The organism is Bifidobacterium ramosum, from assembly GCF_009299505.1.
In the GTDB taxonomy this organism is placed as follows: domain Bacteria; phylum Actinomycetota; class Actinomycetes; order Actinomycetales; family Bifidobacteriaceae; genus Bifidobacterium; species Bifidobacterium ramosum.
In genome coordinates this window covers 57,672-156,894 of record NZ_WBSM01000009.1, presented here as the reverse complement: position 1 = coordinate 156,894, position 99,223 = coordinate 57,672, and the positions used below count along the sequence as shown (strand labels likewise).

At 62.3% G+C, this 99,223-nt stretch carries 70 protein-coding genes and 2 tRNA genes (1 of these 72 running past the window's edge); 42 read left to right on the top strand and 30 right to left on the bottom strand.

Annotated features, from left to right (window positions below):
• Window positions 1-171: 171 nt before the first annotated feature.
• The 6 genes from rsmG to rpmH all read right to left on the bottom strand — a co-directional run bounded on the left by rsmG (window position 172) and on the right by rpmH (window position 3,688).
• Window positions 172-840, bottom strand: a complete 669-nt coding sequence (gene rsmG, locus DSM100688_RS08965; RefSeq protein WP_152358747.1) for a 16S rRNA (guanine(527)-N(7))-methyltransferase RsmG — start codon at window positions 838-840, stop codon at window positions 172-174.
• A gap of 282 nt (window positions 841-1,122) precedes the next feature.
• Entirely contained in the window at window positions 1,123-1,665 is a 543-nt protein-coding gene (locus DSM100688_RS08960) for a Jag family protein (RefSeq protein ID WP_152358746.1), read from the bottom strand.
• 128 nt (window positions 1,666-1,793) lie between these two features.
• A complete protein-coding gene (yidC, locus tag DSM100688_RS08955) occupies window positions 1,794-2,804 on the bottom strand; it encodes a membrane protein insertase YidC (protein ID WP_170286286.1) in 1,011 nt (336 codons plus the stop codon).
• The gene (yidD, locus tag DSM100688_RS08950) at window positions 2,794-3,141 is read right to left on the bottom strand and encodes a membrane protein insertion efficiency factor YidD (protein ID WP_163146980.1); all 348 of its coding nucleotides are present in this window, start codon (window positions 3,139-3,141) and stop codon (window positions 2,794-2,796) included. The genes yidC and yidD overlap by 11 nt, the downstream gene beginning before the upstream one ends.
• Window positions 3,142-3,155: 14 nt before the next feature.
• Entirely contained in the window at window positions 3,156-3,527 is a 372-nt protein-coding gene (gene rnpA / locus DSM100688_RS08945; RefSeq protein ID WP_152358743.1) for a ribonuclease P protein component, read from the bottom strand.
• Between the two features lie 26 nt (window positions 3,528-3,553).
• The gene (gene rpmH, locus DSM100688_RS08940; protein ID WP_003827866.1) at window positions 3,554-3,688 is read right to left on the bottom strand and encodes a 50S ribosomal protein L34; all 135 of its coding nucleotides are present in this window, start codon (window positions 3,686-3,688) and stop codon (window positions 3,554-3,556) included.
• A gap of 316 nt (window positions 3,689-4,004) precedes the next feature.
• Between rpmH and dnaA the strand changes: the two genes are divergently transcribed.
• From dnaA to DSM100688_RS08890, 9 genes are all read left to right on the top strand, one after another.
• The gene (gene dnaA, locus DSM100688_RS08935) at window positions 4,005-5,579 is read left to right on the top strand and encodes a chromosomal replication initiator protein DnaA (RefSeq protein ID WP_152358742.1); all 1,575 of its coding nucleotides are present in this window, start codon (window positions 4,005-4,007) and stop codon (window positions 5,577-5,579) included.
• Between the two features lie 892 nt (window positions 5,580-6,471).
• The gene (gene dnaN, locus DSM100688_RS08925; protein WP_152358740.1) at window positions 6,472-7,596 is read left to right on the top strand and encodes a DNA polymerase III subunit beta; all 1,125 of its coding nucleotides are present in this window, start codon (window positions 6,472-6,474) and stop codon (window positions 7,594-7,596) included.
• 221 nt (window positions 7,597-7,817) lie between these two features.
• The gene (recF, locus tag DSM100688_RS08920; protein WP_152358739.1) at window positions 7,818-9,146 is read left to right on the top strand and encodes a DNA replication/repair protein RecF; all 1,329 of its coding nucleotides are present in this window, start codon (window positions 7,818-7,820) and stop codon (window positions 9,144-9,146) included.
• The gene (locus DSM100688_RS08915; RefSeq protein WP_152358738.1) at window positions 9,143-9,628 is read left to right on the top strand and encodes a DciA family protein; all 486 of its coding nucleotides are present in this window, start codon (window positions 9,143-9,145) and stop codon (window positions 9,626-9,628) included. The genes recF and DSM100688_RS08915 overlap by 4 nt, the downstream gene beginning before the upstream one ends.
• 142 nt (window positions 9,629-9,770) lie before the next feature.
• Window positions 9,771-11,954, top strand: a complete 2,184-nt coding sequence (gene gyrB, locus DSM100688_RS08910; RefSeq protein WP_420837497.1) for a DNA topoisomerase (ATP-hydrolyzing) subunit B — start codon at window positions 9,771-9,773, stop codon at window positions 11,952-11,954.
• Window positions 11,955-12,104: 150 nt separating this feature from the next.
• On the top strand, window positions 12,105-14,750 hold the full coding sequence (gene gyrA, locus DSM100688_RS08905) for a DNA gyrase subunit A (protein WP_152358737.1): 2,646 nt from the start codon (window positions 12,105-12,107) through the stop codon (window positions 14,748-14,750).
• An 81-nt stretch (window positions 14,751-14,831) separates the two neighbouring features.
• Window positions 14,832-15,440 (top strand): DUF3566 domain-containing protein, encoded by a 609-nt coding sequence (locus tag DSM100688_RS08900; protein ID WP_239519466.1) that lies wholly within the window; start codon window positions 14,832-14,834, stop codon window positions 15,438-15,440.
• Between the two features lie 824 nt (window positions 15,441-16,264).
• Complete coding sequence (locus DSM100688_RS08895; RefSeq protein ID WP_152358736.1) at window positions 16,265-17,200, top strand: carbohydrate ABC transporter permease; 936 nt, start codon at window positions 16,265-16,267, stop codon at window positions 17,198-17,200.
• A gap of 46 nt (window positions 17,201-17,246) precedes the next feature.
• Window positions 17,247-18,239, top strand: coding sequence for a carbohydrate ABC transporter permease (locus tag DSM100688_RS08890; protein ID WP_152358735.1), 993 nt, complete (start codon window positions 17,247-17,249; stop codon window positions 18,237-18,239).
• Between the two features lie 281 nt (window positions 18,240-18,520).
• Here the strand turns inward: DSM100688_RS08890 and DSM100688_RS08885 are convergent, their stop codons facing one another.
• Both DSM100688_RS08885 and DSM100688_RS08880 read right to left on the bottom strand, forming a co-directional pair.
• Window positions 18,521-19,504 carry a family 43 glycosylhydrolase gene (locus DSM100688_RS08885; RefSeq protein WP_152358734.1) on the bottom strand — a complete coding sequence of 328 codons (984 nt, stop codon included), beginning with the start codon at window positions 19,502-19,504 and terminating at the stop codon, window positions 18,521-18,523.
• Window positions 19,505-19,727: 223 nt separating this feature from the next.
• On the bottom strand, window positions 19,728-20,747 hold the full coding sequence (locus tag DSM100688_RS08880; protein WP_152358760.1) for a LacI family DNA-binding transcriptional regulator: 1,020 nt from the start codon (window positions 20,745-20,747) through the stop codon (window positions 19,728-19,730).
• Between the two features lie 244 nt (window positions 20,748-20,991).
• Here DSM100688_RS08880 and DSM100688_RS08875 point away from each other — a divergent pair, with 244 nt between their 5' ends.
• Complete coding sequence (locus tag DSM100688_RS08875) at window positions 20,992-22,344, top strand: ABC transporter substrate-binding protein (RefSeq protein ID WP_152358733.1); 1,353 nt, start codon at window positions 20,992-20,994, stop codon at window positions 22,342-22,344.
• Between the two features lie 130 nt (window positions 22,345-22,474).
• Window positions 22,475-23,824 (top strand): ABC transporter substrate-binding protein, encoded by a 1,350-nt coding sequence (locus DSM100688_RS08870; protein WP_239519464.1) that lies wholly within the window; start codon window positions 22,475-22,477, stop codon window positions 23,822-23,824.
• Window positions 23,825-24,216: 392 nt separating this feature from the next.
• Here the strand turns inward: DSM100688_RS08870 and DSM100688_RS08865 are convergent, their stop codons facing one another.
• Both DSM100688_RS08865 and gdhA read right to left on the bottom strand, forming a co-directional pair.
• The gene (locus DSM100688_RS08865) at window positions 24,217-25,128 is read right to left on the bottom strand and encodes a substrate-binding domain-containing protein (RefSeq protein ID WP_152358732.1); all 912 of its coding nucleotides are present in this window, start codon (window positions 25,126-25,128) and stop codon (window positions 24,217-24,219) included.
• A gap of 428 nt (window positions 25,129-25,556) precedes the next feature.
• Window positions 25,557-26,903 carry an NADP-specific glutamate dehydrogenase gene (gdhA, locus tag DSM100688_RS08860; protein WP_152358731.1) on the bottom strand — a complete coding sequence of 449 codons (1,347 nt, stop codon included), beginning with the start codon at window positions 26,901-26,903 and terminating at the stop codon, window positions 25,557-25,559.
• Window positions 26,904-27,232: 329 nt separating this feature from the next.
• Between gdhA and DSM100688_RS08855 the strand changes: the two genes are divergently transcribed.
• From DSM100688_RS08855 to DSM100688_RS08845, 3 genes are all read left to right on the top strand, one after another.
• On the top strand, window positions 27,233-27,511 hold the full coding sequence (locus tag DSM100688_RS08855; RefSeq protein ID WP_204316752.1) for a hypothetical protein: 279 nt from the start codon (window positions 27,233-27,235) through the stop codon (window positions 27,509-27,511).
• A 136-nt stretch (window positions 27,512-27,647) separates the two neighbouring features.
• A complete protein-coding gene (locus tag DSM100688_RS08850) occupies window positions 27,648-28,835 on the top strand; it encodes an IS30 family transposase (protein WP_240811855.1) in 1,188 nt (395 codons plus the stop codon).
• Window positions 28,836-29,207: 372 nt separating this feature from the next.
• A complete protein-coding gene (locus DSM100688_RS08845; protein ID WP_152358729.1) occupies window positions 29,208-29,657 on the top strand; it encodes an MscL family protein in 450 nt (149 codons plus the stop codon).
• A 127-nt stretch (window positions 29,658-29,784) separates the two neighbouring features.
• Here DSM100688_RS08845 and DSM100688_RS08840 read toward each other — a convergent pair whose 3' ends face one another.
• Window positions 29,785-30,738: an aldo/keto reductase gene (locus DSM100688_RS08840; RefSeq protein ID WP_152358757.1), complete on the bottom strand. Its 954-nt coding sequence runs from the start codon at window positions 30,736-30,738 to the stop codon at window positions 29,785-29,787.
• Between the two features lie 560 nt (window positions 30,739-31,298).
• On the opposite strand from DSM100688_RS08840, the gene DSM100688_RS08830 reads away from it, so the two are divergent.
• From DSM100688_RS08830 to DSM100688_RS08805, 7 genes are all read left to right on the top strand, one after another.
• Window positions 31,299-32,486: an IS1249 family transposase gene (locus tag DSM100688_RS08830; RefSeq protein ID WP_152358728.1), complete on the top strand. Its 1,188-nt coding sequence runs from the start codon at window positions 31,299-31,301 to the stop codon at window positions 32,484-32,486.
• Window positions 32,487-33,049: 563 nt separating this feature from the next.
• Window positions 33,050-33,415, top strand: coding sequence for a hypothetical protein (locus DSM100688_RS08825; RefSeq protein WP_152358727.1), 366 nt, complete (start codon window positions 33,050-33,052; stop codon window positions 33,413-33,415).
• A gap of 73 nt (window positions 33,416-33,488) precedes the next feature.
• Window positions 33,489-33,854: a hypothetical protein gene (locus DSM100688_RS08820; protein ID WP_152358726.1), complete on the top strand. Its 366-nt coding sequence runs from the start codon at window positions 33,489-33,491 to the stop codon at window positions 33,852-33,854.
• An 87-nt stretch (window positions 33,855-33,941) separates the two neighbouring features.
• Window positions 33,942-34,265, top strand: coding sequence for a hypothetical protein (locus DSM100688_RS08815; protein WP_152358725.1), 324 nt, complete (start codon window positions 33,942-33,944; stop codon window positions 34,263-34,265).
• A complete protein-coding gene (locus tag DSM100688_RS11815) occupies window positions 34,255-34,425 on the top strand; it encodes a hypothetical protein (protein WP_163146924.1) in 171 nt (56 codons plus the stop codon). The genes DSM100688_RS08815 and DSM100688_RS11815 overlap by 11 nt, the downstream gene beginning before the upstream one ends.
• A complete protein-coding gene (locus DSM100688_RS08810) occupies window positions 34,409-34,606 on the top strand; it encodes a hypothetical protein (protein ID WP_152358724.1) in 198 nt (65 codons plus the stop codon). The genes DSM100688_RS11815 and DSM100688_RS08810 overlap by 17 nt, the downstream gene beginning before the upstream one ends.
• A gap of 262 nt (window positions 34,607-34,868) precedes the next feature.
• Entirely contained in the window at window positions 34,869-36,188 is a 1,320-nt protein-coding gene (locus DSM100688_RS08805; protein ID WP_152358723.1) for a P-loop NTPase family protein, read from the top strand.
• 253 nt (window positions 36,189-36,441) lie between these two features.
• Here the strand turns inward: DSM100688_RS08805 and DSM100688_RS08800 are convergent, their stop codons facing one another.
• The 3 genes from DSM100688_RS08800 to DSM100688_RS08790 all read right to left on the bottom strand — a co-directional run bounded on the left by DSM100688_RS08800 (window position 36,442) and on the right by DSM100688_RS08790 (window position 38,017).
• A complete protein-coding gene (locus DSM100688_RS08800) occupies window positions 36,442-37,719 on the bottom strand; it encodes a tyrosine-type recombinase/integrase (protein ID WP_152358722.1) in 1,278 nt (425 codons plus the stop codon).
• Window positions 37,720-37,817: 98 nt separating this feature from the next.
• Window positions 37,818-37,890, bottom strand: a tRNA-Ala gene (locus tag DSM100688_RS08795).
• 53 nt (window positions 37,891-37,943) lie between these two features.
• Window positions 37,944-38,017, bottom strand: a tRNA-Ile gene (locus DSM100688_RS08790).
• Between the two features lie 331 nt (window positions 38,018-38,348).
• Between DSM100688_RS08790 and DSM100688_RS08785 the strand changes: the two genes are divergently transcribed.
• Window positions 38,349-39,170 (top strand): acyltransferase domain-containing protein, encoded by an 822-nt coding sequence (locus DSM100688_RS08785; protein ID WP_163146925.1) that lies wholly within the window; start codon window positions 38,349-38,351, stop codon window positions 39,168-39,170.
• Between the two features lie 139 nt (window positions 39,171-39,309).
• Window positions 39,310-39,879 (top strand): M48 family metallopeptidase, encoded by a 570-nt coding sequence (locus DSM100688_RS08780; protein ID WP_152358720.1) that lies wholly within the window; start codon window positions 39,310-39,312, stop codon window positions 39,877-39,879.
• A 187-nt stretch (window positions 39,880-40,066) separates the two neighbouring features.
• On the opposite strand, the gene DSM100688_RS08775 is transcribed toward DSM100688_RS08780, so the two are convergent.
• The 3 genes from DSM100688_RS08775 to DSM100688_RS08765 all read right to left on the bottom strand — a co-directional run bounded on the left by DSM100688_RS08775 (window position 40,067) and on the right by DSM100688_RS08765 (window position 43,044).
• Complete coding sequence (locus DSM100688_RS08775; RefSeq protein WP_152358719.1) at window positions 40,067-40,546, bottom strand: Dps family protein; 480 nt, start codon at window positions 40,544-40,546, stop codon at window positions 40,067-40,069.
• A gap of 446 nt (window positions 40,547-40,992) precedes the next feature.
• Window positions 40,993-42,318: a hemolysin family protein gene (locus DSM100688_RS08770; protein WP_152358718.1), complete on the bottom strand. Its 1,326-nt coding sequence runs from the start codon at window positions 42,316-42,318 to the stop codon at window positions 40,993-40,995.
• A gap of 57 nt (window positions 42,319-42,375) precedes the next feature.
• Window positions 42,376-43,044, bottom strand: coding sequence for a carbonic anhydrase (locus DSM100688_RS08765; protein ID WP_239519419.1), 669 nt, complete (start codon window positions 43,042-43,044; stop codon window positions 42,376-42,378).
• 179 nt (window positions 43,045-43,223) lie between these two features.
• Between DSM100688_RS08765 and ahpC the strand changes: the two genes are divergently transcribed.
• Complete coding sequence (ahpC, locus tag DSM100688_RS08760) at window positions 43,224-43,787, top strand: alkyl hydroperoxide reductase subunit C (protein ID WP_033494954.1); 564 nt, start codon at window positions 43,224-43,226, stop codon at window positions 43,785-43,787.
• Between the two features lie 91 nt (window positions 43,788-43,878).
• Window positions 43,879-45,783, top strand: coding sequence for an FAD-dependent oxidoreductase (locus DSM100688_RS08755; protein WP_152358717.1), 1,905 nt, complete (start codon window positions 43,879-43,881; stop codon window positions 45,781-45,783).
• A 205-nt stretch (window positions 45,784-45,988) separates the two neighbouring features.
• Here DSM100688_RS08755 and DSM100688_RS08750 read toward each other — a convergent pair whose 3' ends face one another.
• Both DSM100688_RS08750 and DSM100688_RS08745 read right to left on the bottom strand, forming a co-directional pair.
• Complete coding sequence (locus DSM100688_RS08750) at window positions 45,989-47,248, bottom strand: OFA family MFS transporter (protein WP_152358716.1); 1,260 nt, start codon at window positions 47,246-47,248, stop codon at window positions 45,989-45,991.
• A gap of 891 nt (window positions 47,249-48,139) precedes the next feature.
• Window positions 48,140-53,095, bottom strand: a complete 4,956-nt coding sequence (locus DSM100688_RS08745; protein WP_163146926.1) for an Ig-like domain-containing protein — start codon at window positions 53,093-53,095, stop codon at window positions 48,140-48,142.
• 376 nt (window positions 53,096-53,471) lie between these two features.
• Between DSM100688_RS08745 and DSM100688_RS08740 the strand changes: the two genes are divergently transcribed.
• Window positions 53,472-55,103 carry an MFS transporter gene (locus DSM100688_RS08740; RefSeq protein ID WP_152358714.1) on the top strand — a complete coding sequence of 544 codons (1,632 nt, stop codon included), beginning with the start codon at window positions 53,472-53,474 and terminating at the stop codon, window positions 55,101-55,103.
• A gap of 43 nt (window positions 55,104-55,146) precedes the next feature.
• Here the strand turns inward: DSM100688_RS08740 and DSM100688_RS11810 are convergent, their stop codons facing one another.
• Window positions 55,147-55,311 carry a hypothetical protein gene (locus tag DSM100688_RS11810; protein ID WP_163146927.1) on the bottom strand — a complete coding sequence of 55 codons (165 nt, stop codon included), beginning with the start codon at window positions 55,309-55,311 and terminating at the stop codon, window positions 55,147-55,149.
• A 533-nt stretch (window positions 55,312-55,844) separates the two neighbouring features.
• Between DSM100688_RS11810 and DSM100688_RS08735 the strand changes: the two genes are divergently transcribed.
• Complete coding sequence (locus DSM100688_RS08735) at window positions 55,845-57,404, top strand: MFS transporter (protein ID WP_152358713.1); 1,560 nt, start codon at window positions 55,845-55,847, stop codon at window positions 57,402-57,404.
• A 116-nt stretch (window positions 57,405-57,520) separates the two neighbouring features.
• On the opposite strand, the gene DSM100688_RS08730 is transcribed toward DSM100688_RS08735, so the two are convergent.
• A complete protein-coding gene (locus tag DSM100688_RS08730) occupies window positions 57,521-58,159 on the bottom strand; it encodes an SGNH/GDSL hydrolase family protein (RefSeq protein ID WP_152358712.1) in 639 nt (212 codons plus the stop codon).
• Between the two features lie 279 nt (window positions 58,160-58,438).
• Between DSM100688_RS08730 and DSM100688_RS08725 the strand changes: the two genes are divergently transcribed.
• Complete coding sequence (locus tag DSM100688_RS08725; protein WP_163146928.1) at window positions 58,439-60,001, top strand: MFS transporter; 1,563 nt, start codon at window positions 58,439-58,441, stop codon at window positions 59,999-60,001.
• Between the two features lie 192 nt (window positions 60,002-60,193).
• On the opposite strand, the gene DSM100688_RS08720 is transcribed toward DSM100688_RS08725, so the two are convergent.
• Window positions 60,194-61,033: an alpha/beta hydrolase gene (locus DSM100688_RS08720; protein ID WP_163146929.1), complete on the bottom strand. Its 840-nt coding sequence runs from the start codon at window positions 61,031-61,033 to the stop codon at window positions 60,194-60,196.
• A gap of 53 nt (window positions 61,034-61,086) precedes the next feature.
• Window positions 61,087-64,023 (bottom strand): glycosyl hydrolase 115 family protein, encoded by a 2,937-nt coding sequence (locus DSM100688_RS08715; RefSeq protein ID WP_152358709.1) that lies wholly within the window; start codon window positions 64,021-64,023, stop codon window positions 61,087-61,089.
• Between the two features lie 262 nt (window positions 64,024-64,285).
• On the opposite strand from DSM100688_RS08715, the gene DSM100688_RS08710 reads away from it, so the two are divergent.
• From DSM100688_RS08710 to DSM100688_RS08680, 7 genes are all read left to right on the top strand, one after another.
• Window positions 64,286-64,978, top strand: a complete 693-nt coding sequence (locus DSM100688_RS08710; RefSeq protein WP_152358708.1) for an SGNH/GDSL hydrolase family protein — start codon at window positions 64,286-64,288, stop codon at window positions 64,976-64,978.
• A 131-nt stretch (window positions 64,979-65,109) separates the two neighbouring features.
• Window positions 65,110-66,099 (top strand): LacI family DNA-binding transcriptional regulator, encoded by a 990-nt coding sequence (locus tag DSM100688_RS08705; RefSeq protein ID WP_163146930.1) that lies wholly within the window; start codon window positions 65,110-65,112, stop codon window positions 66,097-66,099.
• Window positions 66,100-66,432: 333 nt separating this feature from the next.
• Window positions 66,433-67,998: an MFS transporter gene (locus DSM100688_RS08700; RefSeq protein WP_163146931.1), complete on the top strand. Its 1,566-nt coding sequence runs from the start codon at window positions 66,433-66,435 to the stop codon at window positions 67,996-67,998.
• Window positions 67,999-68,198: 200 nt separating this feature from the next.
• The gene (locus tag DSM100688_RS08695; RefSeq protein ID WP_163146932.1) at window positions 68,199-73,292 is read left to right on the top strand and encodes an Ig-like domain-containing protein; all 5,094 of its coding nucleotides are present in this window, start codon (window positions 68,199-68,201) and stop codon (window positions 73,290-73,292) included.
• Window positions 73,293-73,441: 149 nt separating this feature from the next.
• Window positions 73,442-74,446 (top strand): LacI family DNA-binding transcriptional regulator, encoded by a 1,005-nt coding sequence (locus DSM100688_RS08690; protein WP_152358705.1) that lies wholly within the window; start codon window positions 73,442-73,444, stop codon window positions 74,444-74,446.
• Between the two features lie 258 nt (window positions 74,447-74,704).
• Entirely contained in the window at window positions 74,705-75,031 is a 327-nt protein-coding gene (locus DSM100688_RS08685) for a hypothetical protein (RefSeq protein ID WP_152358704.1), read from the top strand.
• On the top strand, window positions 74,988-76,046 hold the full coding sequence (locus DSM100688_RS08680) for a virulence RhuM family protein (RefSeq protein ID WP_239519420.1): 1,059 nt from the start codon (window positions 74,988-74,990) through the stop codon (window positions 76,044-76,046). The genes DSM100688_RS08685 and DSM100688_RS08680 overlap by 44 nt, the downstream gene beginning before the upstream one ends.
• A gap of 496 nt (window positions 76,047-76,542) precedes the next feature.
• Here DSM100688_RS08680 and DSM100688_RS08675 read toward each other — a convergent pair whose 3' ends face one another.
• A complete protein-coding gene (locus DSM100688_RS08675) occupies window positions 76,543-79,296 on the bottom strand; it encodes a phosphoenolpyruvate carboxylase (RefSeq protein ID WP_152358703.1) in 2,754 nt (917 codons plus the stop codon).
• Between the two features lie 307 nt (window positions 79,297-79,603).
• Between DSM100688_RS08675 and DSM100688_RS08670 the strand changes: the two genes are divergently transcribed.
• A complete protein-coding gene (locus DSM100688_RS08670) occupies window positions 79,604-81,628 on the top strand; it encodes a threonine/serine exporter family protein (RefSeq protein WP_240811854.1) in 2,025 nt (674 codons plus the stop codon).
• Window positions 81,629-81,825: 197 nt separating this feature from the next.
• Here DSM100688_RS08670 and DSM100688_RS08665 read toward each other — a convergent pair whose 3' ends face one another.
• The 3 genes from DSM100688_RS08665 to trpS all read right to left on the bottom strand — a co-directional run bounded on the left by DSM100688_RS08665 (window position 81,826) and on the right by trpS (window position 86,080).
• A complete protein-coding gene (locus DSM100688_RS08665) occupies window positions 81,826-82,755 on the bottom strand; it encodes a hypothetical protein (protein WP_152358702.1) in 930 nt (309 codons plus the stop codon).
• Between the two features lie 77 nt (window positions 82,756-82,832).
• A complete protein-coding gene (locus DSM100688_RS08660) occupies window positions 82,833-84,443 on the bottom strand; it encodes a sodium/proline symporter (protein WP_152358701.1) in 1,611 nt (536 codons plus the stop codon).
• A gap of 536 nt (window positions 84,444-84,979) precedes the next feature.
• On the bottom strand, window positions 84,980-86,080 hold the full coding sequence (trpS, locus tag DSM100688_RS08655) for a tryptophan--tRNA ligase (protein ID WP_152358700.1): 1,101 nt from the start codon (window positions 86,078-86,080) through the stop codon (window positions 84,980-84,982).
• A gap of 140 nt (window positions 86,081-86,220) precedes the next feature.
• Here trpS and DSM100688_RS08650 point away from each other — a divergent pair, with 140 nt between their 5' ends.
• The 5 genes from DSM100688_RS08650 (at window position 86,221) to DSM100688_RS08630 (ending at window position 92,135) form a co-directional block, all read left to right on the top strand.
• Window positions 86,221-86,610 (top strand): DUF3073 domain-containing protein, encoded by a 390-nt coding sequence (locus tag DSM100688_RS08650; RefSeq protein WP_152358699.1) that lies wholly within the window; start codon window positions 86,221-86,223, stop codon window positions 86,608-86,610.
• Window positions 86,611-86,621: 11 nt separating this feature from the next.
• A complete protein-coding gene (locus DSM100688_RS08645; RefSeq protein ID WP_152358698.1) occupies window positions 86,622-87,314 on the top strand; it encodes a LytR/AlgR family response regulator transcription factor in 693 nt (230 codons plus the stop codon).
• 113 nt (window positions 87,315-87,427) lie between these two features.
• Complete coding sequence (locus DSM100688_RS08640; RefSeq protein ID WP_152358697.1) at window positions 87,428-88,096, top strand: sensor histidine kinase; 669 nt, start codon at window positions 87,428-87,430, stop codon at window positions 88,094-88,096.
• Between the two features lie 149 nt (window positions 88,097-88,245).
• On the top strand, window positions 88,246-90,084 hold the full coding sequence (locus DSM100688_RS08635; RefSeq protein ID WP_152358696.1) for an ABC transporter ATP-binding protein: 1,839 nt from the start codon (window positions 88,246-88,248) through the stop codon (window positions 90,082-90,084).
• On the top strand, window positions 90,081-92,135 hold the full coding sequence (locus DSM100688_RS08630) for an ABC transporter ATP-binding protein (RefSeq protein ID WP_204316723.1): 2,055 nt from the start codon (window positions 90,081-90,083) through the stop codon (window positions 92,133-92,135). The genes DSM100688_RS08635 and DSM100688_RS08630 overlap by 4 nt, the downstream gene beginning before the upstream one ends.
• Before the next feature lie 108 nt (window positions 92,136-92,243).
• On the opposite strand, the gene DSM100688_RS08625 is transcribed toward DSM100688_RS08630, so the two are convergent.
• Window positions 92,244-92,633, bottom strand: a complete 390-nt coding sequence (locus DSM100688_RS08625) for a sterol carrier family protein (RefSeq protein ID WP_152358695.1) — start codon at window positions 92,631-92,633, stop codon at window positions 92,244-92,246.
• Between the two features lie 400 nt (window positions 92,634-93,033).
• On the opposite strand from DSM100688_RS08625, the gene DSM100688_RS08620 reads away from it, so the two are divergent.
• Window positions 93,034-95,478 carry a glycogen/starch/alpha-glucan phosphorylase gene (locus DSM100688_RS08620; RefSeq protein WP_152358694.1) on the top strand — a complete coding sequence of 815 codons (2,445 nt, stop codon included), beginning with the start codon at window positions 93,034-93,036 and terminating at the stop codon, window positions 95,476-95,478.
• Window positions 95,479-95,842: 364 nt separating this feature from the next.
• Here DSM100688_RS08620 and DSM100688_RS08615 read toward each other — a convergent pair whose 3' ends face one another.
• Both DSM100688_RS08615 and DSM100688_RS08610 read right to left on the bottom strand, forming a co-directional pair.
• A complete protein-coding gene (locus tag DSM100688_RS08615) occupies window positions 95,843-98,320 on the bottom strand; it encodes a glycoside hydrolase family 36 protein (protein WP_152358693.1) in 2,478 nt (825 codons plus the stop codon).
• A gap of 279 nt (window positions 98,321-98,599) precedes the next feature.
• A protein-coding gene (locus DSM100688_RS08610) for a murein biosynthesis integral membrane protein MurJ (protein ID WP_239519421.1) crosses the window boundary here: on the bottom strand, window positions 98,600-99,223 show its end. It continues 3,345 nt past the right edge of the window; the window shows 624 of its 3,969 coding nt (coding positions 3,346-3,969); its start codon lies beyond the right edge, outside the window; its stop codon occupies window positions 98,600-98,602.

Below are 99,223 nucleotides of genomic sequence, written 5' to 3'. Positions count from 1 at the left end.
TCACGACGTGCTTTACACATCTCATTACGGGTTGCGTATTCAACCCCGTCGAACACCCACTTGCCCACCTGAATCTCCTTCCCAGATCATCAGGTGTTGCAACGATCACTAGAACCCGCCGTCAGCGAAGATGACTGAGGGGAGCAAGGGTTGGGGCTGGTGAGGTTGACACTAGCGCTTATCCACGAGCACGACGTGGGTTGGCTCCAGCCCCGGACCTACCTCAGCTTCAACCACACGAGGGCGCACTCCCCCGCGCTTGCTGATCTCCTTGGCGGCCTTGTCGATTTCGGCCTGTGCGGACCGACCCTTCAACGCCACCAGACGACCATGCGATTTCAACAACGGCAATGTCCATCCAGACAGTTTGGTCATCGGCGCGACGGCACGGCAGGTCACCACGGCGAACGGATACAGTCCCTCGCGCTTGCGAATGCGCGCAATGACCTCTTCGGAACGCGCACGTACCACCGTCACATTATCCAGTCCCATCTCACGCACGCATTCGTTGAGCCATTCGACGCGACGTTCCATCGGCTCGATCAGCGTGAACCGATGATCCGGCAGACAGGCCGCAGCGACCAATCCAGGGAAACCACCGCCGGAGCCGACATCGGCGACGGTCTTGAACCGTTCGCCGCGAGTGGCCTGCGCCACGAACGGCACGATCGCTGCAGAGTTCAGAATATGACGCTCCCACACGATCGGCACATCACGCGGACCGATCAGACCGCGCGGTTCCCCTTCACGCATCAGCTTGTCATGAAATACCGTCAACTGCGGCAGTGCATCACCAAGTACTTCCGCCAGAATCGACGAGCCGTCGAGTTCATCAACCACGACACTATCGTCCGCAGCGGATGTTTCATGTGAAACATCACGCTCCGCAACCGGCGCACCTACGCCCGGACCAGTGGCATCCACATCACCCTGCCGCACATCATCATCAGCACCCTGCAACATGGTTTCATGTGAAACATCGTCACTCATATGTCGAACCTCCCGACCCATTACCAGTTACACATACACGATCCACGATCAATCATCATCCACCGAGGACAACAATGCGGTTGCGTTCCACGTGAAACACAACCGCATGTCGTCATCTCAGCGACGTATCACTCACTCCTCGCCGGCGTCCTCATCGGCACCGTCATCAGCGGCATCATCGGCCGACGCCTTGAGATACACGGTGACATAGCGGCGCGGCTCCTCGCCGTGAGAACGGGATTTCATGCCTTCCTCACGCACGACGTCATGCACCACCTTGCGTTCGAATGAGTTCATCGGCTTGAGATCGACCGGCTCACCGGTCTCTTTCACCTCGTCGATCGCATCCAGCGCAATGTCGCGCAGACGCTGACGCTTGCGCTTGAGGAACCCATCGACGTCCACGATCAGATGAGAACGCTCGCCAGTCTTCTGCTGCACGGCCAGACGGGTCAGCTGCTGCAGTGCATCGACCACTTCCCCATTGCGGCCGATCAGGTGCTTGATGTCGGTGTCGTCATCGGCGACGATCTGCACCATCGGCCGGTTGTTACGCACACCCATTTCGATGTCGCCGTCATAGTCGGCGATGTCCAGCAGCCCTTCGAGGTAATCGGCGGCGATGTCAGCTTCCTCATTGAGCTGATCGATCGTCTTCTCGTCGTCCTGCGCCATGTCAAACTCCTTACTCAGCGAAGGTCAAGTCAATCTAGTCAAAGTCTAACGTCAGTGTAAACCAACGGTCTCATGGAAACGAATCGACGCTCGTTTCCATGAGACCGAAAGCCACCGATCTTCTGTTGTTACTTCTTCTTGCCGCGGTTCTTGCGCTGCGGCTGCACGCGCTGGTAGCCCTGCTTCTCCTTGAGCTCGGCCTCCTGCTTGGCCTTGATGAGCTTCTCCTCTTCGAGACTCGGCAGTCCGGCCTTCGCACGGCGTTCGTTCTCGCGCTTGTGGTCGCGCACTTCCTTGTCCTTGGCGGCCGGCGAGCCCGGCGTCGGGAAGGCGTACGCCTGCCACATGGTGCGGGCGAGGTTGCAGATGTTGCTGGTAAGCCAGTAGACGAGCACGGCGAACGGCATGGTCACGCCGGAGAAGATGTACATGATCGGGAACATCCACAGCATGCCCTTCTGCATGGCGGCGGCCTGGCCGACCATCGCCTCCGGGTTCATGTTGCGCTTCTGGCTGTAGTATGTGGTGAACCAGAGGCAGCCGCACATGAGCACGACGAACACGCCGATGATGATCTTGCCATGCGTGGCGGCGGTACCGAACACGTCGGTGACGTTCACGCCGAACACGGTGGTCTGCGAGAACTGCTTCGCGGTGGCGACATCGAACGCGCCGAGCGTCTCACGCTTGCCGCGCGCGATGTACGGAATAGCCGAGAGCACGTAGAACATGCACATGAAGACCGGCGACTGGATGAGCATCGGAAGGCACGAACCGGCCGGGTTCGCATCGTTGTCCTGATACAGCTTCATCATCTCGCGCTGCATGGCCTCTTTGCTGGCTTGGTCGTTCTTACCTTTGTACTTGTTCTGGATGCGCTGCATCTGCGGCTGGATCGCCTGCATCTTGCGCATCGACTTCATCGTCTTGTAGTACAGCGGGAACACGCACGCGTGCACGACGAGCACGAGGAAGATGATCGACAGCACCCAAGAGAAACCGATGGGCGACATGCCGAGCATGGTCAGGAACTTGTGGAAGACGGCCATGATCTGGGTCATCAGCCACTCGACCGGGGTCAGCAGCTTGTATAGCCAGCCCCAGAATCCTTTATCCAGAAGGAATTCGTTATAGTTGATCATCGCTTAAGGCCATCTCCTTACGTTGCGCATGCCGGTCGTCGGACTCGCCGACGGCATCATCATGCCAGGCCAGTGGTGTCAGCCGAGGCTCCTCATGGGCCTTCGACCACGAAAATCGATAGAATACGGAATATCGTTGCGGCACATCATCAATGCCACCACGACTCCACGGTCGGCAACGCAGCAGACGCAACACGGCAAGCAGACCGCCGCGCAACGCGCCATATCGCTCCAACGCCTCGATGGCGTATCGCGAACAGCTGGGATAGTACTTGCAGCACGCGGGACGATTCGCGGAAATGGCACGTTGGTACCAACGGATCGCACGAATCATACCGCCAGCGATGTTCATCGCCGGTCACGCTTCGCGACTTTGCGGGATACCGCAGCAAACAGCGACGACACCTGATCGTCCAATGATTGGAAATCGGCAGACGCCGCGCTCGGCTTTGCGCGCATCACGATATCGCAATGATCGGGAAGCAACGATTCGTACCGGCGTGCAAGCACGCGGAATCGTCGCTTCACCGTATTACGGGTCACCGCATGACCCACCGCTTTGGATACGGCAAGACCAACACGCCGCGCCGGCGTCGCCGTATCGTCTAAAACTGAGGAATCGTCGCACACCAGATAGTGCACGACGATATCCTTGTCGCTGACTTTACGGCGGCACTTGAGCACGGTGACAAAATCACGATGGCTCTTCAGCCGCTCCACGTCGGTTACGCCGCTGATGTTGCGAATCAGGCGGACAGGGACTTGCGGCCCTTGGCGCGACGACGGTTGATGAGCGCGCGGCCGGAACGGGTGCGCATGCGCACGCGGAAACCGTGCTTCATGTGGCGGCGGCGGTTGTTCGGCTGGAATGTCCTCTTCATAATATTTAGCTCCCGGTGTTTTTAGCCGCGCCAAAGCACGGCTCCTCATGAGTCAAGCTATACCAAAATACTCTTACCCCTGACCACAAGTCAAAACGCCGAGCGGTTTTTCACATTTCGGGCATGCCGAATATTTCCTCGGCGTGTCGAGAAACGTTGAAATATCAGGGCACAGCGGCGAAAAGTTATCCACAAATTACATGAATGTTATTCACATTCCAGCATTTGCAACACGCAAGCCTGTGGATAACTTCCAGCTTTCGGAGTAAAAATTGACTGTTGACATTTTATCCGTTTCGAGTGGAGGAGGCCCACCATGGCGCAGACCGCGCAGGACCCCACCGCGCAGGCGGCCCGCATCTGGGCCGATGCGTTGGCTCTGCTCAAACATAACTCGAAGCTCACCGCCCGCGACAAGGGATGGTTCGAGGGTGTGGTTCCCGAAGCGGTGTTCGGCACGACGATTGTGCTGTGCGTCGAGAACCAGTCCACACAGCAGGCGTTGCAGAACGAGTTGAACGAGCCGTTGTTGCACGCGCTGAACATCGCGTCCGGCGTCGACATGTTCCCGGCATTCAAGGTGGAGCCGAAACAGGAGACGCCGAAGGAAAAGGAACCCGAACCGGCACCGGCGGCCAAGAAGCCGGCCGCGGGATTCGATCTTGACCAGTCGTTTGATCCGCGCAACGCGCCGACCGTCGCCGATCTCGGCCAGGACACTTATCGTCCGTCGGGCGCCGCCGCGCAAGCCATCGCCGAACCGATCCCGAGCACGCCGATGACGCAGGGCACGCTCGCGGAGACGACGTTCCCATCGAACCGATCGCAGGTGTTGCTCGATCCCGAGACGCATCTCAACAAAAACGCGACGTTCGACACGTTCGTTCCCGGCGATTCCAACCGTTTCGCACGCACCGTCGCCCTGGCGGTGGCCGAAGGATCGGGCCGCGACTTCAACCCGTTGTGTATTTACGGCGGCTCCGGTCTGGGCAAGACGCACTTGCTCAACGCGATCGGCAACTACGCGCTGGCCAAGGACCCGGGATTGAAGGTCCGATACGTCACCTCCGAGGAATTCACCAACGAATTCATCGAGGCGCTGCAGAACACCGCCCAGAACGGCGGGCAGATCGCCGAGTTCAACCGCCGTTACCGCGAGGTCGACGTGCTGCTCATCGACGATGTGCAGTTCCTCGGCGGCAAGGAGGCGACGCTCGAGCAATTCTTCCACACGTTCAACGCGTTGAAGCAGGCGAACAAGCGCATCGTCATCGCGTCCGATGTGGCGCCGAAGAACCTCAAGGGCTTCGAGGCGCGACTCATCTCCCGCTTCGAGCAGGGCCTACCGGTCGACGTGAAGCCGCCGGACCTTGAGACGCGCATCGCGATCCTGCGCATGATGGCGTCGATGAACAACACGAACATCCCCAACGATGTGCTCGATCTCATCGCGGAACGGTTCACCGAGAACATCCGAGAACTCGAAGGCGCGCTCACCCGCGTGACCGCGGTCGCGTCGCTGAGCAACCAGCCGGTGACCACCGCGCTGGCCGAGCAGACGCTGCAGGATTTCTTCACGACGGACGTCGAGATCAAACCGACCGACATCATCGGTCAGGTGGCGAAGTACTTCCATCTGACGTTCGACGATCTCGTCGGCCGCGGACGTACCAAGAACGTCTCGGTGGCGCGGCAGATCGCCATGTACCTGTCGCGTGAGAACACCGGCATGAGTCTGGTGGACATCGGCGAGGTGTTCGGCGGGCGCGATCATACGACGGTGATGCACGCGGTCGATACGATCACGCAGAAAATGCAGCAGAAGCAGGAGATCTACAACTACGTGATGGAGTTGACCCTGCGGCTGAAACAGCATTCGAACGAAAACTGATGGTGTTGTGCGCGATTCCCACGTTCGGACGGCATGTGCCGCCGACTGGGAGAACGCCGCTGAGCGAACGATTTCGGCACTTTTTCGGGGCGATCCGGAAAAGTGCCGTTTTTCGTCTGTGGGAGCGGTTGTGCTCGACGGGGTGGTTGACCGGTTTGGGATGAATCTGGCCGGTTTGTACACGCAGCTGGCCGGATTGCTCCCCTCAGTTTCGCTGTGCGAGACAGCTCCCCTCAGAGAGGGGAGCCAAAGATTATGGGCTAGGCTCCCCGCTTCGAGGGGAGCTGTCAGCGAAGCTGACTGAGGGGAGAAGACGAGTCACGCCCACTGCGATGCCGGCTGGGAGGATCGCGCTCACGGAACGATTTCGGGTGTTTTTCGTGGCGCTCCGCACAATGCCCGATTTTGGTCTGTGAGCGCGATTCTGGTGGATGACGCACCCGTGAAACACCTCGGGAAACACGGCGACACGCCCGGATTTTCCGTGTCGTGCAAGAAAAGTTATCCACATAGTTGTGCACAAATGTGGGTAAATCCTGCGGATAACCCGTGGATAACTGGCTTCTGGACTGTGGATAACTCGTGGAATACTCGACTTCGATTGTGGATAACTCAAAAATCGATCGGCGATTGTGGATAACTCGCTACTTATCCACAATTTATACAGAAGTTATCCACACCCCCTAGCTGTCAAACAGCGCTTCTCCCACCTATCCTGCGTCTAGTTATCCACACTTTCCACAGGGCTTATTACGACGACTATTTACCCCATCTTACGCATCGTCGTGGTCACCATCAGCGCGGTCGCCAAAAATTCGCCGATCCGAACTCAACGGATAGAATGACGATCAGCACAGCAACCGTACGTACCACAATCAGCGAAGTAGGAGCCATGAAAGTCGAAATCGATTCCGCCGCACTTGCCGATGCCGTCGCCTGGACCACTCGAGTCATCGACGCCCGTCCCGCCAACCCGATCCTCGCCGGCATCCGTCTCGAAGCCATTGACGGAACGCTGCAGCTGTCCGCATTCAATTACGAAATCTCCGCGCGCCATCACATCGAAGCCGGTATCGACGAAAGCGGTAGCGCACTGGTGCTCGGCAAACTGCTCGCCGACATCACCAAGTCGCTGCCCGCGCAGAAAACCTATCTCGAAACCAACGATTCGACGATGATCATCACCTCGGGCAAGTCGACCTTCACCATGCAACTCATGCCCGATGCGGAATACCCGGATCTGCCCGTCGTTCCGGCGAAGCTCGGCCAGGTCGACGCTCCGACGTTCGTACAGGCGGTGTCCCAGGCGTGCGTCGCGGTGTCCCGCGAGGAGAATCGCCCGGTGCTCACCGGCGTGCGCATGCAGTTCAACGGCGACAAGGTCGTCATGACGTCGACCGACCGTTTCCGTCTGTCGCGCGCGACGTTCACGTGGACCCCGCAGAACATCGACACCGAAACCACGACGTTGGTGCGCGGTTCGCTGCTGCGTGACATCGCCCGTTCGCTCGACGAACACCAGAACGTGGTGATCGATTTCGATGCGGACAACCCGTCGCTGCTCGGTTTCGAAAACGCCGGCCGCGTGTCCACGTCGCAGCTGATCGATGGCGAGTTCCCGGCGGTCGATCGCCTGTTCGCCGATGAGTATCCGATTCAGGCCGTGATCGACAAGCAACTGCTGATCGGCGCGATCAAGCGCGTGGCGCTGGTCGCCGAACGCAACGCCCCGATCCGCATGGTGTTCTCCGGCCAGGAGGTCACGCTGTCCGCCGGCGCTGTCGACGAGGCTCAGGCCCAGGAGATTCTGGACATCGACATGGATGGCGAGGACATCACCGTCGCGTTCAATCCGTCGTATCTGATCGAAGGTCTGTCGGCCATCACCGAACCGTTCGTGCGTATGAAGATGACCACGGCCGTCAAGCCGGTTGAGTTCAACGGCCAGCAGGAAGCCGACTCCGACGAGTCGATGGACTACCGTTACCTGCTCGTGCCGATGCGCTTCAACAGCTGATCCGGTGCCCCGAGATTGCGGAAAGCGTTTTCCGTTTGCGATGGCAACAAAACTGAAAACGCTTTCCATAATCTTGGGAAACTTACACTGCAAGCGGTTGCATAAGTGGCGTTGACAACGGTCGCATTCCACGGCATCCGCAACGCATCGAAACCCTACGTGCAACCACTCTCCTACTCGCCACAATCCACCACCATCACCGTCACAAGGAACGAATCAGGATGTACGTCTCGCGACTCGCGCTCGACCACTTCCGCTCATGGGAGCACTGCGTGGTCGACTTCGACGCCGGCGTGACCATCCTGCAAGGGGCGAACGGCCTCGGCAAGACGAATCTGGTCGAAGCCATCGAAGTGCTCTCGACCGGCGGCAGCCACCGCACCTCCAGCTCCCTGCCGCTCGTGCAGCGCGGTGCGACCACGGCGACGATCCGCGCCAACGTCACCGATACGGCCGTTGCGGCAGCTTCGACAGCGACGACATCCGCTGCCGATACCGCCGATACGGCCGAGACATCCGACGCAACCGCCCGCACCGACACGACCACCTACGAGCTGACCATCGCGGCACGCGGCGCGAACCGGGCCCGCATCAACGGCGGCAACTCCCTGTATATGCGCGACGTGGTCGGCCGTATCCCCAGCGTCGCGTTCACCCCCGAAGACCAGCGGCTCGTAGCCGGCGACCCGGCGACCCGGCGTACGTTCCTCAACCAGGCCGGTGCGCTGCTGGTCGCGGGATACACGGGCCGCCTGCAGACGATCGCGAAGATCGCCAAACAGCGGGCGGCGCTTCTCAAACAGCTAGGCGACGGCGCGGGCCGTGCCGGCGGCATCGCGACGGCAGCCGACGCCGCGCTCAACGGGCTGGAGATCTGGACCGGCCAGTTCATCGACCTCGGCGTGGCCCTCACCCGCGACCGGCGTGCGATCGTCGAGCGTCTGGCCGAACCGTTCGCCGCGATCTACCGTGATCTGGCCGGCGACGGCGAACACGCGGCGCTGGTCTACGAACCGTCGTTCGACGAGGTGTTCCTGTATGACGACCCGATGCCGCGCATCAGCGAGCATTTCCAACGCATCTATCCCGGCGAGGTGGCCCGTGGACAGAACCTCATCGGCCCGCATCGCGACGACCTGTCGATCATGCTGGACGGCATGCCGGCGCGAGAGTTCGCGTCGAACGGCGAGATGTGGACGATGGCATTGGCGTTGAAGATGGCGTTGTTCAAGGTCGTCGCGGCCGAACGTGGCGTCAAGCCGATCGTGATCCTCGATGATGTGTTCGCACAGCTGGACGAGTCGCGGCGACGGCAGATTCTCGACTTCGCCGGACGGCAGGATCAGGTGCTCATCACCGTGGCCGCGGCCAGCGACATTCCCGACATGATCGACGCGACCGACGCGCACGTCATCGACGTGGCCGATCTCAAGCGACGGCAGGATGCCTATCTGCACCCCGATCTGTCGATGTTCGGCATCGGTGATGCAACGGCCGACGTATCGGCCAATCGCACCGCCGATACCCCGACGGACGGTGACCGGTCGTGAAGCCGCCGATCGCACGGATCCTCAAACTCGACGCGCGCAAGCTGCCCGCCGAGGTCTTCGACCGTCTGGCCGAACGCGGCGGCTACATCATGCGCGACCGCAAGGCCCGCGAGGAGAACAGCGAGAAGGCGTGGGAGAGCTTCGGCAAGCCCGGGCGTGACCCGAACACGTTCGCCAGCATACTCAACGGCATCGCGGCGGGTGGCCATTGGGTGCCGCAGCTTAAGCTGGCACAGCTGCGCAACCACTGGGATCAGGTGGTCGGGCCGGGCATCGCGCAGCATTCCACCGTCGCCGACTTCCGTGACGGCATCCTGACGATCCGCACTGAATCGGCGGTCTGGGCCACGCAGCTGACGTATATGGTGCCGCAACTCACCGCCACGATCCGGGAACGTCTGGCCGGACTGGACATTCGCGAGATCCGCGTCACCGGCCCCCGCGCAGGGTACCGCGGCGGCTACCGCGGGCGCCGGTACTGACCGAGATGCCACAAACGCCCCGGAACGGTGCGATTTTCGCCGCTGTGACGGGTGTCGTTGTGCGCGAGTAGACTTACGCACATAATATGTAAATGGCTGGAAGGGCCCATTATTTGCGTTCTAGGGCATATGGCCCTTGCGAATGGCCTCTCAGGCGAGGGAAAACACAGAAAGGAATCCTGTGGCAGACGAAGCGGATTCGCTTGAAGGTTCCACTGACGACCAGACCGGTCAGGTCACCGATCCCATCACCGACAAACAGGCCGAGCTCAACGCGGCCGCCGAACAGATCAACAACGACGAGCTCGTCGACGCGCAGCTCGACGACAGTATGTCCCCCGACCACTACGATGCGAGCGATCTGAAGGTCCTCGAAGGCCTTGAGGCCGTGCGCATCCGCCCGGGTATGTACATCGGCTCCACCGGCCCGCGCGGCCTGCATCATCTGGTGTACGAGATCGTCGACAACTCCGTCGACGAAGCGCTCGCCGGCTACGCGACGCACATCGAGGTCACGATCCTGCCGGATAACGGCATCCGTGTCGTCGACGACGGCCGAGGCATCCCGGTTGACGAGGTGCCCGGCGAGGGCGTCTCCGGCGTCGAGACGGTCATGACCAAGCTGCACGCCGGCGGCAAGTTCGGTGGCGGCGGATACGCGGTCTCCGGCGGCCTGCACGGCGTCGGCATCTCCGTCGTCAACGCGCTCTCCACGCGCGTCGACATCGAGGTGCGCCGTCAGGGCTTCCACTGGACGCAGACGTACATCAACCAGCATCCGACCGCACGGCTGGCCAAGGGCCGTCCGATGGACGAGAACGAGTCCACTGGCACGTCGGTCACGTTCTGGCCGGACGGCAAGATCTTCGAGACGACCGTCTACGACTTCGAGACGCTGCGCGCCCGCTTCCAGCAGATGGCGTTCCTGAACAAGGGCCTCAAGATCAGTTTGACGGACCTGCGTGAGCCAGATCTGGCCGGCGACGAGGTCGCGGGTCAGGACGACGACACCGAACCGAAGCACCAGACCGTCACGTACCAGTACGCGAACGGCATCAAGGACTACGTCGACTATCTCGTGAAGTCCCGCAAGGCGACGCCGGTCGAGGACGACGTGATCGACTTCGAGGCCGAGGACCTCAAGATCGGCATCTCCGCCGAGATTGCGATGCAGTGGACGACCGCGTACTCCGAGGCCGTGCATACGTTTGCGAACACGATCTCCACGACCGAGGGCGGCACCCACGAGGAAGGCTTCCGCGCCGCGCTCACTTCGCTCGTGAACCGTTACGCGCGCGAGAAGAACATCCTCAAGGACAAGGATGACAACCTCTCCGGCGACGACGTGCGCGAAGGCCTGACGGCCGTGATCTCCGTCAAGCTCACCACGCCGCAGTTCGAAGGCCAGACCAAGACCAAGCTCGGCAACTCCGAGGCGAAGACCTTCGTGCAGCGCGTGATGACCGACAAGCTCGGCGACTGGTTCGACGCGCACCCGAGCGAGGCCAAGAACATCATCCAGAAGGCCATCGAGGCGTCCCGCGCGCGCATCGCCGCCAAGAAGGCACGCGAGAACACACGCCGCAAGTCGATCTTCGAATCGGCCGGCATGCCCGACAAGCTCAAGGACTGCCAGTCCAACAACCCCGAAGAGTGCGAGCTGTTCATCGTCGAGGGCGATTCGGCAGGCGGCTCCGCGATCCAGGGCCGCAATCCGGAGACGCAGGCGATCCTGCCGCTGCGAGGCAAGATCCTCAACACCGAGCGCGCGTCCATCGACCGCATGATGAAGTCCGACACGATCGAGTCGCTCATCACGGCCGTCGGCGGCGGCTACGGCGAGGACTTCGACGTGAGCAAGGTGCGCTACCACAAGGTCATCATCATGGCCGATGCCGATGTCGACGGCGCGCACATCGCCACGCTGAACCTCACGCTGTTCTTCCGCTACATGCGCCCGATGATCACCGCCGGCTACGTGTACGTGGCCATGCCGCCGCTGTACCGCCTCAAGTGGACGCGCGGCGACCACGACTTCGTGTACACCGACCGCGAACGCGACGAGAAGCTCGCCGAAGGCAAGGCGGCCGGCCGCCAGCTGCCCAAGGGCGAAGGCATCCAGCGCTACAAGGGTCTGGGCGAGATGACGTACCAGGAGCTGTGGGAGACCACCATGGACCCGGAGCGGCGCATCCTCAAGCAGATCCACATCGAGGACGCGGCGGCCGCGGACGAGACGTTCTCCATGCTCATGGGCGACGACGTGGAACCGCGCAGGCTCTTCATCCAGCGCAACGCGAAGGACGTGCGCTTCATCGACGCGTGACATACATCGTGGCTCCCCTCGCTGAGGGGAGCTGTCGACCGCAGGGAGACTGAGGGGAGCAATCGCTGCGGCCATCAACCTCCCCTCAGTCAGCTTCGCTGACAGCTCCCCTCCCGAGGGGAGCCGGCAATCGAATAAAGGAACAACTAAGTGGCAGACGAAAACAGCAACGGCGGCAACGACCTGCCGGAGCAGAACGACGAGCGCGCCGAGCACTCGCTCGAACCCACGAGCCCGCAGGCCAGCGAGAACCTGGTCCTCGACGAGCATCGCGTGGCCCACACCGATATCCAGAAGGAGATGCGCCAGTCCTACCTCGACTACGCGATCTCCGTCATCGTCGAACGCGCCCTGCCGGACGTGCGCGACGGCATGAAGCCGGTCCACCGCCGCATCGTGTACGCAATGTACGACGGCGGCTACCGCCCGGATCGCGGCTACTCCAAGTGCGCCCGCCCGGTCGCCGACGTCATGGGCAACTACCATCCGCACGGCGACGCGGCGATCTACGACACCCTCGTGCGCATGGCCCAGCCGTGGTCGATGCGCTATACGCTCGTCGATGGCCAGGGCAACTTCGGCTCGGCCGGTGACGATCCGCCCGCGGCCATGCGTTACACCGAGTGCCGCATGATGCCGCTCGCGATGGAAATGGTGCGCGACATCGACAAGGACACCGTCGACTTCGTGCCGAACTACGATGGCCGTACGCAGGAACCGACCGTGCTGCCCGCACGCTTCCCGAACCTGCTCGCGAACGGCTCGTCCGGCATCGCCGTCGGCATGGCGACCAACATCCCGCCACACAACATGCGCGAGCTGGCCACCGCCGTCCATTGGACGCTCGACCATCCCGAAGCCTCCCGTGAGGAGCTGCTTGACGCGCTCATCGGCATCATCAAGGGACCGGACTTCCCGACCGGCGCGACCATCCTCGGCCATAAGGGCATCGAACAGGCGTACCGCACCGGCCGTGGCCTGATCACCATGCGCGCGGTCGTCAACACCGAGGAGATCAAGGGCCGTATGTGCCTCGTGGTCACCGAGCTGCCGTATCAGGTCAACCCGGACCGCCTGGCCGCGTCCATTCGCGAAGGCGTACGCGACGGCAAGATTCAGGGCATCGCCGACATGCGCGACGAGACGTCCGGCCGCACCGGTCAGCGCCTCGTGCTCGTGCTCAAGCGCGACGCCGTGCCGAAGGTCGTCCTCAACAACCTGTACAAGCACTCGCAGCTGCAGCAGACGTTCGGCGCAAACATGCTCGCGCTGGTCGACGGCGTGCCGCGTACGCTCTCGCTCGACGCGTTCATCCGCCACTGGGTGAGCCACCAGCTCGACGTCATCGAACGCCGCACCCGCTACCTCAAGCGCGAGGCCGAGGAACGCGACCACATCCTGCAGGGCCTCCTGAAGGCCATGGACGCGATCGACGAGGTCATTCGCCTTATCCGCTCCAGCCAGGGCCGTGAGGACGCCCGTCCGAAGCTCATGGAGTTCCTTGACATCGACCAGGTGCAGGCCGACGCGATCCTGTCGATGCAGCTCGTGCGCCTCGCCAACATGGAGCGTCAGAAGATCATCGACGAGCATGAGGAACTCATGCGCAAGATCGCCGACTACAACGACATCCTCGCCAAGCCGGAACGCCAGCGCAAGATCGTCGGCGACGAACTCGACGAAATCGTCGCCAAGTACGGCGACGACCGCCGCACCAAGATCCTGCCGTACTCCGGTGAAATGAACGTCGAGGATCTGATCGCGGAAGAGAACGTGGTCGTCACGGTCACGCACTCCGGCTTTATCAAGCGCACCAAGGCCGACGAATACCGCGCCCAGCACCGCGGCGGCAAGGGCATCAAGGGCGCCAAGCTGCGCGAGGACGACGTGGTGGACCACTTCTTCCTCACGTCCACGCACAACTGGCTGCTGTTCTTCACGAACAAGGGCCGTGTGTACCGCATCAAGGCGTACGAGCTGCCCGAAGGCTCGCGCGACTCCAAGGGCCAGCACGTGGCGAACCTGCTGCAGTTCGGCCCCGACGAGACGATCCAGACCGTGCTGTCGATCCCGAACTACGAGGTCGCCAAGTACCTGGTGCTCGCGACCCGTTCCGGCAAGGTCAAGAAGACCGCGCTCGCCGAGTACGATTCGCCGCGACAGGGCGGCCTGATCGCCGTGCGTCTCATCGAGGACGAGAACGGCGAGACGGCCGACGAGCTGGTCGGCGCCGCGCTGTGCAACGCCGAGGACGACATCATCCTCGTTTCGCGGCTCGGCATGAGCCTCAAGTTCGCAGCCGATGACGATCAGCTGCGTCCGATGGGCCGCCAGACCGCCGGCGTGCAGGGCATGAAGTTCCGCGACGGCGACAGCTTGCTCGCGATGGACGTCGTGCCGGACGATTCTGATCAGGACCTGCTCGTGGTGACGAACGAGGGCTTCGCCAAGCGCACGGCGATCTCCGAATACCGACTGCAGGGCCGCAACGGCTTCGGCGTGAAGGCGCTGCAGCTCGCGGAGGGCCGTGGTTCGCTCGTCGGCGCGGTGATCGTGGCCGAGGACGATCAGGTGCTCGCGATCATGAAGTCCGGCAAGGTGATCCGCTCCGACGTGGCCGAGGTCAAGCGCACCGGCCGCAATACGCAGGGCGTGACGCTGGCCAAGCCGGACAAGGGCGACGAGATCATCTCCATCGCGCGCAACGAGGAGAAGGACGACGACGATGACGCGACGGCTGACGCTACCGACGCGAATGTGAACGCTACGGAACAACCCGACGAGAACGAGCAGTAACCGTCTGCGAAGACTGATAGTCTCGCATAAGACACAGCTCAGACAGCAGATACAGGCTACAGGGCAACGCAAGGAGCAACGATGAGCGAGAATCTTGAAGAGGGCACCATGGCCCAGCCCGAAGGCTTCGCGCCGGAAGGCGCGGCGCCGTCCGTGCCGCCGGCCGTTGAACCGGCTGGCGAACCCCGCGGGCACGAGCATATCGGCCGCGTGGCCCGCTCCGCCTCCAGCTCCCATCAGGGCGGCAAGCACGAGGATAACAAGCCGGGCAGCCCGGCCTCCGTGCCGCCGTCCTCCCGCCCGGGCCGCCGCAATACGCCGCGCGCCCGCCGTATGAACCTGTCGCTGACCCACATCAGCGCGTGGTCCATGGCCAAGGTGTCGTTCCTGCTGTCGATCGCCGGCGGCATCATCCAGGTCATCGCAGTGGCTCTGATCTGGGTGCTGCTCAACACCGTAGGCGTGTTCGAGCAGATCACGGAGATCGTCACCTCCACTGGTCTCAACCTCGACGCGGGCGGCTTCGACCTGGCCAGCGTGATGTCGCTGCCCACCGTGCTCAGCGCCACGACGATCTTCGCGATCGTCGAAGTGGTGATCTTCACGCTGCTCGTCACGATCCTCACGCTGCTGTACAACGTGGTGACCGCGCTGGTCGGCGGCGTGCACGTCACGCTCGGCGACGACTGATCCGGGCTTGTTGACCGCTTCGCTTACGTAACGATGGCTCCCCGCCGCTGATTGCGGCCGGGAGCCATCGTGTTATATCCGGGCGCTCCCTTCCTTCCCTTCCCTTCCCGCCTCTCCCTCTCTCCTACCTCCTCCCCTTAACGGACATACAGCCGATTTGGGCGGTGAAATCGGCTGTATGTCCGTTAAGGGGAGGAGGAGAGATTTTATGGCACAGGATGGTATGGCGTGAGGCTGCGTGACGTGGCTGCACTACGATTGAACTCAATCGTTCCTTGCTGCTTTTCCCTCAACGAACATACAGCCGATTTCCATATCGGAATCGGCCGTATGTCCGTTGAAGGAAGGCGATTCTGCGTGTTGGTTCAGTGGATCTAGTTCCTGCTCCCTTCCTTTTCTACGTACATACAGTCGTTTTCGTGCTGTAATCGGCTGTATGTACGTTAGAGTGGCGGTACGGAATGCAGCGCCGGGAGACCATCGATTGTCTCCCCATTTCCCTCTCCCCCTGGTGCCTCTTGGCTGCCCTCTCTTCCCTACTCTTGACGGACATACTGCCGATCCTGCCACCCGAATCGGCTGCATGTCCGTCAAGAGAAGAGACCGGAACAGCGGTTGCATTGATCCGCACCATTCCTCTTTTCCTCTTTTCCTCTTTTCCTCTTTTCCTCTTTTCCCTCCCTGACACAAATCCAATTTGTAACCGGTCACACGATAGTGTATAGTACTTCGTGTGACCGGTTACAACACTGTGACGAACGGCGTAACAGCGATGACCGGCAGAGATTAGCGATAGAGCTCTTTCGAAGGAGAGGAGTCGAGTGATGACTTCAGCTCAGGCGCAAGCCGGTGCCGTTCAGCCGGTGCACACGGCTACGGCGCGGATCAACAAGCACAAGGCGGACTGGCGCGGATGGAAGTTCATGTGGCCGTTCGCCGTGGTGTTCGTCTTCGTGTTCATTGTCCCGATCATATACGCGATCTACATCAGCTTCTTCCAGAAGAAGATGATCGGTGGCACCGTGTTCGTCGGCATCGCGAACTACACGCGACTGTTCCACGACGCGAACTTCTGGCAGTCGGTCGGTCGCGTGGCGCTGTTCACCATCGTGCAGGTGCCGATCATGCTGTTCCTGTCGGCCGCCATGGCGCTTGCGATCGACAGCATGAAGCTGCACGGCACCAAATTCTTCCGCATCTCCACGTTCCTGCCGTACGCGGTCCCGGCCGTCGTTTCGACCATGATCTGGGGCTTTGTCTACGGCGCGAAATACGGTCTCGTCGGCTCGTTCAACGACTTCTTCGGTACAAACATCGATGTCCTCAAGCCGTCCGTCCTGTTGGCCGCGATCGGCAACATCAATACGTGGGAGTTCACCGGCTACAACATGCTGATCTTCTATTCCAGTCTGTCGACTATCCCGCACAGCCTGTACGAGGCCGCGTCGATCGACGGCGCGAGCGAATGGCAGATCGTCAAGTCGATCAAGCTGCCTGAACTGCGCGGCAGCCTCGCGATCACCGTGATCTTCTCGATCATCGGTTCGTTCCAGCTGTTCAACGAGCCGAGCATTCTGCAGAACATGGTCCCCGGCAATGCGATCACCACGTACTACACGCCGAACATGTACGCGTACAACCTGAGCTTCACCGGCAACCAGTCGAACTATGCCGCCGCGCTGGCGATCACGATGGCCGTGATCACCATGGCGATCGCGTATGCGGTGCAGCTCAAGAGCATGAAGGAGCAGATGAAGTGATGATGTCGGCGATGATGGCAATGCAGATTTCGTTGAAGGAGCGTGGATGATGAGTGGTGTGACCATGACGGCGCAGTCGTTGCGTGAGCAGGAGAGGGCGGCCCGGAAGGCCGAACGCGAGCGTCAGCGCCGCGTTGCCAAGGACGAGGCGGCGGAGCGCAAGCGTGCGGAGAAGTCCGGGTTCGCGAACGTGAACAACCCGCGTCGATCCGTGACATTGACGATAATATGTGCGGTCTTCGCGATCTACTGCCTGTTCCCGTTCGTGTATCTGGTGATCAACGCGACGAAGACGCAGGCCGACTTCACGAGTACGTTCGGCCTCGGTTTCGGTCATACGTTCGCCCTGTGGGACAACATCGTGACCGTGTTCACGTTTAACGGCGGAATCTTCGGCCGCTGGCTGCTGAACACGCTGCTGTACGTGGTGGTCGGTGCGGGCGGCGCGACCCTGTTGGCGATCATGGGTGGCTACGCGCTCGCCAAATTCCGCTTCCCGGGCCGCAAAGCCGTGTTTGCCGTCATCATCGGTGCGATTTCGGTGCCGGGCATCGCGCTGGCTGTCCCGCAGTTCCTCCTGTTCGCGAAGCTGAACCTGACGAACACCCCGTGGGCCATGATCATCCCGTCGCTGATCTCCCCGTTCGGCCTGTATCTGATGTGGATCTTCAGCGAGCAGGCCGTGCCGACTGAGCTGCTCGAGGCGGCGCGCGTGGATGGTGCGAGCGAATGGCGTACGTTCTGGACGATCAGCCTGCCGCTGCTCGCGCCGGGCATCGTGACGACGGCCCTGTTCACGATCGTGGCGACGTGGAACAACTACTTCCTGCCGTTGATCATGCTCAAGGAGGATTCGTGGTATCCGTTGACGATCGGTCTGAACCAGTGGAAGGACCAGGCGTCGACGGCGGGCGGCACCGCGATCCAGAACCTGGTGATCACGGGTTCGCTGATCACGATCATCCCGCTGGTGATCGCGTTCCTGTGCCTGCAGAAGTACTGGCAGTCGGGTCTCGCCGCCGGTGCGGTCAAGGAGTAGCCGGCCCGGCGGCGGCCGTCTCGTGGCCGGTAACGGCCGTAACTCAACAATAGCGAGCGTCTGTTGTTGAGCTACGGTCGTCAACCGCCTCCGAAACGACCGTAACTCAACAGTAGGGCGCAGGTATTGTTGAGTTACGGTCGTTTGTTGTGTCTGAAACGGCCGTAACTCAACAACAGTGGTACGTTACCGGTTATGAGGAAGCCCCGCGATCCCAGACAGGGTCGCGGGGCTTCTCGCCATAGGGACTTCACCGTAAATCGGTGGAATACGTTCGCTGTTCAGTCGTCCAGGTCCTGCGCGGAGATGTACGCGTTCGGATCGGTGATCGGCTCGTGGTCGTCCGGAACCTCGCGATGCGTGGACCCCTCGTATGAGTCGTTCCACGTCATGCTCGCCGTGCCGTCCGCGATGGTGATCGGCAGCTGCACGATCGGTGAATTACCCAGATCGTTCTTGTACCAACGGTCGCCGATGAACAGGAACCGGTCGCTGTGATACGGGTCGTCGTCAAGCGGGATCACGATGTCCACCTGCGAATCGAACGTCTGCGTGCCCAGCGGCGCGAACGTGCGCCACTCGCTCCATGGGCCGTGCAGGTCGGGTGCGGTCGAGTACATGTTGTCGTTGGTGAACCAGCCGGTCAGCTTGGAGCCGAACCAGTAGTACAGGCCGTCTTTCTTGACGATGGTCGGCGACTCCAGTCCGTACGGGTAGTCGTTGGCGCGCTCGCAGGCGACGTCTTCGACGATGGTCAGATAGTCGTCGGACAGACGGTAGATGTGCGTGCCGTGATCGCGGTCCTCGCTCATGATGTAGCCGCCGCCGTCGGCGTCCTGGAACACGCCGATGTCGCGGCTGAGATAGCCGCGCCATGTGATGGTGGTTTGGAACGCGAATGGTCCGAGCGGATTGTCGGCCACGGCGACGCCGATGTGCGCGTACATGTAGTCCGGCGTTTCGGCGTGGATGTACATGACATATTTGCCGGTCTGCGGGCAGTGCAGCACCTTTGGGCGCTCGCCGATGCGGTCGGCTGCCAGCGCGGAGCCGCTCTCCTGCACGTCGAGCACGATGCCGTGGCTCATCCAGGTGACGAAATCCTGGGTGGTGTAGCAGCATACGCCTTGGAACAGGTTGCCATTGGCCTTGTTCTCGCCGTACGCGCACCACGTGTCGCCGAAGCGTTGCACGCCGATGCCGTGGAGTTGGGCGACGTTGCCGGAGGTGTCGATCGGCAGGAATGAGCCGAATCTGGTTGACATGAGAGATCCTTCCCTTGAATCTGGGGTCTGTGCGCCGGTCGCTCATCGTTGTATGTGACCGGTTACAGTTTAAGTATATCGATATTGTGTGACCGGTTACGATTTATGGGTACGTGTCGTGCCGATCGATATAACGACTTGCGTACGACTCTTGTACGGCTACTTGTGTACAGCTCACGTGACGTCGCCGTACACGGGCGCCCGTATGTCGCCGGTGCGGACGCTACGCCGACTGCCGTTCGACGATCGTCGTGGGCAGCAGCTGCACGAAATGCCGCTCGACCGGCTCGCCGCGCATGATGTTCAGCAGCAATTTCGCCACGGTCTCGCCGTGCAGATACGAATCCTGCCGTACGGTGGTGAGCTTCGGATTGGCCATCTGCGCGAGCGGCGAATCGTCGAATCCGGTGACGGCGATGTCGTCCGGCACGCGGTAGCCGAAGCGGTCGAGCTGGTTGATCACGCCGATGGCGATGCTGTCGTTCGCGCACACGATGCCGTCGATCTGGTCGAGGATCGGCTGGAACGTGACGGCCGCCATCTCGCCGCTGCCGATCTCCCAGTCGTCGGCGTAGTACACGCGCGAGTCGTCGTAGAACTTGCCCATGGCCTCGCGGAAGCCGTTCAGTCGATTGATGGCAGATGTGGAGAACCCCGGGCCGCACACGTAGGCGAGACGGGACCGCCCCTTGTTCAGCAGGAACCGCGTGATGTCGCGCTGGCCTTCCGCATTGGTGAAGTCGACCGCCGGGTAGGGCAGGTCGCCGCGGTTGCTGGCCTCGGAGCGCACGACCGGCCGCTTGGTTTCCTTGCATGCCAGGGCCAGCGAGTCGTCCTCGCTCAGGGAGAACAGCAGGTAGCCGTCGGCGTAGTCGCTTTTGATGAGTTTGGCGATGCGATGGACGGCCTCGTCGGAGTTCGCGATGACGGTGACCATCTGATAGCCGGCGTCGCCCAGGGCCTGGTTGGCGGCAGCCATGGCCTCGGCGACGCTGGCTTGCATGATTGTGGCGGCGGATTCGACCTGGAGGATCAGGCAGACGGTCTGGGTGCGCTGCTGCGCGAGCGACCGGGCGGCGTTGTTCGGCACGTACTGCAGGGTTTCGATGGCGTTGGCGATGCGTTCCGCGGCGTCCTTGGAGACGTGGTCGTTGCCGTTGAGATAGCGGGATACCGTGCCGTAGGACACTTCCGCGTAGCGTGCTACGTCTCGGATGGTCACTTTCTTATGCGCCGTGGTCATGAACACCATGGTATTCGGTTCTGACATCTCCCCGCTCCCTTGTGTTTCTCTCATGTCCTGCTCGTTGCCGTGCCGGTTGCTTGTCGTATGGTCGCGCGTGCCGCGCGCGATGGTTCCGATCCGTGATCGTCGCGATCGTAGACACACGATTTGTAACCGGTCACATAACAGTGTATAGTATTTTATGTAACCGGTCACACAGAGTGTTGTGTGATGCAAACCTCGAAGAGGAGAGGCGGATAACATGAGTAGCTCAATAACCAAGGCGGTAGCCATCGCCGGCGCCGCGGCCATGCTGGTCAGCGTCGCGGCATGCGGCGGCAGCTCCACCAACAACGCGCAGCAGAGCGACGGCAGCTCCACCGGCGGCACCACCGAAATCACCGTGTGGGCATGGGAGACGACCCTGACCCAGGTGGTCAAGGACTTCGAAAAGGCCAACCCCGACATCAAGGTCAAGCTCGTCAACTCCGGTCAGGGCAACAAGACCTACACCGCACTGACCAACGCGCTCAACGCCGGCAGCGGCGCGCCGGACGTGGCCCAGATCGAATATTACGCCCTGCCAAACTACGCGATCGACGGCGCCCTGCAGGACATCACCGACAAGACTTCCGGCTACGACAGCTTCTACACGCCGGGCACCTGGTCCTCCGTGCAATGGGGAGGCAAGGTCTACGCGCTGCCGATGGATTCCGGCCCGATGGCCTTCTTCTACAACAAGGAGGTCTTCGACAAGGCCGGCATCTCCGAGGCTCCGAAGACGTGGGACGAGTTCTATCAGGACGCCAAGAAGATCCATGCGCTCGGCGACAACTACTACATCACGTCCGACACCGGCGACGCCGGCTTCTACGATTCGATGACCTGGCTGGCCGGTGCGAAGCCGTTCGAGACCTCCGCGGATGGCAAGACCGTCACCATCAACCTCACCGGCGACGAGAAGGTCAAGGAATTCAACGACTTTTGGCAGAAGCTGCTCGACGAGGGCCTGCTTGACACCAAGACCGCCGGCTGGTCCGAGGACTGGTTCAAGGGCATGGCCGACGGCACGATCGCCTCGCTGATCACCGGCGCATGGATGCCGGCCAACCTCGCCAACTCCGCTCCCGGCGGCGCCGGCAAGTGGCGCGTCGCCCCGACCCCAACCGCCGACGGCTCGGCCACCAACTCCGAGAACGGCGGTTCCTCGCTCGCCATCCTCGCCTCCTCCAAGAAGCAGGAAGCAGCGCTCAAGTTCATCGAATACGCGAACCACGGCGACGGCGTGGCCACCCGCGTGGCCGGCGGCGCATTCCCGGCCGACACCGAATCACTCAAGTCCGACAGCTTCATCAACGCGACCACTGTGAAGAACGCCGACGGCGAGGACGTCGACTACTTCGGCGGCCAGAAGTACAACGAGGTGCTCGCGCAGGCGGCGGAAAACGTGTCCACCGACTACCAGTTCCTCCCGTTCGAGGTCTACGCGCGCGGCAAGTTCGGCGACTTCGTCGGCAAGTCGTACACCGGCGACCAGAAGCTGTCCGACGGCGTGGCCGCATGGCAGCAGGATCTGAAGTCCTACGCCGAAGGCCAGGGCTTCACGGTCAAATAACGGCAACGCGGAGGTCGCGTGATCATCGGCAGCCGGTAATCACGCGACCTCCGATACTCAACGCAACCAATAACCAATCAACATCAATCAACATCAACCAACACAACGTCCGTCAATATCAAAGGAGCATATGATGACGTTTTCGATCAAGAAGTCCGTGGCCGTGCTTGGCGCCGCGGCCATGATGGTATCTGTGGCGGCCTGTGGCTCGGGTGACACCGGCGCGCAGTCCGACAACTCCGGCACCTCCGCCGACGGCAAGGCCACCATCACCGTGTGGAGCTGGGACACCACCATCGAGGATGCCGCCAAGAAGTACATGGAGGAGAACCCGAACGTCACCATCAAGGTCTCGAACGTCGGCACCTCTGCGCAGACCCAGGTCTCGCTGAACAACGCGATCGCCGCAGGCAAGGGTGCCCCGGACATCTCCCTGATGGAATACCACTCCATCGCCCAGTTCGCGTTGTCCGACGCGCTCGAGGACCTCACCGACAAGACCTCCGGCTTCGACGCCGATTACCCCGCCGGCATCTGGAAGGGCGTTCAGGTCAACGGCAAGGTCTACGGCCTGCCGGTCGACTCCGGCCCGAACGCGCTGTTCTACAACAAGGCCATCTTCGACAAGGCCGGCATCTCCGAGGCCCCGAAGACGTGGGAGGAGTACTACCAGGACGCCAAGAAGATCCGCGCCCTTGGCGACGACTACTACATCACCTCCGACGCCGGCGACAACAACCAGTCCACCGTGTTCATGTCGCTTATCGCGCAGGCCGGCGGCGCCCCGTTCAAGGTCGACGGCGACAAGGTCTCCATCGACCTCGTCAACGACGAAGGCACCAAGAAGGCCGTCGAATACTGGCAGCGCATGATCGACGAGGACCTCATCAACACCAAGGTCACCAGCTGGTCCGACGAATGGAACAAGGGCCTCGGCGACGGCACCATTGCCTCGCTCGTCACCGGCGCGTGGATGCCGGGCAACCTGCTCTCCGGCGCCGCGCAGGCCTCCGGCAACTTCCGCGTGGCCACCGTGCCGCAGTGGAACGAGGGCGAGAACATCAACTCCTTCAACGGCGGCTCCTCGCTGACCCTCATCAAGGGCACCAAGAACGCCGACGCCGCCTTCAAGTTCATGGAGTACGTCTGCCACAGCAAGGAAGGCATCAAGAACCGCGTCTCCTCCGGCGCCTTCCCGGCCGACTCCGAGTCCTTCAAGTCCGACTACTACCTCAACGGCACCGACGACCTGAACAAGTACTTCGGCGGCCAGAAGTACACTGAGGTGCTCGCGCAGGCGGCCGAGCAGGAAGTCGGCGACTTCGAGTTCCTGCCCTTCTGGAGCCAGGTGCAGAACACCTTCGGCGACTACGCCGGCAAGGCGTACCGCAAGGAGGAGAAGCTCTCCAAGTCCATGGAGGACTTCCAGAAGTCCCTCATCGACTACGCCGAGGGCCAGGGCTTCACGGTCGAGAAGTAACGGCTGAGGCGTAACGGCTGCGGCTGAGAAGTGGCGGCTGCGGTTGAGGCGTAACGGCTGTGGCGTAACAGCTGAGATCGGCCGCCGCGATTATGGTCGGGCATCCCGCATCGGATGCCCGACCTTTTTCGTGTCTGGGTCTCTTGTCGGTCTCTTTCTCGTCTCGTCGCTTCTCTTGCCTTTCCTCTCTCTATCCTTCAACGGACATACAGCCGATTCCACCACCCAAATCGGCTGTATGTCCGTTGAGGGAAAAGAGACTCTGCGTCGATATCGGCGGCCTATCCCAGCACTACTCCTCCCACCAACGGACATACAGCCGATCCAGACACGAAAATCGGCTGTATGTCCGTTTCAGAAGATCGGTGTACGTTCGGAAGGATAGCGCCGGATCAGTCGCGCGGAACGAAACTGCCGCGTACCACCAGCTTGGTCGACAGCAGGATATGACGATGCACGCCGTCCGGATCGGCTTCGTTCAGCGCATCGATGAGCAGCAGGATCGCGTTGTTGACCAGCGCTCGCTGATCGATGGCGTACGTCGTGAGCGGCGGCGACGTGTACTGCGCGATGGCCTGGTTGTTGATACTGATGATGCTCACGTCGCGCGGCACTGCGATGCCCGCTTCGGCGAACGCCTGCAGTACGCCCACGGCGATCACGTCGGTGGCGGTGATGAAGCAGTCCGGCAGCCCGTCCGCGCCGAGCGTCTCGATCGCGCGCCGTCCCAACGCCAGACCGTTCTCCACGCTGACCGGACCATCCACGAACATCAGGCCGTCAGACGGCAGGTCGAGCCGTTCGGTCCAGTTGCGGAACGCCATGGCGCGCGGGTCCTCCGGGTAATCGTGCGCGCCCATCATGCGGCCGAGGCTGCCGATGAAGCCGATGCGGCGCATGCCGGCGGCGGTGGCCGTGTCGAGCGCGTCCAGCACGGTCTGCTGCAGATCGGGCTGTATGGAATCGAAGAGGTTCGGCGCAGGGTTTACATCGATGAATACACCGTACGGCATGACGTCGTGTAGGGCGACGATGTCGGCATGACGATGCTGACCCGGACCGATGGCGATGAAACCGTCGTATTCGCCGGCGCTCGCGATCAGACGATGGATGTCGGTGAAGAACGTCAAGCTGAGATTCTGCTGCTGCGACGTGGCGAGCAACGTATTGCGCAGCTCGCGGTAATACGCGTTCTCCAGCTCCTCGTCGCCGGATAGTGCGTCCAGCACCGCCAACTGGTACGCGCTGCCGAACACGCCGTTGACGGGGCCGTGCGGCCGTTGTGCTTCCGTATTCGTTCCCATGCCTCGTGATCCTTAACGTCGTCGTTCGCGATGGCGTTGCCTTGGTTACCTGTTGGTTACTGCCTGCCGTGGTGAGTACGTACTGCCTGCTCGTACTCGTCGCTGTACGCATTGTAACCTATGACGATCGTGCGTCGGCGGCGGACATGCGATGATTTCCCAAACGGACATACAGTCGATCCGGGTACGAAAAACGGCTGTATGTCCGTTGGGGAAGAAACTCTCCCTTCAACGGACATACAGCCGATTTCATCGTCGTAATCGGCTGCATGTCCGTTACGGAGCGACGAGTACGTTGCCGAGTCCAACTCGGTGACGTCCATTCCTCGCTTCTCGTAACGGACATACAGCCGATTACGTATGCCCTATCGGCTGTATGTCCGTTGGCGTGTATGCGGAACACACAGCCGATACGTGATCGTCGAGACTTACAGGATGCCCTGCGCGACCATCGCGTTGGCGACCTTGACGAAGCCAGCGGCGTTCGCGCCGAGCATCAGATCGCCCTCGTGGCCGTACTCCTTCGCGGCCTTGAGCGACTCGGCCACGATCGTCTCCATGATGTTCTTGAGCTTGGCGTCGACCTCGTCGAACGTCCACGACAGACGGTAGCTGTTCTGGCTCATCTCCAGCCCGGAGACGGCCACGCCGCCCGCGTTCGCGGCCTTGGCCGGGCCGTACAGCAGACCGTTCTGCTGGTACACGGCGATGGCCTCCGGCGTGGACGGCATGTTCGCGCCTTCGCACACGACCTTGCAGCCGCCGGCGACGAGGGCCTTCGCGGACTCTTCGTTGATCTCGTTCTGCGTGGCGCACGGTAGCGCGATATCGCACGGCACGGTCCACACGCCTGAGCAGCCCTCATGGTATTCGGCGGACGGCACGCGCTCCGCGTACTCCTTGATGCGGCCGCGCTCGACCTCCTTGATCTGCTTGACGACGGTCACGTCGATGCCGTTCGGGTCGTACACGTAGCCATTGGAGTCGGACACGGTGACGACCTTGGCACCCAGCTGCTCGGCCTTCTGCGCGGCGTAGATCGCCACGTTGCCGGACCCGGAGATCACGACGGTCTTGCCCTCGAACGAGTCGTTCTTGAGCACGCGCAGCGCCTCGGCGGTGTAGTAGCAGACGCCGTAGCCGGTCGCCTCGGTGCGGGCGAGCGAGCCGCCGAACTCGAGACCCTTGCCGGTCAGCACGCCGGAATACTCGTCGCGGATGCGCTTGTACTGGCCGAACAGGTAGCCGATCTCACGGCCGCCCACGTTGATATCGCCGGCCGGAACGTCGGTGAACTGGCCGATGTGACGGCACAGCTCGGTCATGAACGCCTGGCAGAAGCGCATGACCTCGGCGTCGGACTTGCCCTTCGGGTCGAAGTCGGAGCCGCCCTTGCCGCCGCCCATCGGCAGCGTGGTCAGCGAGTTCTTGAGGATCTGCTCGAAACCGAGGAACTTGATGACGCCCTCGTTCACGGTCGGGTGGAAGCGCAGACCGCCCTTGTACGGGCCGATCGCGGAGTTGAACTGCACGCGGTAACCGCGGTTGACCTGCACCTTGCCGGCGTCGTCGGTCCACGCGACGCGGAACTTGACCACGCGCTCCGGCTCGACGATGCGCTCGAGCACGCCCGCCTTCTCGTATTCGGGGTGCTTCTCGATCACGGGTTCGAGGGTTTCGAACACTTCGCGCACGGCCTGCAGGAACTCGGGCTGGTCGCCGTCGCGCTGCTCGACTTGAGCATAGACGCGCTGGATGTAATCGTTGGTGAACATGGATCTCCCTTGGTTCAGTCATCAATAAGACGGCTTTATTGTAGATTTGCGGGACTGCTGAAACAAGGGTTTTCCCAAGATCCGGCCGTTATCTCACATTGCTAACGATGTACATAGAATACGGCGTTTTGATTTTGCGTATTTTATAACGTTAAAAACTCTGTGATTAAGCCAGTTTTTACTATCTTCACAGTATTATTGAAGAGAAAAAACATCTTGGGGGGGGCTTATCTTGTAGCGTATACGCTAAGGTTCGCGTAACCTTAGCGTGCAACGTTATAAACAAGTAGTGGCTTCTCATGGTGCGATGTGACGACGAGGTGAGTGTGATGGTCAGCAAGAAAGTGGTATTTACCGCCGAGCAAGTGGCGTACCTGAATGGCTTGCCGGCCGTGCAGTCGGCGACGGTGAATCGTATCGAATACGCGCAGGAATTTCAGGATTCGTGCATGGAGCGGTATGCCGACGGCGCCTCGCCGGTCAAGATGTTCCGTGAGGCCGGGCTGGGTCCGGAGATTATCGGATACAAGCGCATTGAGCGTTGTATTGCGCGGTGGAAGGCGGCCCGTGCCAAGGCGCAGGATGAGCAGGAGGCTGCGGAGGCGTAGCTGGCTGGTTGGCTCCCCTCAGTCAGCTACGCTGACGGCGGGTTCTAGTGATCGTTGCAACACCTGATGATCTGGGAAGGAGATTCAGGTGGGCAAGTGGGTGTTCGACGGGGTTGAATACGCAACCCGTAATGAGATGTGTAAAGCACGTCGTGACAGGTATGTGGAACTCATAGCTGGTGGGATGAATTACACGCAGGCCGCGAGAGCGGTTGGTGTTTCGAAGCGTACGGGCAAGGTATGGAGGAACGGGAGGACTCGTGCTGGTCGTCGTGCGCTACCGTCCGTGGTGATCCGGTATGCTCCCGTCATGGATGAATCGAAGACGATCAGTCCACGATTCTTGAGTCTGACGGATCGTATCGGTATCGCGGATTGGGTGAGACTGGGTTGGAGTATACGGGGAATTGCGCGCAGGCTCGGACGTTCCGCGTCGACTATTTCTCGTGAGATCACGCGTAACACGAACCCGGATACTGGCTGGTATGAACCGTATCGCGCTCACCGGTTGAGCAGGAAACGGCTCGCCCGGCCTAAGCGTGCGAAGGTGATCGTGGATCATTCGTTGTTCGTGTACATTCGTGAGGGGTTGGGTAGGCACTGGAGTCCGGAGCAGATCGCGCGCAGGCTCCGGTTTGATTTCCCGGATAATGGGGACATGCATGTCTGCACGGAAACGATTTACCAGGCTATCTACGTTCAGGCCAAAGGCGAGCTGAAAAAGGATGTCGCCAAGGCGTTGAGGAGCGGACGGACGAAACGTCGTTCGCATGCCAAGGGTAGTGAGCGAGTGTCTCGGTTTCGTGAGCCGATGGTCATGATCTCCGAGCGTCCCGCGGAGGCGGAGGACCGTGCCGTGCCCGGCCATTGGGAGGGCGACCTGATCATGGGCGCGAACAACCGCAGCGCGATCGGCACGCTCGTGGAGCGTTCGACCCGGTTCCTGATCCTCCTGCATCTGCCCGACGGGCACGACGCCGAACACGTCCAGCGAGCGATCATCGACCGGATGGGAGAACTGCCCGCCGTTCTGCGACGGTCCCTGACCTGGGACCAGGGTTCGGAACTCGCGCTCCACAAACGCATCTCGACCTCGCTGGACATGGATGTGTTCTTCTGCGACCCGCATTCGCCGTGGCAGCGGGGCACGAACGAGAACACGAACGGGCTGCTGCGCCAGTATTTCCCGAAGGGGATTGACCTGGGCGGGTATTCGCGGGCGTATCTGGACATGATCGCGGCCAAAATGAACAACCGTCCCAGAAAGACCCTTGACGCCAGGTCTCCGATCGAGGTCATGCTCGATCTGATCGAAGCGGCATGATACGATCACGCAACCGAATCAGACAGCAACACAGGTGTTGCAACCACCACTAGAATCCGCCGCTACGCTGACAGCTCCCCTCATGGAGGGGGGCCAGGCTGATCGTCGATCAGGCCGGCGAGTATGCCGGCTTCCCTTTTCCCTTTCTTCTCTTCTTCCTTCTTCTCCTTAACGAACATACAGCCGATTGCATCGATGTAAACGGCTGTATGTCCGCTAAGAATGGGGTGATATTCCCGTTTTCTCCCCTGTTTTTCCTATCCCCCTAACGGACAACCAGCCGATGGCGCCTTTGGTTTCGGCTGGTTGTCCGTTGTCTGGTTGCGTTACTCTGACAGAAGATGCATACGTATGCGTACGTAAGGAGCGACCATGATCGATGGATTCAAGAAGTTCATTTCCCGCGGCAACATGATCGACATGGCGGTCGGTGTCGTGATGGGCGGTGCGGTCACGGCCGTGGTCAATGCGATCGTCAACAGTCTGATCAATCCGTTGATCGCCATGATCTTCGGTAAGCCGAACATGGATGGTCTGTTGGCGTTCACCTTCAATGGTGCGACCATATCGCTCGGCGCGGTGCTCGGCGCGATCCTCAACTTCTTCATCGTGGCCGTCGCCGTGTACTTCTTCATTCTCGTGCCGATCAACAAGTTCCGTGACATGTCGGATGCGTTGCTGGTCAAGGCCAGGCTCAAGGAAGCCGCCGACAAGGCCGCCGCCGAAGCGGAGGCCGAGGCGACCGCGGAACCGACCCCCGAGGAACAGACCGTCGCACTGCTCCAGGAGATCCGCGACGAGCTTGCCAAACGCAATGTATGAAGGCGCTGACGCCGCTCTCCTCAGCCTTACTTCGCGAGCCAGCTCCTCTTTCTGAGGGGAGCCACATGCATGGTGATGGGGTGATGTTTCACATGAAACATCACCCCATCGGAGACCGTCCCGTCGGTCAGATCAGCTTGTTGCCAGCCGCGCGATACAGATCCCACCAATCCTCACGGCTGAGATCAACATCCGCGCCCGCGGCCATCTGACGGATGCGATCGGGATTCATCGACCCCAGCAACGGCTGGATGCCGGCAGGATGACGCAGCATCCACGCCACCGCGATGCCGTTCGGCGTCGAATCATACTTCGCGGCCAACTTGTCGAGTTCAGCGTTGAGTTCCGGGAAATGTGCGTTGCCAACGAACGGACCATACTCGGTATCGGACTGGAACGGGCACCACGCCTGAATCGTCATGTGCTTGAGTCGCGAATACGGCAGAATGCCGCCCGTACGATCGGCCGCCGGATCATCGTTCACATTGAAATGAATCTCGGCATCCAGCATCTGCGTGTGCATCAGACCAAACTGCAGCTGGTTGATCTCCAACTTCTGCCGCAACCCGCTCTGCAGCAACTCGATCTGCCACGGTCCCATATTGCTCACGCCGAAATGACGCACCTTGCCGCTCGACTCCAGCTTGTCGAACGCCTCGGCGACCTGATCCAACTCAAATAACGTGTCGATGCGATGCAGTAGCACGGCATCGACGTAGTCGGTCTGCAACGCCGCCAACTCGGCGTCAAGCGCATCCAACAGATGCTTGGCCGTGAAATCATAGCCGCGCGCGCCGCCGTCACCGAACCGGAAATCAATACCGAACTTGGTCTGAATGAAAATCTTGTCGCGATTCAGTCCCGCATCCTTCCACGCCTGACCGAACCGACGCGAACTGGCATGCAATTCGTGCACGTGGAAGCCGTAGATATCGGCCGTATCAAAGTAATCGATACCAGACTCCGCCGCCGTTGAAACCGTGCGTGCGGCAGCCGCGGCATCCAGTGCATCGATGCGCATGACGCCTAACGCCACGCGCGATGCGATCATGCCAGACTGTCCGATTTCTTGAGTTTTCATATCCACTCCCCTGTGTTCGATTGCGATATTCAAGGCGCCGTCATCGGCGGCACGATGACTCCACCCTACCGCCTCAACCGCGCTTGAACGCAAATCGCGGCGCATGTGCGTACGTCCGTACGGTTCTGGCCGGTTGTTCCGCAACCACAAAAGCCCGGCGGTTGGGCCGGGCTTTCGAGGAGAGAAGAAAGGAGAAGAAGGAAGAAGGTGTTTTCAGTTATGGTGTCCGGCCTTTCGGCCGTTGACTACATATAACCACCTGACTCATGGCATCGCGTGCGAGGACTCTGTGAGTTGCGTGGGAGTCGTGTGACGGTTGTGCGGGGAGCGTTGCTTTGGGATGCGTGAATGCCGTCCGCTTCTCCCCGTTAACGTACATACAGCCGTTTTCATTGTTGGAATCGGCTGTATGTCCGTCAAGGATTAAGGATGGGGTTAAGTAAAGAAACGTGGGTCTTAAATCCGGGGTGAGGTGTTCTCCTGTCTTGCGTGTCGGGGTGTGATTAACGGTCCGGGCGTTAATCGCGCGGGGTGTTTGACTTTTCGTGTTGGCTTGTTCCATGAGCAGGAACAAGTCTTCAAAGGCGAGGAAGTGCCCGTTGTGCGGTATGCCGATGCGCAAGAAGGGGTTCACGAAGGCCGGTACCCAACGATGGAAGTGCGATGCATGCCGCCTGAGCTCGACCATGAGGCGGGAGGATCGGACGCGTATGGCGGAGTTCCGCGCGTTCATCGCGTGGGTCACGGGCAAGCGGTCCATGAGCGAGGCCGCGGCGATGCTCGGAACCACGCGGCAGACGTTCGCGGCCAGGATCGCGTGGTGCTGGAACGTGGAGCCGGGGATGCCGGGCGTCTCCCGTTCCCACCGGTACGTGATGGCCGACGGCACGTACGTGCCGTACGGCTGGTGCCTGCTGGTCCTGACCGGCGACGACGGGCGGCCCGTGAAGTGGCAGTGGTGCTCCGCGGAGACGAAGCCGGCATACCTGCAGCTGCTCCGTGGGGTGAAGCGTCCGGGAATGCTGGTGTGCGACGGCGGCCAGGGGTGTCTGGCGGCCGCCGAGACCCGGTGGAGGGGAGTCCGCGTGCAGCGCTGCCTCGTGCACGTATTGCGCAACACGCGCGTCGACCTGACGAACAAACCCAAGAGCGAAGCGGGAAAAGCACTGCTCAGGCTCGCCCGCGGGCTCACCAGGGTGAGGACCGCCGACGAGGCCGCCATATGGCTCACGGACCTCAACGCATGGCACGCGGAGCACGGCGACTATCTCAAGGAGCGCACCACCGCCAAACAGGATCCCATGCGCGTGAACGGGCGCAAGTGGTGGTGGACGCACGAACGCCTGCGCCGCGCCTACTTCCGGCTGGTCAAACTCAACCGGGATGGGATGCTGTTCGCGTTCCTCGACCCCGACATCGTCAGGGACGGCGATTCGCCGCCGTCGACCACGAACCAGTTGGAGGGCGGCGTCAACGCCGTCGTCAAACGCACGCTCGACCATCACCGGGGACTATCCGAGGCGCACATGAAACGATGCTGCGAATGGACGGTCTACATGCTCGCCGAGCATCCCGACCCGGAATCGTTCGTCACCCCCGCGCACTGGAAGACGGTCGGAAAGGAGCCGGTCGAGGACAACGGACCGACGCCCGGCACCCTGACCGCGGTGCAACTGCCCGACACCGGCATCAATGCCTACGAGAACGGATTCGGCATCAGAAAAGGATGGGCAGGACGCTCAAAATAATCCACGCCACGCGATGACACGCGCGGATAAGACCCACGTTTCTTTACTTAACCCTAAGGATGAGGCGGAGTGGGCCGACGCAGGAGGGCCGACTCTGGAGGGATGACTCGGAAGGGATGACTCGGAAGGGATGACTCGGAAGGGATGACTCGGAAAGGACGACTCGGAAAGGACGACGGCCAGACAGTGACGATAACGGCAACAGTGCCGGCAACGTCCGCGGTAAACAACAGGACCCCGAAACCTTGCGATTCCGGGGTCCTGATCGGTGACGTGGAGCATGCCGGGTTCTGATGATTTGTTGCAATGACGCGGCTTTTCGGCGTATCAGAATACAAAACGACCCTATGAACGTCTGATTTTGCGCGTAGCGTTGGCCCGCGAGGCCGTCGTTTTTGAATTTGTGTGATGTATCTCACATTTCCGAAATCCGTCCGTCGAAGGGCGGATTTTGGCGTTTTCCTCGTTGTACCGGGGTTTTCGGAATACGCCTCTCTCCGATATTCCCCAAGTGTCATACGGGAAACGCCCGTAGGCGTACACAGAACAGAAAGGTGTCTACCATGGCAAGCTTCTCTCGCCTGACCTCCTCCGCTACCGAGGTCGCTACTGCTCTCCGTTTCATCGCCCTTGCGTCCTGCGCTGATGCGCCCGTCCAGATGGATGGCGACAAGCCCAAGCTGTACGAGGGCAAGGAGGTTCATCAGCTCGGCAACCTCGCCGTGAAGGCGCTTCAGAAGGATGGCTCGTGGGCCGTCGTTCAGAACGTGTCCGTCAAGTCCTTCAGCGTGAGGGATTGGCCGCAGTTGGTCGAACTCAAGCCCACGGGGCGTGTCATTCTCACGCCCTACGTCAATCGCTCGAATCGGCTCGCGTGGTCGGTGATCGTCGAGGATCTCGCTCCTGTGGATGCGAACCCCGGCAAGTGACGGAATCCGATTTGAGGGGGGGCGGTCTTGATTGGTGGTCGGCTGGCCCCCTCCCCGTTGGAAGGAGCTGATGATGGCTATTCCCGATGGCGTTGTGCCTCTGGCTGAGGCCCTGCAAGGCACGGGCATGGATCTGCCCGAGTACACCCGGCTGTGGGCCTATTTCGGCAACAAGCCCGTTGCCGTGGAAGGTTTGTGGGGGCCTGCTGGGCTTCGCCCCCTCGATGCCTGCATTGCCGATGGCGTGCTTTTCGACCCCGTGGCGATCGCCTTCAACGTCGGTCTGATGCGCCGTGGCATGACCGAGATCCGCCGCATGCAGGAGCAGATGCTGACCGATGGCGAAACCCGCGATTCACTCGCCGAGCAGATCGAGCGTGAATGGCGGCAGGAGAAACGCGAGGAAATCCGCGAGATGCGATGGGAGGCTTCCCGATGATACTCGCGTTCCTCGCATTGGATGTGACGTTTCAGCTGGGCCTGACGGTTTGGCTGATGCTTTGGATGGACGGAAGGAGACTCCGCTATGAGCGGAAGGAAACGGGCCGTGAAGGCTTGGCTGGAGCCGGGGGTGTATTCGGCTTTGCGGATGTGGGCGGCGGCGACGCCGGGCATGACCATCTCGAAGATGGTGGATCTAGCGATACGCCGGGAACTGGCCCGGTTGCAGGCCCAGCAGAAACCGCTGGACGTGACGAACTCCGACAAGCTGGAGGACTGGACGGAGGAGGAGATGGATCCGCGCGTGCGGGCCGTATCGAGGTCTCTCAGGACGGCTACCAGCGATGGAAACGGGAACGCGCCGAGGCGCGGGCTGCGCAAGACGGGAAGACGGCCCGATGATGCATGAACTGCTGGAATGGGCCACGTCCACGAGCGCGCCGGTATGGAGCGTGGCCGTCGCCCTTTTTGTGGGTATCTTCGCCCGCGAACTGACCGAAGCTTGGAACCACGATCGCGAACGGGAACGAGCAATGAGGGGAGGTGAGAACGATGATGCGACTGATTGACGGGGAACCATACATCTCACAATCCGACATGGCCGCGTTGGGGGAATGCTCCGACTCGACCGTGGCCTACCTGACCTCGCGCGGGGTCTTCCGCGAGTCGGTGAAACGAGCCTCGGGCCGGTATTGGTATCGGCTCGCGGACGCGCTCTCGTGGCGTGCGTCCTACCGGCAGGGGCGGTAGCGAAGAAGTTCCCCGGCTGGCCCCCGCGCTCGCGCGGGGGTCAAGCCCCCGAAGGGGGGCGCAGACGGGAGGCCGCGAATGCGGCCGAGCGCCAGTACTATAGGGGAACTTCTGTGACAAAACCTCAAAACCGTTGGAAACATTGGCCTCGCGGGCCATTCCAACTTCTGTGACAAAACAGTTCCACCTCTGTGACAAATCCACTTCTGTGACAAAAACGCCCCGTGAAGCGGCAACTCCACGGGGCGGGAAGGAAAACGACATGACGGACATATCCACCGACACCGGGAAGACTATCTCGTTCGTCCGCAAGATCCGCTACCCGGACAAGGAAAAGGTGCGCAAGCTGAACAACATTGCCGCGCATCCCCGTTCGAGATGCTGGATGGTCACCATCCCCGCGAAGTACGTGAATCGTGACCCGACGATACTGACCGACGTCGCGAAACGCCCCGGATGGTCATACATAGGCCAGATGGAGGAGGGCACCGGCAAGCGCTTCGAAGAGAACGAGGGGAACCGTCCGAAAGCGCCGGAGGGAACCGTGGATCCGGAAGGGAACCCCGTCCAATGGCTGTACGGAACCGATGGGTTGTACCAGGGGCTTCAGCACTATCATTTTTGCTTCTATACGCCTCAGATGCGCATGGGGTCTTTCGCGAAGCTGTTTCCCACGCAGGCCCATATCGACAACGTGCAACGCGGGAAGGAGGCCGTCGCCCGGTACTGCTCGAAACTCGACACCCGTATCGCAGGTCCTTGGCAAAGCGAGGGATTCTCGTTCGACGGCCAAGGCAAGCGCACGGATCTGACCGACAGGCAGGCCGCCCGGCAAACCGCATTCGACGGCACGAACCCCTTGACGCTGATCGCCCAGAATGTGGATCTCGCCCCCTACGCAAAGGAGCTGAAAGACGCATACGCCGCCGGGCAATACGAGCGCTCCAACAGCTACCGGGACGTGCAGATGCTGTATCTCATCGGAGACGGGCGCGTGGGCAAAAGCCTCTACGCGAAGGCATACGCCAAGCGTCGCAAGCTGCCGTTCTACATCGTGCCGAATCGCGGGCCGGATGGGACATGGCATCCATGGGATATGTACGACCAGCAGCGCACGCTGATCTGGAACGAATTCAACCGCGACAAAAAACCCGGCATGTCCCAGCTCCTCGAGTTCTGGGAGGGGGAGCCGCAAACCCAGCTCACGGCGAGGTACGCGAACGGTTTCGCCTTCTTCGACCGCATCGTGTTCACGTCGAACGTCGGGATACGCGATTGCTACGACGAGTCGGATCTGAAAAACCGCTCGGCATCGGTACTGGGGCGCATCACCACAGTTCGCGTCACGCTGGACGACGATCTGGACACCGTGCGCTTTGAAAAGATCGATGGGCCGACGTGGTGGGATGGATTGCCCGAGACGGAAAGCATCATCGGCATGATGGAGGAAGTCGGCATGACCGATGAGATGATACGCCACCACATCATCGAACGTCAGGAAGCCCTTGACGGGCGTCAGGAAACGATGGAGCAGGACGGGGAATGGGAGAACTCCCTGATGGAGGATCTGAAGGACTTCTGAAACCCCGTGGTACGGGCCGTAGCGGTACGCCGTGCGAAAGTGCCCGCCGCCCGGTGCCTCGGTGCCGGGATGTGACAGGCCGGTGGTGTGACGCGCCGTCCGGTGCCCCGACGCGGAGCCGCCGCTTGCAAGGCGTAGCGCTCGGGAACGTGCCGGACGCGCGTTGCCCCCGGCCCGGTGCCCCGACGTGCCGACGTGACGGAGCGGCGCGGTGCGGGGTTGCGTCGCGTACCGCGCTCGTACCACGACGGGATCAGACCGAAAAGGCCCCGGCCAGACTCTCAACGGCCTCGCTCTTCATCCCGAGGGTCTGGACGGTGTAGTACGCCGTCATCACGTTCGAGGAGTGGCCGAGGATCTTCTGGGCGGTCTCGATGGGGACGCCGCTCTGAGCCATCGCCGTGGCGCACAGGTTTCGGGACGTGTGCGGGTTCCAGCTCTTCCGCCAAGCCTTGCGCTCCTCCTCGCTGCTGAACCGGAGCACGGGCTTGTCGTTGTTCATCTGATGGGGCAGTTGGTTGATGTACGCCTCCAGCAGCTCGTACCAAAGCTGGCGGTGCTTCGACGGACGCAGCACATGACCCTTCGCGTCCAGCCACACGCAATCCCTCTCCCAGACGTACTCGCCGTGCCGATGACCGTTGCGGTGCATCTCCTGATCCAGCTGGAGGCCCAGCAGGGCCTTCCGCCACCGTTCGGGCAGGGGTATCGTCCGATGACCGGCGTCGCTCTTCGCGCCCGGCCTCAGGTACCAGCCGCTCAGCCCGCTTGTCTTCGGGTCGTGACGCTCCAGCACCTGACGGATCTCCACGGTGGCCGGCTGGCCTTTCCTCGCCCGCAGGTTCGTGAAGCACGACCATTCCAATCCCAGCAGCTCGGCGCTGCGCAGACCCAGCATCATCATCAGCACGCGCGGGTAGTCGTCGTGGTACGGGCACTCCGGCCTTTCCAGCCAGTCCAGCAGACCGCCGACCAGCTCCAGATGCGCGTCCGCAGTCCTCTCCACCAGCTCCCTGCGCTCCGGAACGTACTTGGGCTTCTTGACCAACGCCATCGGGCTGTGCCCCAGCACCTTCGTATCGACGGCGTAGGTGAAGATCGCCGTCAGCTCCTTGTGTATCGCGACCCTCACGCTCGGATACGGGCAAGCCTCGATGACCCGCACCGCGTCCGCGTCAGTGACGTCGCCGACACGCTTCTTGCCCATCGCTGGCAGGATCCAGTGATTGAACGTCTCCTTCTTCTTGCGCTTCGAATGCTCCCGGATCTCCGCCTCCGAATAGTGGCCGAGGTACCGCGCCGTGAACTCGTCCATCGTCGGGGTCTGCGGCCGCTCCAATCCCCGGCTGACCAGCCGGGACAGATTCTCGGCCCTCCGCTCCATGGCCTTCACGGGCGTGTCCCCATACCCGCGGATCTTCCTCTGCTTCCCGTCCACCGTCAGCGTCATCGCCGCGCACCACACGTCCTTGCCGTTGTTCTTCGTCTGGTAGACGGTGCCCAGACCCTTCATGCCACGTTGCTTTGCCATGCCTCAAATCGTAGCAGAAAACGACCCTACCAACGACCCTATGAACAGCAAAAAAGAAACCCCGGAACCTTGCGATTCCGGGGTTTCTTGTTGTGTTGTGGAGCATGCCGGGTTCGAACCGGCGACCCTCTGCTTGCAAAGCAGATGCGCTACCAGCTGCGCCAATGCCCCAAATCTGGGTAGTTAGAAAAAAAGAGCGGCACATGGCCGCTTCATTTTTCCTGTGGGCCCGGGAGGACTTGAACCTCCGACCTCATCCTTATCAGGGATGCGCTCTAACCACCTGAGCTACGGGCCCGATCCATACGCTTCAAAAGCGCACAATCGACTAGATTACCAGAGACCTTCCGTATGTCAATTCGGCAGTGTCATCGGCGTGTCGCGCGATAATCGGCGGGCGGCAACGGCAAACCAACGGCAGCCAACCGTAACCAATACCGAGTAATAGTCAACATAACCACTATAAGGGCAACCGCTTTGCGTCACGTGTACCGACTGGTAGAGTCGATCACGCAAATCCCATGAGGAAGAGAGCAGTAATGAATGGGATGCGTAATTGCATCGAACACAATGGTCGTACCATGCCTGCCGACCCAACCATGTCCGGCGTGACATTAACGGTCGGGCAGGTGGTTGAACGTATCGGCTTGCCCGACGAAGTCGATACCGTGATGCGCGATCTGGAGGCCAACGGCGAATCGTTGCCCGCAGACGGTATGGATGCGGTGCAGGGCCTCGCCAATCCGGAGCGACGCGTCGAATCGTGGCAGACCTTGAAATCCATGCTCGGCGACGATCCGTGCGGTTTCCGCATGCTGTACTGGATGCTCTACGCGGCCGGCGCCTACACGTTCCCGGAATACTGCCGTCTCGGCATTCCTGACAACGTATTCGACTCCACCATGGCGTGTTTCACGCGATTCGTCGAAGAACACAAGGTCAGTTACGGCGATTACGGATTCGATCGCGATTTCTGGACGTACCGTCAGCTGAGCACGCGACTGTTCCGCCTCAGCAACCTCGAATTCGAACTGGCCTGCGACGCGAAGGATGTGCCGTCGGTCGCCGGAGTGCCGCGCGTCATCAATCTGCACATTCCGTCCGACGCGCATCTCGACCCGGACCACTGCGACCAGTCCATTGCCCGTTCGCGTTCGTTCTTCGCGCGGTTCTTCCCGGACTGGCCCGGCGTGCCGTACATGTGCGAGTCGTGGCTGCTCTCCCCCGCGCTCGAACAGCTGCTGCCGGAGCATGCGCACATCCTCGACTTCCAGCACCGGTTCGACATTCTCGAGACTCGGCCGGACGCGCAAGATTGGCGCGAATGGGTATTCCAACGGGATCCCGCGCCGATTGCGGATCTGCCGGAGCGGACGTCGCTGCAGCGCGCCATGAAGCAGTTTCTGCTTGACGGCGGCAAGGTCGGCATCGGCATCGGTCGGTTGCGGTGACAGTCTGACTGGTTGACTGGCGGCAGATGATTGACGACTGGTGACCGTTGACGGTCTGGCTGGCGGTCTGTGTCCGTTGCTGCGTGACAATGGTCGTATGCCATTTCGTCGATCAACCGCCCCGCGTGCGCCGCAAACCATGACCATTGACGGACTGGACGTGACGGTGACGCGCAAGTCGATCAAGAACATGTATCTGCGCGTACGACCGGCGGACGGTCGAGTGGAGATTTCCGCACCGATGCGCATGAACGAACGACAGATCGTTGATTTCGTGCGCGGACGGCGGGATTGGATCGCGCGGCAGCGGGTACGGTTGACGCAGTTGCGTGACGTGCGTGAGGATCCGCGGATGATGTGGACGGACGAGCGGCGGCGGCAGGCCGCGGCGGTGATCAACGCGGTGCTGCCAGGGCTGATCGCCGAGTGGGGGCCGATCATCGGGCGTACGCCGACGCATGTCACGTTGCGCGTCATGACTTCGCGATGGGGATCGTGCACGCCGAAAACCGGGCGCATACGGCTGAACCTACAGCTCGGACTGATGGATCCGAGATTCTTGGAATCCGTGCTTGTGCACGAGATGACGCACCTGTGGAACACACGTGGGCACGGTGTCGAGTTCCAGCGGCGGATGGATACGTATCAGCCGAACTGGCGGCAGCTGAGGCGGGAATTGAATCAGCAGCCGGTGATGGGGAGGCCGTAACTCAACAGTACAGTCGGGATATCGTTGAGTTACGGTCGTTTTCGGAAGTCACGAAGACCGTAACTCAACATCAAGGACCGGATTGTGTTGAGTTACGGTCGTGTAAGCCGTAAAAAACGGCCGTAACTCAACATCGAAGAGCGAATCTTGCTGAGTTACGGTCGTTATCGTGTGTGATTGCGCTTACTCACGCAAGGTGAGAGCGCATGAACCAGTGAAACTTCTCGAGCTGCTGCACGTGATCCTGGATGATGTTGGAGCTCACGAAATCCAGCTCGTCCAGTTCGGCCACCGCGCGACGATCCTCGGCGATGAACGCATCGTAGTACTCGATGAGCGCCTCAAGATACGCGGTGGTGCCGGCGCGGCCTTCGACATCGAACGGCTTCCACGTGCGGTTGCGCACGATCGCATCCGCGCGACCGTCCGGGGTGCCGCCCAGCGTGGCGATGCGCTCGGCCGTCTCGTCGGCCTGAGCCAGCACGGATTCGACCTCGGGGTCGAGCATCTCGTGCACGGCGATGAAGTTCGGGCCGGTCACGTTCCAGTGCGCGTGCTTGAGCACCAGCGCGGCCTCCTGCTCCTGGCTGAGGCGATTCTGCAGGATGGCGATGGCCTTTTCGGACGTGGCCTCGTCGAGTCCGGGAACAACGAATGCAAGCGTCATGACTTGCTCCTTTCGATCGGCGGCCCCGTGTGGGAGCCGGGTATATCCACTCTACACGTCGCGGCCGTGCGCCGTGCGCGGCCCGGCAGTGGCGTATCCCACACCGTCGTGACCGCATCGTTCGTCCACACCGTCCGTCCGCACCGTCGTGATCATGCCCGTCATGACCGCATCCGTCATGACCGCGCGACCGTAACTCAACATCAACCATCCAATCATGTTGAGTTACGGTCGTTTCAGGACCCTACAACGACCGTAACTCAACAGTAGAGGCGAAATAGTGTTGAGTTACGGTCGTTTCGGACAGTCAAAAAGGCCGTAACTCAACATCAGGAGCGAGATCCTGTTGAGTTACGGCCTTTCGATTCCGCAGAAGGCTGCAGCTTGCCGGACGCGCGCCCGTAGCTCGCCGACGTAAGCAAGCCGGCCCGGACACGCTGGCCGCTTTACGCCTTGATCTCCGGTGCGTGATCCGGTGCGCCGGCCTTCCGCACCTCCAGCGTTTCGATCCGTCGGCCGTCAACCTTCGTGATCACCATGTCGTAGCCGTCGTCGGAGTGCAGCACGTCGCCTTCCTCGCCCATCTTGCCGGTGTGCGCAAGGAAATAGCCGGCCACCGTCTCGTACGGGCCGTCTTCGAGCTCGATGCCGGTCAGATCGTCGAAGTCCTCGATCGTCATGCCGCCGTCCACCGTGGCCACGCCGTTCACGAACGCGGTGCGCCCGTTCTTCCCGGTCTTGCTCGACTCCTCCGGCAGATCGTACTCGTCGCGGATGTCGCCCACGAGCTCCTCGGTCATGTCCTCGAGCGTGACGATGCCGTCGGTGCCACCGTATTCATCGATGACCACGGCGAGGTGAATGCCGCGCTTGCGCAGCAGCGATAGGCTCGGCAGCAGCTTCGACGTGCCCGGCAGCGAGATCCCCTCGCGCGTCACGTCGGCCACGGTCTTCGCGTTCGGGTCGCGCACGTCGAGCAGGTCGCGCACGTGCACGAAGCCGATCACGTCGTCGAAGTCCTTGCCGGTGACCGGGTAGCGCGAGTACGGCATCTCGCGAACGTATGCAGCCGCGTCGGCGATCGACTGCGAACCGTCGAGGAACACGACGTCCGCACGCGGGCGCATGACCTCGGCCACGATCGTTTCGGACGCGTCGAACACGTCGTCCAGGATCGTGCGTTCGTCCTTGCTCAGCGACGTGTTCGTATTGACCAGCACGCGCAGCTCGTCGTCCGAGACTTCACTTTCCGTTTCGTTCGGATCGAAGCCGAGCAGACGGACGATACCGTTTGTGTTCTTGCCGATGAGCCAGATGATCGGACGGCAGATCGTCGCGAAGATGTCGATCGCGGGCACGACGGCGCGCGCGATCTGCTCGGTGCGCTGCATGGCGATGCGCTTCGGCACCATTTCCGAGATCACGATCGAGCAGTACGAGATGATGAGCGTGAGGCTGATGGTGGTCAGCGGCGCGGCGATGTGCGCGGGCACGCCCCAGCTTTCGACGACGGGCACGATGTACGGGGAGATCGACGATTCGCCGAACGATGCGGACAGGAAGCCGCAGAGCGTGACGCCGATCTGCACGGTGGACAGGAACGTGTTCGGGTCGCGGGCGATCTTCGCCACGCGGGCGCCGCGGGCATCCTCCTGTTCCATTTGGTCGACCTGCGAGCCGCGCAGCGAGACGAGCGCGAGTTCGGTGCCGGAGAAGATGGAACCGAGCAGGAGGAAGACGAAGATCAGGAGGATGTTCATACCAAGTGACATGACCTCCACTCTAGAGGTGTGGCACGTCAATCGGGCGGGTTTGGGGTTACGCGGGCCCTAGAAGCTGAGCACCTCGACTTTGCCGGTGGAGAGCTGGTAGCGCGCGCCGACGATCATGAGCCGATCGTGGGCCAGCGCGTCCTGAATCACCTCGGACCGCGTGACCAGCTCCTCGATCGTGTGCGCCACATGCACCCGCTCGAAATCCTCATGCGCGTCCAGTTCCGCCTCGCGCGCCTGCCACACGGAAATCCCCGCCGTGCGCAGCATAATCGAGTCGGCCGAAGCGATACGATCCGCCAGATCGTCCATCGCATCCGCGGCCTCCAACGAACCGGCAGCTTCGGCCGTCGTCGCTTCGATCATCTCGTCCAATTCACGCGCGGCCATATCGATCGCACCGCAACCCTCGTGTCCGAGAATCACCAGCAGACTCACATGCAGCTTGCTCACGGCATACTCCAGCGACGCAACCACTGCATCATCGAGAATCTGCCCGGCCGTGCGCACCGTGAACAGATCACCCAGCCCGGCGTCGAAAACGATTTCCGGCGGCACGCGTGAATCCGAGCACGCCAGCACGGCCGCGTCTGGATTCTGCCGGTCGATCAGCGACTCGCGCGTCGTCTCGTCCTGCCACGGATGCTCCGGCTTACCCTCGGCGAACCGACGGTTGCCAGCCAGCATGCGGCTCCACGTTGCGTTTGCGGTCGACTCTTCTGCCATATGTGCCTCCAGAAGTTGGTTCGCTCTCATCTTAATCGGTATCGTAGCGCGAAACCGGGTGTGATTATTCTCATGTGCGCTGCCGGCGCAGGGCTCGGCGCGGCGAGGCCGATCAGGATACGATAGATGTGGTGCCCGGCGGCTTACGGCCGGGCGGTGATTTTACGAAAGGAACGATGATGACCCTGCTGCAGCACGAGCTCACCGATTTCAAGGTGCAGGCCTTCCAGAACAACGAATTCCACGAGGTGACTAAGGCTGACGTGCTTGGCCACTGGTCCGTGTTCTTCTTCTACCCGGCCGACTTCACGTTCGTGTGCCCGACCGAGCTTGAAGACCTCGCCGCGAAGTACGAGGATTTCAAGAAGATCGGCTGCGAGATCTACTCCGTGTCCTGCGACACGCATTTCGTGCACAAGGCGTGGCACGACGCGAACGAGAAGATCGCGAAGATCCAGTACCCGATGCTGGCCGATCCGACCGCGCTGCTCGCGCGCGACCTCGACACCTACAACGAGGCGGACGGCATGGCCGAGCGTGGCGACTTCATCGTGAATCCTGAGGGCAAGGTCGTGGCGTACGAGGTCATCTCCTCGAACGTCGGCCGCAACGCGGACGAGCTGCTGCGCCGCGTGCAGGCGTCGCAGTTCGTGTACGAGCACGGCGATCAGGTCTGCCCGGCCAAGTGGCAGCCGGGTGAGGACACGATCGAGCCGAGCCTCGATCTGGTCGGCCTGCTCTGATCGTGACGTATTCCGCGGCTCCCTCAAGTGAGGGAGCCGTTTTCATCTCGGTTTCCTATGTCGTTTCCTGTGTCTGTGTAAAGGAGTTTGTATGACTGACACCAGCAATCTGTATGACGTGGTGGTGATCGGCGGCGGCCCGGCGGGACTCACCGCGGGTCTGTACCTTGCGCGCGCTCGCTACCGTGTGCTCGTGCTCGAGAAGGATGATTTCGGCGGGCAGATCACCATCACCAACGAAGTCGTGAACTACCCGGGCGTCGGCCGCACGACCGGCCGCGCGCTCACTCAGACCATGCGTCAGCAGGCTCGCGATTTCGGCGCGGAATTCCTCTCCGCGGAGGCTACCGGTCTTGACGTGAACGGCGACATCAAGACCGTGCACACTTCGCGCGGCGACCTGCGTACGTTCGGCATCGTGCTCGCCACCGGCGCGTCCCCGCGGCGGCTTGGGTTTGAAGGCGAGGCCGAGTACGCCGGCCGCGGCGTGGCCTACTGCGCCACCTGCGACGGCGAGTTCTTCACCGGTCGCGAAGTGCTGGTGATCGGCGGCGGATTCGCGGCGGCCGAGGAATCCGTATTCCTTACCAAGTACGCGAGCAAGGTCACCGTGCTCGTACGCGAGCCGGACTTCACCTGCGACGCGTCCGTCGCGGCGGAAGCGAAGAAGAACCCGAAGATCGACGTGCGCTACAACACGGTGCTCGACGGCGTGACGGCCGGTCAGGGCGGTCTGCGCGAGGCGACGATCCGCAACGTTTCGACCGGGGAGACGGAGACGTGGAAGCCGGCCGATGACGGCACGTTCGGCGTGTTCGTATTCGCCGGATACGTGCCGGCGACCGATCTCGTGCGCGGTATCGTCGAACTCGACGATCATGGATACGTGGTCACGCACGGCTATCTCGAAACGTCGGTGCCGGGCGTGTATGCGGCCGGTGATCTGCGTGTCAAGAACCTGCGTCAGGTCGTCACCGCGACGGCCGACGGTGCGATCGCGGCCGTCGAACTCGAGCGGTATGCGAAGTCGATGAGCGAGAAGACCGGACTCGTGCCGCCGCGTCCGACCACGAGCGCGTATGAGCAGGCCGAAGCCGCTGCTGCTGCAAACGTAAGCGCCGCTGCGAACGCTGGCACCACGCCGGCTCCTGCACCGGTCAAGCGCAGTGCGGATGCCGCTGCGGCCGCCGTACAGACCGCGAAGAAACCCGGCGAACTGTTCTCCGCCGCGATCAAGCAGCAGCTCGGCGTCGTCTTCGGCCGTATGACCCGGCCGGTCACGCTCGTGCTGGAGCTGGACGACACCCCGCTGTCCGCGGAATTGCAGGGATTCATCGGTGAGATGGTCGCGCTGTCCGGCGGTAAGCTGAACTCGGTCGCGATCGATGCGGCCGGTTTGGTTTCGGCCGTTGACGGCGAGAGCGTGCCGACGTCGCTGGTGGTCGGCGAGCCGGCGACGATCGTGTTGCCCGACGACTCCGGTACCGAACTGCCGGTGTATGGATCGCTGGATGAGTCTGGCCGCGCCGAGTTCGATCCGGCTGGGCTGCTGCCGGTCGCTCGCCCTGCCGTGCGGCTATGCGCGTGGGACGAGTCGGCTGAACGGCTTACCTTCACCGGACTTGCGTTTCACGGTGTGCCGAGCGGCCATGAGTTCAACTCGTTCGTGCTGGGACTGTACAACGCGGCCGGCCCGGGTCAGCCGTTGGACGACGACCTGCGTGAGCGTGCGGTGGCGGCCAGCCCGACCGACATCATGATTCTGGTGTCGCTCACCTGCACGATGTGCCCGGAGACGGTGCTCGCTTCGCAGCGCATCGCGTCGCTCAATCCCGGTGTGCGGGCGGAGGCGTACGACATCTCGCACTTCCCCGAGCTCAAGGACCAGTATGGCGCGATGAGTGTGCCGTGCATCGTCATCAATCAAGGCGGCGAGCAGAAGGTCGAGTTCGGCAAGAAGAGCGTGCCGCAGATGCTCAGCCTGATCGGGGCATAGGGTGGGCCGACCGGCCTGATTGGGGGCAGATACATGTGGCTGGTTCCCGGGATTGTTCATCAGCAATCCCGGGAACCGGCCATGTTCTGTTTTCAGACGCAAACCGTGCTATTCCGCCGATCGAGTCTGTGCGATTGTTGCATAATGTGCGGTTGCCGGTTCCCGAGATGTGTTTAGCTGATCCCGGGAACCGGCAACCACCCACTCAGCGCTGCCGCCCCGCCCTCTTCACCAAGGTCGCACTCACCAGCGCCACCGCATACAGCACCGTGATCACGGGGATCAACGCCGCATACCGATGCGCCTGATCGGGCGCATGCGTGACCACGAACGACGCCAGCTGATTGCCGCTCAACCCCGCGAACGCCCATGCGCTCAGCGTCAGGCCGTGCGTGGTCGACACGGTTTTCGTGCCGAAATGCTGATCGAGCAGCACCGGCAGCGTGGAGAAGCCGCCGCCGTAGCCCGCGTTGACGAGGAACAGCATGGCCAGCACCGCCCACAGTAGTGCGTTGTCAATGCTGTTGAGCGCCACCTGCAGCAGGCACACAGCGATCGACATCATAAAGATGATCTGGTAGACGCTTTCGCGCCGTTTGAGATGGTCGGAGATCGTGGAGAAGCCGATGCGGCCGGCTGCGTTGAACACGGCGTCGATGGCGAGTACGAGGCCGATGGCACCCGCGATCGCGGCGGCCAGCTCGCTCTGGCTCAGACCCGCATACTGCGGGAACGCCTGCAGCACGTCGTGCAGGATGTCCTTCTCCTGACTGATGAGCGCAAGGCCGCAGGTGATGTTGAGATAGAACGCGATCCAGATGCCCCAGAACACGGGCTTGGTCAGAATCGTGCGGCGGCTGACGTGCGAGGTCGCTGGATCGTAGACCCATCCGGCCGGGCGGCGAATCAGCAGGAATCCGACGACCATCATCACCGCGTACACCGCGGCGAGCACGTAAAACATGTTGACCAACCCGACTGTGCCGATCAGCCATTCCATCACCGGACTGGCGATGGCCTTGGCCAAGCCGAATCCGGCGACGGCAATGCCGGTCGCAAGTCCCTTGTTGTCCGCGAACCACAGCATAAGATTCTTGACCGGCGTCAGGTAGCCGACGCCTAGACCGACGCCCATGATCGCGCCGTAACAGATGAACACACCCGGCAGAAAGTGCAGCGCGATGCTCGTGCCCGTGCCGGCGAAGCCAATCACAAAGCAGATCATGGACACGAGCGCGGACCGCTTGATGTTTTTCTCCACCATCGGCCCGGCGAATGCGGCGGACATGCCGAGGAAGAAGATGGCGAGCGAAAACGCCCATTCCACCGAGGACGGGCTGGCGTCGAGCTGATCGGCGATCAGCTGCTTGAACACGCTCCAACAGTAGACGGTGCCGATCGGGATGTGAATCAGCAGTGCGGGAAGAATGGCGCTGGTCCAACGGTTCGTGGCGAGACGTGCCATGCCTGGGTCCTTTCGTGGCTGGCGATATGGTTGGTATTCGCCGGTTTGCAGGAGGCTCCCGCCGCGCGCACGTCGTTTCCAGATGCCTTCCCCCTCGCGCGCTCCACGCGAGCTTGTCGCGCGAACGCAACGTGGAACGAACATCATTGGTGTGCGTTTCATCGACGTTGTTACTCCTGTCAACGCCGACGAAACACACTATACTGCCGTTTTTGGTATGCGACGCGCAACTTGCGTCGGAATCATGCGTGAGATTATTCACATTGATTACGTGCTGGTTGATAACCGTCACTCTGTGCGCGCGATCGTAACGTCTGCGCGTACTGAGTGACGTTTGGAAGGTCTGAATCATCACTCTGTGCGCGCCCATGTCGCGATTGCGCGCACAGAGTGATGGTACGGGGATGACGTGTGCCGAGGTTGGACATGACAAAGCCTCCGCAGGGTTGGGCGGAGGCGTACGGTCGCCTGAAGCAGAAAGGCGGCCGGATCAGCAGGGTGTCAGTGTGATCGTATAGGCATCACCTCGGTTGAGTCTCGGGTTGTAAAAAGGATGTTTGTGGGGGCACGGGATGGAATACGGAACGAATTTGCCATCGCGTGACCCTGCTGTCGGTCACGCGATGGAATTTGGCTGTGATTTGCCGTCGCGTGACCGTACAACGGGGATATTTGGCGGTCACGGGATGGAATCGTAGTGCTACACATCCATCGCGTGATTGAGGCGGTGGTCACGGGATGGAATATGAGTGTGCTTTTCCATCCCGTGACCTCGAAGAAGGTGTCCGCACGGTCACAGGATGGCATTTCGGATATCGTGAACCATCGCGTGACTGAGGGATCGTCACGCGATGGAAAAAGAGGCGGTTTTTCCATCGCGTGACCTTGTCGCTACTTGTCGAAGACGACGTGGTAGGTGCGGGTGGCGGTACCGTCCTCGGAGGCGACGATCACCTGCGTCTCGGCATCGCCGTCCGTATCGTTGCCGGGCACCACGGTCACGGCCGCGTTGTTGCCGGCGGGCAGCACCGCGAGGTTCGGCGCATGTCCGGTCGATCCGACAGCCGCAACGTGCACGGTTTCGACTGTCGGGTCGAATCCGGCCAGCGCCTCGCCGTCCACGGTCAGTCCGGCGATCGTCGCGTCGGAGTTGAGCGTCGGGATCTGCGCGTCGCCACGCACCTCGGTGATCGCCACGACCGCATCCTCGGCCGACTCGAACGTGATCCGAATGCGCGACGTGCGCACCATGTCGAACGAGTAGGTCGTCTCGTTGCCCTTCGACGACATCGACGACCCCGGCTTGTCGCCGACGGTCGCGTACACCCACGCGGCGTCGTTGGTCTGCTCGACCGGATGCGGCGCGACGGCCAGTCCTCGCACTGGCTGCCAGTCGCCGTTCGCGTCGAGATATTCGACGCCGACGTGCTCCGGCAACGCCACGTGATCGCCGTCCAGGCAGTAATACACGGTGAACGCGCCGAGGATGAACGGCGTCTCCTCGCCATAGCCGAAACGGTACTCGAGCCACGCGGTGCGCGACGGGTCTCCAGTGGTGGACCAACGGTTCTTCAGGTTGTAGCCCACGCGCGGCGTGTACGAGACGATGCCGTCCATGAGCAGCGAGCTGTCCTCCTGCGCCTTTGGATCGGGGTTCGTATAGGACGCGCGCACCTGCGGGTACACGTCGTTGCGATACGAGAACAGGTCGCGGTTCTGCACGTGGTCGTCGGTCACGCGAACGTGTGCAACGGCCCGCTCATCGATGCCCTCGACCGTACCGAGCAGTGAGAACGTGCCCGGATGGCGGTACGTGACCTCTTCCGGAACGTCCCAGACGACCGGGCGTTGTTCCTTCGCGCCGTCGGACCAGTAGACGGTGACTTCGGGCACGGTTTCCTGGATGAGCGGTTCGATGCCGGTGATCGTTGCGAGCGACACCGTTTGTACTGCGGCGACTTCGACCACATGCACGGTGGTCGTCACGTCGCGATCGAACCGTGCGATCGTGCCGCGCAGTGTGACGTTGCCGGCGTGGTCGCACGTCTCGTCCGGCACGGGTTCCCACGTGATCGGCAGCGGCGCGTCGACGCCGTGGCCGAATGTGACGGTTGCGGTGGCGGGCAGCTCCGGCGCGGTGCCGACGGTGGTGCGCACGTTGGCGACGGTCGTCTTGACCGGGATCTTCGGTTCACTGCCGGCGGTGACGGTGACGATCGCGGGTGCGCTGGTCTTGGTCACGCCGCCGTAGGTGACGGTTGCAGTAACGTTCGCCGTGCCGGACAGTCGAGCCTCGATAGTGCCATCGTGTGCAACACCGGCAACCGACTCGTCGCTGGATGCGAACGTTATCGTCGCGTCGTCGTTCATCGCCAGTTCGATCGGCCTGCCGACCTCGTCGGTCGCGCGGACCGACAGTACGGTCGTCTCGTCTTCGGTCAGCGTGTGCGTCGACGGTACGATCGTCACTTCGGCGACCGGTGCCGGCGGCACGTCGAGATCGAGCGCGTACGAGCCGTGCTGCTCGCCGTCCTCGGACGTGACGCGTACGACGTACGAACCGTACGGATAGTGCAGCGGCGGCACGACGACCGCGGTCGCGTTGTCGGCCGCGGCGACTTCGATGACCGGCGCAGGATCGGTGTACGAGCGATGCAGCGTGTAACGGTGCGTATCGGCGGCGAAGTCGGCGAGCGGCTTGCCGTCCACGGTGATCGACGCGAGATCGGTCGTGTCGTGCGCGGTCTCGTCAGCGGACGTCAGCGTACGCACGGTGGCAGTGACCGGCAGATCGTAGCCTTCGACGGTGCCGTTGAACGTCTTGATATCGCCGGATACGTTGGTTGCGGCGGGCTGCCATGCGACCGGAGCGTCGGTCTCGCTGCCGTCGTCGAAGATAATCATCGCACGGGCCGGGAGTGCAGGATCGGCACCGGCTGCGACGGCCAGCGTGACCGGACGTGCGGTAAGCGGATGCGTGACAGTCACGGTTGCGTGCGCCGGCAGACCGGCGGCCTCGCCGTTGACGACGAAGGACTGCGCACCGGACTTGGCTTCGGCTACAGCGATCTGGTCGAGCAACTCAGCGGTCTCCCATTCAACCGGCTCGTCAACCGTGGTGTTATTCGCAAGCAATACGGTCACGGTCTGCGGCAGCGCCGGGGTTTCGCCGGCGCGCACGCGCACCACGGCGTTGTGCACCTCAAGCACGGCGTCAGTGGCCCGGCCAGTCACGGACTCGGTCAGGAACATGTCGACGGAGTCTGAGCGTAGGCCTTTGGCGGTGGCGGTCACGCGGATCGGCTTGCCGGAACCGTCGGAGGCGACGATCGCCAGCACCTTGCCGGAATACGCGGAATGCACTGGCGACTGCAGCGGCTCGGTGTTCGCCTGATAGCCGTTGTCAGTGCCGAGCAGACGTCCGTGTTCCACGTGAAACACGATCTCGTTGTTTGCGCGTGGCACGATCACGCCGGCATCATCGATCACGTCGGCCTCGATAAAACTCAGGTCGTGACCGTCGCCACCGATCACATGACGGTCCGGAATCAGCCGAATCCCAGCCGGTGCACCCGCGGTCGTGATCGAATCACGCGCGACGATCCTGCCGGTCTTGTCGTACGCGACAACCGACACCGTACCCGGCTCGAACGGCACCTCCCACTGCAATGTCAGCTGTTTCGGCTCGTTGCCGTTCTTCTGGTAGCGGTACTCGAACGGCTTGTCGGCGTACTTGTTGCTCAGGTGGAACGTCGCCTCGTGTGACTCGAACTCGCGCACTCCCAAAGACCGACCATTGAGGAACAGCTCGGCGCTCGCGGCGTTCGTGTATGCCCACACGGCCACCGATTCGCCCTCGTCCCAGTTCCAGTGCGGCAGCAGATGCACCATCGGTGCGTCCTCCGGGTCGGTCCACAGCGCCTTGTACAGCCACCACGGGTTCTTCGGGAAGCCGGCCGTGTCGACCATGCCGTAGTACGAACGCAACGGAGCCAGCACGGTGCCGTCGGATTCCGGCATTTCCGGCTTGTTCCAGTAGAAGTTCGAGATGTACGGCGCCGGCTCGCCGATATAGTCGAAGCCGGTCCACGCGAACTCGCCGACGTTGAACGGCAGGTTCACGAGACGGTCGAACGCGATGTCGAGCGGGTAACCGCGGTTCGTGGTGACGTTGTAGTCAGAGATCTCGTACGTGTCCTCCGTCCACGGCCGGCGGCCTTTGGCGAACGGGTAGTCGCGGCCGCGCAGCTGCCATTCGTCGGTGAGGATCGTCGGGTGCACGTAGAAGCCGCGGCACGGCGTGCAGTTGCCGGATTCGGAGTTGAGGATGACGTCGTTCGGGTGCTTCTCGTGCACCTTCTCCATCTGGTCGCGGTTGATGTACGAGTAGCCGCGCACGTCCATCTGCTCGTGGATCTTGTTGCCGATGCCGTCGATGCCCTTGGACAGGTAGGACGCGTCGTTGACGGAGTTCGGACGGGTCGGGTCGAGCAGGTGGCAGCGGCGGGTCAGATCGGCGGCGATCGGGATCTCGGCCTCCTGCCAGGCGACCTCATTGCCCATGCCCCACATGAACACGGCCGGCTCGTTGCGGTCGCGCAGGATCATCGCGGCGAGATCCTCCGGGTAATCGGTCGCGAAATAATTGCTGTAGTCGTTGCGGTTCTTCGGCGCGGTCCACATGTCGGTGAGTTCCTCGAGCAGCAGGAAGCCCATGCGGCTGCACTCCTCGGCCCAGACCTTGGAGCACGGGTTGTGGCTGGTGCGGATGGCGTTGACGCCCGCGTCCTTGAGGATTTCGAGCTGGCGTACGACGGCGCGGCGGTAGGTGGCCGCGCCCAGCGCGCCGAGGTCATGGTGCATGCACATGCCGAGCGCGCGCATGTTCACGCCGTTGAGATACAGGCCGGAGGCCGGGTCGAGCGTGATCCAGCGCAGGCCGATTGCGATGTCGGTTGCGTCGAGCGGTGTAGCGGCGGGTGCAGCATCGTCCGCTCCCCCGGCGAACACGGTGGTGCGTAGCGTGTAGCGGTACGGGTCGGCGGTGCTCCACAGGTGCGGGTTCGGCACGGCGATGGTCTGCTCGTAGCGGTTGGTGGCACCCGTGTCGCTGTAATGGTCGGCCGCGTGCGTACTGTCCGGCATGTTCGCGGGGACGATGACGTTGCTGCTGACTGCAGCGACGACGGTACCGTCGGCGCTGACGATTTCGTTGCGTAGCGTGACGGCTGCATCGCGTGCAGTATCGTTTGCAATGATCGTCGCGACGCGAACGTTTGCGACATCTTGCTTGACATCGTTTTCAAGCGTCGGCGTGGTGACCTGTGTGCCGAATCGGGCGACGTGGATCGGAGCGGTGACGGTGAGCGTCACGTCGCGGTAGATGCCGGCACCGGCGTACCAGCGCGAGCTCGGCTCCTCGTTGTTGGACCGCACGGTGATAACGTTTTCCTCACCGAGCCTGAGTCTGCTGGTCAGATCGACACTGAACGCGGTGTAGCCGTAGTGGTGTTCGGCGATCTTCTCGCCGTTGAGCCAGATCTCGGCGCGGTCCATCACGCCGTCGAAGTCGAGCGTGACGCGCTTGCCTTCCAACGTGGTCGGGGCGACGAAGGTTTTGCGATACCAGCCTTCGCCGACCTTGAGGTAGCCGACGGTGGCGCGGGCGTTGCGGGAGAACTTGCCCTCGACGCCGTAGTCGTGCGGCAGGGTGACGGGGCGCCAGTCGGCGTCGTCGTAGCCGGGCTTCTCCGCGCCGTTCGGCGTACCGCGGAAGAAGCGCCATCCGTGGTTGAAATCGTTGGCGCGCTTGGTGAACGCGTCGGTCGGGTGAGTGTCTGTCGTCATCGTAAGACCTCCATTGACGGGTGATGAGCGAGCTTGGTGCATCATTGCGGGTTGATCCCGGCTTCGTCTTCGAGGGAATCCGGGGAACTTCTATGTGACATGAACCAGCATATCATCTCATCGATGAGATGATTGAAAAATACTGATTTGATAGGGTATCAAAACGCCGTGAATGGCGCGAAAATCTTAACGATGATATAGTGCTGAGTCAGATCAACGAACGATGCATCAACGGCGTGTCGCGAAGTCGCGACACCACGGAACAGACCCGCGCTACACCGCCGCGGCGCGACCGTAATCAGCAGTACGGTACGCGCGGCCACGTCGCGCAGGTCTTACGAACACACCGCAGACGCAACGAAGCAGGAGGACACCGATGTCGCAGTCATCATCGCACACGCCGCGCGGCCGCCGGTCGGCCGCCGAGACCACCGTCACACCGCTACCGTGGAAAGCCAAACTCGGCTACTCCACGTTCTCACTGTCGTACGTCATGCAGACCATGATCGTCACGTGGCAGATGTTCTACTTCACCACGTTCCTGAACGTGCCGATGGCCGTAACCGCCGTGCTCATCGCCACCGGCAAGATCGTCGCGTCCGTCATCGGGCCGGTCTGGGGATACATCTCCGACCGCATGTACCGCAACGCACTCGGCCGCAAGTTCGGCCGCCGCCGTTCCATCCTGATCTTCGCGATCCCCGCGAACTTCGTCTTCTACCTGCTGCTGTGGATTCCCGACCTGCCGATCCCGGTCTACTTCTTCGCAAACCTGCTGTACTGGGCGTTCTTCGCCGGCATCACCACCGTGCAGTACGGTCTGCCGTCCGAAATGACCGAGAATCCGACTCAGCGTGCTCAGCTCGTCGGCGTCAACCAGATCGCCGGCGCGATCGGCGGCACGTTCCTGTCCGTGCTCAACGTCTACCTGTTCACCATCTGGGGCAAGGACAACTGGGAATCGTACTTCAACATGGCTCTGCTGTACGGCATCATCGGCACTGCCGTGCTGCTGCTCGGGTTCCTGTCGATCCAGGAGCGGCCGTTCGACGAATCGACCAACGTGTCTGATGCGGACGTGAGCGGCGACGGTGATGCCGGTGCGAACGCTGGCAGCACTGACAACGTTGGCGCAAACGGCAGACTCGGCTTTGGCCGCCGCCTCGTCTCGGTCGTCTGGAACTTCCTGTCCGTACTCAAAGTCAAGGAATTCCGCAACTATCTCGGCCTGTATCTGTCCGAGGAATGCTTCCGCACCGTGCGCGGCACGCTGAACACCTACTTTGTGATCTTCGTGCTGCTGCTCGACCCGCAGACCGTCTCGCTCGCCACCGGCGTGAACCTGCTGTTCGGCATCGCGTGCGTCGGCTTCTTCATGTGGGTCACCGCGCGCATCGGCGGCCCGCGGGCGTACCGGCTCGGCGGGTTCGAGGTGATCGGCGTGTTCCTCGCGATGTTCGTACTCGCGATGAACGCCGGGTCCTTGCCGACCGGCACGCGCGCGGTGCTGTACATCGGCCTCGGCCTGTTCATGAACTTCGGCATCACGGGCGTGGTGAACGCGACGCAGTACACGTACACATTCATCCCCGACGTCGATGAGATCATCACGTCCAAGCGGCGCGAGGGCCAGTACGCGGCCATCAACTCGACCATCGACGACATCTTCTCCTCGGCCGAGACGATCGTGATCGGACTCGTGCTGGAGGCGACCGGATTCGTGGAAGGCGCGCAGTCGCAGCCGCCGCAGACCGTGTTCGCGCTCGCGTGCCTGTTCTCGTTCGCGCCGATCGCGATCTGCGTCATCGGCATCGTGTTCACGTACCGGCTCAAGCTCAACCGCGAGAACCATGAGCTGCTGCTGGCCGAGATCGCGCGGTTGCGCGAGGGCGGTTCGATGGCCGACGTGACGGATGAGACGCGTGCGCTGGTCGAAAGCCTGACCGGCATGCCCTACGAGCGGTGCTGGGGCCACAACAACGTGATCAACGTCGCCCGGCGCGGGTGATAAGACCCGTCCGGGTCTGGTTCCCGGACGGGCTGAGGAGTCGTTAGTGACGACTCTCGTTGTGGTGAATCCATATCGCGTATGCCGTTAGACTTGCGCATATAAGATCAGCCGTAATCGTGTCGACTTTGGCTGACATGACGATGAGCACCATCGTCATGTACCACAGCATCGAGCCGCCGCGCGGCTCCTCGTTCTGATTGCGCATGTGCGCTCCTTTGAAGTGGGCCGCGCCGCGTTAGACGCGGCAACGTCATCCGGCTTATGCCAGACGATCGTGTTGATTCCTGCTAGAGAATCGCGACGATGGTGGTTAAGTATATCGGCTATGATGGAAGCGTCAGTGGACGCACTGCTAGCCGTTCTCACTTCAGGCGCGCACGGAGACTTTTGGGAACGGGCCGAAACTGATGGATGCTTTCTGGTGCATCCCCTTTGAAGTGTGAGGGGCTGCGACGCATGGTCGTCGCAGCCCTTTCGCATAACAACAACGTTGTGGTATTTGATATCTGCGACACGCCGGAATCGTAAAATAATCTTATCGATGAGATTTGTGGTAAGGTAGGTTTTGCAAACATCAAGTAAGGGAAATCGAACCGCAGAATCTCAACGATAAGACTCTGCGGAGAACGTGGAACGGACGGAGTAGTCCACCCGCAACCAAGATCACACCTCATCGCAAACAACCGTGACCTTGCCGCGCGATTTCGATCTTCCACAGAGAAACAGGAGAACACGAAAATGTCCAGCTCGACTCCCGCGGTCGGCCGCAAACTGTCGTGGGTGACCAAGTTCACCTACGCGCTGCTGCCGCTGTCGTTCACCATGAGCACCATGGTCGTCACCTGGCAGATGATCTACTACACCCAGCCGCTCGCCATCGCCATCGGCGTCGTCACCGCGCTGCTCGCGGTCGGCAAGGCCATCGGCGGCTTCATCACGCCGGTCTGGGGCTACATCTCCGATCGTATGTACTCCACCTCCTTCGGCCGCAAGATCGGCCGCCGCAAGGGCACGCTGCTCATCGCCGCGCCGCTGAACCTCATCTTCTACGTGCTGCTGTGGGTGCCGAACATGCCGGTGTGGTTCTACCTGCTCGTCAACGTCATCTACTACGGCGTCTACCCGGGCATCAACACCGTCGTCTACTCCCTGCCGTCCGAAATGACCGATGATTCCAAGGATCGCGCGGCCCTGGTCGCCATCCAGCAGATCGGCGGCGGCGTCGGCGGCTTCGCGTTCTCGATGTTCAACGCCTACCTGTTCAAGATCTGGGGCTCCACCGGCTGGCAGCCGTACTTCAAGGTCGCCATGATTTACGGCGTGCTCGGCACCGTGCTGCTCGTCGTCGGCGCGATGTGCATCAAGGAGCGTCCATACGACGCGACCACCGACCTCTCCTCCGCCGACAAGGGCGACGCCGAGAAGGTCGGCTTCTTCGGCCGCCTCGTCTCCGTCTTCTGGAACTTCCTGTCGGTGCTGCGCATCAAGACCTTCCGCAACTACCTCGGCATCTACCTCGCCCAGCAGACCTTCCGCATGGTCCGCGGCACCATCAACGGCTACTTCATCATCTTCGTGCTGCTGCTCACCCCGGCCGAAGTCTCCCTGTCCACCGGCTTCAGCTTCCTGTTCGGCATGGCGTGCGTCGTGGTCTGGGCCACGGTCATCTCCAAGCTCGGCGGCATGCGCTCCTACCGCCTCGGCGCCTGGGTCACCATCGCGCTGTTCGTCGGCATCTACATCCTCGCGCTGAACGTCGCGAACCTGCCGAAGGCGACCGTCACGCTCGTCTTCACCGTGCTCATCACGCTGTTCACGCTCGGCAACTCCGGCATCGTGAACGCGCAGACCTACGTGCAGTCCTTCGTGCCGGACGTCGACGAGCTGGTCACCGGCAAGCGCCGCGAAGGCCAGTACGCCGGCATCCAGTCCACGCTCGAGGTCATCATCAACACCGTCGTGACCATCATCGTGGGCGTGCTGCTGCAGGCCGTCGGCTTCCAGTCCGGCGCCGACGTCACCGCGCAGTCCCCGCTCGTCGTGAACGTGCTGCTCTACATGTACTGCGGCACCGTGGTCGTGCTCGCGTTCGTCGGCATCCTGCTCACCTACCGCATGCACCTCAACGAGAAGAACCACGACATCCTCGTGGCCGAGGCGGCCCGCCTGCGCAACGGCGGCAAGATGTCCGACGTGACCGAGGAGACCCGCAAGGTCGTCGAGGATCTCGCCGGTATTCCGTACGAGCAGTGCTGGGGTCACAACAACGTGATCAACGCCTTGCACAAGGCGGCGTGATATTCAACCAAACAACGCATGAGGCCTCGTTCCGGGATTACGCCCGTCCGGAACGAGGCCTCATGCGTTGTTGAGTTGCTCACCGTGAGGTACGAGAGGATGCGATCCGGAGCGTGTCAGTGACGCGCCGCCCAATCCTCGCGCAGCAGCGCGGCCATCGCGTCGGCGAATTTGGCGTGGTTCTCGCCGTCCATGTGCAGCTTGTCGAGGTCACTCGGCTCGGCGACCTGCGCGGCGTCGAAGAACAGGCACCCCTGCCGTTCGGCCACGCGCCGGTACTCCCCCGCCAGCCGGTGCGACAGTTCGACCGCGTGCTCGTCGAATCCGATGAACGGACTGGTCGAAATGCCCGGCTTGATGTAAATCGGCGAGACGACGACGATGCGCGGCGCCGGCGCCCCGCGGTTGTCGGTGATCTTGACCTCGTGGATGAGCATGTCAAGTCCGGCCGCGATCACGCGCGCGTCTGCGTGGAACATGGCCTTCATGTCGTTGGTACCGAGGCTGATGATGACGTAGTCGAGCGGCCGGTGCGTGATGAGCGCGCCCGGCAGCGCCGCAAGCCCGTTGCGATGCGGTTCGATCGGATTGTCGAACACGGTGGTACGCCCGCCGAGCCCTTCCTCGATGATGTACCAGTCGTCGCCGAGCAACCGTTGCAGACGGCCGGTCCAACGCATGTCGCGCGGATGACGGCCGCCGGCCGGATTCGAGCCGTTCGTGTTGGAATCGCCGAAGCACAGCACGTTGATCATGACCGTTTTGCCTCCTTGTACGCTCGTCCATCGAGCTTATGGCCGTGGTGATCGCCCCGCGTCGCCATGTCATGTTTTGCCGCCGGTGCGAGCACTGTAATGTGACCGGCGATGACATTGATATGACGGCCGATATATCGGAACGTTCCTGCTTGTAATATAGACTACCATAGTTTTTGCGGTATGAAAGTTCGTTAATTGACTGGAATATAGACGATTTGTAAATCCGGAACGAACCGGATATTGTGGAGTGTATCGAGTATTCAGGAAAGGACAATGATGTCTCAACGCAATCATCGGCAGGATGTGCTGCCGCCACTGTCGTGGAAAGCCAAGCTCGGCTACTCCACGTTCTCGCTGTCATACGTCATGCAGACCATGATCGGTACATGGCAGCTGTTCTACTTCACCACATTCCTCAGCATCCCGGTCGCCGCCACCACGGCGCTCATTGCCGCTGGCAAGATCATCGCCTCGGTGATCGGCCCGGTCTGGGGATATCTGTCCGACCGCATGTACGCCACCAGGATTGGCCGCCGCATCGGTCGCCGCCGGTCCATCATGCTGATCGCCGTGCCGCTCAACGCGCTGTTCTACGCCATCATGTGGATTCCGGGGCTGCCGGTCGCCGCATACTTCACCTCCAGTCTGCTGTACTGGGTCTTCCTCGCCGGCCTGACTACGATCCAGTACGGTCTGCCGTCCGAAATGACCGAGGACTCCAGTCAACGCGCGCAGCTCGTCGGCATCAACCAGATCGCCGGCGCGATCGGCAGCACGTTCCTGTCGTTGCTCAACGTGTACCTGTTCACCCTCTGGGGCAAGGACGCGTGGACCTCGTACTTCAAGATGGCCATGATCTACGGTGCTATCGGTGTGGGCGTGCTCGTCGTCGGCTTCTTCACCATCAAGGAGCGGCCATACGACGAGTCGACCGACGTGTCCGAAGCCGATGGCGGGACGACGGGTGACAAACTGCCGATCTGGCAGCGCATCGTCTCGATGATCTGGAATTTCGTGTCCGTGATGCGGGTGCGGGAATTCCGCAACTATCTCGGCCTGTATCTGTCCGAACAGTGTTTTCGCGCCATCCGCGGCACCATCAACACGTATTTCGTGATCTTCGTGCTGCTGCTCGATCCGCAGACCGTCTCGCTCGCCACCGGCGTGAACACCATGTTCGGCATCGCGTGCCTCACGTTCTTCATGTGGCTTACCGCGAAAGTCGGCGGCCCGCGCGCCTACCGGATCGGCGGCTTCGAGGTGATCGGCGTGTTCCTGTCGCTGTTCGTGCTGGCCATGTTCTCGTCCCAACTGTCGTCTGGTGCCAAAGCCGTCGCGTTCATCGTGCTCGGCCTGTTCATGAACTTCGGCATCACGGGCGTGGTGAACGCGACGCAGTACACGTACACGTTCATTCCCGACGTGGATGAAATCATCACATCCAAGCGGCGTGAAGGACAGTACGCATCCGTCAACGCAACCATTGACGACATCTTCGCCGCGGTCGAGACGGTGCTCATCGGCTGGGTCTTGCAGGCGACCGGTTTCATCGAGGGCGCGCAGGCACAGCCGTCCGGCACGGTGACGGCCATCGCGGTCATGTACTGCCTTGCTCCGATCATGCTGTGTCTGCTCGGCATATTCTTCACCTACCGGCTCAAGCTCAACAAGGAGAACCACGGGCTGCTGCTGACCGAGATCGCACGGTTGCGCGAGGGCGGTTCGATGGCCGACGTGACAGACGAGACGCGTGCCCTGGTCGAGAGCCTGACCGGCATGCCCTATGAGCAATGCTGGGGCCACAACAACGTGATCAATGCTCTGCACAAGGCGGCGTGATAGCATCCGGACACAGTGTGAGAGCAGTGCGAGACCGTGTTTCGGCAAACGATTGTCCGGAACGCGGCTCACGCTGTTCCGATGGACAGGATGTCCCAATGTCACTGAGTGCGCGCTCGTGATCGCGCGCACATGGTGACGGTTTGCGGTTTGCGGCAGTGACGGCGGAAAGTATCCGTGGTGGCTCGACGGCTACCGCAGGTGACGGTCGCAGAAGTCGATGAACCGGTCGGTGGCTTCCGGTGCGCGCCAGACGCGCGGATCGCCGTGGCCGCCGGTGTGCGGATACCAGGTCTCGATCGATGCACCGCCACCGACCTCGTGGATCGCGGCCTCCAGCCAATGCGTCTGGTCGCACGGCACGAGCGCATCGTCGTCGGCGTGAGCCAGCAGCATCGGCGCCATGCCGGCGTGCACGTGGTCGATCGGACTGGCGTCGTGCGCGGCCTCCTGCGTATACCCGGTGCCGAGCAGCTTCGTCTTGTAGTCCTCGACCTCGTCATAACGCGGTCCGGGAAGCACCCACCGGCTGATGTCACTGATGCCGAACGCCGCGATCACGAGATTCACGGTGCTGGACACGCCGGATGCGGCCGATGCCGGGTCGTCGTACCGCGCATCGCCGTTCGTGAATCCGAGGAACTGTGCGAGATGCGCTCCGGCCGACGCGCCCCACGCCACGATCCGATCTGGATCGATGCCGTACTTCCCCGCGTGTGCTCGCAGGAAGCGCACCGCGGCCTTGCAGTCATGGATCTGCGCCGGCCATCGCGCCTCGGTCGAGAGTCGATAGTTGATGACCGCGACCGCATATCCGGCTTCGAGGAACGCGTTCGTGTCGTCGCGGCCGGTCGCCAGTCCGGTGGAACCGGGTGCGAAGGTGCCGCCGATCCAGCCTCCGCCATGGATGTAGATCACGACGGGAACAGGATGGCCGGCTGACGCGCCGGCCGGTATGGCAAGATACAGTTTCTGTGATTGCCGGCCGTTGCCGGCGTAGTCCTGATCGATATATTCGGTGATGTCAGTCATGATTGGTTCGTCCTTGAATGAGACGGGGTGGAATCGTTGTGATGTAGTGTATCTCATCGATAAGATACGGAGATGCGACGGGATTCGTCAGGACCGTAGAAGGATCGCGGCAGCGGTTTGGCGACGAGTACGATGCGGTCGATGACGACGGATGCGTCGACGCGTTCGATAGCGAGCGTGTTCCAGCCGGCATGCACCGTGGCTTCGAACTGCAGCGGCTCGTAGCCACGGATGATGTTGCGCTCCCACACGGTGGTCAGCGAATGACGGTTGCGCGACTCGCCCCACGCGTTGTTGCCAGCCAGCACGATCGGCTCGTCGCCGTTGACGCGCACGGCCAGACGGCAACCGCGCGGCGTGCCGTCGTCCTCGACGCCCTCGTTGAACGTAGGCAGACGGTTGATGGTGCCGCGCACGGTGCCGGACCGCTCGAACCATACCTGATATTCGAGCGTCGCGCCTTCGCCGGGGCGGCTGATGCCACGGTCGGGGAACGCCTTCATCGTGTCGCCATGCTGGCCCTCGTTCGCAATCGGCGCCCAATACGAGCCGTCCATGCCGGGGATGATGCGGGTCGGATGCTCGGCTTCGCATGCGACGATGCCGTCGGTCGCGACGAATCCGAGCGGTGCGGATTCGGACGGTGCCGCGCCGACTGGCTCGGCCGGGACACCGGCTGGCCTGGCTGAGCCGTTGCTTGTCGCAGTGATCCCGCCGATGGTGTCCTCGACACCGTCGGAATCACCGTCGTCCATCTCGACATTCGGATACTGGTCATCTTCGATCAGATCATGATCGTCGCCCAAGTGCGTGTCGTACTTGATGAATCCCGCCCATTTGCCGTCGTTGATCGCATCCAGCTCGTCGTTGCGCGCGATGATCGCATCGCGGGCCGCCTTCGACAATGCGATGTACCGCCGTGCATCGCCAATTCGTCCGTCGTGGAACGCGGCCCACGCCTCCCAAAAGTTCACGTACTCGGCCGCTGTATCGGACTGCGACAGCACCGCGTAATACCACTGCTCGAAGAACGCCGTGCGTCGCGCGTCCGGCAGCGCGTCTGCCACGCGTTGCACGCGCGAGGTCAGCGCGGCACACCGGTCGAGCCAGCGTTGCGCCTCGTCACCGAAGGCGGACGGATTGAACGCGAACTCCTCCAGATCGATCCCGGCGGCCACGCCTTCCGGATTCAGACTGGCGAGATTGAACCCAGGCTGGCGAATCGCGATCAGCCGGCTGAACTCGTCGAAGCAATCGGCCAACTCGGCCGAAATCGCCTTGTCCGCGCCCCAATCGCGCCGCGCGAACATGCGCACGAAATCGGCGCCGATCGACTTGGCCGTGCACGCGTCCGGATTCCAGCCGAGCCGCAGAAAATACTCGGTCGACATGTCGCTCAGCTTGATGTCGCCCACGTTGATGACCCACTGCCTGCGCATGCCGGTGTTCCACGCGCGGCGCATTTGCTCGGCCATCAGCGGCAGCTGCGAACTGTTGAGCCAGGTGTTGTTCGTTGGCCGGCCCACATACGAATTGTGGTAGTACACGCCCGCGCCGCCCTCGCGCGCCGCCTCCGCAACGGTCGGCACCTGCCGCAGAAACCCGTAGTCGTCGTCCGGCCACATCAGCGTGATGTTGCGGTATTCCGGCTGTTCCAGCACCCTACTCAGACCGTGGTTGTACACGTCGTTCATCTCCTTGTAGGTGATGAGCACTTGCGGGATGCGCGCGGCCTCAGCCGGCCCGTACACCTCCTCGATGAGCGCGCGTTGGGCCGCGATCACGTCCTTCATGAACGCGACCTCCTTCTCCTCGGTCGTATCTCCCGGGTAGCGGTCGAGTTCGGCCACGTTGAAGCGGCCGTCGTGCACGCCGCGGATGCCCACGGTCAGTGAGCACTCGCATGACTTGTTCGTCTCCAGCCGCTCGCGCCAGTAGGCGAGCAGCGCCTCGCGGTTGAGCGTGAAATCGTACGATTCGCGCACGGACGCGCCGCGCATGTGGTACTGCTCGTGGTGCTCGGCGTACCACTGGTCCCACTCGCCCTCGTTGTTGCGCAGCAGGATCTCGCAGTGGTGCGTGCCCATGATGACGCCGTACCGTTCCGCTTCGCGCGCGTTGACCGGCACGCCGCCTTCTCCTGTTGCCGCGTTGAATGCGACCGATTCGGGGTGCATGGCCGGCCACAGCAGGTTGCCGCGCAGCCGTAGCAGCAGTTCGAAGACGTGGCGGTAGTAGTTGACTTCGGGCGCGATCTGCGGGTTCGGGAACTTCTTGCGGTTCCAGCGGACCATTGACCAGTCCTCGTCGTTGATGAAGAATCCGCGGTACGGCACGGCCGGGCCGAGTTCAACGCAGGCGTGCTCGTAGTTCGCGTCGATGATCGGGCGTACGTCGACCGGTACGTCGCCCCACCAGAACCACGGGGAGATGCCGATGCGTTCGGACAGTGCGTAGATGCCGTAGATCGTGCCGCGGGCGTCACTGCCGGCGATGACGATCGCGTGCGCGACGCCGGGGATCGGATCATCGACTTCCTTGAGCGCGAACGCTTCCTGCCGGTCGGCGATCTGTTCGGATTCGTCGAGTCGACCGTTGGCGGTGATCGTGTCGATGATCGCGCTGCGGCCGATGGTACCGACGATGATGGCGCGGTCGATCGGGGCGTCGCCTCCGAATTGGCGCAGTGCCGATTCTGGCGAGTCGAGCCGGATCAGGGCCGGTGTCGCGGACGGATCGGCTGCGGCGAGACGATCGGCTTGGGCCTGTGGGTCGTCGGCGAACAGCTGCTGCACCGTATGCCAGTCGATTGAGCCGGTGGTCATGGCGATGTCCTGCCGCAGATCCTGTACGGCTCGGGTGACCTGCCGCCAGGTGCGTTCGGCGTGTGGGTCGCGTTCGGACGGCTGGTAGGCGCTGTCGACGATGACGGGCGCGGCGGGCGTGATCGCGCGATGGCTTGGTGTGTTCAGATTTGCGTAGATCTTCATTGATTCTGTTCCTTCATTGGATGAGGTGTTCTGGTTGATTGAGAATCATACGAAACGCGGAACGTTCCGGATAGATTTTGAAAACAATAATACTTCGTTTTACAATGATTTACGCATCGGCGTGTATGGAAATCACCATAGATTATCCGTCACGTTCCGAATCGCTTGGGATCGCACTGCCCGCAGCTGACGTTCCACAGACGGGACGTTGGCTGTCGGCCGTCGATCATCAATCGGTCATCAATCATCAGAAAGGTCGGCAATGGACAACGACATCAGCGAAGGCGCGTTCAGGGGCAAACTCATGTTCTCCTTCGGAGACAGCATCTGCCACGGCCACTACTATCCCAAGTTCACGTTCCCCAAGCGTGTGGCCGAGCTGGAGGGCATGGACTACGTGTGCCATGCGGTCAACGGATCGACCATCATCGACTTCACCGAACCGGACTCCCCCCACCATGACACCACGCACCACATCCTGCGCCAGGTCAAGAACGCCGCGGCCGGGCACGTCGATCCGGACGTGATCATCTTCGACGGCGGCGTCAACGACGCGGTGCATACCGACATCGATCTCGCCGAGTTCGGTCGCATGTTCCGTATGACCGCAGAACTGTTGCGCAAGCGTTGGCCGGACGCGCTGGTCGTGTACGTGACCGTGCATCGCCTGTGGAAGCGCGACTGGGACGTGCAGGTCGCCGTCTACGGCACGGCCGTGCGTATCTGCGGCGAACTCGGCATCCCGGTGGCGAACATGTTCGAGGATTCGCCGCTCGATACGCGCGACCGCGAGATCGGCAAGACGCTGAGCTTTGACGAGGTGGACGCCGACGGCGAGCCGATCGTCGCCGGCAACGGCACGCATCCCAGCCCGGAGGCCGTGGAACGGTACTACGTGCCGCTCGTGCGCGAGACGCTGCACCATCCCGCCGCACACATCCCGGCTGTGCGCTGACGCCGTCGCCGGCCGGCTGCGCAGGTCCGTCGCCGGCCTTGTCCGATTGGCGTCCGGAACGATTCGAACATATGCGTTGCACCGGGTAATATGCGAGGAAGATCGTGATGTACAGGAAAGGTGTGTATGCGATGGTGACGATCAAGGATGTGGCCGCTAAGGCCGGTGTGTCGAAAACGACCGCGTCCGACGCGTTGCGCGGCGGAGGCGATGTGAGCGCCAAGACCATGCTGCGCGTGCGCGCCATCGCCGAGCAGATGGGCTACAAGCCCAATGTTTCCGCGCGTTCGTTGCGTTCAGGGCGTAGCAATACCATCACGTTTCTGACGTCGGGCATCCAGGGCAGCTACTTTGCGGAAGTCGCCACATACTTCGCCGAGGAGATCAACCGTCGCGGCATGTACATGTTGATCGAGCTGACGAAGTTCGTGCGCGACGACGCGAAGCAGAAGATCCCGTTCCCGATGTCGGACGGCATCATCGCCACCAACGCGCTGCACGTCGACCGGCTGTTGCGCGAGCATCCCACCGTAGTGCTGGAAAATTACGACGATGAGTGCCCGTACGACACCGTAAACGCGTCCAGCGCCGCCGGTTCGCGTGCTGCGATCCGGCATTTGGCCGAACGCGGCTGCACGCGCATCGCCGTGGTCGGCGACAACAGCGGACCGGGGGTGTACCCCGGTTCGCGCGACTTACGCTACGAATCGGCTCGGGACGAGTGCCGCAAGCTCGGATTGCGGTTCGACGACGACTCGTTTGTGCGGTCACAGTGGTCGCGGCAGGGAGGCATCGAGACCGGGCATGCGCTGGCCGATGCCGGTATGCCGTTCGATGGCCTGTACTGCTTGAGCGACGGCATCGCGCTCGGCGTGATCCGCGGTCTGAACGAGCGTGGCGTGCGGGTGCCGGACGACGTGGCGGTGATGGGTTTCGACGGTGTGCTGGAAGGTCGGTACTACAGCCCGTCGCTTACGTCGGTGCGTACCGACTTCTCGACGATGGCGCGTGTGGCGATGGATCTGCTCATGCGCCGCATCGAGCATCCCGACGACAAGGCCGCCCGTCAATGCATGACCGTCGGGTACGAGATCGCCGAAGGCGAGTCCACCGCCCGGTAGACGTCCGTTTGGTCGTTCGATGGTTCGATAGGGCCCACGATACCGCAGTATCGTGGGCCTTTCCATATGCCGTCGTCTTTCGCGCCTTGTTATCTCATCGATGAGACACGCCGAATAGAGTGCTCAATTTCCGGAAGGTTCCGGATTGTGTTATATTAAGTCTTGCAACAAATCAAACGATCCCAATCGGATTTATTATTCGGAACGATACGGGCAGTGATGCCAATATCGTTCGGGCGTCAACCACGGCAGCACCTGCACTCGTCATACGGGCGAAGCTGTGCCGGTGCCCACGGGATCGAACAGCAACGGAGAAAAAGAAAGAGGTCAGCAATGACTAGCACCTCAGTCGCGAGCAGCGGCACCGTCGAAACGGGCCGTCTGTCCTCGTGGACCAAGATCGCCTACGCGTTCTTCGGTCTGTCGTTCACCATGTCCACGATGGTCAACACGTGGCAAATGTTCTACTACACGTCCTTCATGGCCATCGGCGTCGGCGTCGTGACCACCATGCTCGCGTTCGGCAAGTGGGCCGGCGCGGCCATCTCCCCGGTCTGGGGTTGGCTGTCCGACCGTATGTACTCCACGTCCATCGGACGCAAACTCGGCCGCCGCCGCGCCATGCTGCTCATCCTCGCCCCGCTGAACCTCCTGTTCTACGTGCTGCTGTGGCTGCCGAACATGCCGGTGTGGGCCTACATCCTGTTCAACGTCGGCTACTTCGCCATCTGGCCGGGCGTCACCACCATCGACTACGCCCTGCCGTCCGAAATGACCGACAACTCCAAGGACCGCGCCCAGCTCGTCGTCGGTGGCCAGATCGGTGGCGCCGTCGGTTCCTTCGGCCTGTCCATGCTCAACGTCTACCTGTTCAACATCTGGGGCAACAAGACCTGGGACGCCTACTTCAAGATCGCCATGCTGTACGCGGTCGTCGGCACCATCCTGCTGGTCCTCGCCGCATTCGCCATCAAGGAACGCCCGTACGACCCGTCCACCGATGTGGCCGCAGCCGACAAGGACGCCAAGGGCAAGACGAACGCCCTCAAGCAGATCGTCTCCGTCTTCTGGAACTTCGTCTCCGTCATCCGCATCCGCACGTTCCGCAATTACCTGTACATCTTCCTCACCCAGATCATCTTCCGCAACGTGCGCGGCACCCTGAACTCCTACTTCATCATCTTCGTGCTCATGCTCACCGCGCAGGACGTGTCGCTGTCCACCGGCATCAGCTTCCTGTTCGGCATCGCATTCGTAACCTTCTGGGGCTGGGCCACCAGCAAGGTCGGTGGTCTGAAGACCTACCGCGCCGGCGGCTACATCACCTTCGTGCTCTTCGGCCTGATCCTCGTCATGGGCCTGCTCAAGCAGAACTTCACCCCCACCCAGCTGGCCATCGGCTTCACCGTGCTCATCACCGCGTTCGGACTCGGCAACTCCGGCATCGTGAACGCGCAGCAGTATATCCAGGCGTTCGTGCCGGACGTCGACGAGATCGTCACAGGCAAGCGCCGTGAAGGCCAGTACGCCGGCATCACCGAAACGCTGTCCACCGTCGTGCAGGCCCTCGTCGTGGCCGGTACCGGCTGGGTGCTCGTGCTCTTCGGCTTCCAGTCCGGCTCCGAAACGCAGCCGGCCAGCGCCGTGAACGCCCTGCTGTACATGTACTGCCTCACTCCGATGGTTCTCACCCTGCTCGGCAACTTCCTCACCTACCGCATGCACCTCAACGACGAGAACCACAAGGTGCTCGTGGCCGAAGCCAAGCGTCTGCGTGAAGGCGGCTCGATGGCGGACGTCACCCCGGAGACCCGCAAGGTCGTCGAGGATCTCGCCGGCATGAAGTACGAGGAGTGCTGGGGTCACAACAACATCATCAACATCTCCAACCGCGGCTGAACCGCATCGCCGGACTCCCGGCGATGACAGACGTCATGATGATGTGATCTAGATTTCCGGAAAACCTTTCCTGTTTCATGTTTTCCGGATGTTTGCAGCCGGCGGCCTCCGATCCGATTGCCGGGTCGGAGGCCGCCGGTTTTTCATACCCGAAAACGCCTATTGAGCCCCGATGCAGGGGCCTGATCAAAGGAACGATCATGCGATTCACCACTTACGAACTGCCTGTCAGCAAGCCGCAGACGACGTTGACCGAGACTGCGGACGGCCGTCAGATCATCGACTTCGACGGTGACTGGCGCTTCTTCCGCGGCTCGCCGTCCGGCGCGGAACGCCCCGACTTCGACGACTCGGCCTGGCGCGAAGTCACCGTGCCCCACGACTTCGGCGTGGAGGGGCGATTCTCGCGCAACGCCCGCGCCACCGTCGGCTACCTTAAGGTCGGCGAAGGCTGGTACCGCAAGACCTTCACCATGCCCGCCGCGCTCGCCGGCAAACGGTTCGTCCTCGACTTCGACGGCGTGATGGACCGTTCGGAGATCTGGCTCAACGGAGTCAAGGTCGGTGAACATCACTACGGCTACACCGCGTTCCAGATCGACGTGACCGACCATCTGCACTTCGGCGACGAACCCAACACCATCACCGTGCGCGCCGTCAACGAGGAACCAAGCTCGCGCTGGTACGCGGGCGCCGGCCTGTACCGCGACATCACGCTCGTCGTCACTGATCCGATCCACGTCGCGCAGTACGGCACGCAGATCACCACGCCGACGTTGGCCGACGACGTTGCGCACGGTGTCGCCGAAGTCCACGTCGCGACCACTATTGCCAACGAAACGACGTCCGCGGCGGCTGTCACGCTGCGCACGACCATCGTTGATGCGGATGGCAGCGTCGTCGCCGAAGACACGACAGACGTCACGGCGGTGCCGACCGACATGACTGGTCGTATCGTTGCCGCGCCGGCCAACGAATCCGTTGCGTCGGCCGACTTGCAGTACGCGCCCGCACCGACCGCAGAACAGGTGCTCACCATCGCCGAGCCGCACTTGTGGAACACCGCCGACCCATACCAATACCTCGCGCGCACCGCACTGCTCGCCGCCGACGGCACCGTGCTCGACACGTACGAGACACGCTTCGGACTGCGCTGGATCACGCTCGACCCGCAGCGCGGCCTGTTCCTCAACGGCGTGAACATGCGCGCGCTCGGCATGTGCATGCACCACGACCAAGGTGCGCTCGGTGCGGCCGCATACCATCGTGCCGTCACGCGCCAGCTCGAAATCATGAAGGAAGGTGGGGTCAACGCGATCCGCACCAGCCACAATCCGGCATGCAAGACGCAGGTCGCCGAATGCAGCCGACTCGGACTGCTCGTGCTCGAGGAGCTGACCGATATGTGGACCGCGCCGAAGAACCGCAACGACTACTCCAACTATTTCGCCGCCGACTATCCGGAAGACCTCAAGGCCATGATCCTGCGCGATCGCAACGAGCCGTGCGTGTTCATGTGGGGCATGGGCAATGAAATCGCCTGGCAGGAGGCCGAGATTCCGATCGCGGCCGACCTGACCCGTCGCTGTCATCTGCTCGATCCGACCCGTCCGAACTCCGTCAACGACGCGTCGTATCTGTCCAAGGGCATCGACGGCATCGGCAACGACATCCATCACCGCATGGACGTGCGCGGCTACTCGTACATCAGCAAGGACAAGATGCTCGAAGTCCACGAGAAGAACCCGAACGATGTGATCGTCAACTCGGAAAGCGCGAACATCTGCTCCAACCGCGGCTACTATGTCTACCCCACCGAAGTGAGCGAGTGCCCGGCCGTGCTGCCGCCGATCGACACCAGCAAGTACGAGTTCGAGCCGGGCCGCAAGCCGTGGGATGACACGACCTATGAGCTGAGCGCCTACAACATCCGCGGCAAGCGAGGCAATTACATCGACGTCGCGTTCGAGCGACTCATCCACATCCCGTTCAACGTGGGCGAGTTCGGATGGACCGGCTTCGACTACATCGGCGAACCTGCGCCGTACATCTCCAACTCATACTGGACCAAGCCCGACATGGCCGAGTCCGACGGCACGGTACTTGCGCCGCTGCGCTCCTACTACGGCATGGTCGACACGGCCGGCATCCCGAAGGATCAGTGGTACATCTACAAATCGCTGTGGACCGACCCGGACGATGCGCCGATGGTGCATCTGCTGCCGCACTGGAACTGGAGCGTCGGCGAGGCGGTGAGCGTGTGGGCGTACACGAACGCGGCGTCGGCCGAGCTGTTCCTCAACGGGCGATCGCTCGGCGTGCGCGAATTCGACAGCTTCGACACGGACTTCCATCTGGATGCGTCCCATGCGGACAAGCCGTTCCAGTACCGCTACGCGAAGGCGAATCCGAGTCGCCGCAAGCTCAGCCTCGACTGGGAAGTGCCGTTTGAGCCGGGCGTGATCGAGGTCGTGGCGCGCGATGCCACGGGCCGTATCGTGGCGCGTGACAGCAAGGCCACGCCGGGTTCGCCGGCGGCTCTGCGGCTATCCGCCGACCGTCACGTGATCACCGGTGACGGCAAGGATCTGAGCTACGTCACTGCCGCCGTGACCGACGACATCGGCGTGACCGTGCCGCGTGCCGACGACGAGGTGACGTTCAGCGTGGAGCATGGCCGGCTGCTCGGTACCGATAACGGCAGCCAGACGAACACCGAGCCGCTGCAATCCGCCACGCATCGCGCATACAGCGGTCTGGTGGTGGCGATCGTCGCATCCGACGGGTCCGGGCTGCCGATTCGCGTGACCGCGCGTGGCAAGGGATTGAAGAAGGCGTCGTGCGTGATTGCGGTTGCCGGAAACGTGGCGGCCGGTGACGTGGTCGATGTCGAGCCGGTGGCCGTGCGTACGGTTGCGGGCGTCGCGCCGACGTTGCCGGAGACTGTGACCGTGCGGTTCGGTGACGGATCGCGGCGGGCGGTGCCGGTGACGTGGGATGCGGTCGATGATGGTTGCGGTTCGGCGGCCGGTGCGTTCCGCGTGCGCGGTGCGATCGACTGCGGCGATGGTGTTTCACGTGAAACTTTCGCTGATGTGGTCGTGGTGACCGTGGATGACGTAGTGCCGGTCGCGTTGACCGTTGCCGGCGATGGTGGCGCTGATCGCCCGGTGGAGTTGCCGGATGCCGTAACCGCGATCACCAGTGATGGCGGATTCATGCGGTTGCCGGTGACGTGGGATGCGTTGCCCGATGGTGTCGATGTTGCGGGCGATGGCGTTGTCGCGGTATCCGGAACCGTTGCAGTGCCCGGCGGCGTGTCCGGCCCGTCGTGTTCGCTGACCGCGCATGCGTCCGTTCGCATCCTCGCCGACGGCGAGCGGCCGATCAACGAACCTGCGCTTCGCTCGCTGCGCATTAACGGCAAGCCGGTTGCCGATTTCGATCCCGAACGCACCGAATACACGCTCGCCCAGCGTTACGACCAGCCCAAGCCGGTCATCGAGGCGGAAGCCGAAGGCAACGACCTCGTCTACGTGCTGCCGCCGGCCAACTGGCCGAACGGCGCGTACCGCGTACACGTCACTTCCGAAGACGGCAAGCGAGGCCGCACGTACACGATCGGTCTCGATATCGCCCCCGCTCCGGTTGCCAACGTAAGCATCGCTGCGACCGTTGCCAATCCGATCGAAGACGCGATCGTGCCGGTCGTCGTTTCCGCGACCAATACCAACGGCCTGCCGATCGACCTCGATGACGCACACGTTGTCATCGACAGCTCCAATCATGCTGTGCTCGCCGCCGCTGATCCTGCCTCCGGTCAGACTGCGTCCGCGACCGACGGGACCGATCATGCCCTCGTCGCAGTGCTCGCCGGAACCGCGAACGTCACCGCGACCGTCACCTACGGCGGCGCAGTAGTCGCCAGCGCTCCCCTGCCGCTCACCGTGGCGCACGGTACGCATGCCAAGCGACCGACTGCCGTGCGTGACGTCACGTTGCGTACCATCGTGGGTGAGGCTCCCGAACTGCCATCCGCGGCGACCGTTTCGTTCGACCACGGATTCGATGCCGAGATTCCGGTCGATTGGCAGCCGGTCCCGGGCGATGCGTTGGCCAAACCTGGTCGCGTGACCGTCACCGGAACCGTCGGCGACACCGGACTGGCCGCACACGCCACGATCGTCGTCGTTGCGGTATCCGCGGTGGCCAACGTATCCATCGCGACCATCACGCATATCGTGCCAGATCTGGCCGAGACCTTCCCGACCGTCGCGGTCTACTGGAGCGACGGACTCAAGGAAGACCTGCCGGTCGTGTGGGATGCGATCGACGCGACGGCTGTCGCCGCACCGGGCGAGTTCACAGTCGAAGGCGCGGTCGCCGGGGTGACCGGTCGCCGTGCCGTCGCGCATGTTCGCGTGACCGACGAGCATGTGCAGAACCGCGACCTGTTCTCGTTCCGCAACGACGTGTACCCACAGGTACGCGCCTCCTACACCAACACCGACCCGAAGGCGCAGGAGGACGTGGCTGACCTGATGGACGGTACCGTCTCGTACACCGCCCGCCTCGGCTACAACCTGAAAAACCGTTGGTCGACGGCCGGAGATCCGTCGAACACGGCGTGGCTGGAATACCGCTTCGGCTACGGCGAGGAGACGCCGTTCATGCTCGACTCGTTCACGGTGTACTACTGCCTGGACGGCGACGGCGTGGTGCTGCCGGAGCACGTGGATGTCGAGTATCTCGATGTGGACGGCTCCGTGGGTGCGGGGTCGGATGACGCGGTTTCATGGAAGCCGGTGCGTGATCTGTCCGTGACCCATCATCCGGTCGAGCAGAAAAACGACGCGGCGTGGGCGTACGCGACCGTCGGCGACAAGCCGGGCAACGAGATGGTCTCGAACGGCGACGAAACGACGTACTCGTTCGAGATGGTGCGCACATCGCGCATTCGTATCACCTTCCATACGGATGACGGCGAAGTCGTGGCGATCACCGAGGTACGGGGCGACGCGCAGATTCCGGCGGTGCATGGCGACGCCGATCTGGCGGGGATTCTCGTCGACGGCGAGCCGGTCGCGTTCGATCCGGACGTGGAGACGTATACGTCGGGTGCGTCCGGCATGTCTGGTGACGGTTCGCAACCGGCCGTCGAACCGGTGCCGGTGGCTGGCTCCAATGTCGCGATCACCGTGGTGCCGCCGGCTGTGGGATCGGATGAGACGCGCATCATCGTCACGTCCGAGGACCGCGTCACCACGCGTACCTACCTGGTGACGAGCCGGTAATCCGGCGGTCCCGTCCCAAGTGTCGTGGGGCGAAACGTCGTTGTAGGCCCGGTATCCGCGAGTCGCCGCGGATACCGGGCCTACAATCAATCTTGACGAATCAATCTTAACGATAAAGCGCTGTAATCGCAGGGAAAGAAAGGGATCGTATGGCAACGCTCAAGGATGTCGGCAAACTGGCAGGGGTCACGGCCACAACCGCATCCGCCGCGCTGCGCGGCAAGGATTACGTGCGCCCCGAAACCATCCAGCGCGTGCGCGAGGCCGCGAAGAAACTCGGGTATAAGACCAACCTGTCCGGTCGGTCCCTGCGCTCCGGCCGCAGCGACACGATCACGTTCCTCACGTCCGGTCTCGAAGGCGACTACTTCTCGCACCTGTCGATGTGCGTCGCCGACGAAGTCAACCGTCGCGGATCGCACATGCTCATCGAACTGTCGCGCTACCTGAACGGCAGCAATGACCTGTCGTACACGTTCTCGGACGGCATTATCGCGATCAACGCGCCGCGCGCACTCGACATCCTGCACGAGCATCCGTCCGTCATGCTCGAGAACTACGATACCGGCACCGGTATCGACACCGTGAACGCGCCGAGTGCGGAAGGCTCGCGCGCGGCCATCGAACATCTCGTCGCGCGCGGCTGCACGCGCATCGGCATCGTCGGCGACAACCGCGACCCCGGCAACCCGAACGTCATCCCCGGCTCGCGTGACCTGCGCATGCACTCTGCGAAAGCCGCGATCCTGGCCGCCGGACTGCCGTTCGACGAGGAGCGCGATTTCATCAAGTCGGCATGGTCGATCGACGGCGGCATCGAGACCGGCCATACGATCGCGCAGGCGTTGCGCGAGACCGGCTACGACGGACTGTACTGTCTGAACGATGGCATCGCGATCGGTGTGCTGCGCGGTCTGGCTGATGCTGGCGTGAAGGTGCCGGACGACGTGATGGTGATTGGCTTCGACGGCATCACCTCCGGCCAGTACACCGTGCCGTCGCTGACGACCGTCGCCACGGATTTCAAGGGGATGGCGAACACGGCCGTGTCGCTGCTCATGCGCCGCATCGAGCATCCCGACGAGGAGTATTTCCCGCAGACCGTGAACGTGGGATACAAGCTCATCGAGCGCGAGTCCACCGCACGGCGGTGAGGAGGGGCGATGCTGCTCCGTTCCTCCCGTCCTTTCCCTCTCCTCCAACGGACATACAGTCGAAAACGACTACGGAATCGGCTGTATGTCCGTTGAGATGAAAAACGTGCGGGGTATTTATCGGCATCAACGACAGAAAGCAACAATCTCAACGGACTTACAGCCGATTTCGTCCCCGATTTCGGCTGGTTGTCCGTTGGGTTGTGTGGCAACATGCCGTGTGGATGAATATTCGACCTATCGTGATAGGGTGACGGCATGGCAGTCAAAGGCAGACAGTGGAGCGAACTCGAACGGCTGACGGCGGAGTATTTCATGCAGTTGCGTGAGGACGCCGACGAAACGCCATCGTACCGACGCATCGGTGCGGGGACCGGCATGACGCATAGCCGCGTCATGGATATCCTACGGAAGAAGAACGGGACGCCGACGCTGTTGGAGTTCGTGACTTTGTGTCATTTCTTCGGAAAGGACGCTGCCGACGTGCTCCGGGAGTTGGAGCATGAGACCGATGATGATCGCAAGGAAGGAGATGATCACCATGACCACGACGACGGATCGGATGAACGGGACGACGGTGCCTGAAGGCGGTGAAGCCGCAGGGGCGGACGCCATCGAGACGAACATTGTGCTGTATCAGGATGATGGGCGTAACGTGCCGGTGCAGGTACGGTACGAAAACGAGACGTTTTGGTTGACGCAAAAGGCGATGGCCGAGCTGTTCGATGTCAATGTGCGTACGGTGAATGAGCACTTGAAGAATATATATTCCAGCCAAGAGCTGGAGGAATCGGCAACTATCCGGAATTTCCGGATAGTTCGACGGGAGGGCAATCGTACGGTCAATCGAGAAGTGGCGTTCTACAATCTCGACGCCATCATCGCGGTCGGATACCGTGTCAATAGCATGAAGGCGACCCGCTTTCGTCAGTGGGCGACGAAAACTCTGCGCGAGTACATCATCAAGGGATTCGTGCTCAATGATGACATGCTCAGGAACGGTCGTCCGTTCGGCAAAGACTATTTCGATGAGCTACTGCGCCGTATCCGCGACATTCGCGCCAGCGAACGGCGGTTCTATCAGAAGATCACGGATCTCTTCCAGGACATTAGCGTGGATTACGATCCGAAAAGCCAGGCGGCGCGCGATTTCTTCGCTAACGTGCAGAATCGGTTCCATTACGCCGTCAGCGGCCATACCGCGGCGGAGATCATCAACGAGCGCGCCGATGCCGGCAAGCCGAATATGGGATTGACGACATGGAAAGGATCGCCGGAAGGACGCATCCACTCGTCGGATGTGACGGTAGCCAAGAACTATCTCAGCGAGGACGAGCTCAGCCATCTCAACCAGTTGGTCTCGGGCTTTCTGGATGCCGCCGAACTGCGGGTGCGCAACCATCAGACCACCACGATGGCCGAATGCGTGGAGCTGTGCAACCAGTACATCATGTTTACCGGCGGGGCGACGTTGCAGGGCAAAGGCACGGTGAGCAAGAAGCAGGCCGACGCGAAGGCCGTTGCGGAATTCCGTAGGTTCAACGACACGCAGGAGTCTGATTTCGACCGGTTCGTGGCGGAAGTGGCCAATCGACGTTGAGGTGCGGCCGTCGACAGTCGGCAAGTTTATTCACACTCTGCATACGGTCCTCTCTCCGCCCTAACGGACATACAGTCGAAAACGCCTGCGAAATCGGCTGGTTGTCCGTTAGGGAAGAGTGCGGGGCGTTTGCTGGCATCGACGGCAGACGAGACAACGACCTTAACGGACATACAGCCGATTCCACTCTTGAAATCGGCTGTATGCCCGTTAAGGGGATGGGGGTGTGAGCGTGGCTCCCTTCGCTGCGGGGAACTCTGGACTGGCCGGGCTGCTCCCCTCAGTCTCACTGCGTTCGACAGCTCCCCTCGGAGAGGGGAGCTGGGCGGGAAAAGGAAAGCCTTCCGCTGGGAGAGCGGAAGGCTTGCTGTGCTGCGGTTGTTCTGCGTGCGCTTCGCTATAACGCAGAACAACCGCTACGTTTGCGTGTTGGGAAGCCCACTGGGCTTCCCAACCGGTGTATCGCAACGCGAGTTGCGATACACCGACGCAAACGTCAGCCCGTGTTCTGGAGGCCGGCGGCGACGCCCGAAACGGTGCAGAGGATGAGGTAGATGAAGCCGGCCTGCTGGCTCTGGCTGAGCTCTTCCTTGTCCACCTTCTTACGCAGTGAACGCAGCGCAAGCACCTGCGTGACGGACAGTGCGTCGACGTACGGGGAACGCACGCGGATCGCCTGGCCGAGCACGTGACGGTGCTGCAGCGGCCACTTGTCGTTGACGATCTTGAGCACCCACTTCGTGGTCAGCTCCATCTCGTCAAGCACCTTCTTCGACAGCTCGTCGTTGTCGCCGAGCGCGAGGTACATCTTCGCGATGCGCTCGTCGGTCTTGGCCAGCGACATCTCGATGTTGTCGATGAACGTCGAGAACAGAGGCCACTCCTCGTACGCCGCGCGCAGCGTCTCGAGATCGCCGAACTGCTCGCACGCGGTGCCCAGGCCGTACCACGCGGCCAGGTTGATGCGCGCCTGCGCCCACGAGAACACCCACGGGATCGTACGCAGATCGTCGAGCGACTTCGCACCCAGGCCGCGCTTGGCCGGACGCGAGCCAATCGGCAGCAGGCCGACCTCGGTCAGCGGCGTGACGGTCGAGAACCACGGCGCGAAGTCCGGGGTCTGCAGCAGGTCGAGGAAGCGGTTGTGCGCGGCCTCGTCCAGCTTCGCCGTCATGTCCGCGTACTTCGCGGTCATCTCGGTGTTCGTCTTCTCGACGCTCGGCGCGGACTGCAGCAGTGTCGCGGCGGCGACGGACTCGATGTGGCGCACGGCCAGGATCGGGTTGCCGTAACGGGCGAAGATCACCTCGCCCTGCTCGGTCAGCTTGAAGCGGCAGTTCACGGAACCCTTCGGCTGGGCCAGCACCGCGCGGTTCGCGGGGCCGCCGCCACGGCCAACGGCGCCGCCACGGCCGTGGAATAGCGTCAGGTCGATCTTGTGGCCCTCGGCCCACGCGACGATCCGCTGTTCGGCGGAGTGCAGCGCGAGGGTGGCGGTGGTCGGGCCGGCGTCCTTCGAGGAATCGGAGTAGCCGAGCATGACCTCCATCTTGTTGCCGGTGGCCTTCAGGCGAGCCTGCACTTCGGGGATCTTGACGATCTCCTCGAGCACGTCCACCGAATGCTCCAGATCCTCAAGCTGTTCGAACAGCGGGATCACGTCGATGGTCGGCACGTCCTCGGGGTGCGCGAACGCGAGACGGTTCAGCTCATACACGTCGCGCACGTTCTGCGCGGACTTCGTGAACGAGATGATGTAGCGGCGCGCGGCCTTGATGCCGTTGCGCTTCTGGATCGAGCCGAGCGCGCGGAATGTGTCGAGCACCTCGTGCGTCATCGGCTGCAGCGGGCCACGCTCGCCGTGCAGGCCGTGCTCGCGGATGTCCTCGAGCGCACGCGCGTGCACGACGGAATGCTGGCGGAACTCCATCTCGACCATGTGGAAGCCGAACGTCTCGGTCTGCCAGATCAGATCCTGCAGCGGACCGTAGGCGGAACGCTTCGCGCCGGCGTCGGCCAGCGAACGCTGGACGACCTTGAGGTCGGCGAGGAAGTCGTCGGATGAATGGTACATGAGATCGGCGTCGCGTTCGATCGTGTAGTGCAGACGATCGGCCATGACCAGCATGACGGCGCGGTGCATCTCCTTGGTGGAGATCAGCGCGGCCTTGTCGGTCAGACGCTCGCTCATCTCCTTCTGGTGGTTCCAGAGGTTGAGCAGTTCGGCGCTCGGCGGGGTGGTACCGGATTCCATCGTCAAGTTGCGGCCGACCGTGCGGGTGGCCTCCTCAAGCGCGGCGATCACGTGATCGGAGAACTTGCGGGCGACCTGACGGCTGACCTTCGCGGTGACGTTCGGGTTGCCGTCGCGGTCGGAGCCGATCCAGCTGCCCGGATGGAAGAACGCGGGGCACACCGGCTCGACGAGGCCGGCCTTGTCGCCAAGGACCCAGTCGTCAAAACGACGGTAGACGGCCGGAATCGTGTGGAACAGCGTGTTGTCGAAGATGTCGAGGATCGTATCGGCTTCCTCAACCGGGGTCGGCTTCTTGAGCGCGATCGGCGAAGTGCGGAACAGGGCGTCGATCTCGTTGTACAGACGACGGCTGTTCTCCTTGCGGTCGGAACCGCCGAGCGTGCGATGCTCCTCGAGCAGTTCGGCGATGCGGCGGATCTTGCCTTCGACAGCCTTGCGGCGGGCTTCGGTCGGATGCGCGGTGAACACCGGATGGAACTCGAGCTTTTCGAGCAGATCCTTCGCCTTGGCCGGACCCATCTCGTTGATGAGCTGGTGGTAGGCGGAGGTCATCTCGTTCACCGGATCGTACGCCTGATCGCCGGAGACCTCGTTCTCACGCTGGCGCAGCACGGAGACGCGATAGTTCTCCTCGCTCAGGTTCGCCAGATGGAAGTACGTGGTGAACGCGCGGGCGAGCAGCTGCGCGTCGTGCAGCGACATGTTGTCGATGGTCTCCACGGCCTTCTTGAGCCCGTCCTGATCGGGATTCGGGTCAAGCATGCCTTCGAAATGCTCGGCGCTGGCCTCCACGGCGTAATTGCGCACCGTGTCGAATGTGGAGAGAAGTTCGGGATCGAATTCGCCCAAAACGTCGCGCAGAATGCGCAGACACAGATCCATGTCGTATTTGAGCGACTCGGGAAGATCACGCTCTTCGGGGCCTTTGGTCCCCAGACCGGACGTCACGATCGTGGCGTCGGCGGGCGTGATCTGCTGATCATTAGTTGTCATCAGACCTCCTTTGCTGAACTCCCGGTTGTTCGGTCTGCCGACCATCCGCGGCTCCTCCACGGTTGTGTTAGTCGGTCGTTGCGAACCCAAAGCCGTTGGTTCAACGGTTGTGGGGCTATTGTATGACCGGGTTATCGACACTTTCGTTACGGGGTTCGGGTTGTGGGATGCGAACATGGGTTCGTGTTCGATTGCGCGAAGGCGGCTCATGGGGACAAGGTGTGAATATGAGATGCAACCATCCACGATATGGACTTAAATATGACCATCGTCGCACTCGCCCACGCCGCGCGGTAAACCTGAAAGCGTGAGTCAAGGGCATCAATACGAACGAGAGGACGGCGAAAGCAGCGCCGCCGCAGTACAGCATTTCCACACGCACTCCATCCCGCTCGACATGGAAGACATCGAACGCGACTGGGACAAACCCATCACCGAAGCGGGCATCGCCGCCAAGGCCAGCGTCATCGTACGCGTCGGCCTGCTCGACCTGTCGGCCGGCACCGGATCGTTCCGCGTGCGCGAGATGATGCACCGCATCGCCTACCCGCTCGGCGTGCACGTGCGCGCCGACGTCAACCTCACCGACATCGAAGCCGCCTGCACCGACGGCAAGGACCGCATCACCGAAGTCATCGACCTGCCGTCCACGGGCGTCAACACCGAACGCATCTGGCTGCTCGAACATTTTGCCGACTGGTTCAGCGTCAACCTCGGCGAGGACTCCATGTACCACAGCCGGCCCGAAGTGTCGAAGGGACTCATGCAGCACCTCGACACCAAGGACGCCTCGCAGGTCTCGGCCGAACTGGCCAAGCAGCTGCGCGAGGAGGAGAAGCACGACAAGGACGCGGATTCGGCGACTTCCACCGGCAGCGCCGTCGAGCCCGGGCAGGACGCCGTGCTTGACGCGCTCGAGGCCGCCAGCCGGCATGCCGATCCGGGCGAGCCGATCGCACAGCAGCTCGACGTGCACGAAACCGACTGGTCGCAGTCCGCGATGACCCAGTCGCTCGCCGCGCGGGCGGCCGTCGAACAGGCGGAAGAAGCCGAGGCGGCGCAGGCCGGCGCATCGGCCGAGGATTATCGGATTTCCGGCGACGCCCGTCCGGACATCGCCGAGTCAGTGGCATCGGCATCTCCGGTTCAGACGGCCAACCGGTCATCTGGCCAGCCGTCTGCGGAACACCGAACGATCAGCGACCACGTCAAGCATCGTCCGGCTCCGGACGGCGGCTTCATCCCATCCGCGCCCGACGCGCGCAGGCACGCGCACAAGCCGCCGAAGGGCGAATACGCCGAACACTTCGACCACGTCGGCAAGGAACGCGTCACCGGCCGCCCCGGCATCACCGTGCGGCAGGCCCACCAGCGGCTCGACATGATCGAACGGCGCAAACCGCTCTACTCCCCCGCCTTCGCCGGCCTCGCCTCCGCGATCGCCTGCGCATCCTTCGTGTTCCTGCTCGGCGGCGGCCCGTACGACATGGTCGGCGCGTTCGTCGGCGCCGGGCTCGGCCACTGGCTGCGCCGCGTCCTGTTCAAGCGGCATCTCAACCAGTTCTTCGTCACGTTCGTATGCGTGGCGGTTGCGGCGCTCGCGTGCACGGGCACGCTGCGACTCATCGGCCTGTTCGACCCGGTCGCGCTGCAGCACGACACTGCGTACATCGGCGCGATGCTGTTCGTCATCCCCGGATTCCCGCTCATCACGGGCGGGCTTGACATGGCCAAGATCGACTTCCCTTCCGGCGTGCAGCGCGTGACCTACGTGCTGTGCATCATCCTCATGGCCACTCTTGCCGGCTGGATGGTCGCCACGATCGTGCACCTCAACCCGCAGGGATTCGAGCCGCTCGGGCTCAATCCGTGGGTTAACATGCTGCTGCGCGCACTGTTCGCGTTCCTTGGTGTGTGGGGCTTCTCCGTGATGTTCAACTCGCCGCAGCGCATGTGCCTGACGGCCGCCGTGATCGGCATGATCACTGACACGCTGCGCCTCGAGATCGTGGACATGGGCGTGCCGGCCGAGGCGGGCGCGTTCATCGGCGCGTTCCTGGCCGGTATTTTGGCGACCGTGTGGCGTTCCTCGGTGCGCAAGGGGTGGCTGCCGCCGCATCTCGGCTATCCGCGCATCTGCCTGACCGTGCCGTCGATCGTCATCATGGTTCCGGGCCTGTATATGTACCGCGCGATGTGGTACCTCGGCAGCTTCCAGACGCTGAACGCGCTTGACTGGGCGTTCCGCGCGTTCATGGTCATCATTTGCCTGCCCATCGGTCTGGCGATGGCCCGCGTCATCACCGACAAATCCTGGCGCTACGACATCTGAGTCGTTAGGAGCCTCCGCCTTCTTGAAACTGAGAGGCGGATTGGGCTCCTTGCAGTGGTCTTTCTTCAAACTGAGAGGCAGGCATCCTTAGGATGCATCCCTTCTCCGACGATTTCGGGGGTATATTAAGGATGACATTCCGAAATGTCTGCCTCTCAGATTGAAGAAAGACTTCGATCAACCGTGAAATCTGCCTCTCAGTTTGCGAAAAGCCTAGCACGGTGTTCCCAAATTGGCTTGCGCTTCAGCCGGTGTCCGTCACATACCTGCTCGATCGCGAGCCGTGGTTCCAGCGGTACGGGGATCCGCAGCACCTTTTCCATGGCGGTGGCCACCCGCTGGCTCAGTTCCTCCTCGGCGCGTTCGTTACTCAGATCCACGAATGTAACTTTGAGGTACCGCCATCCCATTGCTTCGATCATGTCCCGGCGTTTGTCATCCCGCAACACCTGATCGCTACTGAACCGGTGATGATTGCCGTCATATTCGATGGCGATTTTCAGCGTCGGATATGCCATGTCGAGATACAACGACCGCGAGGTTCCTGCCACCGTGAGTTCGTAGTTGACATCAGGGGCCGGCAGCCCGTAGCGCATCAACGCAAGTCGGGTGCGTGTCTCCATCGACGAATCGGTGTTCTCGCGGATCACACGTAATGCCAACCGGCATCGGCGTATGCCCTCAAAACGATCAGCACCGGCGATGAATCGGACAAAATCATCGATTTCAGCGCGCTTGAGCCGTTTATCGCGGCGCATCATCGATTCGCCAAGCACGATCAACTCGTCCAATGGCAGCACCGCCGCATAATGCGCCCACGCGCAGACCGGCGTCACGCATTCGTAATGCCGCCCAACAACCTGTGTTTCAAGAGGACCAGTCCACGCTAGATATTTCACTCCGCGCACGTGGCATCGCCGCTGCAACGACGGGACGACGGCCCATGCCACGGAGTCCCGTTTCTCCATGCGTGGGGTTCTCGGTTTCTCAATGGATAGCAGTTCCAACGCCGTGGAACGGGTGTAGACCAGAGGCTGCCGGGTGCGGTTCTGCAACTCGGCGCACGCTTGCATGCGGAGGTTTTTCAGCTCGGTGAGCGCTTTCAGGGAGATCGATTCGTCGGTCATATTCCGACCGTAGGGGATCAACGTGTGCCGCGCCACCGGCCTCGGGAAAATTGTGGATATGTGGACAAATTCGGTAATTACCGCTCGTTCACTACCTCCGCGGTGATGAGTCCGTCGTCATCCATCGTGCCGATCGAGTCGAGATAATGGTCGAACTCGTACAGCACCTCGTCGCTCGGTGCGGCGGTGGCGAGCGATACCGCCATGATCGCGGCCAGCGACAGCACGAACGCGGGCAGCAGCTCGTAGATCGCGAACACCCCACCCAGCGGTTTGACGAACTCGTGCCAGATCAGCACGGTGGCCGTGCCCACCAGCATGCCTGCGATCGCGCCCGCGCGATTGGTGCGCCGCCAATACAGCGAGCACAGCATGAGCGGACCGAACGACGCGCCCAATCCGGCCCACGCATAGGACACGACTTGGAAGATCGAGGAATTCTGGTCATAGGCCACGATCACGCCGAATACAAACATGAGCACGAGCGTGGCCCGCGCCACCATCATCACCTGCCGGTCAGTCGCGCGTCGGTGCAGCACCCCACGGAAGATGTTCTCCGCCATCGCGGACGCGCCGATGATCATATAGGACGATGATGAACTCATCGACGCGGCGAAGATGCCTGACACCACCACGCCGCACAGGAAGCTCGGCAGCAGCGTCTGCGCGATCACGATGAACACGTTCTCCGCGGCGGCCTGAGTCGTGAATTCGGTCGGCATCATCGCGCGGCCCACCAGGCCAATGCATACACCGCACGCCAGCGACAGCACGCACCACGAGGTCGCGATGATGCGCGACTTGCGAATCTCTTCCACGCTGCGGATCGACAGGAACCGCACCAGCACCTGCGGCATGCCGAAATAGCCCAGTCCCCACGCCATCATGGACACGATGGTGATGATGCCGTAGTCGCGCGGCGCGGAGAACACGGCCTGACCGTCGCGGATAATCTGCTCGCCAAGGTCGTTGAGCGTCGGCACCGCGACCTCGGTGCCCGACAGGAAGCCCGGAATGGCGCGCAGGAACGCGACCGTATTGCCGATGCCACCCGCCGAGACGACCGAACCGACGAACACCACGGCCAGCGCGAAGAACATGAGCATGCCCTGGATGAAGTCGGTCACCACCACCGACAGGTAACCGCCGACGACGGTGTACACGAACACGACCATCGCGCCGAGGATCATCATGAGGTGGTAGTCGAAGCCGAACAGGGTGGCGAACAGCTTGCCGACCGTGACGAAGCAGCTGCCCACATATACGCAGAAGAACACGAGGATGATGAACGCGGCGAGCGTAGAAAGGATGTTTTCGCGGTCGTGGTAGCGTTTGGAGAAGAAGTCGGGGATGGTGATCGCGTCGCCGGCGACCACCGAGTAGCGGCGTAGACGGCGGGCGACGAGCTTCCAGTTGAGGTACGTGCCGACGGCGAGGCCGACCGCGGTCCACATCGGGTCGGCCGCGCCGGTGAAATAGGCGAGGCCGGGCAGACCCATGAGCAGCCAGCCGGACATGTCGGACGCTTCGGCGGACAAGGCGGTGAGCCACGGGCCGACGCCGCGGCCACCTGCGAAGTATTCCTGAGACGACGAGTTGGAGCGCTTGGAGAATGCGAATCCGACGGACAGCATCGCGGCGAAATAGATGCCCATTGCGAGCAAAATCCAGAAGTCGTTCAGTCCCATGTTCTTCCCGTTTCGTTCTCGGAACCCGACGTGCTGCCTGTCAATGCGAGTGCGGAAGTGCGGATGTAAAGAAGTGCGTGCACGATATCGGTTGGTGACAATGTACCGATTTGGGGCAGGCCTGTGCTTGTGCGTCTCGTACTGTGGTCTTGCGCGGTCGCGTTCTGTGTGACTGGCGTGTGCCGTAGGGCATGCGTGCGAGGGCTTTCCGCAAACTGAGAGGCAGATTTGCTGTTCCGCAGAGGTCTTTCTCCAAACTGAGAGGCAACCGTTCTGCAGGCAATGGGTGTCTATACCCCCGAAATGTCTCCAAAAGGGTCGTTAATCCGGTGGCAACTGCCTCTCAGTTTGGAGAAAGACCCCCGCACGTGCGCGAATCTGCCTCTTAGTTTGCAGAAAGCCTCGATATCTGTGCGCAAGGTATATCCGCAGGTTGCTTTCCGGGCTGGAAACACCATAAGAAAATGGTCCGGCCCCGGTTCCCCGGAGCCAGACCATTTACGATTGCGACGGTCGGCCGGCCAGTTGGCTCAGGCTCAGTACTTCATGCCCATGGCCTCGCGCACCTGCTCGAGGGTTTCCTCGGCGATGGCGTTCGCGCGCTGGTTGCCGTCATGCAGCACGTCGCGCACGTAGTCCATGTCCTTCGCCAGCTCGGCGCGGCGCTCGCGATGCGGCGCGAGGAACGCGTTCACGGATTCGATCACATACGCCTTGAGCGCGCCGGCGCCAGCCTCGCCGATCTCCTCGGCGATCTCCTTCGGGTCGCGCCCGGTCACCAGCCCCGCGGTGGTCAGCAGCGCGGACACCTGCGGGCGGGCGATCGGATCGAACGTGATGCGGCGCTCGGAATCGGTCGGGCTCTTCTTAATGAGCTTCGCGGTCGCCTCGGCGGTCGCGCCCAGCATGATCGAGTTGCCGTACGACTTGCTCATCTTGCGGCCGTCGAGGCCCGGGATCTCCGGTGCCTCCGACAGGATCGCGGCCGGCTCCGGGAACACCGGGTGCTTCTTCGCGTAGCGCTCGTTGAAGCGGCGCGCGATGGTGCGCGTGATCTCCACGTGCGGCAGGTTGTCCTTGCCGATCGGCACGACGTTCGCCTTGCAGAACAGGATGTCGCATGCCTGATGCACCGGGTAGGTCAACAGCAGACCGGTCAGCGCGTGGCCCGATGCCTCCATCTCGGACTTGACGGTCGGATTGCGGTGCAGCTCGGCCTCGGTGACGAGCGAGAGGAACGGCAGCATAAGCTGGTTTTCGGCCGGCACGGCGGAGTGCGTGAAGATCATGGTCTTCTTCGGGTCGATGCCCGCGGCCATGTAGTCGAGCACGAGGTTAAGCACGTTGTCCTGGATGTGCTCGGTGGTGTCGCGGTCGGTGATGACCTGATAGTCCGCGATGATGATGTTGGTGTTGACGCCGCGTTCCTGCATGGCGACGCGCTCGCGGATGGAGCCGAAGTAGTGGCCGAGGTGCAGGCGTCCGGTCGGTCGATCGCCGGTGAGCATGGTGAACTTGCCCGGGGCGGCCTCGAGCTTGGCGAGCGTTTCGTCCGAACGCTTCTTCGCCGCGAGGAAGCTCGCGCTCATTTCGTTGCCGGCAGCGGTCAGCTGCTGTTCCTGGGTTTCGTCCGTCATGATTCCCGCCTTTGCGCGTGTGAAGACACTGAAAAATATCGCTTTTATCGTAAAAGTCCGAGCCGACAAGCCCAACTGTGCAAACAAGTGGTACTCTCTTATGTGATGAATCGATACGTACAGTAATTTCAGGGGGTCACATGGGCCGCGGACGTCAGAAAGCCAAGCAGCAGAAAATAGCCCGAAAGCTCAAGTATTTGACCACCGATACTGATTACGACGAGCTCGCGAAGGAGCTGAGCGAACAGGAGCCCGGCGTGGGTTCTCCCGATCCGTTCGCTGACATCGAAGCCCAGTATGCTCACCATGCGGACGCTGATGTGGACGCTGCTGAGACTGCGGATGCGCCGGCCGCCGCGTCGGTTGACGATGATCTTGACGAGTACGCGAAGTGGGCCGCCGAGGCCGCCGCGAAGGCGTCGACCGGCGAGTTCCCGGCCGCGAACGCCAAGCCGGCCGCCGCGATGCCGAAGCCGCACAAGCCGATTCCCATGCCGATGCCGAGCGCGCTCAAGCCGAAGAAAGCCTGATCGTTTCCGCAATGCGCGTCGCGATTTGCGATGACAACGCTACCGATGCCGCATACGTTCGCACGCTGGTATTGCGTTGGGCCACGGGCTGCGGGATCGAGGCGCAGATCGACACGTTCCCGTCCGCGGAACGGTTCCTGACCGATTTCGACCATCGTCAGGACGTCGATGTTCTCCTGCTTGACGTGGAGATGGGCGCGATGGACGGCGTCGCGCTCGCGAAGGCCGTACGCCGCGTCAGCCGTACCGTGCAGATCGTGTTCGTGACCGGCTATGCGGATTACATCGCCGAAGGATACGACGTCGAGGCGCTCAACTACCTGATGAAACCGGTGAGCCCCGCCAAGCTGGACGCCGTACTTGATCGGGCCGTGGAACGGCTGCGCACCGCGGCGCGATGCCTTGACCTGCAGTGCGCGGAGGGGCTGGTGCGTGTGCCGCTGCAGGAGATTCGTTATCTTGACGTGCGGCGTAACTATGTGACCGTGCATGCGGCGCGCGATTATACGGTGAAGCGTGCGTTGGGCGAGTTCGAATCGGAGTTGGACCGTGATTTTTGCCGCGTCGGGCGCTCGATGATCGTCAATCTGCGATGCATCCGTTGCGTGACGCGCTCCGCCATGCAGCTGACCGACGGTACGTCGTTGCCGTTGCCGCGCGGTGCGTACGAGCCGCTCAACCGTGCGATCATCGCGATGGACTGAGCAGGCCGAGCGAGCTGGGCCGAGCGAATCGTGCGGACCGGACTGAGCGGGACCGGACTGAGCGGGACCGAGACGACTGATGGGCCGGGCGAAGGCCGGAAAGGAGCCGGATCATGTGGCGGTTCGGCCGCAGACGTGCGGATCGTGCGCTGGCCACGTACCAGCGCGAGCTGATCGACACGCATTACCGCGAAGTCGAGAACATGTACACCAAGATGCGCATGTGGCGGCATGACTACCGCAACCATCTCCAGACGCTTAAGGCCCTCGCCGAGCAGGGCGACCTCGACGCGATCCGCGACTATCTCGACAAACTGGACGACGAGCTGATCGTGCTCGACAGCCCGGTCAAAACCGGCAACGCGATGGCCGACGCGATCCTGAGCAGCAAGATGTCGCTGGCCGAATCACGCGGCATCGCGACCCGCGTGGACGCGCATATCCCGGTCAAATTACGGATCTCAGAACTCGACCTGTGCTGCATCCTCGGCAACCTGTTCGACAATGCCATCGAAGCAAACGTTGGCGTGCCTGAGAACGATCGCATGATCCGCGTCTATATGGACATGAAGGGCACACAGCTGTACATCTCGTTCACGAACACCGCCGCCGCGGGCAAACGACGCAAGGTGCACGGCCGGTTCCGCACCACCAAAACCGGCGAGGGGCACGGTTTCGGCCTGCTGCACATCGACGAGATCATCGAGGCCGCCGGCGGCTATGTGAGCCGCAACAGCGAGGACGGCGCGTTCACCACCGAAATCCTCCTGCCACAGCAGTAGCGTCCGATGATCCCGGCGGTCCCGGCAGTCGCAGCAGTCAGTACATGCGATTCGTCCCCGATGTCGCGCGATTCGTCACCAACCGCCGCCGCCAGCGCCGGTCGTGCGGTAAGAATGATCACAGATCAGGAAAGACAAGGTGACGGAATATGACCCAACAGCACCCCGCGGCGCGCCAGCGTCCCAGCCATTCGATGTGGTCCAACACCGCGTTCATGCTGCGCCTCGCATGGCGCACGGCGAAGTCGGTGCCGATCATCGTCGCCGTCATGGCCGTCTCCCAAACCGCCATCGCCACCACGGAACTGTTCATCGCCCCCGCGATCCTCGCGCAGATCGAATCGCACGGCCCGCTCGCGACCATGCTGCTCACCATCGCCGCGTTCACCGCCGCGCTGATCGCGCTCAACGCCATCCACGAATACGCCGACGCCAACAGCGGTACCGGCCGCATGACCGTCCGCCTCGCCATCATCGAACGCATCGGCCTCAAAGCGTCGCGCACCGCCTACGCCAACACGCTCGACGCCGACTTCCGCGCGCTCACCCGCCGCTCCATCGAACAGGGCTGCGCCAGCAACGACGCCCCCACCGAGAAGTTCTGGACCACCTGGACCGACATCCTCGCCAACGTCCTCGGCTTCGCGATCTACCTCACGCTGCTGTCCGCCCTGAACCCGCTGCTGATCGCGCTCGTGTTCGCCACATCGGTCGCCGGCTACCTGACCGGCAACCGCATCAACGAATGGGGCTACCGTCACCGCGACCAGGAACAGCGCGACATCCAACGCTTGTACTACCTGTTCGGTCTCGGCAGCAACCGCAAGTACGCGAAGGATGTGCGCATCTTCGGCCTGCGCCCGTGGATCGTCGAACTGCGCGACGGTGTGACCCGCACGCTGCGCGCGTTCTACGCGAAACGTGAGGGCGTGTACGTGTGGGCGAACGTGATCGACGTGACGCTCGCGTTCGTGCGCAACGGCGCAGCCTACGCGTACTTGGTCTGGCTCGTGCTTGCGCAGGGGCTGAGCGCGTCGCGCTTTTTGCTGTACGTCACGGCCGTGAGCGGATTCACGACGTGGGTGACCGGCATCCTCGGCAAGTGCTCCGAGCTGAACAAGGAAAGTCTCGAGCTCGCGTCGATCCGCGACCTGCTGGATTGGCCGGAACCATTTGCGCCCGACGCCGGCGAGCCAATCGCCGCGCAGCCCGGCCATCGGTACGAGATACGGCTCGACCATATCTCGTACCGCTATCCGGGAGCCGATCACGACACGTTGCACGATGTTGACCTGACTATCAGTCCCGGCGAAAAACTGGCCGTCGTCGGTCTGAACGGCGCGGGCAAGACCACGTTGATCAAACTGATCTGCGGATTCCTCGACCCGACCGCGGGCCGCGTACTGCTCGACGGTCGGGATATCCGGCAGTATCGCCGGCGTGACTATTACGCGCTGTTCGCGGCGGTATTCCAGGATTTTTCGGTGCTCGACAGCACGATCGCGCAGAACGTCGCGCAACAGGTCGACGGCATCGACCGCGACCGCGTGCGCGAGTGCCTGGCCGAGGCCGGACTGACCGACAAGATCGACGCGCTGCCGGGCGGCATCGACGCGCATCTGGGACGCGAGGTGTACGAAGACGGCGTGGAACTGTCCGGCGGGCAGACGCAACGGCTGATGCTGGCGCGTGCGCTGTACCGCAACGCGCCGATCCTGCTGCTCGACGAGCCGACCGCCGCGCTCGACCCGATCGCGGAACGCGACATCTACCGGCACTACCAGCGGATGACGGCCGGGCGCACGTCGGTGTTCATCTCGCACCGGCTCGCTTCGACGCGATTCTGCGACCGGATCGTGTTCCTGGCCGACGGCCGGATCTCCGAAACGGGCACGCATGACGAGCTGCTCGCGGCGGGCGGCGGATACGCGCGGCTGTTCGCCGTGCAAAGCAAGTACTACCGGCAGGACAGCGAGGTGCGGCGATGACCGATCGACATGAGGATATGGATGCTGTTGCGGACATGACGGATGTGACTGGTGATACTGCGAATGCCGCGACCACGGCGACCGCGACCGGTGATGCTACAGCGGATGCGGCCGATACGACCGCTGTTGCGGATGCCGCGACCACGTCGGATACAACAGCAACGACGGATACAGCAGCCGCCACAGCCCCGATGACGACCGCTGCCGCATGGCGCCTCACGCTGCGCGCCTGGGGCATGGCCTGGCGCAAGACCCCCGGCTGGTTCGCAGCCACGATCCTCGACGCGCTGTTCGCCGCCGCACTCCCCTACGCCACCATCTGGTGCTCCGCCCAGCTCATCAACGAGATCGCTGGCGCCCGCAACCCGCAGTCCCTGCGCCGCTGGATCATCGTCATCCTCGCCGTCACCGTCGTGCTGTCACTGCTGTCGGCGGTCTGTGATCATTGGAAAAACGCGGCCGCCGCAACCGTCGGTCGGCTCGGCATCGAACTGCTGTCCGACCGCATGCTCACGCTCGACTATCCGATCGTCGACGACCAGCGCACCATCGACGCGTTCGACCGCATCCGGCAAAGCGACAATTTCTCCGGCAGCGGCATGCGCACGGCGATCTGGACGTTCGACAAACTGCTGCCCGCCGTCTTTCAAATCGCCGGTGGCATCGGCCTGTCGGTCACGCTGTTTTCGTCCGCAGTGCCGGAGAACGGCGGCGCGCTGACCGTGCTCAACAGTCCGTGGATGTCGCTCGGCATGGCCGCGATGCTGCTGGCGGCCGCGTTCGGCGCCGCGCGATGCAACGAGATCGGCGGCCGTGCATGGTGGCGGTTCGACGAGCTCGGCCGGTTCGGCAACCGTGTGTTCGACTTCTTCGGTCTGCTGTTCCTCGACACCAAGCGCACGCTCGACATCCACCTGTACGACCAGTACGGCCGCGTCGCCATCCCGTTCGTGGACGCCAACCCGGTGTTCACCGTCCGCGATGTGAACACGCGCGCGGTCGAACGCACGATCGGCGTATGGCATATCGCCGCGGCCGCGGTCACGGCGCTCATGACCGGGCTCGTGTACGTGTTCGTGTGCCTCAAGGCGTGGGGCGGCGCGTTCGGCGTTGGCTCGGTCACGCAGTATGTCGGCGCGATCACCGCGCTGTTCCTCGGCGTTTCCGCGCTGCTGCGGCAGGCCGGCGAAATTCGCAACAACGCGCCGTTCCTGGGGCGCGTGTTCGACTTCCTCGACCAGCCGAACCGCATGTATCAGGGCTCGCTCACCACCGAAAAACGCGCCGACCGGCAGTACGACGTCGAGTTCCGCGACGTGTCGTTCCGCTATCCGAACGCGCCGGCCGATCAGTGGGCGTTGAGTCACGTGAATCTCAGGTTCCGCGTCGGATCGCGGCTCGCGATCGTCGGCGAGAACGGCAGCGGCAAAACGACGTTCATCAAGCTGCTGTGCCGGCTGTACGATCCGACCGAGGGCGAGATCCTGCTCAACGGCATCGACATCCGCAAATACCGGTACGACGAGTACATGCGGATCTTCTCGGTCGTGTTCCAGGACTTCCAGCTGTTCGCGTTGCCGCTCGGACAGAACGTCGCTGCGAACGTTCGCTACGATCGCGACCGCGTGACCGACGCGCTGCGCAAGGCCGATTTCGGCGATCGGCTGGACTCGCTGCCGCGCGGACTGGAGACGAGCCTGTACAAGGATCTGGACGAGGACGGCGTAGAACTGTCCGGCGGCGAGGCACAGAAGGTCGCGATCGCGCGGGCCATCTACCAGGACGCGCCGTTCATCGTGCTCGACGAGCCGACCGCCGCGCTCGATCCGGTCGCGGAGGCGCGGATCTATGCGAAGTTCAACGAGATCGCGGGCGACAAGACGGCCGTGTACATCAGCCACCGGCTGTCGTCGTGCAAGTTCTGCGACGAGATCGCCGTGTTCGACCACGGTGCGATCGTGCAGTACGGCACGCACGACGAACTGGTCGCGGACGCCGGCGGCAAGTACGCCGAGCTGTGGCACGCGCAGGCGCAGTACTACGCGGCGTGAGTTGCTGCGTGGCGTGCGGTGCGGGGCCGGAGACCGCGTGGCAGAAAACGCTCGCTAGCGAGACGCTCAGCGAGCGTTTTCTGCCACGCGGAGGATGGGGACGGCGGGTTACAGCGGCAGCAGGTCGCTGAGGTCGTCGCGCTCGCCGACGGCGGTGATGTGTCCGGCGTCGCGTTCCTCGTCCCACGTGGTGACGCCGGCGGCGAGGCTCAGCCACACGTCCGGGTCGAGTTCGATCACGTCGGGCGGGGTGAGGTTGTGCGGGTCGGATGCCGGTCCGTCGAGGATCTTCACCGCGCCCCATGGCGCCACGCGCACTTCGACGCCTGGTCCGGGCGCCCGCCGTTCGAGCAGGAACAGCGTGTAGCGCACCGCCATCGCCCAGGTCTGCCGCGGCAGGTCGTCCGTCGCGCGCGTGCCGTGCTGCGCGGCCGTGCACCGCCACTCGTCCCATGCCTTGCGGCCCTTGTCTATGTCCTGTTCGCGAATCACTGCCATGCGTCCACCGTACCGCGTCCGTCGTGCGGTCCGATGCACGTGTCGTCGTGCGGTAGGTGGAGCGCTTGCGCGTCGTCTGTCCGGTGTCTGGACGGCGGTGTTCCGATGACTTGACGTGTCGTAGTTGTGGATATATCGTACCGGTTTGATACCGAATGGGACTGCAAGTGTAGCAATCGTTTGCGGTTTTGTGATTGCCCAGTAATATCGCTGCGTTGCGATTTGTTCGCAACGCCGACGGCATATCGTAGCTACGTTGCCTGTCGTGGTGTATGTTGTATGATTGCCGAGTTGATGCAAACGATTGCAGAACGTAATGCAGCGTTCATCTTGACGTTTATGCGCCGTCACCGCGGCGGGGCATAATGACAAGGGACAACACAACGGAAAGAGAGTCAATATGACCGAAATCACCGCACCCAAGTCGCCGGTCACGACCGCCGAGTTCGCCGACGAGATTCGTGAGCAGCTGAAGTACTCTCAGGGTGTCACCGTCGAGCAGGCCACCGCGGCCGATGTCTACGTCGCCGCAGCCAAGGCCGTGCGCAATCATCTTGCGGACGCATGGTTCACCACGCAGGCCGACACCGTCAACGGCAGCACCAAGGCCGTCGGCTACCTGTCCGCCGAATTCCTCATGGGCAAGCAGCTTGAGAACGCGCTGCTCAACGCCGGCCTGACCGAGCAGTTCGACGAGGCTGTCAAGTCCCTTGGCTTCGAGCCGAAGGCCATCGTCGACGCCGAGTACGAGCCGGCCCTCGGCAACGGCGGCCTCGGCCGTCTCGCCGCCTGCTTCATCGACTCGCTCGCCTCCCTTGGCGTGCCGGCGTTCGGCTACGGCATCCAGTACCGTTACGGCATCTTCAAGCAGACGTTCGATAAGGACGGCAAGCAGGTCGAAACCCCGGACTACTGGCTGAACAACGAAGAGCCGTGGGGCCACATCGACTACAACCGTGACCAGAAGGTCTCCTTCGGCGGCGAAGTCGTCGAAGAGAACGGCAAGAAGGTCTGGAAGCCGGCTTGGTCCGTGCGCGCCGTGCCGGTCGACTATCTGGTGCCGGGCTACAAGTCCCAGCGCGTGAACACGCTGCGCCTGTGGACCGCCAAGTCCTACGACGAGTTCGATCTGCTCGCGTTCAACAAGAGCGAGTACATGGAGGCCGTCGAGCCGAAGGTCAAGGCCGAGAACATCTCCAAGATCCTGTACCCGGAAGACTCCACCAAGGTCGGCAAGGAGCTGCGCCTCGAGCAGCAGTACTTCTTCGTCTCCGCCTCCCTGCACGACGCGATCCGCGTCTTCTACCCGGGTCAGGACAAGCCGGATCTGACCACCTTCCCGAACAAGATCACGTTCCAGCTCAACGACACCCACCCGGTCATCGGCATCCCGGAGCTCATGCGCATCCTCATCGATGAGTACGGCTACGACTGGGACACCGCCTGGGGCATCACCCAGAAGACCTTCAACTACACCTGCCACACGCTGCTGCCGGAAGCCCTCGAAGTGTGGCCGGCCAGCCTCATCGGCGAACTGCTGCCGCGTCACCTCGAGATCATCGAGAAGATCAACGACCAGTTCGAGGCCGAGCTCGCCGCCAAGGGCGTGGACGCCGACACCGCCAAGGACATGGCGATCTACACCGGCGATGCCGTGCGCATGGCCTACCTCGCCACCTACGGCGGCTCCCACGTCAACGGCGTGGCCGCGCTGCACTCCCAGCTGCTCAAGGACATCACGCTCAAGAACTTCTCCGACGCCTACCCGGACAAGTTCACCAACGTGACCAACGGTGTCACCCCGCGTCGCTTCGTCAAGCTCGCCAACCCGCGCCTGTCCGACCTCATCACCGAAGGCCTCGGCACCGACAAGTGGCTCTCCGACCTCGAAATGCTCGAAGGCCTCGTCCCGCTGGCCCAGGACGACGAGTTCGTCAAGAAGTTCGCCGCCGTCAAGGCCGCCAACAAGCACGCGTTCGTCGGCTTCGCCAAGGACCACTACGGCCTCGACATCGATGAGAACACCATGTTCAACACCATGGTCAAGCGTCTGCACGAGTACAAGCGCCAGTCGCTGAAGATCCTCGCCGTCATCTCCAAGTACGCCGCCATCAAGAACGGCACCGTCTCGGCCGACGACATCCTGCCGCGCACCGTCTTCTTCGGCGCCAAGGCCGCCCCGGGCTACTACCTGGCCAAGATGACCATCCAGCTCATCAACAACGTCTCCAAGGTCGTCAACAACGATCCGGACGTCAAGGGCAAGCTGGCCGTCCACATGCTCCCGAACTACAACATCGAGATGGCCCAGAACCTCATCCCGGCCACCGAGCTCGACGAGCAGATCTCCCAGGCCGGCAAGGAAGCCTCCGGCACCGGCAACATGAAGTTCGCCCTCAACGGCGCCCTCACCGTCGGCACCCTCGACGGCGCGAACGTCGAGATCCGCGAACGCGTCGGCGCCGACAACTTCTTCCTCTTCGGCATGACCGTCGAGGAAGTCGAGAAGCAGTACGCTGACGGCTACGATCCGGCCAAGTACTACGAAGCCGATCCGCGCCTCAAGCAGGCCATCGACCTCGTCGCCGACGGCACCTTCTCCAACGGCGACCGCGACACCTACGCGCCGCTCGTCTCCGACTGGCTCACCAAGGACTGGTTCATGACCCTCGCGGACTTCTCCTCCTACGCCGACATCCAGGCCGAGATCGAGAAGCTCTACCGCGATCCGCTCGAGTGGAACCGCAAGGCCCTGCTCAACGTCGCGAACTCCGGCTTCTTCAGCTCCGATCGCTCGATCGAGGATTACCTCGAGCGCATCTGGCACACCGGTCCGCTGGCCTGATAACGGAGTGTCCTCGTCGTTGCTCCTCGGTCGCGGTACTCGGTACCGCTTCCCTCGGTGCGCCTAGAGGACACACGCGTTATCAGTCCATCGGACTGCGTCCGCTGGCTCCTCTGGCCGCTGGTTTGTGAGGGGTGCGTGAGATGTGGAACGGGGAGATGCACCTGTATGGTGTATCTCCCCGCTTTTGTATTGGTGTGGGGATTGGCTGGGCTCCCCTCATAGAGTGGAGCCCAGCTTGTTATGGCTCTTTTCTTCAACGGACATACAGCCGATTGCGGTATGGAAATCGGCTGTATGTCCGTTGAAGAAAAGGAGAGATAGACTACGGCGTGAGTCGGCTACCGCGCTACCGCACGGCGCATTAGCGCACGGCGAAGATGCGGGCGGACGGGTTGGCGGTGTCCGCGGCGGTCAGGCGGACGGTGCCGGCATCGAGCCGCGTAACGGTCCACGGGCGTGCGTTCGGCGCGTGATTGGTTACGGACTGCGGATCAGGGAAGATCTGCGTGATCTCGCGGCCTTCCGACAACGGCAGGTCGATCGACGACTCCCCTGCGCGACGCCATACCGTCACATACGACGTGCCGACCGTCGCCTCGTCAGCCGTCACGGCCGCCGCATACGGACGCAGTCCGGCGACCAGCCAGTCGCCGTTGAAATCGGGCAGTCCCGCCGGCCACCACGGCACCAGCGACTGCTGCTCGGCCAGAATCCGCCGATGCAGCGCGATCGCGTCACGCACCAACGCCAACCGTGTCTCGTCCATCCGGTTGATGAATCCCGACAGATACAGCCGTCCCAGCACGCCCGACGCCAACGTGAGCACCGCCGTCTCGTCGTCCATCTCCTGCTGCGCGTACCCCCAGTTGCCCTGCTGCTCGGGCAGGATCGTCAGGCCTGCACCGGCCGCGATCGCCGCATAGATCAGCGGATCGCACTGGTCGGACGTCGACTGCAGGTCGAGCCGGCTCAACTGCGCGTAGTCCGCGCGCATCGCACCGGAACCGCAGTTCTCGATCATGACCTCGGGATGACGGCGGCGCAGATCGTCGAGCCAGTCGAGATACGCACGGCAATGGTCGAGCAGGCCCGCGCCGGCCGATTCGGCGTCGCGGTCGGTGCCCACGCCGGGGATCGTGTTGTAATCGAACTTGAAGAACTTCACGTCGAACTCGTCGATAAGCCGGTCGACGGTGCGCGTGACATGCTCGCGGGCGGCCGGCGAACGGAAGTCGAGCAGGTAGCGGCCGGAGTCGCATACGCGCACGCCGTGACGTGTGAAAAACGCGTCGTCCGGCAGGGTCGCGGCGAGCGGCGATTTCACGCCGATCACCTCGGGTTCGAGCCATAGGCCGAGTCCCATGCCGGCGTCGCGGATCGTACGTGCGAGGCCCGCCATGCCGGCGTCGCCGAAGCGGTTGGTGGACGGCAGCCACTCGCCGACCATGTCCCACCAGCCGCCGTCCGTGCTGTCGTACCAGCCGGCGTCGATGCAGAAGATGTCCGCGCCGACCTTCGCTGCGCCCTCGATGAGTGGCAGCTCCTTCTCGATGCGCGGGTCGCCGAACAGCGTGTTCATGTAATCGTTGTATACGACGAGTCCCTGCGTGTGCTCGAACTGCTGGGAACGGCCCAGTTGCGCGGCTTTGGCGGCGCGTAGGGCACGACGCTGCAGGGTCATCTCTGCGGTCGCCTGCTGCCAGTCGCCGGCGGCCACGGCGAACGAGACGGGCACGCTGATGACATCGTTGTATACGGTGTCGGCATTGTCGTCATCGTTGCCGGCGTTGCCGTTACCGGTGCCGACATCGTGACTACCGTCGCCGTTATCCGCGACGCTGCCGAGCGTGGTGACCCACTGATGGTCGCGATATTCCGGACCATATGCAGTGATGTGCAGACCGGGGTCGTTTTCGCCGACCTCCCACTCCCACGGTCCGTTGTGCTCGATCTGCCACATGACCGAGAACGCCGGGGTTTCGTCGGCGTCGTGTCGCGCTTCGATGATGCCGGCGGGTTCGTGCACGCCGGTCGACCACGTGGACGACGAACTGCGTACGAAACGCGAGCTGGATTCGCCCGGGTTGATGATCTGGTTGCGGTCACGCACGGCGGTGTCGCGCAGCGGCGCGCTGTGCCAGTCGTTTTCGACGGCCCACGCGGCGTCGCCCCAGAAGATGCGCGACGCGTCGACCGTGGCGTCGCCGGCGTCCATCGGCAGCGTCAGGTTGAGCGACGACACCGCCTCGATCGGCAGTCGTCGCGGGCTGTGCAACGTGGTAAACGTGCGTACGGCGGACACGTTCGGGCAGGCTTCGAACACGGACACGACGGTCAGTCCGTCGTCGGTCGGCACCGTTGGGACCGTGGATGCCGTGGCATCTGCGGAGCTCGCGCCGCCGGTGGGGTCGATCGCCGGATTATCGAACTCTCGGCCGCCCGGCTGCAGTGCGGCGTACGGCGCGAACTGCGTGATCTCCAGCCGGTACGGCGCGATCGGCTCGCCATGTGACGGCTGATCGCCGGCATTCGCACCGCCTTCCGGGGTGACGATGCGCGCGCCGACGAACCGCAGTCTGGAACCTGCGACCGTCATGATCAATGGCTGGCGATTGTCGTTCGAACCGGTGCCGGTCGCCAGTACTTCGACGATCGGTCGCGGATCGCGCTGCACGACGGTCGTGCTACCGCTCATGCCGCGTCCGGACAGTCCGACCAACGTGACCGGTTTGTCGTCGGATGTCTGGAACGTCATCGATACCACGCCGTTGCCCCAGGTGAACCGGCCCTGTTCGTCGACCGCGACGGCCGTCGTCGCGCGCTGCCCTGCTGCTGTCATGAAACCACCTTCGTTGCTGTGTGCCATTGCGGCTCCATTACACCACACCGCGACCCCTAAAACACCAAATGTAGCCGTCTTCACCCCCGTAACACAAAACGGACATACAGCCGTTTTCATCGATGGAATCGGCTGTATGTCCGTTAGGAGAGGGAGCATGCGCCCTCTTAGGAACGCTTCATATCGCTATATCCCATCCCCTCTAACGGACATACAGCCGATTCCAACGTTGAAAACGGCTGTATGTCCGTTAGAGGGGACGGGACGGGAACGACGCCCTTAGAAGAGCTCGACCTTCTGGATGTAGAGCTGGTTGTTGGGCAGACTGTCGAGCGGCACCCACACCAGCACATCCTGCGTCTCGGACACCTTGGTGAACGTGATCTCCGTGGTGCCGCCCTCCGCGAACGTGAACTCGGCCACGCGGTCGCCCTTGGTCGGATCGGACGCGGAGTTCGTGATGACGTACCCCTTGCCGCCGGACGTGGTGATCGTGATCTTCATGCGATACACCTTCTGCGACTTGTCGAGGTGCAGGTGATACGCGAAGCCGTTCTGGCCGCCCGGATTGTCGAGGAAGTTCTGGCTCGAGATCGTCAGCGGCGTGTTGTTCTGGTACTTCGGATCGGGGACCTTCTTGGCCTCCTTGTCCTTGGTGACCACCTCGTGCTTGCCGTCGGAGCTGCTGGAGCTGCTCGACGAGGACTTGTCGGACGTGCTCGACTTGTCTGACTTGTCCGAACCGTTGCTGCTGTTGTTACCGGACGTGGTATTCGACGAGCTGGACGAGCTGTTCGAATCCGTGTTTCCGTCGCTCGACCCGTCCGACGACCCGTTGGTGCCGTTGCCGAACGGCACCGAGTCGATGTTCGACTCGTCCCACGGGTCGCTCTGGTTCGATCC

Coding starts and splice junctions, on each gene's coding strand:
- DSM100688_RS08705 (WP_163146930.1), top strand. CDS start 65,110: ATGGTGACGATCAAGGATGTGGCCGCTAAGGCCGGTGTGTCGAAAACG.
- DSM100688_RS08815 (WP_152358725.1), top strand. CDS start 33,942: ATGAGCGGAAGGAAACGGGCCGTGAAGGCTTGGCTGGAGCCGGGGGTG.
- DSM100688_RS08615 (WP_152358693.1), bottom strand. CDS start 98,320: ATGACAGCAGCAGGGCAGCGCGCGACGACGGCCGTCGCGGTCGACGAA.
- DSM100688_RS08700 (WP_163146931.1), top strand. CDS start 66,433: ATGACTAGCACCTCAGTCGCGAGCAGCGGCACCGTCGAAACGGGCCGT.
- DSM100688_RS08770 (WP_152358718.1), bottom strand. CDS start 42,318: ATGTCACTTGGTATGAACATCCTCCTGATCTTCGTCTTCCTCCTGCTC.
- DSM100688_RS08900 (WP_239519466.1), top strand. CDS start 14,832: ATGAGCGAGAATCTTGAAGAGGGCACCATGGCCCAGCCCGAAGGCTTC.
- DSM100688_RS08890 (WP_152358735.1), top strand. CDS start 17,247: ATGATGAGTGGTGTGACCATGACGGCGCAGTCGTTGCGTGAGCAGGAG.
- DSM100688_RS08855 (WP_204316752.1), top strand. CDS start 27,233: ATGGTCAGCAAGAAAGTGGTATTTACCGCCGAGCAAGTGGCGTACCTG.
- DSM100688_RS11815 (WP_163146924.1), top strand. CDS start 34,255: ATGATGCATGAACTGCTGGAATGGGCCACGTCCACGAGCGCGCCGGTA.
- recF (WP_152358739.1), top strand. CDS start 7,818: ATGTACGTCTCGCGACTCGCGCTCGACCACTTCCGCTCATGGGAGCAC.
- DSM100688_RS08875 (WP_152358733.1), top strand. CDS start 20,992: ATGAGTAGCTCAATAACCAAGGCGGTAGCCATCGCCGGCGCCGCGGCC.
- DSM100688_RS08895 (WP_152358736.1), top strand. CDS start 16,265: ATGACTTCAGCTCAGGCGCAAGCCGGTGCCGTTCAGCCGGTGCACACG.
- DSM100688_RS08640 (WP_152358697.1), top strand. CDS start 87,428: ATGTGGCGGTTCGGCCGCAGACGTGCGGATCGTGCGCTGGCCACGTAC.
- DSM100688_RS08780 (WP_152358720.1), top strand. CDS start 39,310: ATGACCATTGACGGACTGGACGTGACGGTGACGCGCAAGTCGATCAAG.
- DSM100688_RS08715 (WP_152358709.1), bottom strand. CDS start 64,023: ATGAAGATCTACGCAAATCTGAACACACCAAGCCATCGCGCGATCACG.
- DSM100688_RS08695 (WP_163146932.1), top strand. CDS start 68,199: ATGCGATTCACCACTTACGAACTGCCTGTCAGCAAGCCGCAGACGACG.
- DSM100688_RS08690 (WP_152358705.1), top strand. CDS start 73,442: ATGGCAACGCTCAAGGATGTCGGCAAACTGGCAGGGGTCACGGCCACA.
- DSM100688_RS08735 (WP_152358713.1), top strand. CDS start 55,845: ATGTCCAGCTCGACTCCCGCGGTCGGCCGCAAACTGTCGTGGGTGACC.
- DSM100688_RS08755 (WP_152358717.1), top strand. CDS start 43,879: ATGACTGACACCAGCAATCTGTATGACGTGGTGGTGATCGGCGGCGGC.
- DSM100688_RS08740 (WP_152358714.1), top strand. CDS start 53,472: ATGTCGCAGTCATCATCGCACACGCCGCGCGGCCGCCGGTCGGCCGCC.
- DSM100688_RS08825 (WP_152358727.1), top strand. CDS start 33,050: ATGGCAAGCTTCTCTCGCCTGACCTCCTCCGCTACCGAGGTCGCTACT.
- DSM100688_RS08810 (WP_152358724.1), top strand. CDS start 34,409: ATGATGCGACTGATTGACGGGGAACCATACATCTCACAATCCGACATG.
- DSM100688_RS08620 (WP_152358694.1), top strand. CDS start 93,034: ATGACCGAAATCACCGCACCCAAGTCGCCGGTCACGACCGCCGAGTTC.
- DSM100688_RS08765 (WP_239519419.1), bottom strand. CDS start 43,044: ATGGCAGAAGAGTCGACCGCAAACGCAACGTGGAGCCGCATGCTGGCT.
- DSM100688_RS08960 (WP_152358746.1), bottom strand. CDS start 1,665: ATGGCGCAGGACGACGAGAAGACGATCGATCAGCTCAATGAGGAAGCT.
- DSM100688_RS08840 (WP_152358757.1), bottom strand. CDS start 30,738: ATGAAAACTCAAGAAATCGGACAGTCTGGCATGATCGCATCGCGCGTG.
- DSM100688_RS08800 (WP_152358722.1), bottom strand. CDS start 37,719: ATGGCAAAGCAACGTGGCATGAAGGGTCTGGGCACCGTCTACCAGACG.
- DSM100688_RS08745 (WP_163146926.1), bottom strand. CDS start 53,095: ATGACGACAGACACTCACCCGACCGACGCGTTCACCAAGCGCGCCAAC.
- DSM100688_RS08725 (WP_163146928.1), top strand. CDS start 58,439: ATGTCTCAACGCAATCATCGGCAGGATGTGCTGCCGCCACTGTCGTGG.
- DSM100688_RS08885 (WP_152358734.1), bottom strand. CDS start 19,504: ATGTCAACCAGATTCGGCTCATTCCTGCCGATCGACACCTCCGGCAAC.
- rpmH (WP_003827866.1), bottom strand. CDS start 3,688: ATGAAGAGGACATTCCAGCCGAACAACCGCCGCCGCCACATGAAGCAC.
- DSM100688_RS08685 (WP_152358704.1), top strand. CDS start 74,705: ATGGCAGTCAAAGGCAGACAGTGGAGCGAACTCGAACGGCTGACGGCG.
- DSM100688_RS08625 (WP_152358695.1), bottom strand. CDS start 92,633: ATGGCAGTGATTCGCGAACAGGACATAGACAAGGGCCGCAAGGCATGG.
- trpS (WP_152358700.1), bottom strand. CDS start 86,080: ATGACGGACGAAACCCAGGAACAGCAGCTGACCGCTGCCGGCAACGAA.
- DSM100688_RS08675 (WP_152358703.1), bottom strand. CDS start 79,296: ATGACAACTAATGATCAGCAGATCACGCCCGCCGACGCCACGATCGTG.
- DSM100688_RS08645 (WP_152358698.1), top strand. CDS start 86,622: ATGCGCGTCGCGATTTGCGATGACAACGCTACCGATGCCGCATACGTT.
- DSM100688_RS08730 (WP_152358712.1), bottom strand. CDS start 58,159: ATGATCAACGTGCTGTGCTTCGGCGATTCCAACACGAACGGCTCGAAT.
- DSM100688_RS08650 (WP_152358699.1), top strand. CDS start 86,221: ATGGGCCGCGGACGTCAGAAAGCCAAGCAGCAGAAAATAGCCCGAAAG.
- DSM100688_RS08710 (WP_152358708.1), top strand. CDS start 64,286: ATGGACAACGACATCAGCGAAGGCGCGTTCAGGGGCAAACTCATGTTC.
- DSM100688_RS08635 (WP_152358696.1), top strand. CDS start 88,246: ATGACCCAACAGCACCCCGCGGCGCGCCAGCGTCCCAGCCATTCGATG.
- DSM100688_RS08805 (WP_152358723.1), top strand. CDS start 34,869: ATGACGGACATATCCACCGACACCGGGAAGACTATCTCGTTCGTCCGC.
- ahpC (WP_033494954.1), top strand. CDS start 43,224: ATGACCCTGCTGCAGCACGAGCTCACCGATTTCAAGGTGCAGGCCTTC.
- DSM100688_RS11810 (WP_163146927.1), bottom strand. CDS start 55,311: ATGCGCAATCAGAACGAGGAGCCGCGCGGCGGCTCGATGCTGTGGTAC.
- DSM100688_RS08830 (WP_152358728.1), top strand. CDS start 31,299: ATGAGCAGGAACAAGTCTTCAAAGGCGAGGAAGTGCCCGTTGTGCGGT.
- dnaN (WP_152358740.1), top strand. CDS start 6,472: ATGAAAGTCGAAATCGATTCCGCCGCACTTGCCGATGCCGTCGCCTGG.
- dnaA (WP_152358742.1), top strand. CDS start 4,005: ATGGCGCAGACCGCGCAGGACCCCACCGCGCAGGCGGCCCGCATCTGG.
- gyrB (WP_420837497.1), top strand. CDS start 9,771: ATGGCCTCTCAGGCGAGGGAAAACACAGAAAGGAATCCTGTGGCAGAC.
- DSM100688_RS08720 (WP_163146929.1), bottom strand. CDS start 61,033: ATGACTGACATCACCGAATATATCGATCAGGACTACGCCGGCAACGGC.
- DSM100688_RS08880 (WP_152358760.1), bottom strand. CDS start 20,747: ATGACCACGGCGCATAAGAAAGTGACCATCCGAGACGTAGCACGCTAC.
- yidD (WP_163146980.1), bottom strand. CDS start 3,141: ATGATTCGTGCGATCCGTTGGTACCAACGTGCCATTTCCGCGAATCGT.
- gdhA (WP_152358731.1), bottom strand. CDS start 26,903: ATGTTCACCAACGATTACATCCAGCGCGTCTATGCTCAAGTCGAGCAG.
- DSM100688_RS08775 (WP_152358719.1), bottom strand. CDS start 40,546: ATGACGCTTGCATTCGTTGTTCCCGGACTCGACGAGGCCACGTCCGAA.
- DSM100688_RS08660 (WP_152358701.1), bottom strand. CDS start 84,443: ATGGGACTGAACGACTTCTGGATTTTGCTCGCAATGGGCATCTATTTC.
- DSM100688_RS08865 (WP_152358732.1), bottom strand. CDS start 25,128: ATGGGAACGAATACGGAAGCACAACGGCCGCACGGCCCCGTCAACGGC.
- DSM100688_RS08665 (WP_152358702.1), bottom strand. CDS start 82,755: ATGACCGACGAATCGATCTCCCTGAAAGCGCTCACCGAGCTGAAAAAC.
- DSM100688_RS08870 (WP_239519464.1), top strand. CDS start 22,475: ATGATGACGTTTTCGATCAAGAAGTCCGTGGCCGTGCTTGGCGCCGCG.
- DSM100688_RS08750 (WP_152358716.1), bottom strand. CDS start 47,248: ATGGCACGTCTCGCCACGAACCGTTGGACCAGCGCCATTCTTCCCGCA.
- DSM100688_RS08820 (WP_152358726.1), top strand. CDS start 33,489: ATGGCTATTCCCGATGGCGTTGTGCCTCTGGCTGAGGCCCTGCAAGGC.
- DSM100688_RS08850 (WP_240811855.1), top strand. CDS start 27,648: ATGTGTAAAGCACGTCGTGACAGGTATGTGGAACTCATAGCTGGTGGG.
- DSM100688_RS08680 (WP_239519420.1), top strand. CDS start 74,988: ATGACCACGACGACGGATCGGATGAACGGGACGACGGTGCCTGAAGGC.
- DSM100688_RS08630 (WP_204316723.1), top strand. CDS start 90,081: ATGACCGATCGACATGAGGATATGGATGCTGTTGCGGACATGACGGAT.
- DSM100688_RS08845 (WP_152358729.1), top strand. CDS start 29,208: ATGATCGATGGATTCAAGAAGTTCATTTCCCGCGGCAACATGATCGAC.